The 115,343-nt window shown below is 33.9% G+C and carries 107 protein-coding genes and 3 riboswitches (1 of these 110 running past the window's edge); of the genes, 81 read left to right on the plus strand and 26 right to left on the minus strand.

The window, feature by feature from the left end:
• Positions 1–225: 225 nt before the first annotated feature.
• A complete protein-coding gene (locus LC076_RS12080; protein ID WP_226669351.1) occupies positions 226–1,521 on the minus strand; it encodes an MFS transporter in 1,296 nt (431 codons plus the stop codon).
• Between the two features lie 142 nt (positions 1,522–1,663).
• Here LC076_RS12080 and LC076_RS12085 point away from each other — a divergent pair, with 142 nt between their 5' ends.
• From LC076_RS12085 to fumC, 5 genes are all read left to right on the plus strand, one after another.
• Positions 1,664–2,446, plus strand: a complete 783-nt coding sequence (locus tag LC076_RS12085) for a GNAT family N-acetyltransferase (RefSeq protein WP_226669352.1) — start codon at positions 1,664–1,666, stop codon at positions 2,444–2,446.
• 447 nt (positions 2,447–2,893) lie between these two features.
• Positions 2,894–4,798: an endonuclease MutS2 gene (locus LC076_RS12090; RefSeq protein ID WP_226669354.1), complete on the plus strand. Its 1,905-nt coding sequence runs from the start codon at positions 2,894–2,896 to the stop codon at positions 4,796–4,798.
• A 298-nt stretch (positions 4,799–5,096) separates the two neighbouring features.
• On the plus strand, positions 5,097–6,425 hold the full coding sequence (locus LC076_RS12095; RefSeq protein WP_226669356.1) for an FAD-dependent oxidoreductase: 1,329 nt from the start codon (positions 5,097–5,099) through the stop codon (positions 6,423–6,425).
• Between the two features lie 160 nt (positions 6,426–6,585).
• Positions 6,586–9,021 carry a GGDEF and EAL domain-containing protein gene (locus tag LC076_RS12100; RefSeq protein WP_226669358.1) on the plus strand — a complete coding sequence of 812 codons (2,436 nt, stop codon included), beginning with the start codon at positions 6,586–6,588 and terminating at the stop codon, positions 9,019–9,021.
• 223 nt (positions 9,022–9,244) lie between these two features.
• Entirely contained in the window at positions 9,245–10,633 is a 1,389-nt protein-coding gene (gene fumC / locus LC076_RS12105; protein ID WP_226669360.1) for a class II fumarate hydratase, read from the plus strand.
• Between the two features lie 318 nt (positions 10,634–10,951).
• Here the strand turns inward: fumC and LC076_RS12110 are convergent, their stop codons facing one another.
• Complete coding sequence (locus LC076_RS12110) at positions 10,952–12,289, minus strand: sensor histidine kinase (protein WP_226669362.1); 1,338 nt, start codon at positions 12,287–12,289, stop codon at positions 10,952–10,954.
• On the minus strand, positions 12,286–12,954 hold the full coding sequence (locus tag LC076_RS12115; RefSeq protein ID WP_226669363.1) for a response regulator transcription factor: 669 nt from the start codon (positions 12,952–12,954) through the stop codon (positions 12,286–12,288). Before LC076_RS12115 ends, LC076_RS12110 begins: the two co-directional genes overlap by 4 nt.
• 384 nt (positions 12,955–13,338) lie before the next feature.
• Here LC076_RS12115 and LC076_RS12120 point away from each other — a divergent pair, with 384 nt between their 5' ends.
• The 3 genes from LC076_RS12120 to LC076_RS12130 all read left to right on the plus strand — a co-directional run bounded on the left by LC076_RS12120 (position 13,339) and on the right by LC076_RS12130 (position 17,486).
• Positions 13,339–14,574, plus strand: a complete 1,236-nt coding sequence (locus tag LC076_RS12120) for a S1C family serine protease (protein ID WP_226669365.1) — start codon at positions 13,339–13,341, stop codon at positions 14,572–14,574.
• Positions 14,575–15,376: 802 nt separating this feature from the next.
• On the plus strand, positions 15,377–16,831 hold the full coding sequence (locus LC076_RS12125; RefSeq protein WP_226669367.1) for a PAS domain-containing sensor histidine kinase: 1,455 nt from the start codon (positions 15,377–15,379) through the stop codon (positions 16,829–16,831).
• Positions 16,832–17,045: 214 nt separating this feature from the next.
• Positions 17,046–17,486, plus strand: a complete 441-nt coding sequence (locus LC076_RS12130; RefSeq protein WP_226669368.1) for a GNAT family N-acetyltransferase — start codon at positions 17,046–17,048, stop codon at positions 17,484–17,486.
• A gap of 522 nt (positions 17,487–18,008) precedes the next feature.
• Here LC076_RS12130 and LC076_RS12135 read toward each other — a convergent pair.
• On the minus strand, positions 18,009–18,833 hold the full coding sequence (locus LC076_RS12135) for a manganese catalase family protein (protein WP_226669369.1): 825 nt from the start codon (positions 18,831–18,833) through the stop codon (positions 18,009–18,011).
• Between the two features lie 147 nt (positions 18,834–18,980).
• Between LC076_RS12135 and LC076_RS12140 the strand changes: the two genes are divergently transcribed.
• Positions 18,981–19,772: a DUF2935 domain-containing protein gene (locus LC076_RS12140; RefSeq protein WP_226669370.1), complete on the plus strand. Its 792-nt coding sequence runs from the start codon at positions 18,981–18,983 to the stop codon at positions 19,770–19,772.
• Between the two features lie 534 nt (positions 19,773–20,306).
• Here LC076_RS12140 and LC076_RS12145 read toward each other — a convergent pair.
• Both LC076_RS12145 and LC076_RS12150 read right to left on the minus strand, forming a co-directional pair.
• Positions 20,307–20,624, minus strand: coding sequence for a DMT family transporter (locus LC076_RS12145; protein WP_226669371.1), 318 nt, complete (start codon positions 20,622–20,624; stop codon positions 20,307–20,309).
• 1 nt (position 20,625) lies between these two features.
• Entirely contained in the window at positions 20,626–20,961 is a 336-nt protein-coding gene (locus tag LC076_RS12150; protein WP_226669372.1) for a DMT family transporter, read from the minus strand.
• 666 nt (positions 20,962–21,627) lie between these two features.
• Between LC076_RS12150 and LC076_RS12155 the strand changes: the two genes are divergently transcribed.
• The 6 genes from LC076_RS12155 to LC076_RS12180 all read left to right on the plus strand — a co-directional run bounded on the left by LC076_RS12155 (position 21,628) and on the right by LC076_RS12180 (position 29,402).
• Positions 21,628–22,812: a D-alanyl-D-alanine carboxypeptidase family protein gene (locus LC076_RS12155; protein ID WP_226669373.1), complete on the plus strand. Its 1,185-nt coding sequence runs from the start codon at positions 21,628–21,630 to the stop codon at positions 22,810–22,812.
• Between the two features lie 93 nt (positions 22,813–22,905).
• A complete protein-coding gene (gene tatA / locus LC076_RS12160; protein ID WP_226669374.1) occupies positions 22,906–23,082 on the plus strand; it encodes a twin-arginine translocase TatA/TatE family subunit in 177 nt (58 codons plus the stop codon).
• A gap of 364 nt (positions 23,083–23,446) precedes the next feature.
• Positions 23,447–25,243, plus strand: a complete 1,797-nt coding sequence (locus LC076_RS12165) for a M3 family oligoendopeptidase (protein ID WP_226669375.1) — start codon at positions 23,447–23,449, stop codon at positions 25,241–25,243.
• A 240-nt stretch (positions 25,244–25,483) separates the two neighbouring features.
• Positions 25,484–26,713 carry a dicarboxylate/amino acid:cation symporter gene (locus tag LC076_RS12170; RefSeq protein ID WP_226669376.1) on the plus strand — a complete coding sequence of 410 codons (1,230 nt, stop codon included), beginning with the start codon at positions 25,484–25,486 and terminating at the stop codon, positions 26,711–26,713.
• A gap of 422 nt (positions 26,714–27,135) precedes the next feature.
• Positions 27,136–27,291, plus strand: a riboswitch (cyclic di-AMP (ydaO/yuaA leader).
• Positions 27,292–27,416: 125 nt separating this feature from the next.
• Entirely contained in the window at positions 27,417–28,073 is a 657-nt protein-coding gene (locus LC076_RS12175; RefSeq protein WP_226669377.1) for a potassium channel family protein, read from the plus strand.
• A 3-nt stretch (positions 28,074–28,076) separates the two neighbouring features.
• Entirely contained in the window at positions 28,077–29,402 is a 1,326-nt protein-coding gene (locus LC076_RS12180; RefSeq protein WP_226669378.1) for a TrkH family potassium uptake protein, read from the plus strand.
• A gap of 78 nt (positions 29,403–29,480) precedes the next feature.
• Here the strand turns inward: LC076_RS12180 and LC076_RS12185 are convergent, their stop codons facing one another.
• A complete protein-coding gene (locus LC076_RS12185; RefSeq protein ID WP_226669379.1) occupies positions 29,481–30,206 on the minus strand; it encodes a ZIP family metal transporter in 726 nt (241 codons plus the stop codon).
• A 177-nt stretch (positions 30,207–30,383) separates the two neighbouring features.
• Positions 30,384–31,382, minus strand: coding sequence for an ABC transporter substrate-binding protein (locus LC076_RS12190; protein ID WP_226669583.1), 999 nt, complete (start codon positions 31,380–31,382; stop codon positions 30,384–30,386).
• Between the two features lie 171 nt (positions 31,383–31,553).
• Between LC076_RS12190 and LC076_RS12195 the strand changes: the two genes are divergently transcribed.
• The 5 genes from LC076_RS12195 (at position 31,554) to LC076_RS12215 (ending at position 35,556) form a co-directional block, all read left to right on the plus strand.
• Positions 31,554–32,555 (plus strand): FecCD family ABC transporter permease, encoded by a 1,002-nt coding sequence (locus tag LC076_RS12195; protein ID WP_226669380.1) that lies wholly within the window; start codon positions 31,554–31,556, stop codon positions 32,553–32,555.
• Positions 32,555–33,613 (plus strand): FecCD family ABC transporter permease, encoded by a 1,059-nt coding sequence (locus LC076_RS12200; RefSeq protein ID WP_226669381.1) that lies wholly within the window; start codon positions 32,555–32,557, stop codon positions 33,611–33,613. Before LC076_RS12195 ends, LC076_RS12200 begins: the two co-directional genes overlap by 1 nt.
• A 94-nt stretch (positions 33,614–33,707) precedes the next feature.
• Positions 33,708–34,529: an ABC transporter ATP-binding protein gene (locus LC076_RS12205; RefSeq protein ID WP_226669382.1), complete on the plus strand. Its 822-nt coding sequence runs from the start codon at positions 33,708–33,710 to the stop codon at positions 34,527–34,529.
• Positions 34,522–35,280 (plus strand): IucA/IucC family C-terminal-domain containing protein, encoded by a 759-nt coding sequence (locus tag LC076_RS12210; RefSeq protein ID WP_226669383.1) that lies wholly within the window; start codon positions 34,522–34,524, stop codon positions 35,278–35,280. The genes LC076_RS12205 and LC076_RS12210 overlap by 8 nt, the downstream gene beginning before the upstream one ends.
• A 12-nt stretch (positions 35,281–35,292) precedes the next feature.
• The gene (locus tag LC076_RS12215) at positions 35,293–35,556 is read left to right on the plus strand and encodes a YusU family protein (RefSeq protein ID WP_226669384.1); all 264 of its coding nucleotides are present in this window, start codon (positions 35,293–35,295) and stop codon (positions 35,554–35,556) included.
• 355 nt (positions 35,557–35,911) lie between these two features.
• On the opposite strand, the gene LC076_RS12220 is transcribed toward LC076_RS12215, so the two are convergent.
• A complete protein-coding gene (locus LC076_RS12220) occupies positions 35,912–36,259 on the minus strand; it encodes a spore coat protein (protein WP_226669385.1) in 348 nt (115 codons plus the stop codon).
• A gap of 13 nt (positions 36,260–36,272) precedes the next feature.
• Positions 36,273–36,545 carry a hypothetical protein gene (locus tag LC076_RS12225; RefSeq protein ID WP_226669386.1) on the minus strand — a complete coding sequence of 91 codons (273 nt, stop codon included), beginning with the start codon at positions 36,543–36,545 and terminating at the stop codon, positions 36,273–36,275.
• A 330-nt stretch (positions 36,546–36,875) separates the two neighbouring features.
• Here LC076_RS12225 and LC076_RS12230 point away from each other — a divergent pair, with 330 nt between their 5' ends.
• Entirely contained in the window at positions 36,876–37,793 is a 918-nt protein-coding gene (locus tag LC076_RS12230) for a proline dehydrogenase family protein (RefSeq protein WP_226669387.1), read from the plus strand.
• Between the two features lie 440 nt (positions 37,794–38,233).
• Here the strand turns inward: LC076_RS12230 and LC076_RS12235 are convergent, their stop codons facing one another.
• Complete coding sequence (locus tag LC076_RS12235; protein WP_226669388.1) at positions 38,234–38,389, minus strand: YuzL family protein; 156 nt, start codon at positions 38,387–38,389, stop codon at positions 38,234–38,236.
• 187 nt (positions 38,390–38,576) lie between these two features.
• Between LC076_RS12235 and LC076_RS12240 the strand changes: the two genes are divergently transcribed.
• The 20 genes from LC076_RS12240 to sufB all read left to right on the plus strand — a co-directional run bounded on the left by LC076_RS12240 (position 38,577) and on the right by sufB (position 58,611).
• Positions 38,577–40,961 (plus strand): 3-hydroxyacyl-CoA dehydrogenase/enoyl-CoA hydratase family protein, encoded by a 2,385-nt coding sequence (locus tag LC076_RS12240; protein ID WP_226669389.1) that lies wholly within the window; start codon positions 38,577–38,579, stop codon positions 40,959–40,961.
• A gap of 119 nt (positions 40,962–41,080) precedes the next feature.
• Positions 41,081–42,256 carry an acetyl-CoA C-acetyltransferase gene (locus LC076_RS12245; protein WP_226669390.1) on the plus strand — a complete coding sequence of 392 codons (1,176 nt, stop codon included), beginning with the start codon at positions 41,081–41,083 and terminating at the stop codon, positions 42,254–42,256.
• A gap of 72 nt (positions 42,257–42,328) precedes the next feature.
• A complete protein-coding gene (locus LC076_RS12250) occupies positions 42,329–44,113 on the plus strand; it encodes an acyl-CoA dehydrogenase family protein (RefSeq protein WP_226669391.1) in 1,785 nt (594 codons plus the stop codon).
• Positions 44,114–44,417: 304 nt separating this feature from the next.
• Positions 44,418–44,777, plus strand: a complete 360-nt coding sequence (locus LC076_RS12255) for an arsenate reductase family protein (RefSeq protein WP_226669392.1) — start codon at positions 44,418–44,420, stop codon at positions 44,775–44,777.
• A gap of 231 nt (positions 44,778–45,008) precedes the next feature.
• Positions 45,009–45,392, plus strand: a complete 384-nt coding sequence (gcvH, locus tag LC076_RS12260; protein WP_226669393.1) for a glycine cleavage system protein GcvH — start codon at positions 45,009–45,011, stop codon at positions 45,390–45,392.
• Between the two features lie 59 nt (positions 45,393–45,451).
• Complete coding sequence (locus LC076_RS12265) at positions 45,452–45,688, plus strand: YusG family protein (protein ID WP_226669394.1); 237 nt, start codon at positions 45,452–45,454, stop codon at positions 45,686–45,688.
• Positions 45,689–45,910: 222 nt separating this feature from the next.
• Complete coding sequence (locus tag LC076_RS12270; RefSeq protein ID WP_226669395.1) at positions 45,911–46,258, plus strand: toprim domain-containing protein; 348 nt, start codon at positions 45,911–45,913, stop codon at positions 46,256–46,258.
• Positions 46,259–46,281: 23 nt separating this feature from the next.
• Complete coding sequence (locus LC076_RS12275; RefSeq protein ID WP_226669396.1) at positions 46,282–46,584, plus strand: thioredoxin family protein; 303 nt, start codon at positions 46,282–46,284, stop codon at positions 46,582–46,584.
• A 124-nt stretch (positions 46,585–46,708) separates the two neighbouring features.
• Positions 46,709–47,029 (plus strand): SCP2 sterol-binding domain-containing protein, encoded by a 321-nt coding sequence (locus tag LC076_RS12280; RefSeq protein WP_226669397.1) that lies wholly within the window; start codon positions 46,709–46,711, stop codon positions 47,027–47,029.
• 608 nt (positions 47,030–47,637) lie between these two features.
• Positions 47,638–48,951 (plus strand): O-acetylhomoserine aminocarboxypropyltransferase/cysteine synthase family protein, encoded by a 1,314-nt coding sequence (locus LC076_RS12285; protein ID WP_226669398.1) that lies wholly within the window; start codon positions 47,638–47,640, stop codon positions 48,949–48,951.
• 356 nt (positions 48,952–49,307) lie between these two features.
• A riboswitch (SAM riboswitch) is annotated at positions 49,308–49,413 on the plus strand.
• Between the two features lie 151 nt (positions 49,414–49,564).
• Complete coding sequence (locus LC076_RS12290; RefSeq protein ID WP_226669399.1) at positions 49,565–50,590, plus strand: methionine ABC transporter ATP-binding protein; 1,026 nt, start codon at positions 49,565–49,567, stop codon at positions 50,588–50,590.
• Positions 50,583–51,251: a methionine ABC transporter permease gene (locus LC076_RS12295; RefSeq protein ID WP_226669400.1), complete on the plus strand. Its 669-nt coding sequence runs from the start codon at positions 50,583–50,585 to the stop codon at positions 51,249–51,251. The genes LC076_RS12290 and LC076_RS12295 overlap by 8 nt, the downstream gene beginning before the upstream one ends.
• A gap of 15 nt (positions 51,252–51,266) precedes the next feature.
• The gene (locus LC076_RS12300) at positions 51,267–52,112 is read left to right on the plus strand and encodes a MetQ/NlpA family ABC transporter substrate-binding protein (RefSeq protein WP_226669584.1); all 846 of its coding nucleotides are present in this window, start codon (positions 51,267–51,269) and stop codon (positions 52,110–52,112) included.
• A gap of 132 nt (positions 52,113–52,244) precedes the next feature.
• Positions 52,245–52,613 carry a carboxymuconolactone decarboxylase family protein gene (locus tag LC076_RS12305; protein ID WP_146948439.1) on the plus strand — a complete coding sequence of 123 codons (369 nt, stop codon included), beginning with the start codon at positions 52,245–52,247 and terminating at the stop codon, positions 52,611–52,613.
• A gap of 245 nt (positions 52,614–52,858) precedes the next feature.
• Complete coding sequence (locus LC076_RS12310; protein WP_226669597.1) at positions 52,859–52,999, plus strand: hypothetical protein; 141 nt, start codon at positions 52,859–52,861, stop codon at positions 52,997–52,999.
• Positions 53,000–53,414: 415 nt separating this feature from the next.
• A complete protein-coding gene (sufC, locus tag LC076_RS12315; RefSeq protein WP_204955534.1) occupies positions 53,415–54,200 on the plus strand; it encodes a Fe-S cluster assembly ATPase SufC in 786 nt (261 codons plus the stop codon).
• 21 nt (positions 54,201–54,221) lie between these two features.
• Positions 54,222–55,523 (plus strand): Fe-S cluster assembly protein SufD, encoded by a 1,302-nt coding sequence (sufD, locus tag LC076_RS12320; protein ID WP_226669401.1) that lies wholly within the window; start codon positions 54,222–54,224, stop codon positions 55,521–55,523.
• Positions 55,523–56,743, plus strand: coding sequence for a cysteine desulfurase (locus tag LC076_RS12325; RefSeq protein WP_226669402.1), 1,221 nt, complete (start codon positions 55,523–55,525; stop codon positions 56,741–56,743). The genes sufD and LC076_RS12325 overlap by 1 nt, the downstream gene beginning before the upstream one ends.
• Positions 56,736–57,173: a Fe-S cluster assembly sulfur transfer protein SufU gene (gene sufU, locus LC076_RS12330; RefSeq protein ID WP_226669403.1), complete on the plus strand. Its 438-nt coding sequence runs from the start codon at positions 56,736–56,738 to the stop codon at positions 57,171–57,173. The genes LC076_RS12325 and sufU overlap by 8 nt, the downstream gene beginning before the upstream one ends.
• Before the next feature lie 40 nt (positions 57,174–57,213).
• A complete protein-coding gene (gene sufB, locus LC076_RS12335) occupies positions 57,214–58,611 on the plus strand; it encodes a Fe-S cluster assembly protein SufB (protein ID WP_226669404.1) in 1,398 nt (465 codons plus the stop codon).
• A gap of 88 nt (positions 58,612–58,699) precedes the next feature.
• On the opposite strand, the gene LC076_RS12340 is transcribed toward sufB, so the two are convergent.
• Together LC076_RS12340 and LC076_RS12345 are read right to left on the minus strand one after the other, a co-directional pair.
• Positions 58,700–59,857: a tyrosine-type recombinase/integrase gene (locus tag LC076_RS12340; protein ID WP_226669405.1), complete on the minus strand. Its 1,158-nt coding sequence runs from the start codon at positions 59,855–59,857 to the stop codon at positions 58,700–58,702.
• A gap of 16 nt (positions 59,858–59,873) precedes the next feature.
• Positions 59,874–60,302, minus strand: a complete 429-nt coding sequence (locus tag LC076_RS12345; protein ID WP_226669406.1) for a helix-turn-helix domain-containing protein — start codon at positions 60,300–60,302, stop codon at positions 59,874–59,876.
• Between the two features lie 266 nt (positions 60,303–60,568).
• On the opposite strand from LC076_RS12345, the gene LC076_RS12350 reads away from it, so the two are divergent.
• From LC076_RS12350 to LC076_RS12440, 19 genes are all read left to right on the plus strand, one after another.
• Entirely contained in the window at positions 60,569–60,862 is a 294-nt protein-coding gene (locus tag LC076_RS12350; RefSeq protein WP_226669407.1) for a helix-turn-helix domain-containing protein, read from the plus strand.
• 756 nt (positions 60,863–61,618) lie between these two features.
• A complete protein-coding gene (locus LC076_RS12355) occupies positions 61,619–64,735 on the plus strand; it encodes a DEAD/DEAH box helicase family protein (RefSeq protein WP_226669408.1) in 3,117 nt (1,038 codons plus the stop codon).
• A gap of 259 nt (positions 64,736–64,994) precedes the next feature.
• A complete protein-coding gene (locus LC076_RS12360) occupies positions 64,995–65,192 on the plus strand; it encodes a hypothetical protein (RefSeq protein WP_072581342.1) in 198 nt (65 codons plus the stop codon).
• 99 nt (positions 65,193–65,291) lie between these two features.
• Entirely contained in the window at positions 65,292–65,900 is a 609-nt protein-coding gene (locus LC076_RS12365; RefSeq protein WP_226669409.1) for a hypothetical protein, read from the plus strand.
• Positions 65,901–66,253: 353 nt separating this feature from the next.
• Positions 66,254–67,069: a lipid II flippase Amj family protein gene (locus LC076_RS12370; protein WP_095243576.1), complete on the plus strand. Its 816-nt coding sequence runs from the start codon at positions 66,254–66,256 to the stop codon at positions 67,067–67,069.
• A gap of 105 nt (positions 67,070–67,174) precedes the next feature.
• A complete protein-coding gene (locus LC076_RS12375) occupies positions 67,175–68,488 on the plus strand; it encodes a hypothetical protein (protein WP_226669410.1) in 1,314 nt (437 codons plus the stop codon).
• 167 nt (positions 68,489–68,655) lie between these two features.
• A complete protein-coding gene (locus tag LC076_RS12380) occupies positions 68,656–69,597 on the plus strand; it encodes an ABC-three component system protein (protein ID WP_226669411.1) in 942 nt (313 codons plus the stop codon).
• Positions 69,598–69,601: 4 nt separating this feature from the next.
• Entirely contained in the window at positions 69,602–69,847 is a 246-nt protein-coding gene (locus LC076_RS12385) for an ABC-three component system middle component 6 (RefSeq protein WP_226669412.1), read from the plus strand.
• Entirely contained in the window at positions 69,838–71,568 is a 1,731-nt protein-coding gene (locus tag LC076_RS12390) for a DUF2326 domain-containing protein (RefSeq protein ID WP_226669413.1), read from the plus strand. The genes LC076_RS12385 and LC076_RS12390 overlap by 10 nt, the downstream gene beginning before the upstream one ends.
• Positions 71,569–71,864: 296 nt before the next feature.
• Positions 71,865–72,404 (plus strand): RNA polymerase sigma factor, encoded by a 540-nt coding sequence (locus LC076_RS12395; protein WP_226669414.1) that lies wholly within the window; start codon positions 71,865–71,867, stop codon positions 72,402–72,404.
• Positions 72,394–73,299: a stage II sporulation protein P gene (gene spoIIP / locus LC076_RS12400; protein ID WP_226669415.1), complete on the plus strand. Its 906-nt coding sequence runs from the start codon at positions 72,394–72,396 to the stop codon at positions 73,297–73,299. The genes LC076_RS12395 and spoIIP overlap by 11 nt, the downstream gene beginning before the upstream one ends.
• Before the next feature lie 613 nt (positions 73,300–73,912).
• Entirely contained in the window at positions 73,913–74,782 is an 870-nt protein-coding gene (locus tag LC076_RS12405; RefSeq protein ID WP_226669416.1) for a DUF72 domain-containing protein, read from the plus strand.
• A gap of 5 nt (positions 74,783–74,787) precedes the next feature.
• Entirely contained in the window at positions 74,788–75,612 is an 825-nt protein-coding gene (locus LC076_RS12410) for a sulfite exporter TauE/SafE family protein (RefSeq protein ID WP_226669417.1), read from the plus strand.
• 57 nt (positions 75,613–75,669) lie between these two features.
• Positions 75,670–77,061, plus strand: a complete 1,392-nt coding sequence (locus tag LC076_RS12415) for a bifunctional metallophosphatase/5'-nucleotidase (protein ID WP_226669418.1) — start codon at positions 75,670–75,672, stop codon at positions 77,059–77,061.
• 76 nt (positions 77,062–77,137) lie between these two features.
• Positions 77,138–77,440 (plus strand): YunC family protein, encoded by a 303-nt coding sequence (locus LC076_RS12420; protein WP_226669419.1) that lies wholly within the window; start codon positions 77,138–77,140, stop codon positions 77,438–77,440.
• Positions 77,441–77,566: 126 nt separating this feature from the next.
• Entirely contained in the window at positions 77,567–78,313 is a 747-nt protein-coding gene (gene yunB, locus LC076_RS12425; protein WP_226669420.1) for a sporulation protein YunB, read from the plus strand.
• Between the two features lie 72 nt (positions 78,314–78,385).
• A riboswitch (Lysine riboswitch) is annotated at positions 78,386–78,565 on the plus strand.
• 497 nt (positions 78,566–79,062) lie between these two features.
• Positions 79,063–80,613, plus strand: a complete 1,551-nt coding sequence (locus LC076_RS12430; protein WP_226669421.1) for a Na+/H+ antiporter NhaC family protein — start codon at positions 79,063–79,065, stop codon at positions 80,611–80,613.
• A gap of 553 nt (positions 80,614–81,166) precedes the next feature.
• Positions 81,167–82,687 (plus strand): sodium-dependent transporter, encoded by a 1,521-nt coding sequence (locus LC076_RS12435; RefSeq protein ID WP_226669422.1) that lies wholly within the window; start codon positions 81,167–81,169, stop codon positions 82,685–82,687.
• On the plus strand, positions 82,687–82,791 hold the full coding sequence (locus LC076_RS12440; protein WP_226669423.1) for a methionine/alanine import family NSS transporter small subunit: 105 nt from the start codon (positions 82,687–82,689) through the stop codon (positions 82,789–82,791). Before LC076_RS12435 ends, LC076_RS12440 begins: the two co-directional genes overlap by 1 nt.
• A gap of 290 nt (positions 82,792–83,081) precedes the next feature.
• On the opposite strand, the gene LC076_RS12445 is transcribed toward LC076_RS12440, so the two are convergent.
• Positions 83,082–84,074 (minus strand): M23 family metallopeptidase, encoded by a 993-nt coding sequence (locus LC076_RS12445; protein WP_413465982.1) that lies wholly within the window; start codon positions 84,072–84,074, stop codon positions 83,082–83,084.
• A 416-nt stretch (positions 84,075–84,490) separates the two neighbouring features.
• Here LC076_RS12445 and lipA point away from each other — a divergent pair, with 416 nt between their 5' ends.
• A complete protein-coding gene (gene lipA / locus LC076_RS12450; RefSeq protein ID WP_264191525.1) occupies positions 84,491–85,402 on the plus strand; it encodes a lipoyl synthase in 912 nt (303 codons plus the stop codon).
• A 60-nt stretch (positions 85,403–85,462) separates the two neighbouring features.
• Here the strand turns inward: lipA and LC076_RS12455 are convergent, their stop codons facing one another.
• Positions 85,463–86,149: a YhcN/YlaJ family sporulation lipoprotein gene (locus LC076_RS12455; RefSeq protein ID WP_226669425.1), complete on the minus strand. Its 687-nt coding sequence runs from the start codon at positions 86,147–86,149 to the stop codon at positions 85,463–85,465.
• Between the two features lie 127 nt (positions 86,150–86,276).
• Here LC076_RS12455 and LC076_RS12460 point away from each other — a divergent pair, with 127 nt between their 5' ends.
• Positions 86,277–86,552, plus strand: a complete 276-nt coding sequence (locus tag LC076_RS12460) for a YutD family protein (protein WP_226669426.1) — start codon at positions 86,277–86,279, stop codon at positions 86,550–86,552.
• A gap of 255 nt (positions 86,553–86,807) precedes the next feature.
• On the opposite strand, the gene LC076_RS12465 is transcribed toward LC076_RS12460, so the two are convergent.
• Positions 86,808–87,095 (minus strand): cytosolic protein, encoded by a 288-nt coding sequence (locus LC076_RS12465; RefSeq protein WP_226669427.1) that lies wholly within the window; start codon positions 87,093–87,095, stop codon positions 86,808–86,810.
• A gap of 54 nt (positions 87,096–87,149) precedes the next feature.
• A complete protein-coding gene (locus LC076_RS12470) occupies positions 87,150–87,416 on the minus strand; it encodes a DUF3055 domain-containing protein (RefSeq protein WP_226669428.1) in 267 nt (88 codons plus the stop codon).
• Between the two features lie 377 nt (positions 87,417–87,793).
• Here LC076_RS12470 and LC076_RS12475 point away from each other — a divergent pair, with 377 nt between their 5' ends.
• The 3 genes from LC076_RS12475 to LC076_RS12485 all read left to right on the plus strand — a co-directional run bounded on the left by LC076_RS12475 (position 87,794) and on the right by LC076_RS12485 (position 90,484).
• Complete coding sequence (locus tag LC076_RS12475) at positions 87,794–88,963, plus strand: EAL domain-containing protein (RefSeq protein ID WP_226669429.1); 1,170 nt, start codon at positions 87,794–87,796, stop codon at positions 88,961–88,963.
• A 19-nt stretch (positions 88,964–88,982) separates the two neighbouring features.
• Positions 88,983–89,429 (plus strand): DUF86 domain-containing protein, encoded by a 447-nt coding sequence (locus LC076_RS12480; protein WP_226669586.1) that lies wholly within the window; start codon positions 88,983–88,985, stop codon positions 89,427–89,429.
• Between the two features lie 275 nt (positions 89,430–89,704).
• Positions 89,705–90,484 carry a TIGR01457 family HAD-type hydrolase gene (locus LC076_RS12485; RefSeq protein ID WP_226669430.1) on the plus strand — a complete coding sequence of 260 codons (780 nt, stop codon included), beginning with the start codon at positions 89,705–89,707 and terminating at the stop codon, positions 90,482–90,484.
• Positions 90,485–90,979: 495 nt separating this feature from the next.
• Here the strand turns inward: LC076_RS12485 and LC076_RS12490 are convergent, their stop codons facing one another.
• On the minus strand, positions 90,980–91,480 hold the full coding sequence (locus LC076_RS12490; RefSeq protein WP_226669431.1) for a phosphatidylglycerophosphatase A: 501 nt from the start codon (positions 91,478–91,480) through the stop codon (positions 90,980–90,982).
• A gap of 341 nt (positions 91,481–91,821) precedes the next feature.
• Here LC076_RS12490 and yutH point away from each other — a divergent pair, with 341 nt between their 5' ends.
• From yutH to thrB, 5 genes are all read left to right on the plus strand, one after another.
• A complete protein-coding gene (gene yutH / locus LC076_RS12495) occupies positions 91,822–92,832 on the plus strand; it encodes a spore coat putative kinase YutH (protein WP_226669432.1) in 1,011 nt (336 codons plus the stop codon).
• Positions 92,833–93,282: 450 nt separating this feature from the next.
• Positions 93,283–94,254 carry a 2-hydroxyacid dehydrogenase gene (locus tag LC076_RS12500; protein ID WP_226669433.1) on the plus strand — a complete coding sequence of 324 codons (972 nt, stop codon included), beginning with the start codon at positions 93,283–93,285 and terminating at the stop codon, positions 94,252–94,254.
• A 486-nt stretch (positions 94,255–94,740) separates the two neighbouring features.
• Positions 94,741–96,039, plus strand: coding sequence for a homoserine dehydrogenase (locus tag LC076_RS12505; RefSeq protein WP_226669434.1), 1,299 nt, complete (start codon positions 94,741–94,743; stop codon positions 96,037–96,039).
• Positions 96,039–97,097 carry a threonine synthase gene (gene thrC, locus LC076_RS12510; protein WP_226669587.1) on the plus strand — a complete coding sequence of 353 codons (1,059 nt, stop codon included), beginning with the start codon at positions 96,039–96,041 and terminating at the stop codon, positions 97,095–97,097. The genes LC076_RS12505 and thrC overlap by 1 nt, the downstream gene beginning before the upstream one ends.
• A complete protein-coding gene (gene thrB, locus LC076_RS12515) occupies positions 97,094–98,014 on the plus strand; it encodes a homoserine kinase (RefSeq protein WP_226669435.1) in 921 nt (306 codons plus the stop codon). The genes thrC and thrB overlap by 4 nt, the downstream gene beginning before the upstream one ends.
• Positions 98,015–98,078: 64 nt before the next feature.
• On the opposite strand, the gene LC076_RS12520 is transcribed toward thrB, so the two are convergent.
• A complete protein-coding gene (locus LC076_RS12520) occupies positions 98,079–98,312 on the minus strand; it encodes a NifU family protein (protein ID WP_146948066.1) in 234 nt (77 codons plus the stop codon).
• Between the two features lie 249 nt (positions 98,313–98,561).
• Between LC076_RS12520 and LC076_RS12525 the strand changes: the two genes are divergently transcribed.
• Positions 98,562–98,891 carry a YuzD family protein gene (locus LC076_RS12525; protein WP_226669588.1) on the plus strand — a complete coding sequence of 110 codons (330 nt, stop codon included), beginning with the start codon at positions 98,562–98,564 and terminating at the stop codon, positions 98,889–98,891.
• A gap of 119 nt (positions 98,892–99,010) precedes the next feature.
• Here LC076_RS12525 and LC076_RS12530 read toward each other — a convergent pair whose 3' ends face one another.
• Entirely contained in the window at positions 99,011–100,078 is a 1,068-nt protein-coding gene (locus tag LC076_RS12530) for an NAD(P)/FAD-dependent oxidoreductase (protein WP_226669436.1), read from the minus strand.
• A gap of 434 nt (positions 100,079–100,512) precedes the next feature.
• Here LC076_RS12530 and LC076_RS12535 point away from each other — a divergent pair, with 434 nt between their 5' ends.
• Positions 100,513–100,749: a YuzB family protein gene (locus LC076_RS12535; protein ID WP_226669437.1), complete on the plus strand. Its 237-nt coding sequence runs from the start codon at positions 100,513–100,515 to the stop codon at positions 100,747–100,749.
• 308 nt (positions 100,750–101,057) lie between these two features.
• Here LC076_RS12535 and LC076_RS12540 read toward each other — a convergent pair whose 3' ends face one another.
• Positions 101,058–101,750, minus strand: coding sequence for a DUF2225 domain-containing protein (locus LC076_RS12540; protein WP_226669438.1), 693 nt, complete (start codon positions 101,748–101,750; stop codon positions 101,058–101,060).
• Between the two features lie 235 nt (positions 101,751–101,985).
• On the opposite strand from LC076_RS12540, the gene dapF reads away from it, so the two are divergent.
• Together dapF and LC076_RS12550 are read left to right on the plus strand one after the other, a co-directional pair.
• The gene (gene dapF, locus LC076_RS12545) at positions 101,986–102,840 is read left to right on the plus strand and encodes a diaminopimelate epimerase (protein WP_226669439.1); all 855 of its coding nucleotides are present in this window, start codon (positions 101,986–101,988) and stop codon (positions 102,838–102,840) included.
• Between the two features lie 105 nt (positions 102,841–102,945).
• Entirely contained in the window at positions 102,946–103,308 is a 363-nt protein-coding gene (locus LC076_RS12550; protein ID WP_226669440.1) for a HesB/IscA family protein, read from the plus strand.
• A 69-nt stretch (positions 103,309–103,377) separates the two neighbouring features.
• On the opposite strand, the gene yumC is transcribed toward LC076_RS12550, so the two are convergent.
• Positions 103,378–104,370 (minus strand): ferredoxin--NADP reductase 2, encoded by a 993-nt coding sequence (gene yumC, locus LC076_RS12555; RefSeq protein WP_226669441.1) that lies wholly within the window; start codon positions 104,368–104,370, stop codon positions 103,378–103,380.
• Between the two features lie 609 nt (positions 104,371–104,979).
• Between yumC and LC076_RS12560 the strand changes: the two genes are divergently transcribed.
• The 4 genes from LC076_RS12560 to LC076_RS12575 all read left to right on the plus strand — a co-directional run bounded on the left by LC076_RS12560 (position 104,980) and on the right by LC076_RS12575 (position 108,426).
• Complete coding sequence (locus LC076_RS12560) at positions 104,980–106,203, plus strand: NAD(P)/FAD-dependent oxidoreductase (RefSeq protein WP_226669442.1); 1,224 nt, start codon at positions 104,980–104,982, stop codon at positions 106,201–106,203.
• Between the two features lie 520 nt (positions 106,204–106,723).
• Positions 106,724–106,846, plus strand: a complete 123-nt coding sequence (locus tag LC076_RS12565; protein ID WP_226669443.1) for a YuiA family protein — start codon at positions 106,724–106,726, stop codon at positions 106,844–106,846.
• A 75-nt stretch (positions 106,847–106,921) separates the two neighbouring features.
• A complete protein-coding gene (locus LC076_RS12570; protein ID WP_226669444.1) occupies positions 106,922–107,242 on the plus strand; it encodes a YuiB family protein in 321 nt (106 codons plus the stop codon).
• A gap of 458 nt (positions 107,243–107,700) precedes the next feature.
• Positions 107,701–108,426 carry a 3D domain-containing protein gene (locus LC076_RS12575; RefSeq protein WP_226669445.1) on the plus strand — a complete coding sequence of 242 codons (726 nt, stop codon included), beginning with the start codon at positions 107,701–107,703 and terminating at the stop codon, positions 108,424–108,426.
• A gap of 68 nt (positions 108,427–108,494) precedes the next feature.
• Here the strand turns inward: LC076_RS12575 and LC076_RS12580 are convergent, their stop codons facing one another.
• Both LC076_RS12580 and LC076_RS12585 read right to left on the minus strand, forming a co-directional pair.
• Positions 108,495–109,286, minus strand: a complete 792-nt coding sequence (locus LC076_RS12580; RefSeq protein WP_226669446.1) for a cobalamin-binding protein — start codon at positions 109,284–109,286, stop codon at positions 108,495–108,497.
• Positions 109,287–109,299: 13 nt separating this feature from the next.
• Positions 109,300–109,779 (minus strand): divergent PAP2 family protein, encoded by a 480-nt coding sequence (locus LC076_RS12585; protein WP_226669447.1) that lies wholly within the window; start codon positions 109,777–109,779, stop codon positions 109,300–109,302.
• Positions 109,780–110,175: 396 nt separating this feature from the next.
• Between LC076_RS12585 and LC076_RS12590 the strand changes: the two genes are divergently transcribed.
• Positions 110,176–111,681, plus strand: coding sequence for a leucyl aminopeptidase (locus tag LC076_RS12590; RefSeq protein ID WP_319005522.1), 1,506 nt, complete (start codon positions 110,176–110,178; stop codon positions 111,679–111,681).
• A 757-nt stretch (positions 111,682–112,438) separates the two neighbouring features.
• A complete protein-coding gene (locus tag LC076_RS12595) occupies positions 112,439–113,773 on the plus strand; it encodes a Na+/H+ antiporter family protein (protein ID WP_226669449.1) in 1,335 nt (444 codons plus the stop codon).
• 359 nt (positions 113,774–114,132) lie between these two features.
• On the opposite strand, the gene LC076_RS12600 is transcribed toward LC076_RS12595, so the two are convergent.
• Positions 114,133–114,276 (minus strand): hypothetical protein, encoded by a 144-nt coding sequence (locus tag LC076_RS12600; protein ID WP_226669450.1) that lies wholly within the window; start codon positions 114,274–114,276, stop codon positions 114,133–114,135.
• A 268-nt stretch (positions 114,277–114,544) separates the two neighbouring features.
• Between LC076_RS12600 and LC076_RS12605 the strand changes: the two genes are divergently transcribed.
• Positions 114,545–114,994, plus strand: a complete 450-nt coding sequence (locus tag LC076_RS12605) for a DUF6241 domain-containing protein (RefSeq protein ID WP_226669451.1) — start codon at positions 114,545–114,547, stop codon at positions 114,992–114,994.
• A 37-nt stretch (positions 114,995–115,031) separates the two neighbouring features.
• Here the strand turns inward: LC076_RS12605 and LC076_RS12610 are convergent, their stop codons facing one another.
• On the minus strand, positions 115,032–115,343 hold the 3' portion of the coding sequence (locus LC076_RS12610) for a biotin transporter BioY (protein WP_226669452.1). It continues 273 nt past the right edge of the window; the window shows 312 of its 585 coding nt (coding positions 274–585); the start codon falls outside the window, past its right edge; the stop codon is at positions 115,032–115,034.

Consider the following 115,343-nt stretch of genomic DNA (forward strand, 5'->3'; position numbering starts at 1 on the left):
ATGACATTTGCATTTCAATTAAACTTAGCTTGATTCAAACAGAAAATCGTCCAAAAAAACCTTACATAATTTGTAAGGTTAGCTTGATGACATTGGGCTCAGCTTCCTCCCCGGCGAATGGAGTGTCTGCAGCGCAATGGAACGAACTTGTTTCTTTCAGCTTAACTGAATTTAGATTTATTCGTCTTTTTTGTTTAATTATGTCCCAGCCTCATCCAATATTATTTAACTTTTCAATGTCTCACTTTTCACAGGCTGTTTTGCTGAAATGGCAGCAATGGCAGCTGCAACAGGTAAAATTAATGTGGCTAAAAGAATTTCCTCATATCCTTGGAACATATCAAATGCTACTCCGAAAGGTAATGGGCCAAAAGCTGATCCAATAACCATCATCGTCATAGCAACACCTTTTATACTACCAATATGTTTTCTTCCAAAATAAGACGGCCACACAATCGCTAGTGTTATGCGTTCTAGTCCTCCTGTGATTCCCCAAACTACACCAAATAATATTGCCATAGTGATGCTATCTGTAAAAAAGATAATGATGATCATGAAAATCTCACCAATAAACACAATAGCTAATAATATATTTACTTTAACTCTTTCTAAAATAAATCCTGAAATAAAGGTAATTGGGAATCCGATGATTGCCATTAAGCTCAATATTAGTGCCGCAACAGCAGGTTTTATCCCACCTTCACCAAGAATAGATACTAAATGAAAGGTTAATCCTGTGTTCACTAAAGCAGGAATAGCCACGATAAAAAGAAGTAGCCAAAATGCAACTGTTTTTCTCGCTTCTTTTAGTGTCCAGTTTTCTTCAAATATCGTTTCATCTTTCTGACCTTCCTGACCAGTTCTTTTTAACACAGTCGCATCATCAGGAAGTAGTCCGATATCTTCTGGTTTATTACGTGTAAATACATAAGCGATTGGGACAAAAATAACGAATAGTAGAGTTCCCCAAACAGTCCAAGTTGTTTGCCAATCATAAGTTTTAATTAACCATGCGTTTATAATGGGGAATGCTGCAGAACTAATAAAGCCCCCTATCGCCATAAAGCTGAAGGCGCGACCGCGATATTTAATAAACCATTGTGGAACTAATGTATTTGGTAACAATGTCATGGAGCCTTGCCCAAATAATCGAATAAGGAAAAATCCTATAAACAACATAACCATATTCGAAACAAAACTATTCCAAAAGCAAGCAAATGCTAGCATGCTGCCAATAATAACAACCATTTTTCGTTGGCCATATTTATCAATTAAACGACCAATAAGAAACAATAAAATCCCTGCTAATAATGTCGCAGCAGAATAGATAGACGAAACAGTTGACCTGCTCCAACCAAATTCTTTTATATATTCGTCAATGAATAGTGAAATCGTATAGGTTTGACCAGGTCCGGAAAAAAATACCCCCATTGCTGACAAAGCAACGATGATCCAACCATAAAAAAATTTTGTTTTTATCGGAGCCATATTGTGCTGTACTACTTGCTGAAAATAAGACATAATTCCTCCCCCTTAGATGCACGTTTAAAATTATACCATTATTATAGTTTTGGATAATAGAAGTTCACTATTTTTTAGTAGCTTATATACTACAATACCTGATAAGATTGAGAAAAAGCGTTTTATAGGAGGCAATCCCTAAATGAATGAAAACTATATTGAAGCTCTAGATATTGCTTATATATCTTCCTTTTCAACAAAAATCAAAACGAGTTGGGGCTATCTGTTTTTAAATGAAAATCAACCGAATTATTATGACGCCAATCATGCTCATATCTCTAGATATTTAGGCAACTATGATCAGATTATTGATGAAGTTGTATCCTTTTATCAATCCAAGAATATTATTCCAAGATTTTATCTTTCACAATATGAAAATAATCAAGATTTCATTACATTACTGAAACAAAGAGGCTTTGGCTTTGAAGAGTTTTCGAGTCCAGTCCAACTTTGGAAAACAAAAGTGGAAATTGAGAAGAGCGAACATATTACAATTGAAGAAGTCACACTAGAAAATAAACGAGAGGCAATTGATATCGAGTGTCAAATTCAAGAATTTGGTGGGTCGATTAGAGAAAAGTCATTTGAGGAAGAATTTATCAATCCAAATTATACACATTATTTATTAAGATACGATGGAGTAGCTTGTTCAACGGCATGTGTTTTTTATCATAACAAAGATGCACGGTTAGAAAGTGTCGCTACGATTGAAAGCTATCGTGGTAAAGGACTAGTTGGACAGCTTATTCACTTTATTCAGGGAGAAGTAGAGAAAAAGCAAGTGGAGAGGTTTTGGGTTTTGCCAATAAATGAAAGAGTGGAAAAGGTTTATAAAAAATCTGGCTTTGAAACGATCTTAACCTTTAAAACAGGACATGCGTTTCTAGGTGGAAAAAGTGTTGAAGAAATCAGAAATGGGCTTTAATTTTTAAAAGCTATATTGACAATTGAAAATAATATCTGTTATCTTAAAAGTAACAAATTTTAGGAGATGTGTTTTGTGAGGGTTTCTGTTCTTAACTAAACGAAGTAAATACTTCAACTACATCATTCAACTTTAAAAACTTTTTGTTAGAAAAGGTTTATTTGAGTTTGTCTTATGTAGAAGGTTGAGAACAAAACGGTTATCATACACAATTGTGATCTCTCACATAGTGCTCGTATGAAAATTCGTACTTTTGTTTAAGTGCGTTTTTTTATGTATTAAAACGCATACATGAAGTACGTTTTTATACTAATAAATTGGAGCAGTATGTTAATAAGAGATTTTAAAGGTGATGAACAACTTATGTTCATCACCTTTTTGCGTTGAAGTAAATGTATTTATTCTTGTTATACAATATATTTTTTAAAAAAACGGAGGATTAAAACATTGAATAATAAAGCAATTGAAAGTGTAGAATTTAACAAAGTTTTAGGGCTGCTAAGTGATTATGCAATGAGTAAAGAAGCTAAACAAAGAGCACTGAATGTAACACCTTTAACAGATGAAATGAAAATAAAAAGAAAGTTAAATGAAACAACAGAAGCATGTAACATTATTGAAAAGTCAGCAAGTATACCTGTTCATTCCTTACAAGGTGTGGAGCAAATGATTACTTTAGTTGATAAAGGATATCTCCCATCTCCTGAACAATTTGAATTTTTAAGTGCATTTTTAGATAGTGTGAAAAAAATTAAACGGTTCATGTTAAAACAGGAATATAATGCCCCAACCATCAGTTCTTACGCTTATTCCTTATATGAGTTAGAAGAATTAACAGAAGAAATTACCCGTTGTATTCGAAACAATTCAATAGATGATTATGCAAGTAGATTTTTAACGAAAACGAGAAACAAGATCAAAACAATTGAAGAAAAAGTCAAAATGAAGCTAACACAAGTGATAAAAACTTCATCAAGCTATTTACAAGATCAAGTGATTACAGTCAGAAATGGAAGATACGCAGTATCGGTAAAAAGTGAATTTAAACGAAAATTCCCTGGAATGATTGTAGATCAATCTTCAAGCGGCCAAACAGTATATATGGAGCCAAATGATCTTAACAAACTTCAGGATGAATTAGCGTATTTAAAGATTGAGGAAGAACTTGAAATGCAAAAAATTCTCGGACACTTAACAGATTTAACCGCAACATATAAAAATGAACTACTGATTAATGTTGAAGGGATGGTTTCGTATGATTTTATCTTTGCAAAAGCAAAGCTGAGTAAATTCATGAAAGCAAATGAAGTGAATGTACAGGGAAATGGTGGGTTTGATATAAGAAATGCTAAACATCCTTTGTTAGGATCCAGTGCAGTTCCATTATCTATGACATTAGGAATTGATTATCGTGCACTTGTGATAACAGGTCCTAATACAGGTGGAAAAACAGTTACAATCAAAACGGTAGGATTATTAGCGATGATGGTTCAATCAGGCTTACACATTCCTGCAAGTAAGGACAGTGTTTTTACTATCGTACATGATATTTTTGTTGATATAGGTGATCACCAAAGTATTGAGCATTCATTAAGTACATTTTCTTCACATATTCAAAATGTGGTAACCATTCTGAAACAATCAAGAAATAAGACACTTGTGATTCTTGATGAAATTGGTTCAGGAACAGATCCAAACGAGGGAATGGGTTTGGCCATTGCTATATTAGAGGCTTTATACAATTCCGGTGCATTGTTAATCGCAACAACTCATTATAGTGAGATAAAAGATTTTGCAGAAAGTGCTCCTGGATTTCAAAATGGTTCAATGGATTTTGATCTTGAAACTTTACAGCCTCTTTATAAGCTTCTTATTGGAAAAGGTGGAGAAAGTCAGGCCTTCTCAATTGCTGAAAAGCTAGGAATACCGGAACAAATTATAAAACGAGCTAAACGAATTTCATATGGTAATCCACAGTCTAAACAAGGAATTGATATTATCCCTGAAATTACCTTAAAGGAAAGAACTCATCAGATAAAGAAAGAACAGAAAGACTCTAAATCTGTAACCCCATTTAAAATAGGTGATGCCGTATGGATACCACATTTGCGAGCAAAAGGTATTGTCAAAGCTTGTGCGAATGATCTAGGAGATTTCCAGATACTTGTGAAAGGAGAAAAAATCAAATTAAATCATAAAAGACTAAAACCCTTTATTGATCGTGAAGAGTTGTATCCAGAAGAATATGATCTAGATCAGGTGTTTGATTCAAAGGATGTACGTAGGAAAAAGAAAAAGATGAACAAAAAGCATGTTGATGGGCTAACGATTGAATATGGAAAGGAAGAATAGGATGGTGGATGAGGTGTCGTATTTTGTCGAAAATCTAATATATCCTGAATTTGTCCAAATAAATTAATCAAAACAGCAAATATATTTGCTAGATGTTAGGTGTAATCTTCATCAAAAGTGGATTACACCTTGTCAAAATACTTATTTGTGAAAAAATTCACAAATAAGTATTGAAATGATCAAAGAGGTGGAATATAATAAAGTCATCAAGTAAATGTGAAACACTTCACAATATTATGTGAAAAGTTTCACAAACAAAACAAATAAAATGACGATATAATTCTAGGAGGAAAAAATAATGAAAATTGCTGTTATTGGATGTACACATGCTGGGACTGCTGCGATCTCTAATATGGTGAAGCAATACCCAGATGCCCATATAAATGTTTATGAAAAGAATGATAATATTTCATTTTTATCTTGCGGAATTGCCTTACATGTAGGTGGTGTTGTGAAAGATCCTAATGGTTTATTTTATTGTACTCCTGAGGAATTAACGAATCTTGGCGTAAATATGTTTATGAAGCATGAAGTAGTTGATGTAAATATAGAGGAAAAAACAATTGTAGCTAAAAACTTGGAAACAGAAAAACTAGTGGAGGATACATTTGATAAACTAGTTATTACAACAGGATCTTGGCCAGTGATTCCAAATATAGAGGGAATTACTATGGAAAATGTTCTATTGTGTAAAAATTTCCACCACGCTAATACAATTATTGAAAAAGCAAAAACTGCACAAAATATTGTTGTTGTCGGAGCAGGATATATCGGAATTGAATTAGTTGAAGCATTTGAAATGAGTGGTAAAAATGTTACGCTGATTGATGGAGAAGAAAGAATATTAAGCAAATATTTGGATGAGGATTTTACGAATGTAGTAGAAGATGATTTCCTAAATCGTGACGTTCAATTAGCTTTAGGTCAATCAGTAACAAAATTCGTTGGTGAAAATAATAAAGTAACAGCAGTTGAAACATCTCATGGGACTTATCAAGCTGATCTTGTTATCTTATGTATTGGATTTAAACCTAATACTGATTTATTTAAAGGTCAAATTGATATGCTTGAAAATGGTGCGATTAAAGTAGATGATTATATGGTAACTAGTCATAAAGATGTTCTTGCAGCTGGAGATAGCTGTGCGATTCATTATAACCCAACAGGTGAGCATGCCTATATTCCGCTTGCAACAAATGCAGTTAGAATGGGAACGTTAGTTGCGAAGAACCTATTAAAACCAACGATCCGTTATATGGGTACACAAGGAACATCTGGTATTAAGATCTATGATCAAAATATTGCTACAACTGGTTTAACTGAAACGATGGCACTTCGCATGGAAATGAATGTGAAAAGTATCACAATCTTAGAGCATGATCGTCCGGAATTTATGCCATCTTATGAGGATATAAGATTAAAGGTGGTTTACGAAGAAACAACAAAGCGCATTGTTGGAGCACAGGTTATGTCTAAGCTGGATGTGACTCAATCTATAAATACATTATCTGTATGTATTCAAAATAAAATGACAACAGATGAATTAGGCTTTGTGGATTTCTTTTTCCAACCGCACTATAACAAACCTTGGAATTTCTTAAATCAAGCTGGCTTACAAGTGATGTAAAGAACAAGAAATAGTGAAATTTGGGATACATTCTATAATATCTAAACAAAAACCGCATGATAAATGCGGTTTTTGTTATGGTTTTAAGGTAAGCGCTATCATAATATGTTATATTATAGTTAAAATTGTAGATATTAAGAAGCGGAATTAGGTGATTGAGATGAATCAGTTAAATGAATTGCTAAGTTCAATAGACCGTACATATTTTCTTTTGAGCAGTATTTTAATGGTGTTAGCAATTATTTATATATTTAGAATATGTAGAAGTATTAAAACGGGTGTGAAAAATGCTAGATTAATAGATGCTAGTGTTATTAGTTTGTTTGTTTGGATGTCTCAATTATGTATGCTTTTATCTCTTCATTTGTCTATAGATGATGAGCTATTTCGACTAATTATATCACTATTAATCTCCACTATTGCTATTTATTGGGTACTAAAAGAGGCAAAACATGGTGAACAAGTGACGATTAAAAAATTCTTTTTCCTCGTCATATCATTTACATTGTTATTGTTGTTTGGTGAAGGTATTCTTTATATGCTCATTTTTAAAGGATCCTTAGGATTTAGCCCTACATTGATGATTATTACTTTTTTTCTAACTTTAGGTATTGTATCTGCCGCTTTAAGAATGTTTTATCAAATCAATACAGAGGTCTCTGATTCACGTGCGACTTTTCTATCGATATTAGGTGGCGTTTTTACTGGTTTATCGGTTGCAGGTATTCCGTATATAATTTTGATTTCAATTGCTAATATAGGGATTTCTACTAATTATCAAGTCATACAAAAGGATACTATTCTTATTCCGTTTGCTTTGGAGTTAGTGTATTTGTTTATTCTTGGTATTATTCCTAGTATCTTTGGTGAAATGAAGCTTAGTGAAGAAAAGGAAAAGTTGTCTGTAAGTAAACAACAGTATGAGTCATTGTTTAAGTTAAATCCAAGTGGTGTGATTGAAGTGAATAAAATGGGTTACATAAAGAGCGCCAATCACACAGCACTTAAGTTGTTAGATTTTACATATGAAGAGTTGATTGATCAGAAGTTTGATTTGATTACAGATAGTAATCAACATATCTTATATAACAATATACTAGAAGGTGTCTATAGCAACAAATATAAGCGGTTAGAAACCTCTTTATATACAAAAAATAATAAAGAAATCATTGTGGATTTAACGATTATTCCGATTACAGTGAAAGATGATGTTGTTGGTGTTTATGGAATGTTCAAAGATATTACGTTAGAAAAAACAAACAAAGAACTTGTAAGACATTTAGCTTATCATGATGATTTAACAAATTTACCTAATAGACGATTTTTAATAGAAGAAGTAAGTGAGTTAGTAAATGCTAAAACTAGCTTTACCATCTTTTCCTTGGATTTTGATCAATTTAAAATAGTGAATGATATATATGGACATGATATTGGGGATTTAATTATTTGCGAAATTGCTGATAGATTTATCGCAAATCTGCCTAGTAATTGTCTTATTGCTAGGATGGGTGGAGACGAGATTTCAGTCTTACTTCGGGAAATAACAGAGAAAGAGTACATCAAAAATTTGGCTCAACAGATTTTACTTTTATTTAATAAACCTATTCATGTCTCAAATATAGAATGGAATTTAACAACAAGTATTGGGATAGCAACTTATCCTAAAGATGGAGAAACAACAGATGTTGTTATAAAGAGTGCTGATATTGCCCTTTATCGATCTAAAGTAAACGGACCAAATGGCTATGAGTTTTATAGTGAAGAACTCAATCAAGAACTGATTGAATTTACTTTCTTAGAGCAAGAATTAAAGAAAGCCATTGATAATGACAGCATTCAAATTTATTTTCAGCCGAAATACAATGCTCAAAGAGAGAGCTTTATAGGAGTAGAGTCATTAGCAAGATGGACATTAGAGGATAGGGGAAACGTATCTCCTGCTACCTTTATTCCTGTAGCTGAAAAAAGTGGGCTTATTGTGCAGCTTGATCAGTATGTATTGAAAAAGGCATGTGTGCAATTTAAGAGATTACTAGATGAAGGATATGACATCCATACTCTTTCAGTGAACTTTTCACAGCTATTATTTTATCATGATCATATTGTTGATTTTGTTCTTAACACTTTGAGAGATGCAGGTCTGAATCCAAACCAGCTGGAAATTGAGATTACTGAAACAATTGCTATGTATAATACGGCATATACGCTCAATATATTGAATGATCTAAAATCACATGGGATTCGAATCAGCTTAGATGATTTTGGAACAGGCTATAGCTCAATAAGTTATTTAAAAGTATTGCCGATCGACTGCCTTAAGATTGATAAATCATTTATAAACGATTTGATTATTGATAAACAAAGTGATGCTTTAGTTGTAACTTTAATTTCAATGGCTAAAAATCTTGGTATTGATGTTATTGCTGAAGGGGTAGAAACAAAGGAGCAAGCACAATTTTTATTTGATCATCATTGTTATGATATTCAAGGGTATTTATATAGTCGGCCTTTACCGCCAGATGAATTGAAAAAAGTATTACAACATAAAATTGAAAAAAACACGATTGAATATGACTTAATAAAAGAAGTCGAGTGAAATCATGAGTAGTTATCTTAAGATGGAGAAAAAGACGGAAAAATCCTTTATGAAGCAGACAGAATCTGATGTTACCCCAGAAGTGAGATTTCACGTTCATTTTTGGGATGCAGTACAGATTACGTCTGCTTTTTTATCATGTTAGAAGATGTCTCACTTTAATAAATCCATAAAAACCCATACAATAGAAAAGAAAGTTAAATTTTTCGGAGGTGTGTGTCATTTGGATATTCGCGTAGAAAAAGATACGATGGGAGAAATTCAAGTACCAGCTGATAAGTATTGGGGAGCACAAACACAACGAAGCAAACAAAATTTTGAAATTGGTACAGAAAAAATGCCGTATGAAGTCATTACTGGGTTTGCGATCTTAAAAAGAAGTGCAGCTATTGTAAATGAATCGCTTGGCAAATTACATAAAGATAAGGCAGAAGCTATTGTAACTGCTTGTGAAGAAATTATAGAAGGAAAACTTACAAACCATTTTCCCCTTGTTGTATGGCAAACAGGAAGTGGCACACAAAGTAATATGAATGTAAATGAAGTTGTTGCTAGAAGAGGTAATGAAATATTGCAGGAAAAAGGGAAAGAAATGACGATTCATCCAAATGATGATGTGAATATGAGTCAAAGCTCAAATGATACATTTCCAACAGCAATGCACATTGCTGGAGTAATAGCTGTTTATAATAAGTTAATGCCTGCTATTGAAAAGCTTTCAGGAACATTAGATCAAAAAGTAAAGCAGTTTTCAGATGTTGTAAAAATTGGTCGGACCCATCTTCAGGATGCTACACCAATTACACTAGGGCAGGAAATTAGTGGTTGGGCTCATATGTTACACCAAACAAAGGAAATGATTGGTCAGGCAGCATCATATATGAAGAATCTAGCGATTGGTGGCACAGCGGTAGGAACAGGAATAAATGCTCATCCTGAGTTTGGAGAACGTGTAGCAAGAGAAATAAGTCATTACACAAAGCAAGATTTCTTATCTTCTGTGAACAAATTTCATTCATTAACAAGCCATGATGAAACGGTTTACGCACATGGTGCGTTAAAAGCATTGGCTGGGAATTTAATGAAGATTGCGAATGATGTAAGATGGCTTGCTAGTGGACCAAGATGTGGTATTGGCGAAATAACCATTCCAGAAAACGAACCAGGAAGCTCTATTATGCCTGGAAAAGTAAATCCTACTCAAAGTGAAGCAATAACAATGGTAGCTGTTCAAGTAATGGGAAATGATGCAGCCATTGGTTTTGCCGCAAGTCAGGGAAACTTTGAGTTAAATGTGTTTAAGCCAGTGATCATTTATAATTTTCTGCAATCTGTACAGCTCCTTTCAGATAGCATCACATCTTTCCATGATCATTGTGTCATAGGAATTGAAGCGAATTTACCAGTGATTGAGGGTTATTTGAATGATTCCTTAATGCTCGTTACTGCCCTAAATCCACATATAGGCTACGAAAATGCAGCGAAAATTGCAAAGCTAGCTCATAAAGAAGGATTAACATTAAAAGAAGCAGCTGTACAATTAGATTTATTAACAGAAGAACAGTTTGATCAATATGTAAACCCAGAGGAAATGACCTATCCTAAGGGATAAAAGTCAGACTGAAACATAACTATTTAAGCTAATAAGAAGCCCGAATGATTAGGCGATGGTTCAATCAATGACTCTTTAGCCTAATCGTTCGGGTATTTTTTTACATACTATCTTTTAGAATCAGTGAAATGAAGCGGAAGATACAAAGACTGCTAAGAAAGTAGAGAAAGAGCTAACACCTAAACAGGCAGGTATAGCCGAGCGAGGATGAGGCTCAGCTTCCTTCTCTGTGAATTTTGTGTGTGCTGCACAATAGATTTGTATTTGCAGCTTAACTGATTCATGTATTAACTTTTATGGATGATTCCTGCACTATCTCTAAAGCTGCTTTGGTATTTCTGTATAAAAAGCAGCACCATTATTTTCGTTTACTGCCCACACTTTTGCATCATGTAAATCGGCTATACGTTTCACAATGCTGAGACCTATCCCAAATTCACCTTTATGTCCCTTTTGAAAAGGTTCAAAAAGTTGATCCAAAATAATCTCATCAATTTCAGGGCCATCATTCCATAATCTTACGACAAGGGAATGTTCACCACTTGATAAAGTTATGTTGATTGTTTGATGTGCATAGCGTAACGAATTTTCTAACAGATTTTCAATAAGCTTTTCCCATTGATCAGGGTCACCTAATGTATTGGCTTTCTGTAGATTTAATTGCCATTGTAGATTAGGTTTAGCCCACTTAATTCTTTCGACTTCGTCATTAATCAGCTGATCTAGGCGAAATTCTGTTTTAATAGGTTTTCGTGTTGATAAGAAATCGAGTTTTGTAAGATAAAGTAAATCTTTAATTTTTTTCTCCAGCTTTTCTGATTCTTCTTCAATCACATCCATGGTACTCGTTAAATTACCTTTAGGAAAAATCCCATCGTTTACTGACTTCGCATACCCTCGTATAACCATCACTGGTGTTTTTAAATCATGAGATATGTTTTGCAATAAAGTTTGCTGTGCTTCATCTTTACGTACAAGATGTTGTCGCATCTTTTCAATGCTATGACCTAGCTTTCCAATTTCATCATTACGATCCACTTCAACAGGTTCATGCCAATCTAGCTCAGAAATGCTTGTGACATGTTTTTCAAGCTTTACTAATGGTTTTGTTAAATACCTCGCAAGCCAAATGGAAGGAATCCAGCTTAGTAGAAATACGATAAACATAATGATCAAAAGTTGGCGAAATAAAGTGTAAACAAGATCATTTCGATAAGAATCCCAGGAGTAGGAGAGTAAGTAACTGTCCTCACCGTTTACTATGATTTTGCGTATTACATAAAAGAGCGTTTGGTTTTTTAAATTCTTTTCATATCGTTCAACTGAACTTTGTTGGTTTGCTGCTAAAAGTTGAGTTTGTTTAATAAAATCGAGTGGCAGCTCCTCAGAATATAGGAAATAACGACTTTGGATAGGCAGAATGAGATGATCAACAGAGCGATCCTTCTGTTTTTTATCACCAAATTCTGCAGCGTTATTAGCAGGATTACCGTATTCCGTTAATACAAGCTGCTCATTTTCAATTGTTTTATAGATTTCTTTTGTGAAAAAACTACGTAAAGTTGTCGGAAATAGAATAATTAATAATAATGAGATCACTAGAAGGATGCCTGAAAAAACCAGCCATATTTGAAATGCTAATGGTTTATTTTTCATCCTTTTAACATCCTATATCCAAATCCGTAAATTGTTTCTACTTTCAGTTCAGGCATTTTTTTACGCAATCTTCTTACTAGATCATCAACAACACGATCTGTTCCAAAATAATCATCTCCCCATAAACTTGTTAAAATTTGCTCACGGGAAAAAGCTTGGCCTTGATTGTGTATAAAAAGCTGAAGCAAATCAAACTCTTTTGATGTAAGTGTGAGTTCCTGTTCATTTAAGTAGACAAGCCTAACTTGTTCGTCAATTTTATAAGGAGGTAAACTTGTAAGTGAATTCGTTTCTTTCTCAGAATATGTTCGTGAAAGTAATTTTTGAACTCGAATCACGAGCTCTCTCGGTAAAAATGGTTTTGAAATGTAATCATCACTACCAAGCTCTAATCCTAGTACCCGATCAATATCGGCATCTCTTGCAGAAATGAAGATCACAGGAATATCTGGTGTTTCATTCTTAATTTCTCTTATTAATTGGTAACCATCTATGTCAGGTAACATAATATCCAAAATCCATATATGTGGTGGCTGACTTATCAGCTTTCTTGCTTCTTGTCCTGTTAAACAAGAAGAAACTGTCCAACCTTCATTTTTTAAGTACATCGTAAGGAGCTCGTTTAAGTTTGTTTCATCTTCAACTAAATAAACGGTGTAACTCATTATTTCACTTCCTCTCAAAGCTATTATACATCGTCATTTTTCATTTGAGTTTTTTTTCACAATTTCCCATAATTCTTTCATCATTCTCCCAAACTCTTTTTGTATTCTTACATTAAGCAAAAAGAAGTGATAGAAAAGGGAGACGTTAGAAAATGAGAGCAGTGATTTTTACTGGAGTTTCTTTATTACTTATTTTAATCGTTATTGGTGGATTTGTAAGTTCACAAGCATAAAGCCAGTTTTTTTAGCAATCTATGCTTGGTAATTTCAACAAAAAGCATAGTGCTTTTAGAAGTCATAAGACTTAATAAATGCTAGTGAATATCGTTCAAATGCCTATTTAATAGTTAATAAATACTGTATTTATAAAAATTGGAGGAATTCATGATGGGTTATTATGATGAAACAGATATAACAAGAAATAAAACAAAATCACGCAAAAGCGTAAAACCAGTTTTTTCATCAATATTAAGTGGAGTAGTTGGAGGTGCACTTGTTTTTGGTGTAACAACTTATACAGATCAACATGACAATCAACCATTATCAAATAACAGTTCATCAGTGATCGAAACATCTCTTCAAGAAAAAAGCACTAACTCTTCTGTTGCAACAGAAGAACTATCTACTAGTAAAGGCTCAATAGCTGATATCGTTGATCATTTAGGTCCTGCTATTGTTGGTATTACTAATATGAAAGAAAGCGGAAATGTCTTTGGTAATGAACAAAGTCAAAGTGTAGAAAGTGGGACAGGATCAGGATTTATCTTCAAAAAAGAAGGCGATGTTGGTTATGTGTTAACAAATAATCATGTAATAGAAGGGGCACAATCGATCGAAGTAACTTTATATGATGGTGAAAAAGTTTCTGCTCAATTAGTAGGAACTGACGCATTAACTGATATTGCTGTGTTAAAAATTGATGCAAAACACGTGACAACAGTTGCAGAACTTGGAGATTCACAAGAATTACGAACGGGTGAAAATGTTATCGCAATAGGAAATCCACTAGGTGAAGAGTTTTCTAGAACAGTCACACAAGGAATTATTAGTGGAATTGATCGTACAATTGATGTGAAAACATCTGAAGGTGATTGGGCATTAAATGTTTTACAAACGGATGCAGCGATTAACCCAGGTAACAGTGGGGGACCACTGATTAATATGAATGGTCAAGTGATCGGAATTAATAGCTTGAAAATAAGTCAAAATGGGATAGAAGGTCTTGGTTTTGCGATTCCGAGTAATGATGTTCTTCCTATTGCTGAAGAATTAATGAATAATGGTAATGTTCAAAGACCATTTATTGGTGTAGGGCTCGTAGAAATGAGTGAGGTTCCTGCGTCTTATTTACAAGAAAATATGAAGCTTCCAAACGATGTGAAAGACGGAGTCATTGTTGGAAATGTTTCGCCAGGTTCACCGGCAGCAGAAGCAGGACTTCAACAGAAGGATATTATTGTATCAATGGCTGGGCAAGAAATCACAAGTGGCAATGACTTGAGAAGAATTTTATATACGGAAACAGAAATTGGCGAAGAAGTAGACGTTACCTTATATAGAGCAGGAGAAAAAATGTCTGTAAAAATTAAGCTTTCTAATCGCGACGCTACAAATGCATAACTAATTTAAACATATTGTCACTTTTAATATAAATGAAGAAAGTCAGCATATTAATAAATTATATCTTTTCAGCAGATGTAATTAATTGATAGCTGACTTTTTTGCTTTATTAGTAAGATACATAAATAAAGAAAGCAATGATGTCGAATAGTAGGATGTTTTTTTGAAAAAATAATGAAAAAACGCTTTGAATAGTTACAGCATAGATAGGGAGCTATTTAACTTGATAGGGAGTGTTCAAGTTGAAAAAAAATCAAAATCAAGTGTCAGATAATAAAATTGCACCTGGTATGGATGATGATTCTGAATTAAATCAAAATGCAACAGAAGAAGAAATAGAACATGATGAATGATGAATCAACAAAAGTTGTCACACTTTCTTATGATGAAGTAGATCCGTCGTGAATGTAAGAAGAGGGTTTGAATGCTATGAAAAGCGTTCAACCTTTTTTTTGGTTAGTGACTAGCTTTTATAGAAAAAAAATTATATTGAAGCTGAAATGAAGTGAATAACCTATCAAAACACCTTCTTTCGATTCTAAAGGATTTACTAGATTTATTGAAATGATAGAGGTGTTACTTTTACTATGATGGATACATTTGTAATTAGCGATATCCCTTTTAACAAATATTTCTTATGGTTCTTAATTTATAGAAGTGAACTTACCCCTCTCTTAAATGAATCACATGATAGAAGCACCCTTAATAAAAAAAGAGAATGCAAATTTACATTATGAGACATTTAACTTAAGATAAAGAGACAAATATCTATGTGATGAATGATCCATGGAAGGGGAACATCATGAACATTACTAGAACGACAAGTAAACAGAAAGAAAAACTTGAAGTTTTTATCGAAAGAAGTGGATTCTTCAAACAGCCATTATTTGAGGAACATCCGGAAGGCTATTATGCACTGGATCTTGATGGCAGATATGTTAAAGTAAACAAAGTTTGTGAAGAGTATACAGAATATACAAAAGAAGAATTGTATCAATTAACATTTGAAGATCTACTGTTGGACGGAAAAGAAAAGATTACTTCTGCCTTTAAAAAAATTGTACAAGGAGATATACAAAAATACGAATGTACAATTAAGACAAAAAATCATCAAATACTAGAATTAGAGGTTACGAACTTGCCTATTATTGTTGATGATGAGGTGATAGGTGTTTACGGAACTGCCAAGGATGTGACACAGTTCAATCAACAGCAAGCTCTTCGTGAGGAAAATGAAAAGTTACATCATAGTCTTGTAGAGCATTCCCCTGACGGAATCATCATCACACAAAGTGATGTATTAGTTTATGCTAATAAAGAAGCTAGTATCTTATTAGGAGCAACTAGTAAGGAAGCAGTCATTGGAAATCATATTTATGAACTTTTTCCTAAAGAACGAGGAGAAATGTTGGTAAAGTATTTAGAAAATGCAGAAAAAGGCTTACCATCATCACTTCATGAAGAGAAGTTGATTCAGATGGATGGTACAAAAATCGATGTAGAAATGAAAATAATCCCTACAATTTTTAAAGGTGAAAAAGCGAGTTACTTTATTATTAGAGACATTACAGAAAAAAAACTTGCTCATGAAGTGATGATTAATTCAGAAAAATTATCTGTTGCAGGACAATTAGCAGCAGGAATCGCTCATGAAATCCGGAATCCAATTACCGCAATAAAAGGATTTTTACAACTAATGGAAGGTGGAAATCTTTATAAACAAGAATACTTTCCAGTTATATCAGCAGAAATCAATCGCATAGAACTAATTTTGAGTGAACTACTTGCACTAGCTAAGCCTCAACTAAATAATTTTAAGCATAAAAATATTATTAGCATTTTACAACATATAGTAGCTCTTACACAATCTCAAGCAATTTTACATAATATCAGAATTAGTACTGAATTTCATATAAAACAAGGTATTGTATTTTGTGATGAAAATAAATTGAAACAAGTGTTTATTAATTTTATCAAAAATGCCATTGAAGCAATGAAAGATGGAGGCACAATTACTGTTAAAGCAAAACAAGTTGAAGAGCATATTGTTGTAGAAGTCATAGATGAAGGGAAAGGGATTCCAAAAGAAGTATTAGATAAAATCGGAACTCCGTTTTTTACCACAAAAGAAAATGGGACAGGCCTAGGTGTGATGGTTAGTTATGAAATTATTAAACATCATAAAGGAGAAGTGAAGATTGATAGTGATTCAAGAGGTACATCAATTACTATAAAACTTCCAACTTCAAAAAGATAGAGATAAATTGATATGGTATATCTTTTAATAAAAGGCTCTTTTCTGAACGAGTGTTGCTATGTAACCAAAATTTGGAGTAAAAACAGTGTTTTCCCAATATAAGGGTACTATTTTATGAGAAAAGATGCCACTAGACTTAATACAATGCTGATTGCTTAGGCTATTTAATAGCAACAAAGTTTGCGAAAACAGCTTAATAAAAAGAGGTGAGGTAATGGAAATACTGACAACAAGATTAAAAGTAATACCTTGTAATGAAGAATTATTAGAGAACGATGAAGAAATAAGTGGACATATCTCACATTATTTAGATGCTCTTTCAAATGACCCAACGATGGAAGGATGGGGAGTTTGGTTTGTCATTAGTCAGCAAGATAATTCTTTAATAGGTGATATTGGCTTCAAAGGAAAACCTCAACATGGTGTGGTGGAAATTGGCTATGGCATCCATAAAGAAGCACAAAATCATGGATACGCAACAGAAGCAGTGGAAGCTCTTATTCATTGGGCATTTCATTCTGGACTAGTTACTAAAATAGTAGCTGAATGCTTAAAGAGTAATGAAGCATCAATAAAAGTATTAAAAAAGCTTTCGATGAATAAGACAGGTGAAGATGATTCCATGATTTATTGGGAGAAAACGTTAGAACATTAAGTGAAAAACGATGAATAGCTAGATTCCTTCTCAATGCAAAGGTGTCGAGAATGTGTACATAGGATTTGTGTCAAGTCCAAGGGCTATAGTTATAAGTCAAATTGTTCTGCTATTTGCCTTATGCTTGTCACTGATCGAGGCTAGAGGTGGATTTTGTCGGAAATTGTCTAATCGAAGATAAATTCGAAAAATCGAAGATAAATTTAGAGAATCGAAGATAAAACCAAGAAATCGAAGATAATTTTTAAAAATCGAAGATAAATTTATACTCCACTTTCTTATAGACGGAAACCCCTAGAGTGATAACGCTTTCATTTTTTTCTCGAGGATCAAACTGAAAAAAGACTAGCAAAACTAGTCTTTTTATAGCAACAGATAAAGAAATTTTAGTTTCTAGCTCAGGTATCATCGGCTTGAGAAGGAAAAAAGCTATCTTAATAGAAGATGAAGATTTAAAAAGAACATCTTCTAATTCTAGTAGCCTTATGCTTGTCACATAAGACTATGCTCCATACGCTTATCTTAACAATCAGAAGGTGGGGTATCATGATACACTGGTGGCGCTGGACGTGGAACTGGTTTTGGCGCATGTGGTTGAGGATATTGAACATATTCAAAAACACCTTTGCCGTCCATACTAGGACCACTTGCCCATCTACCTTGAGCACTTTCTTCTCCTCTAGAGAGATTCATAAATTTATAAGAAAATTGTTGTGCTTCTAAATTCATTGGGAATGTACTTGGTACCGTTTTACCTTCTTTCGCTTCTAGCTCTGCAATCGCTGCTAACCATTGATTTTGATGCATCCGATCTCTCGCTATTAAAAAAGAAAGCATGTCTTTTACACCACGGTCATCTGTAGCTTCGTACAAGCGAACAGCTTGGAGACGGCCTTGTGATTCAGCATTTAAATTCGCTCTGAAGTCTGCTAGCAAGTTCCCACTCGCAATAATATAATTTCCCATCCAAGGAACACCAACACTATTAACTGGTAGGGCACCAAGTCCGGAAACAATCGCATGTTGAGGATTCATTCCACCAAGAACAGCTTCAATAACAGGATTCTTAGCTGCTTCTTCTTGTTCTTTTAGTGGTGCATTATCTAATAATCGACCAATCATTGTTGCTAACATTTCAATATGTGCAAGCTCTTCTGTACCAATATCTAAAATCATATCTTTATATTTTCCAGGACATCTTGTTCCCCAACCTTGAAATAAGTATTGCATGGCAACTGAGATTTCGCCAAATTGTCCGCCTAAAATTTCTTGAAGCTTTTTTGCATATACGGGATCTGGACGATCGGGTTTCGCGTTGTATTGAAGTTCCTTGATGTGAAAAAACATGAAGAAACCCTCCTCATTATTTTTATCGTCGAACATGGATATTTATATTCAAGCAATTTATATTTATGACGATCGTCTCTTATTTTTTTACTCTAAGACAGCCTGTGCTTGCATATTGTTTAGAGAATAAAGCTCTGGGAGGTAATGATGAAAACATTTGAAGAGGCAGCAGCATTTGAACATCAATTTTGGCTCCAAATTCTTGGAGATCATGCGCGTTTTATTTTAGATTCATTAGCAGTGGAAGAAAAAGACGCGATAGAGGAAGCGATGAGGTTTAAGCAAGTGTTTGATACATTATTGAAAAAATCTAGAGAACAAGATAACTTACACACTTTAACTTTAGAAGCTGAGCAATACACAACAGAGTTTCGTCAATTTAAGCTTTCTCTTATTGAACGGCACTTAATAGGTAAAATAACAATACACCTTTCTCCATCATTTCTAAATCATATGGTCAATGAACTGGAAGAGTATTTATTAGTACTTAGCTATTTGAAAAAGAAAGAACAGCCACCAATTTTTCATGAATTACATCATCACCTTCTGTGGTTACTAGATGCTGCAGGTCATGCAGGAGCTATATCAGATACACTTGATCGTGCTGAAAAACAATTAAAACAAAAAAGTGATGTTTTTACGAAAGATTTTGAGGATTTTTATTTGAAGGCAGTTGAGATGTCAGGATACTTAAGAGCAAATGTTGATTCATTTCCAGCACTTACAAAAATGAATCATGATGTTGAGCTTGAGATTGAATTGTTTAGAGGTTTTTTAGCTGAGGTCGAAGAAATGGAGCTTTCAAATAAAATGCTTAGCACGTTTTCTGCTTTAATGGCAGACCATATGATGAGAGAAGAATGCTACTACTTAATGAAGGTTGCTGAGGCAGCCAATAAAAAGTTGCCAAATTGTGATCCGACTAAACCAAGATTATAATCAAATCTTAAAGAGGGTGGGACATAATTAAAGAAGTCATAGAAAAAGACATATTTCTAAATTCAGTTAAGCTGAAAGAAACAAGCTCGTTCCATTGCGCTGCAGACACTCGCTTTCCACTAGTTCTTAAAAATAGCATGCAAAATCACTATTGAACACGGCAAATAAAACCCGAACTATTAGGAGAATGTTTAATGGACATATCAACTAATAATTCGGGTTTATCATTAACTTAAATACTTATGTCCCAACACTTTATTAGGAGGATATTTTAAAAAGAATTGTCGTTTTTTTATTAAACTGATTAAGGTTGATATAGGAGCGAGTTTTAAAGAGCAAAAACAACCTATAAACAAAGTGCTAATAATCAACATTAGCTTTAGCACTTTTCATTAGTGATAGTAACTCGATCTTTTGCTATAAAAAAAATAAAACAGGAAAAAAGACCTTGAAAGCTTAAATTACCAATCAATAGTTAAAAAAAATATACGAAAGAACTAATTTTAATATCTTTCGTTTTATAAATTAGAAACTTTAATGTGGGATAAATTTCAGGCCAATTGTTGAGCAAATGATCATTGAGATGAACAATAAACGTTTCCAATCTGTTGATTCTCCTAAAAAGAAAATCCCAATTAGCGCACTGCCTACTGTACCAATACCTGTCCATACAGCATAAGCTGTTCCCATAGAGATGGTTTCCATTGCAAAAGATAGAAATGAAAAGCTTAATAAAAATCCAACAATCATCATAAAACCATTCATTAAGCTCTTTCTTTTATTAAATTTAGATATGGCTGCAACACCTGCAACCTCACAGAATCCTGCTAATATGAGAGAAAGCCAATCCATGTTAAATTCCTTCCTCCTTGTGATCACTTGTCACCATTTTTAATCCAATTACTCCAGATATGAGAATAGCGCACAAACCAATTTTTATCACGTTTAATTCGGTACCAAAAAATAGAATTTCTGCTATGACTGTTCCAGCTGCACCTAAGCCTGTGAATACGGCATATGCAGTTGTTATTGGTAATAAACTTGTTGCTTTTATTAAAAGATAAAAGCTGATCATAATCGCTAGAATTGTTGCAATCCAAGCAGTAAAAGTAGTCGAGTATTTTAATCCAGAAACCCAGCATACTTCAAAAATGGCCGCAATATAAATAAGCACCCAGTTTTTATTCATTTATCTATACCTCCTGTTATGTCTCACTATGGCTGTTTTTACAAGCCTTGTTGCTTTTAACAACTTCAAGTAAACAACGCTTTACCCAGCAGGGTGGCATCTTTTCTTATTAGAATAGTACTTATTATGCAATAAGAACAATGCTTGAACGGCAATATTAGGGCAATTAGCAACAATCTTTCAGAAAAGAGCTCTCATTAATGAACAACATTGCTACTATCATTTCTCATAAAATCAAACAAATGTATATATTTATTATGTTAAAGCTTATTGTTGATTGTAGTGAAGATTATGAGACCCTGCTTTAGAAAAGTGTGTCACCGGGAGCCCCACAAGCGCGCAGCTTAGGAGACTCACGGAATAGTTAGGCTGTTTCTTTCTTTTCTCCCTAAAGGGTCCTATTTTTTCCACTGAAAGGGAATGCCTGTACCTAAAAAAAGTGACTTATTATTAAGCAGATAATGCAGTTAATTATTGATATCGAATGAAGATTAATAGATAAGTAGTATAAATGTCCTTTTCTTTATGTAGCAAGTATAAATAGTATTTTGACGTAAATATAGTTATTTACGCCTATTGTGAAAAAACATAGTATTGTTTTTAGCTAATAGCCTTGATATGCTAATCAAGATGAGTGAAAAAGAACCATTTTAGAGGTGTAATCTGATGAAGAAAAATATAGTTAGAAATGTATGTTGTATCATCTTATGTTTAGCATTATTTCCAAATACTAGTCAAGCTACGAACGAAAGCTTAGAACTGAGTGTTGATAGTCACGCGGCTATTTTACTAGATTCACAATCAGGGCAAATTCTATATGAGAAAAATAGTCAAGAAAAACTACCACCTGCAAGTATAACGAAAATAGCCACCGCCATTTATGCAATTGAAAAAGGTCGTTTAGATGATAGTGTAACAGTTAGCGAAAATGCAAGAAATGTAGATGGAACACGTGTTTATTTAGAAATCGGTGAAGAAGTACCTTTGAAAAAATTAATCCAAGGGCTTTTACTTAATTCAGGGAATGATGCGGGTGTTGCTATTGCAGAGCATCTTAGTGGCTCAGTTTCTAGTTTTGCAAAGGAGTTAAATTCTTACTTAAAAGAAGAAATTGGAGTAAAGAACACAAATTTTATGAATCCACATGGCTTATATCACCCCAATCATCTAACAACTGCAGAAGACATGGCGCAAATAACAAGCTATGCCATGCAAAATGAAGTTTTTAGAGAGATTTTTAATACAATTGAACTAAAATGGACGGGTGAAGGTTGGGATACAACAATTATTAATCATCATGTTATGGTAAGAGATCAATCATATGAGGGAATTTCTGGTGGGAAAAATGGGTTTGTTGATGAATCAGGATTTACTCTTGTCACTGCCGCAAATCGAGAAAAATTAAGTTTAGTAGCAGTAACATTAAATACAGATACTAGTAGTCAAGCATATAAAGATGCTACAACATTATTCGATTATGGATTCAATAACTTTGAAAATGAGACTTTACCTAGCAATGAGAAGTTTACAACTGAAGATGATAAAGTTTTTGTCACTACGGAGGAACTTTCTTATGTGAAACATATAGGTGAAACAGTAACGAAAGAAATTCTACCAACAGGTGAACTTGTTGTAAAAGGTGAAGATAACCGTATTATAACAAGTTATCTATTAGAAGAAGTGAAAAACAAAGAAAAAGAAAAGCAATTGAAAAATGAAATGGTTTCACCAAAAATAGAGAATGAAGCTGCTGATGTGGGAAAAAGTCATTTAGGCTATATTGTACCCATTTCATTACTGATGTCATTTGTTGTTTCTATCTTTTTTTACATTCAAGTTAGAAAAGTTTAAGTTTAAATTCCTTTTTTTGCTTTTAATAAACTATTCATATATAATTTATTAAGGCTTCTAGTATTCTATTTCGATAAGGAAGAAGTGTTAAATATGAACCTAGGATTCAGTGAAATTCTGCTTATTTTGTTTGTTGCTTTGTTATTATTTGGACCAAGTAAATTGCCTGCATTAGGTAAGGCAGCAGGTAATACACTGAGAGAATTTAAACATGCTACAAAGGGTCTTATCGATGATGATCATGATGATACCCCAGCTTCTAAGAAATAGAATGAAACAATATAATGAGGCAGGGCAGGCAAATCGCCAATGTCTCTTTTTTTATGGAAAAAAGTATATGTTAAAAATATTTATTATGTCTATTTATGCTAAATTGATTAAAAAAAGTTCATTATCTTTAACATGATTGAGAGCCTTAATATTGGCTGTTTTCTTATACTTTGTTGCTGTTAACAACTCCAAGTAAACAGCACTTTATCAAGCATGGTGGCATCTTTTGTTAATGTAATAGTATTTATTATGCAATAAGAACAATATTTAAACTACAAAATTAAGGTAATAAGCAACAATCTTTCAGAAAAGAGCCTTAATATTTTAGTTCAATAAATTAAATGAAGGAAAGGAACGAAAAATGATGAATTTACCTACTTTCAACACAACATGGGATTTAGAATCTCTCTTTAAAGGGGGAAGCCAGTCAAATGATTTCATCAGTTACTTGCATGACACACAATTAAAGGTCGAGCAACTAAATCAAATGACGCTCAAATGGCCACTTTCATTTAAGGTGGAAGATGTATCATTACTAATAGAAATTATCAATAGTATGTCTACCATTATCATTAAATTAGAGCAAGCAAATTCCTTTGTAGGATGTTTACAAGCACAAAATACAGCTGATAAAGAGGCGAACTTACTAAGATCAAGGGTTACATCTTTGAATACTGAATTTTCAAAAGTAGTTGTAAAAATTGATCAGCTACTAGGTGATATTGATGAAGATACTTGGAAGCAAGTGTTAAAGAAATCTGAAATAAAAGAACTTACATACATAGTGAATGAAATGCGAAACCAGTCTAAAGAAAAATTATCTGTAGAAAAAGAGCAGTTAATTCAAGAATTATCTGTAGATGGTTATATTGGTTGGGAGCAGCTTTATGATCTCCTTGTTTCAAACGTGCAAATTCCTTATAACGATAACGGTGTTGAGAAAGTCTTATCAGTTGGTCAAGCATCTAACAAATTTTCTGATTCAAATCGTGAATTGCGAAAAGAAATGTATGACAAGTGGGAAATAGCATGGGGAAATCAAAGTGATGTGTTTGCAGAAACATTAAATAGATTATCAGGTTTTCGATTGTCTGTTTATAAAGAACGAGGATGGAACAATACCTTAAAGGAACCACTTGCTATTAATCGAATGAACAAGGAAACACTTGACACAATGTGGCAGGTGATAGCAGAAAACAAACAACCCCTTGTTGATTATTTGAATCGAAAAGCAAAGCTCTTAGGACTAGAGAAACTGAGTTGGTACGATTTAGAAGCACCCCTTGCAAAAGCAGATTCTGTGATGACCTATCAAGAAGGTGCGGAATTTATTTTAAAACAGTTTAGCCAGTTTGGTCCTCAATTGACTGCGTTTACAAAAGAGGCCTTTGAAAAGCAGTGGATTGAAGCAGAAGATCGACCGAATAAGGCACCGGGTGGATTTTGTACAGGATTACCTGAAACAAATGAATCGAGAATTTTTATGACATATTCCGGTACACCTTCAAATTTATCAACTCTTGCACATGAATTAGGTCATGCCTTCCATTCATACGCAATGAAGGATGTACATCCTTTAAATAGTGATTATGCAATGAATGTTGCTGAAACGGCATCCACTTTTGCTGAAATGATTGTAGCAGATGCTGCATTAAAGCAAGCCACTAATCATGATGAGAGACTAGCATTACTAGACGATAAATTACAAAGAAGTGTAGCCATGCTCATGAATATTCATTCACGCTTCCTTTTTGAAACAGCTTTTTATGAAGAAAGAAAACATGGATATGTATCAAGTGAGAAATTATCAACACTTATGCTCAATGCACAAAAAGAGGGATATTCTGATTCATTAGAAGATTATCATCCACTTTTTTGGGCATCAAAGCTTCATTTCTTTATAACAGATGTACCTTTTTATAATTTCCCTTATACATTTGGCTATTTATTTTCACTTGGAATTTATGCAAATGCTCTTGAGGAAGGCAAAGAATTCGAACAGAAGTACATTGACTTATTAAAGGATACAGGTTCAATGACTGTTGAAGATTTAGCAATGAAACATTTATCAGTTGATTTAACGAAAAAAGAATTCTGGGAAAAAGCTGTTAACATGGCTACAAGTGATGTGGAAGAATTTATTAAGCTAACAAATAAATAAGGACTCTTTTCTGAAAGATTGTTGCTACTTGAACTAATTCTCTGTTAGAAACAGTGTTTATTATCGTATAAAGGTATTGTTCCAGAAGAAAAGATGCCACTAGACTTTATATAGTGCTGTTTCCATCAAGTATTAAAAAGCAACAAAATTTACAAAAGCAGCCTAAATAATTTAATGGAAAAGGTTTCTAAATGAATAAAAAAAGGAAAAGAATAGAAAATTAAAAAAGAGGTGGTTTTCTTGAGGTTAGCAACAAAAATAATAATCGGGTTAGTATTAGGTGCAATCGTTGGGTTAGTTCTGAATATTGTATCTCCTGATTTATTTACTACATTAAATACATTTTTATTTACTCCACTTGGTCAAATCTTTTTGAATTTGATTAAAATGCTTGTTGTTCCAATTGTATTTTTCTCTATTACTCTTGGTGTAGCAGGATTAGGAGATCCTAAAAAGCTTGGAAGAATGGGCTTAAAAACTATTAGTTTCTTTCTAATAACCACAGCAATTGCTATTATCATTGGTCTATCACTTTCAAGCATCATTCAACCAGGAAACATAGGAAGCTTTAATACAGAAGGTGTTGAATTTGAAGCACAAGAAGCTCCATCTACGGTTGAGACATTACTGAATATCATTCCTGCAAATCCAATTCAAGCTTTTGCAGAAGGAAATATGTTGCAAATTATCGCCTTTTCTATTTTCGTTGGTCTGGGAATTACAATGTTAGGTGAAAAAGCTAGCGCATTACTTAAGTTTGTTGAACAAGGAAACAACTTAATGATGTATTTAGTGAACTTGATTATGAAATTTGCCCCATATGGTACATTTGGTTTAATTGCAACAGCTGTTGGTAGTCAAGGGTACTCAGCTATTAAAGCGATGGGCTTATATATGTTCGTTGTTATATTGGCTTTAGTTATTCACGCAATTGTTACCTACGGTTCGGCTGTATATTTCCTTGCTAAGTATAATCCATTAACTTTTTTCAAAAAGTTTGCACCAGCTATGACTGTTGCTTTTAGTACGTCAAGTAGTAATGCAACACTACCTATTTCAATGGAAACTGCTCAAAAAGAATTAAAGGTTCCAGAACCCATAAGTAGTTTTGTTCAACCTCTAGGCGCAACAATCAATATGGATGGAACAGCCATTATGCAAGGTGTTGCAACTGTGTTTATCGCTCAGGTATATGGCGAAGCACTTACGACAATGGAGCTAGTTACAGTTGTTTTAACTGCTGTGTTAGCTAGTATCGGTACTGCTGGTGTTCCTGGTGTAGGGCTAATTTTATTAGCAATGGTTCTAAGCTCAGTAGGTTTACCTGTAGCAGGTATTGGCTTAATTATTGGTATTGATCGCTTACTAGATATGGCACGTACAGCAGTGAATATTACTGGTGATGCTGCATGTGCATTAATTGTTTCTGAAACTGAAAAGAAACACACAAACCTCGCAGAATCTAAATGATAGACGATGAATGTTAGCCCTGATAACGGGCTAACATTTTTTAGTGAGGCGGTATTCTAAAAGTTTTTAATGTGGTGTCGAATTTTTGATTTTTTGTCTAATCGAAGATAAATTAGAAAAATCGAAGATAAATTCTTATAATCGAAGATAAATTCCGATAATCGATGACATTCTCAGGAAATCGAAGATAAACCATCATGACTTCTCATGACAGAATTGCAAAATAATAAACAACGTTGAATTAATACAAACTTGAGTAACGAAATATATAGATTAGTTGAGAAAACACATTATGTAAGCGTATAATTGAATGAAATTGGTCATTTTTAGAACTTTAAAAGGAAATTTAGTCCTTTACTACATAAATCATAGAGGAGTAAGATACATTCATAATCATCATTATTTCTAAAAATAGAATAGATTGTTCAAAATCGCTTAATCCTATAAATAGGAGCGGGGGACCCATTATTGAATCTGAATTTTTAGATTCTGGGGTGAATCAAACCTTTGTGTTTGAAGGGCTACTCTCAATTGCCCTAATCCGACAGCTAACTTCGTAAGCGTTAGAGGGAATGGACTTGTGATAAATATAGTCACAGGAGTACATTAGGCCTCTGTGTCTTTTTTTATGCTTCAAAATCAATAAAAAGGATGATCGTACGAGGAAAACGTTCATTTTATGAATAGAAAGAAGGAAATTTGTGTGAAAAAGCAATTTGCTGTATTTGGATTAGGTCGTTTTGGTGGTAGTTTAGTAAAAGAGTTTTATGAGCTAGGAATAGAGGTATTGGCGATCGATATAAGTGAAGAGAAAATCCAGCAATATGCCTCATATGCTACACATGCGGTTAAAGCAAATGCTCTTGATGAAACGATCTTAAAACAACTAGGAGTTAGAAATGTAGATCATGCGTTTGTTTCATTTGGTGATAATATTGAAGCAAGTATTTTGACGTCTTTATTATTAATAGAATTAGGAGTACCACAAGTTTGGGCAAAGGCACAAAATGATTATCATCAAAAGGTATTAGAGAAAATTGGTGTGAACCGAGTCATTCATCCTGAAAGAGATATGGCAAAAAGAATTGCCCATCATATTATTTCAGAGAAAATGATAGATTATATCGAGTTATCAAAAGAATATAGTATGGTTGAGGTTATAGCTACGAAGAAATTAAACAATAAATCATTATTTGATTTAGATATCAGGTCAAGATATGGCTGTAATATCGTAGGAATACAAAGAGGAGAAGAGATAAGTGTTTCTCCTGGTGCAGATGAAAAGATAGGCATAGGAGATGTTTTGTTGATCATTGGAAAAAATAAAGATATTATCCGGTTCGAAGAAAATGGAATGTAAGGGATGAAAGCAAAAAGATTTATTAAGCTAAATCCTTCACAGTTACTAGTTTTGGTGTTCGTTGTTTCCATTACTATTGGAACGATTTTACTAAAGTTACCCTTTGCTACAAATGTTTCAATTAAATGGGTTGATGCTTTGTTTATTGCGACCTCAGCAATGACTGTCACAGGTTTAGCAACAGTAGACCCTGGTTCAACATTTACTGTTTATGGACAATTCATTATTGCGATATTAATTCAAGTCGGTGGCTTAGGAATTATGTCATTTGCGGTATTAATTTTTATGGTTTTAGGCAAAAAAATAGGATTGAAAGAAAGAATATTAATTCAGCACGCATTAAATCAAACATCTCTAGGTGGAGTGATTAAGCTTGTAAAGTACTTATTTATTTTTTCGATTACGATTGAAATGATTGCAATGATTTTTCTTGCCATACGTTGGGTACCTGAATATGGATGGTCACAAGGGTTATTTTATAGTTTTTTTCATTCTATATCCGCTTTTAATAATGCAGGTATCGCCCTTTGGCCAGATAATTTGATTCAATATGTTGGAGATCCTATTATTAATATTGTGATGTCTTCATTATTTATCATTGGAGGAATAGGCTTTACTGTTCTTGTTGATATCTGGCATAAAAAGAGTTTTAAAAAATTATCTTTGCATACGAAAATGATGATTGTTGGGACATTAATCATCAATGTTGTAGCGATGCTTTTCATCTTTTGTGTGGAATATAGTAACCCAAAAACATTAGGAGAGCTAACACTGGGTAACAAGCTATGGGCATCTTATTTTCAAGCTGTTTCACCAAGAACAGCCGGTTTTAATACAATTGACATAGGTGGTCTAGATGAAACGAGTATCTTCTTTATGGTTATTTTAATGTTTATAGGTGCTGGTAGCGGTTCAACAGGTGGTGGAATTAAGTTAACCACAGCAATTGTTATTGGACTAGCAACACTTACATTTCTAAAAGGGAAAAGTGAGGTGGTTGTATCTCGTCGAACAATTCATTACTCAACGATTGTTAAAGCACTTGCGATCTCGATGGTTAGTATTGTATTTGTGATCTGCTCCATTCTCTTATTGAATATCACAGAAAAACACGCATCATTTCTAGACATTATGTTTGAAGTAGTTTCCGCTTTCGGTACGGTAGGACTATCAACCGGAATAACGGGAGATTTAACATCAATTGGAAAACAATTGATCATTTTTATCATGTTTGTAGGAAAATTAGGTCCTTTAACATTGATGTTTTCTCTAGCAAAGCCATCAAAAGAAAAGATACGATATCCACAGGAGGACGTTTTAACCGGATGAGGGTGTAATGGAGTTTGCAAAAATGTAAGCCGACTAAAGGATCTACCTTTTGTCGGCTCTTTTTGTACTTGATGTTACCTATAAGTGTGATAAAAACAAAGAGCTTAATAAACCTAAAGAAGCAATCAGTCCAACGATGGCTCCTCCTTCTTCAAATGCTTCTGGCATCATTGTTGAAGCAACCATTGCAATAATCCCTCCTGCTGCAAAGGCAGATATAAAGGAAATAACAGAAACAGATGTATGTTGTAGAAAAGTAAAGCCGAGTAAGGAGCTTAAGGAAGCGAGTAGAACAACAATTAACCACATCACTAGAATTACTTTTTTACTATATCCATCTTTTTTTAAGCCAACTGTACTTGATAAGCCTTCAGGAAAATTACTAATGAATACGGCAATAACCATTAAATAGCTTACAGACCCTTTTCCAAGAAGACTAACACCAATGATGATAGATTCTGGAATCGCATCAAGGACTGTGCCAATAAAAATAGAGAGTCCTGAAGAATGTTCATTACTTTTTTTAGATCTTTTGCGATCTTTTCCACCTTTATTAGAAATGAATAGTTCCGAAAAAGTGAAAACTAATGATCCTGATAAGAAACCTATTGAGGTAGCCATAAGTCCCCCTTGAGCTACTGCCTCAGATAGTAATTCAAAGGATGCGGCACCGAGTAGAACGCCAGTACCAAAGGACATAATAAGTCCAGTGACTTTTTTTGGTAAGTTAGTATAGATGCCTAACAGAGCTCCTATTAAAATAGAGGAACCTGCAAATGCTCCCCAAAGTGCTGCCTGTAGCAAAAGAACTCATCTCCTATATAAAATTCTATTTATGTCTTTACTTTTCCCTTAAAGAATAAGAAATAACAATATATAAAAGTTTTATAGCGAAGATTGAAGATTGGTGCTTTTTTGAAATATGGTTGTGAAAAGGCAAGAAAAAAACCGACTGAATATTATCAGTCGGCCTTTCCAGTGTTATTCAGATATCTTTTGCTCAATATCATCTAAAAGTAAATTAGCTGCAAGAACACCACCAGCTGTGTTCCAAATAGAGTCATCAACTTTGTAAGCTTTTTCTGCTTTTACAACTTCAAGGTTTTTCCAAAGAGGATCGGTTGTCCACTCTTCTTCTGTTTTGTTTGCTTCTTGATCTTCTGGAGTTGTATAAGTGAAGTAAAATAAGATGTCTCCATCCATTTTTGGAATAACTTCTTTACCAACTTCACGAGCAAATAAATCTTCAGGATTATCAGAGAAAACGTCTTCTAACACGCTCGGACGACTGAACCCTAATTTTTCAAGAATAACTCCTGAGAAAGAATCTTTATAGTAGATTCTAGTTTTACCTGCCATAAAACGAACAACTGAAACATCTTGGTTAATTTTGTCACCAGCAGATTCTTTTATTTCAGTAATACGGTTTTCAAAATCCTCAATCACTTTATTTCCTTCGTCTTCTTTATTTAATGCTTTTGCATAAACTTTAAAATTCTCTTGCCATTCACCTTTTAATGTTTCTGTGAAAACAGTAGGTGCAATTTTATTTAGTTGCTCATAGACTTTTTCTTGTCTTAACTTGTTACCGATAATGAGATCTGGTTGAAGTTTAGCAATAGCCTCAATATTTACATCACTTTCTGTCCCAACAACTTGAACATCTTTCATGTCATCTTTTATATGCTCATACCAAGGGTCTCCAGACCAAGATTGTACAGCACCAACAGGTGTAACCCCCATTGATAATAGGGCTTCTGTTCCTTCATTTGTTAAAATAACAACTTTTTCAGGAGTTCCAGTAATTTCTGTAGAACCCATAGCATGATCAATTGTATATGTTTCTTCAGCTGGAGCATCACTAGTTCCTTCAGTTGTTTCATCTTTACCTTCGTCAGCAGTGTTTCCACAAGCTGCAAGTATTAGCATGGTAATACTTAATAATAATAATGTTAACCATGACTTTTTATATGTAGTCATCATGTTCTTACCCCCAAAATAGTATGATAATCGTTTTCATTTCCAAGGTAAATGATAATTGTTATCAAATGAGTTGTCAATCTTTAATTGAAAATGATTTTCAAAGTCATTGTTTTTTGATAGAATAAACTTTAGAAAATAAGATGATCCGTGAATATAAGGAGTTCCTATATGTTATTTCATACAGTTTATCGTAGAACACTCGGTCTAATTACAGGTGTAATATTACTTTTACTTTTAATGTGCGGAAGTCTTGTGTTTGGTTATGCAGAAACAAATATGACTACTGTTTATCATGCATTTGCTAACTTTAATGGATCTAATGAACATATTATTGTTTACAATGTTAGGTTACCAAGGGCGCTGATCGCTGCTGTAGTAGGAGCGAGTCTTGCCATTGCTGGTGCGATCATGCAAGCATTAACAAAAAATCCACTCGCATCACCAAGTGTATTTGGAATAAATGCAGGAGCCGGATTTTTCGTGGTTGTAGCTGTGTCACTTTTTTATGTTAATTCATATCAAACATACACATGGCTTGCTTTTGCAGGAGCCGCTTTTACAGCATTTTTAGTCTATTTTGTTGGATCTTTTGGTAGGGAAGGGCTAACTCCAATGAAACTTACATTAGCAGGAGCCGCTATGGCAGCGCTTTTTTCTTCATTAACACAAGGCTTACTTGTTGTGAATGAAGCTGCTTTAGATCAAGTTTTATTTTGGTTAGCAGGATCTATTCAAGGAAGAAAGATGGAAAGTCTGTATACAGTTTTACCGTATATTTTACCTGCGATCATTTTAAGTATGGTTCTTTCTCAGAAAATAAATGTCCTTACAATGGGAGAAGATGTAGCTAAGGGTTTAGGGCAACGTACTGGAGTTTTAAAATTAACAGGTGCTTTTATCGTGATTATTTTAGGTGGTGGGGCAGTGGCTGTTGCTGGTCCTATTGCATTTATCGGTATTGTCATTCCTCATTTTGCTCGATTTTTAGTCGGAAATGATTATCGATGGATTCTTCCATATTGTATTGTTTTAGGAGGTTCACTTCTTGTATTTGCTGATATTTTAGCAAGGCTTGTTGTTATGCCAGAAGAAGTGCCAGTAGGGGTTATGACAGCATTTATAGGAACACCCTTTTTCGTTTATATAGCTAGAAGGGGGTTCGGAAAATAATGAAAAAATATTATAAATTGAGAATTGGAAACGACAAATTATCTTTTTTAATTGATAAAAGAGCACTTATTATTTCATTTATTTTGTTATCAATCGTATTAGCGATATTTATTATTAGTACGGGGATCGGAGAAGTGATTATAAGTCCATTCAACGTATTTAAGACGCTCTTTGGTTATGGAACAGACATGGAAAATCTATTTATTTTTTCCTTCCGCTTACCAAGGATCATTATCGCCTTATTAGTAGGTGTTAGCATTGCTGTAGCTGGTGCAATACTTCAGGGGTTGATTCGAAATCCATTAGCTTCACCTGATATTATTGGTATCACTGGCGGAGCATCTGTTGCGGTTGTTATGTTTCTCATGCTTTTTAGCGATAGAAATAATTCACTAATCATAAGCATAAAGTGGATGCCGGTCGCAGCATTTATAGGAGCAACAATTATCGGGTTACTTGTTTATTTCCTTTCGTGGAAAAATAATGGATCTTCTTCTATTAGATTAGTGTTAATAGGAATAGGCTTAGCGATGTTAACACAGTCTTTAACAACCTTATTTATGGTGAAAGGTCCCATTTACCAGGCTGCACAGGCAAATGTGTGGATAACAGGTACAGTGTACGGAGCTACATGGGAACAGGTTCGTATATTACTACCGGTTGTGGTGATCTTGTTTATTATAAGTATTGTGTCGGTTCGTAATGTGAATATTCAAGAGCTTGGTGATGAGCTTGCAACAGGTGTTGGTAGTGCCGTTCAAAAAAATCGATTTCTGCTTTTACTACTAAGTACGGCATTAACAGGTAGTGCTGTTGCTTTTGCTGGTGTGATAGGTTTTGTCGGTTTAATGGCACCACATATCGGTAGAAGATTAGTTGGGTCATCTTTCGGTTCATTGTTACCTGTATCAGCACTAATTGGTGCAATTCTTGTGATGGTAGCTGATTTACTAGGAAGAACGTTATTCTCTCCATTAGAAGTACCAGCAGGTGTTTTTACTGCAGCAATAGGAGCACCATATTTTATTTATCTGCTATATAAAACAAGAAATACTTGATATTTTTCAAATAGGCTATGTTAAAGCTTAATGATGATTTTTAGCACTTTGTAAACATTCCTATAAATAAAGTCTATTAATTAAAGGAGCGATCATGATGATGGAAGCAATCGAAACAAATGCGCTCACACTTTCATATGGAGATACAATTATAATTAATGAGTTAGATGTGAAAATACCTAAAGGTGAAATTACTGTTTTTATTGGAAGTAATGGCTGTGGCAAATCTACATTATTACGCTCAATCGCAAGACTATTAAAGCCAAAGGTAGGTCATATTTTATTAGAAGGTCATTCCATTGCAAAGCTACCAACAAAAGAAGTAGCAAAACAGCTTGCGATTTTACCACAGGGGCCAGTTGCACCAGAAGGTTTAACCGTTCTTCAATTAGTAAAGCAAGGAAGATATCCTTATCAAAATTGGCTAAAGCAATGGTCTAAGGAAGATGAAGAAGCTGTTCAACATGCATTAGAAGCAACAAGTATTGCAGAATTAGCTGAGCGACCAGTTGATTCCCTGTCTGGTGGTCAAAGGCAGCGAGCATGGATTGCGATGACATTGGCTCAAAAAACAGATATCATTTTATTAGATGAACCAACAACTTATTTAGATATGACACATCAAATTGAAATTTTAGATCTTTTATTTGAATTAAATGAACGTGAAAATCGAACGATTGTTATGGTCCTTCATGATTTAAATCTTGCTTGTCGTTATGCACATAACTTGATTGCATTAAAAGATAAAAAGATCTTTGCACAGGGAAGACCTGAAGAAGTGATTAGTTGTAGTTTCGTTCAAAATGTGTTTCAAATGAGTTGTGAGGTAACAGTGGATCCATTATTTGGTACACCACTATGCATTCCACATGGAAGAGGAAGATGTATTGTAAAAGAGGCAGTGACTCATGGCTAAGCTTTCTAAGCAAGAGATTGAATCGTTAAAGAAATATCGTTTAAGTTGTGAAAAGGCACCACAATTATTAAGGATTTCAGGGCAAGATTTTTTGACGTCTGATCGTTTTCAAGAACTCATATCAAGTAAAGAAATTCAATTGAAATTGAACACAACGAAACATCCTGTGATTGGCTCGATGATCATGAAAAGATATGCTTTTTTAGCTGCGCTTGTTCTGTATGCTATGAGTGTGTTTAATAAAGGGATAAATAGTTCAATTTCAAACATTTCCTTGCAAACAGATGAAGAAGATCCGATATGGCTTCCTAGTTTTTATTTTGATGATTTGGAGGTAACGATTCCTGAAGAAGATCGAGATTCCTGGAGATCAAGTGTTGTCGAAACACTTTTTAAATACAACATAGCAAATGTAGTTTCTTCGATTGCTAAAGAAGCGAAAATCTCTAAAACAATATTGTGGGAAAATACAGCGATCTATATATTCTGGATGTATGAAACACTACTACAAGAAGCAGAATTGGAAGAAGAGACATTAAAAAGAATTCAAGATGATTTTGATTTTGTTGTGCAAAAAGCTCCTGCTGAATTGTTTGGAGTTAAAGGTAATCATCCAATCTTGCCATATTATCATCAAAAACAAGAGGAAACTCGTAAGCGTTCAACTTGTTGTTTGTTTTACTTTACGTCAAAAAACGGTGATCGCTGTAAAACGTGTCCTATTGAATGTAAGCAACCAACAATCAAGTAGGGGGGCAGTATATTGGATACTAAATTAGTGGAACAGTTTGAAGGACTGATTGATAAATACACCGAATTATTATTAGGTGAAGCAACAGATGAATTAAAGGAAAAGGTGAAAATGTGGGCTCTTTATTTACATATCTCAAAATCAATGCCACCACTAGCGAAGCATTGGAACGCGACCTATCCTAAAAGCAAAAATGAATTAAAAGAAATAATCAATGAAATAAAAAAATTAAATGAAAGGTATCGTGAAGAAAATAAAAAGGAAAACTTAGACTGATCCTTAGAGTTGCGATACAGAATGCAAAATAAAATACGATAAGATTTTAGCGTGACATTTACAAGCGATCACGCTTTTTACTTTGGAAAAAAATCAAACGTTTTTTATATAATTTCTTATACGAAAAACCGCTGTTGAATAAAAAAACAACAGCGGTTTTTATGTGGTGACCATGCCAAGTTTTTTTGTTGATTTTATAAACTTTATAAGGGAGGCTTGGAAATAACTTAGTAATTAACAAAAAAGCCGAACAAAGTAATAGCTTAGCGTAATATATTTCAGAGCAAAGTAACAACACCTAAAACCATTGTTCGGTATCTATTTAGTTAAAATATTTTTGTAGCAATTCCTATATTTACTGTTGTACAGTTCCATATGGAGATTGTTGTTGGATCGTAGTTGAGTGCTGTTGATATGCTTGCTGAAGCTTTTGAGTGTCAGCTGCTTCTAGTGAATACCAACCGTTTTTAAACATTAAATTATATAAGTCTCTTTGGCTTTGCTGTGATTCATTAAAGATCGTTAAAAGATCTTGATAAAGTGCTTGATGACTTGCCTCATTTAGTGCAGTTGAATATGAAGCTGTCATATATTTTTCAGTAGATAAAATATCATTCACAAAGTCTCGATCATTCATTTTAGGTCCTTGTTGAACTTGTGTTTCTGCATTGCTAATTTTTTGTTGAGTTGAATCATTATTCATCCTTGTCACTCTCCTATTGAAGTTGAGATCCTATTGAAGATTGTTGAGTTGTCTGAGATTGAAGGTGGTTCAAGATTTTTTGATAATGCTGGTTATGCATCTGTCCTACTTTTTCTAATTGCTGTTTTATCTCTTGATTTTGGCATTGACCTGCAAAAAAATGGGCTTTTTTCATTGCTAATAAATTCCAAGATAACATATCTGTTAAGTAAAGTTGATCCTTTGATGTAATAACATTAGGTGGTTGCTGCATCATTGATTGCTGCTGTGTATTCTGCTGTTGCATAAAAACTCCTCCTTACATCGTTCTGTTCTGATTTTTCCTGATTAATAGTTAATTTTAGATTTCAATTTATCGTTCCACTCTGAGAAATGTTCTATGCACAAATTGTTCTTAACCCTCTTATGCTTTACAACATATAGTGGTGGTATAAAGAATAAAGATGTAATAAAGAAGAAAGAAACAATGAATGCGGTTACTTTTTGTCGAATGGAGAGAAGAAGGGAATATAATAACATTCAACTAATCAATATAACTTGATCATCTTAGCTATACATTCCCATTCATATTTAAACGTAGCCAACGGAATAAAAACGGTTTGGGAGGGTTTTTATTATGGAAAAATTACTACGAAACTCTTTTATGTTTTTATCCAGAAATAAAATGTTGACTAGATTAGCAAAAAAATACGGTTTGCAGTTCGGAGCTTCAAGGTTTGTAGCGGGTGATACAATTGGGCTAGCAATAAAAGTAATAAAAGAACTAAATCAAAAAGGATTAGTCGTTACACTCGATCATTTAGGTGAATTTATTGAAGATGAAGAAGAAGCAAGAAAAATGGCTGATCATTGTATAAAAACAATTCAATCAATTGGTAAATGTGAGCTACAATCACAGTTATCATTAAAGTTAACATCAATGGGGCTAGATATTTCAGATAACGTTGTGATTGAGAATATGAGCAGAATTCTAGAGGAAGCACAAAAGCATAATGTGTTTGTCACTATAGATATGGAAGACCATTCAAGATGTGAAAAAACACTAAAAATCTTCAAGCAACTTAAGAAGGAATATGATCATATAGGTACAGTTGTTCAAGCTTATCTATACAGAACTGTTTATGATATCGATGAGTTAAATGAATATAAGGCAAATTTAAGACTTGTTAAGGGAGCTTATAAAGAATCACCGAAAGTAGCATTTCCTGAGAAAGCAGCTGTTGATGAAAATTTTAAACATATTATTAAAATGCATCTATTGAACGGTCATTTTACTGCTGTTGCTACACATGATGATAAGATCATCGATTATACAAAAAACTTAGTTAAAGAATATAACATCCCAAAGCAACAATATGAATTTCAAATGCTTTATGGAATTAGAACGGAAAAGCAGCTTGAGCTTGTGAAGGAAGGATATCAAGTACGTGTGTATGTTCCATATGGAGACGACTGGTATGGTTATTTTATGAGAAGAATGGCTGAAAGACCAGCTAATGTGGCTTTTGTTGCTAAGGGAATTTTCCGAAAATAACCGTGCTGATTTATCCAATTTCTGCAGGTACTAATTGAAGGTGCTTTATGTTGGAAATGAAGGAATCCAGCTTTTTAACTATCCAAAAAGGCTGGGACATAATTAAAGAAGTCATACAAAAAGACCAATCAGTTAAGCTGAAAGAAACAAGTTCGTTTCATTGCGCTGCAGACAATCGCGTTCCACGGGGAGGAAGCTAAGCCTCCTCAGCTACGCCTGCGGGGTCTCAGCCTTTCCTCTATTCCCGTAGGAGTCGATTGTCTTCCGCTCCATTCCACTTGTTCTTAAAAGAAGTATATAAAATCAAAAAATCTATTGAAAAAGGAAAATAAAAACCCAAATTATTAGGCGAATGATTAATTGAACTATCACCTAATAATTCGGGTTTATCATTTAGCTTTAAAACTTATGTCCCAGTTTCTTTGTGTTCATGTTATAGTTTAAATATTGTCATTTCCCATATTATGTTGTTTGTATTGCTGATTTTGGCTAGTGCGTTTGCCTCCACCAGATTTTTCAACTGTTGGGCCTGCATTTCCTTTCACACTTGCAGCACTTACACCTGCTTTTGATGGGGATTTTTTTAGACGTGCCATGACAAATCACCTCCTAGAAATATAGCTTTTCCAAAGGTGATTGCGATTATTTAGTAAAAAATATAATAAAGTTATTGAGAAAATCTTCAAAATATTTTATATTAGTAATAGAGGAACTCATTCGCAGTGTTCATTTTTTTTGGGAGAAAAATGAATGAGTATTCATTCAAATTAAGGGGGAAGAAGTATGATCCAGCGGATTAAGAGAGCTGCTGTACTAGGTTCCGGGGTTATGGGTTCTGGAATTGCAGCACATTTAGCAAACATCGGTATTCCGGTATTACTTTTAGATATTGTGCCACGTGAGTTGAATGAAGAGGAAGTAAAAAAAGGGTTAACACTTGAAGATAAAGCTGTAAGAAATAGAATTGCGGCTACGTCAGCTCAAAAATTATTAAAACAAAAACCTGCTCCTTTAACGGATAAAAATCATATAGAACGAATTGAAGTTGGAAATTTCGAAGATGATATGCATCGTCTCTCAGACGTTGATTGGGTGATAGAAGTTGTCGTTGAGAATTTAGCTATCAAACAAAAGGTGTTTACAGAGGTTGATAAACATAGAAAAGTAGGAAGTATCATTAGTTCAAATACATCGGGAATTTCTGTTGAAGCAATGGCTGAAGGTAGATCAGAAGATTTCAGGAAACATTTTCTTGGAACACATTTTTTTAATCCTCCAAGATACTTGAAGCTATTAGAAGTCATTCCTACGAAAGACACGGATGAAAACGTCTTAGCATTTGTAAAAAAATATGGTGAGGATGTTCTTGGTAAAGGTGTTGTAGAAGCGAAGGACACACCCAATTTTATTGCGAATCGAATTGGAACATACGGTTTATTAGTAACTGTCCAAGAAATGCTTAAAGGTGGATATAGTGTTGGTGAAGTTGACTCAATAACTGGACCACTTATTGGCAGACCTAAAAGTGCAACGTTTAGAACGCTTGATGTTGTAGGCTTAGATACTTTTGCTCATGTAGCTAAGAATGTATATGACCAAGTGGATGGGAAAGAAAGAGAAGTATTTGAAATACCAGCACTACTGCAAAAAATGCTTGATAATGGTTGGATAGGTAGTAAAAGTGGTCAAGGATTTTATAAAAAAGAAGGTAAAACAATTTTAGAATTAAATCCTGAAACTTTTGAATATGAAGAGAAAAAGAAACTTAAAGCTGGATCTATTGAACTTGCTAAACAATCAAAAGGTTTACAGAATAAATTGAAAGCGCTTATATATTCTGAAGATCGTGCGGGAGAGTTATTAAGAGGAATTACAGTTCCTACACTTGTTTATTCTGCTGAATTGCTCGGACAAATTGCTGATGATATCGTAGCGATTGATCAGGCTATGAAGTGGGGCTTTGGTTGGGAAATTGGTCCATTTGAATTATGGGATGCAATTGGAGTGGCAAAATCCGTTGAACTTATGGAACAAAGCGGTATTGAGGTACCAGCATGGGTTATAGAAATGCTAGAAAAAGGGAATGACACGTTCTACCGTGAGGAAAATGGTGTCTTATTCTTTTATAACAATGGAGAGTATCGACAAGTCATTCAAAACCCGAAAGTAATCAATCTTAAAACACATAAAGAAGTGAATGGAGTGATTAAGAAAAATAGTGGAGCGAGTTTCATTGATTTAGGTGATGATGTAGCACTATTAGAATTCCATTCCCAAAGCAATGCTATTGGATTAGATATTATCCAAATGATTAACTTTGCAGTGAATGAAGTGGAGAAAAACTACAAAGGTCTTGTCATTGGTAATCAAGGCAAAAACTTCTGTGTAGGAGCAAACCTTGGAATGATATTGATGGAAGCACAAGATGACAATATCTATGAAATTGATATGGTTGTTCATCATTTCCAACAAGCAATGATGAAGATAAAGTATAGCGAAAAGCCAGTTGTGGCAGCACCATTTGGAATGACTCTTGGTGGAGGAGCTGAAATTTGTTTGCCAGCAAGCAGTATTCAAGCATCTAGCGAAACGTATATGGGCTTAGTAGAAGTTGGTGTAGGGCTTATTCCTGGCGGAGGAGGCAACAAAGAACTTTACATCAAACAGCTTAACAATATGCCAAAAGGAGCAGACTTTGATCTTCAATCTGTAGCAAATAAAGTTTTTGAAACAATTGCTACAGCGAAAGTGTCAACTTCAGCAGCTGAAGCGAGAAAAAATCAATTCTTAAATAGTCATGATCATATTAGTGTGAATGGTGACCATTTACTATATGATGCGAAGCAACGTGTCATATCTCTTCACGACAATGGCTATCAACCACCTGTTAGGAAGAAGGTTCCAGTAGTTGGTGAAACAGGATATGCCACACTACTTCTTGGTGCACAATCAATGTATTTGTCAGGATATATCTCTGAGCATGATTTGAAAATTGCTAAAAAATTAGCCTTTGTTATAGCAGGTGGAAAAGTTCCATTTGGTACAGAGGTTGATGAGCAATACTTATTAGATTTAGAAAAACAAGCATTCTTAAGTCTTGTTGCAGAAGGAAAATCACAGCAACGCATGCAACATATGCTTGTTAAGGGAAAACCGTTAAGAAACTAATCATAAAATAGATCAAACCATAAAAGGTAAGTGCAGATTGCAAGAACAACTGCATTTACCTATATCAAGAAACTAGCGAATATGCCAAATAGTAGTGAATTGAAAGGGAGGTTTGGTGAATGCGTGAAGCAGTCATTGTTACAGGTGCCAGAACACCTGTAGGTAGAGCGAAAAAGGGTACATTAGCAAATGTTCGTCCTGATGATCTCGGTGCATTAGTAGTAAAAGAAACGTTGAAAAGAGCAGGGAATTATGAGGGGAATATTGATGATCTCATTATTGGATGTGCGATGCCAGAAGCTGAACAAGGTCTGAATATGGCTAGAAATATTGGTGCATTAGCAGGACTTCCACATACAGTTCCAGCGATTACGATTAATCGTTATTGCTCTTCTGGTTTACAAAGTATAGCTTATGGAGCAGAAAAAATCATGCTAGGTAACACTGATACGGCCATAGCTGGTGGTGCAGAATCAATGAGTCTTGTGCCAATGATGGGTCACGTTGTTAGACCGAATGCAAAATTAGCTGAAGAAGCACCAGAATATTACATGGGTATGGGACATACTGCTGAAGAAGTTGCTCGCAAGTATGGAATATCACGTGAAGAACAAGATGCATTTGCAGTAAGAAGCCACCAGAGAGCAGCTAATGCGATTAAAGAAGGAAAGTTCAGCGAAGAAATTATTTCTGTTGATGTTCCTATGAGAACAGTTGGTGAGGACCATAAGCTTCAAGAAAAGATGATTCAATTTAGTCAAGATGAAGGAGTTCGTCCAAATACAACAACAGAAGTTCTTGCAAAGTTAAAACCAGCGTTCTCAATTAAAGGCTCTGTTACAGCAGGGAACTCATCACAAACAAGTGATGGTGCAGCAGCGGTTATGCTTATGGATCGAGAAAAAGCTCAGTCACTTGGATATCATCCGATGGTGAAATTTCGTTCATTCGCTGTTGCTGGTGTACCACCTGAAATCATGGGAATTGGACCTGTTGCAGCCGTTCCTTTAGCACTAAAATATGCAGGGCTTCAGTTATCAGATATCGGATTATTTGAGCTAAATGAAGCATTTGCTTCACAATCCATTCAAGTTATTCGTGAGCTAGGTTTAGATGAAGATAAAGTAAATGTAAACGGTGGGGCAATTGCTCTAGGACATCCACTTGGCTGCTCTGGTGCAAAATTAACACTATCACTTATTCATGAAATGAAGCGACGTAACGAACAATTTGGGGTTGTCACAATGTGTATTGGTGGCGGAATGGGTGCTGCTGGAGTATTTGAATTACTATAATTGTAGTTTGAAAGTTTAGAAGCTTTAAAAATATACCGAATATACACTTATAATGAAAATGGGGGAATTATCATGGCAAAAACAACTGATTCAGTTATTAAAGGTGGTAGCTTTTTAATAGAAGATGTTTCATATGATCGAATTTTCACACCAGAGGATTTCACAGACGAGCATAAAATGATTGCAAAAACAACAGAGGATTTTGTTGTAAATGAAGTACTTCCACATCTTGAAGATATTGAAAATCATCAATTTGATAAATCAGTTAAGCTTTTAAAGCAAGCTGGGGAATTAGGTTTATTAGGAGCAGATGTACCAGAAGAATATGGTGGATTTGGACTTGATAAAATTAGTTCAGCATTAATTACTGAAAAAATCTCACGTGGCGGAAGTTTTTCATTATCATTTGGAGCACATGTTGGTATTGGTTCACTTCCTATCGTGTTATTTGGTAATGAAGAGCAAAAACAAAAATATCTTCCTGGTTTAGCTTCTGGTGAATTGCTTGCAGCTTACGCCTTAACAGAACCAAACTCAGGTTCTGATGCATTAGGAGCAAGAGCGACTGCAAAATTAAATGCAGAGGGAACACACTATGTGTTAAATGGAGAAAAGCAGTGGATTACAAACTCAGGGTTTGCTGATGTATTTGTTGTTTATGCAAAGGTAGATGGTGAGCATTTCTCAGCATTTATTGTTGAAAAAGAATATTCAGGTGTATCAACAGGACCTGAGGAAAAGAAAATGGGGATTAAAGGATCTTCAACAAGAACACTTATTTTAGAAGATGCTCTTGTTCCAAAAGAAAATCTATTAGGTGAGCTTGGAAAAGGCCATGTTATCGCATTTAATATCTTAAACATTGGTCGTTACAAATTAGCTGTTGGCACAATTGGTGGATCTAAACGCATCATTGATGTTTCAGTTCAATATGCAAATCAACGTCAACAATTTAAAACACCAATCTCAAGCTTTTCTTTAATTCAAGAAAAACTAGCAAATATGGCAGCTCAAACTTATGCAATGGAAAGCTCTGTATATCGCACAGTTGGTTTATTTGAAGATCGAATGAGCCGTTTAACAGATGAAGAAATAAAAGATGGAAAAGAAGTAGCAAATTCGATCGCTGAGTATGCTATTGAATGTTCTCTAAATAAAGTGTTTGGATCTGAGACTTTAGATTATGTTGTAGATGAAGGTGTTCAAATTCATGGTGGCTATGGATTTATGGCTGAATATGAAGTAGAACGTGTTTACAGAGATTCACGTATTAATCGTATTTTCGAAGGAACAAATGAAATTAACCGCTTATTAGTTCCAGGAACATATTTACGTAAAGCGATGAAAGGTGAACTACCATTATTCCAAAAAGCACAAAGCTTACAAGAAGAATTAATGATGCTTATGCCTGAAGAGGTAGGAGATGGAACTCTAGAGCAAGAAAAATATTTATTGAAAAACGCAAAGAAAATCGGAGTGTTAATTGCTGGTTTAGCTGCACAAAAATATGGAAAAGAACTACAAAAAGAACAAGAAATTTTAGTGAATATCGCTGACATTGTTAGCAATATTTATGCTATGGAATCTGCCATTCTCCGTACAGAAAAGGCTATTAACAAATCAGGAGAAGCAAAAAATCAACAAAAATTACTATATACACAAGTATATTGCCAAGAAGCATTCAATGAAATTGAAGCACATGCAAAAGAATCATTAATTGCAATCGAATCTGGAGATTCATTACGTATGATGATGTCAGCATTAAGAAAATTCACTAGACATACACCAATTAATGTGATTGGAAAGAAAAGAGAAATCGCAACAGCGCTTATTGAGAAGAATGCCTATTTAGCATAAACAAAAGAAATATTGATGAAAAGGCTGATGAAAGTCAGCCTTTTTGTTTTGGTAAGGTAAAAATGATAACTTTTGTGCGTATTTTTGGTGTGTTCACTTCAGCAACCAGATTCTAAAGGTCCTACCTAGGTGATAATGCGCGCCCCTTTTAGAGACTGAAGGGAGAAGTGTGACCACAATCTGAAATTATCAGATGAGTTTGCTTAATATTAGTATGAAGATGAGCATTTCTAATTAGGATTATATAATTGATTATGATAAGATTAAATGTAAAGTATTTTAAAGAATAGGTGGTGAAATGGGGATGTCTTTAGAATTTTACTGGTACCCAAAATGTGGTACATGTCGAAAAGCTAAAAAGTGGTTAGAAGATCAAAATATTGAAGTAAATGAAGTACATATTGTTGAGAATCCACCTAGTAAGGAAGAATTAAGTTCAATTTACAAAAAAAGTGGATTGGAAATAAAAAAGTTTTTTAATACAAGTGGACAAAAATATCGCCAACTTGGTCTCAAAGATAAACTCGCTACAATGACTGAAGAAGAAATGCTTGAACTTTTATCTTCAGATGGCATGCTTATTAAACGACCAATTACTGTTGGAGAAAATCGTGTTACTGTTGGTTTTAAAGAAGAGCAGTTTGAAGAAGCTTGGACAAAATAATAAGTTCTTCTAAAGATTGTTGTTTGAATGAAATCAATCATTTGCATACATGATCTAAACAACAAAATTTATTGTAACTCCCAAATCATAAGATAATTCTTGCATAGTTTGTTATAAACTGGTACAACAATAGTGATTATCTCAAAAAGATCAGTTATTGGTACTAGTCTTTATACATTGATGATTAACATTAAATTTTAAAAATTTCTTTTCAAACTAGGAGGTAATAGTATGAACACACCAAAAGAACTTCGTTATTCAGAAGAACATGAGTGGGTAAAAGTAGAAGGAGAAAAGGTACGTATCGGTATTACAGATTTTGCACAATCTGAATTAGGTGATATCGTCTTTGTTGAATTGCCAGAGGTTGGAGATGAAATTCAAGCGGACGAGCCATTTGGAAGTGTTGAATCTGTTAAAACAGTTTCTGAACTTTATGCACCGATTAGTGGTAAAGTTGTTGAAATCAATGAGGATCTTGATGATAGTCCAGAATTTGTTAACGAATCTCCTTATGAAAAGGCTTGGATGATTGTTATTGAACCAACAAATGCATCAGATGTTGATAGCTTAATGACTGCTGAACAATATGTTGAAATGACAAAAGAAGACTAAATTAGCATGATGTAATGTAATTATGGACACCCTACTAGTAGGTAAAGGAGGGTGTCCATATGTCTATAGAAAAAAAACACTTAGATATTACTGACAGAGTTGTAGGTAAGTTTGGTGAAGGACAATTAAATCTTTATCTTGAAAAAGAGAAAATTGGCCAAATGGTAGCTGAAAATGACTATGACTTAAAGCAAGGCTATGTTTTTGATAACAGTCGTTTTTATCAAATTGCAGATGTTCTTACAGGGAAAGATAAAAAATACGTTGATTGTGATTACGATAACGGTTGGTGTTAGGCAGTGGGGATTATTTTCCACTGCTCTTTTTGCACTATTTTGATTAAACACCAAACGATATTTGGTTCTTTTTATAGTATTTACAAGCCATTATAATAAAAATGTGGTCGTTTCTAGATGTTTTTATCAATTTACTTATAAAAACATTTAAATAAAGGGAAACAACCTCGACAAATCGAATAGAGTATAGAAAGATTCTTTACTAAAAAACAGGTGATGCACATGTCGTTAGTTGAGGTTGAAAAAGTTTTAATTGTTGAAGGGAAATCTGATAAAAAGAAAGTATTAAACGTACTAAATGAACCCATTGAGATCATTTGTACTAATGGAACAATAAGTTTATCAAAAATGGATGAATTAATTGATGAATTACTGTTAAAGGATGTTTATATTTTAGTTGACGCAGATGATGCAGGAGATCGACTTCGCAAACAATTTAAAAGAGAATTCCCAGAAGCATCACATATCTATATTGATAGAACTTATCGAGAGGTTGCGACAGCACCGGATCATCATGTTGCTTCTGTATTGCTTAGTGCTAATATCGATGTTGATGCAAAATTTCTTTAGAAAGGTGAATAACATTTACCGCAATGATTGAATGGAATGAAAAACAACTTATTATTAATAAAAATGGAATCATGATTATGTATTTGTACACACCAATGTGTGGAACATGCCAAGTAGCTAGAAAAATGTTGACTGTTGTAGAAGAACTTGTTCAATTCAACATTTATTCAGTAAATCTTAATTTTTTTCCTAATGAAGCAAAGGAATTGGGGATTGAAAGTGTACCATGTTTGCTTGTGTATAAAGAAGGAATTCTCAAGGAAAAGGTATATGCTTTTCAATCTGTCGGATATTTACATGACTTGTTAAAGCAATATCAGAGTTAAACTGACATATTTCCCCGGGAATATTTATACTATGGGCAGAAACTGTCGACTTATTTATAAAGGGTTTCTTCAATATTAAATGAAGTTATAATATATAGCTTTATTATTATTGGGGGGATCCTTTTTGAATATCAATACGTTTATTGAAAATATAAATAGAAAAAAGTATGTGTTATCAACATTACTGAAACAAGCTTTTACTATGGAAATAAAATCTACACAAAACAATTTAACTCATTATATTGAATTCACAAGTAATGGAGCGAAGGTAGTAAAAACTATACCTATAAACGTTGATTTTTATATTGAAGGATCAGAATCATACATAGATGACGTTTTAATGAATAAAACAAGTTTAAAGCAGATGATATCATTTGGAGAAATTAAAATAAAAGGATCTTACCGAAGTTTTTTAAAGGTTGATGCAATGTTGAAACTTAGCTGAATAATAAGGCTATTTTAAAGCTTAAGGTTGATTATTAACTCTTTGTTGATTGGACTTAAATATATAAAGACCCCTGCTCAGAGATAATTGTCGAATAGATAAACCACAGGCGCTAGCGCCGAGGATGCTTCAGGACTTAGGAAGAATTGTCCTTATTCTTTCCTATGCCCTTCATCGGCTCAATGACGACCATTTCCTCATGATCTCTCCTTACTTATGTCCTTACTTAGTCCTTCATCAGTCCGATGACGGACTTTTCACAGGAGCTTTCCCATGCTTATGTCCCTCATCAGTCCGATGACGATCTTTTTCTCGGACTTTGGTAATCATCAATAAAGGTTAAAATAGCCTAAAATAAAGAACTTTAATAAATGGGTATCTATTAAAAGGAATTTGACATTGCTACATTCTCAAGAATATAGATCAAGAATTTCAAACAAACATTAACGCCTATAAATAGCATAAAAAGTAAAACTTAGTTTGGACATAAAGAAGGAAATCATATAATATTAAAGTAGTCTGAATAGACAGAATCTTACATACTTTTAATCTCTACAACATAACAGACAGATATCATTTTCTTTACTATCTATATGGGAGGAATTCATATGTCAGAAAAGCAGTATCGCCCTGAAACCGTTACAATTCATGGTGGGTTAAAGAAAGATTCCATGACAGGAGCAAGATCTGTACCTATTTATCAATCTAACGCTTATTTGTTTGACAATACAGAACACGCAGCGAATTTATTTGGATTAAAAGAGCCTGGATACATATACACAAGAATTCATAATCCAACATCAACTGTTTTTGAGGAACGAATTGCTCAACTTGAGGGTGGAGTTGGAAGCTTAGCAGTAGCAAGTGGAATGGCAGCGATTACACTTTCGATATTAAATATCGCAGGTGCAGGAGATGAAATTGTTTCTGCATCAACATTATATGGAGGAACATATAATTTATTTGCTAACACTTTACCTAAGTATGGAATACGCACGAATTTTGTAGATCCAAAAAACCCTGAAAATTTTAGGTCTGCGATCACTCCAAATACTAAAGCCATTTTTGCCGAAACAATCGGAAATCCTAGTTTAGATGTTTTAGATATTGAGGCAGTTGCTGCTATTGCACATGAAGCAGGTATACCTTTAATTGTTGATAATACGTTTGCAACACCATATCTTTGCAGACCAATTGAACATGGCGCTGACATCGTCGTGCATTCTGCTACTAAATGGTTACTAGGAAATGGGACAACTCTTGGTGGAATAATTGTAGACGGAGGAAAATTCGACTGGAATAGTCCGAAGTTTCCTGGGTTTACAACTCCAGATCCAAGTTATCATGATTTAGTGTATGCTGATGCTTTAGGTGAACAAGCATATATTGTTAAAGCAAGAGTTCAATTATTAAGAGATTTAGGACCTGCTATTAGTCCATATAATTCGTTTCAATTTACTCTTGGCCTAGAAACACTGCATGTGAGAATGAAGGAACATGTTTCAAACGCGAGAAAAATGGTGGAATATTTAGAGCAACACCCGGCCGTTGAATGGGTGCTATACCCAGAAAATGAAAACCATCCTGCTAAGGATTTAGCTACAAAATATCTTCCTAAAGGCGCAGGTTCAGTCATCGTATTTGGTATTAAAGGTGGAAGAGAATCAGGTGCTTCCGTAATTAACAATATTGAACTATGGTCACACGTAGCAAATGTTGGTGATGCAAAAAGTTTAATTATCCATCCTGCGAGTACAACACATCAGCAATTAAGTGAAGAAGATCTGAAAAAATCAGGCGTTACTGAAGACTTAATTCGATTGTCAGTTGGAATTGAACATATTCAGGATTTAATTGAAGACTTAGATCAAGCTATTTTTAAAGCAACAGGTGTAAAGGGGTTAGAACAGGTACATTCATAATACTACTGTAGAAACATAAGAAATAATTTATCAAAAAAGCAGACCAATTCTTAAAAGGATTTGGTCTGCTTTTTTCCGTTTATAAATATTAGAATTCCTAATCGCTGTTTGGTCTTATATCTTCTATTGTAATATGGATATATTCCTTCTTAAAACCCGAAAAAATTGGGTTGCTTTTAACCTCTTGAGAATCAGCTTTATCATTAAGCTATATTAGTAAATTAATTAGTGAGAATAATTAGTTAATTTGAGATGTGATTATATTGATTGACAGTATTGAAAATAGCGTGATACAATCACACTCGTATTTAAATAACACTTACATTTTATTTCAATATTAATTATATATGTATGATCTCTTATCAAGAGAGGTGGAGGGAAGTGCCCTATGAAACCCGGCAACCATCAACTATTGTTGAAATGGTGCCAATTCACACAAAGCATTGCTTTGTAAGATGAGAGAAAGGTCTTTTATTTTGCCTTTCTGCTCACTTGCAGAAAGGTTTTTTTGTTTTTTGAGAGTGAGTAAATAGATACAGTTGTTTATAAACACACGCAAAATAGATAATAGACTGCTTAAAAATTTTGTGAAACTTAGAAAGAAGGTGACATGATGATTTCATTGAAAAAGCTAAATAAAGTCTATGAAACAAAGTCTGGTCAAGTTACAGCAGTTAATAACGTGAATTTAGAAATTAATAAAGGCGAGATTTTTGGAATCATTGGCTATAGTGGTGCTGGAAAAAGTTCTTTAATTAGATTATTAAACGGTTTGGAAAAGCCTACAAGTGGATCAGTTCATGTAGCAGGAAGCCACATAGATTCAATAAAAGGTGCTAAGTTAAGAAAAGCGCGCCAAGAAATTAGCATGATCTTTCAACATTTTAATCTACTATGGTCAAGAACTGTTAGGGAAAATATTGCTTTTCCATTAGAAATTGCAGGTGTGAAAGCTTCTGCTCGAAAGAAACGTGTAGATGAATTAATTAAGTTAGTTGGTCTTGAAGGACGAGAAGAGGCCTACCCTGCCCAACTAAGTGGTGGTCAAAAGCAACGTGTCGGAATTGCTAGAGCATTAGCTAATAATCCAAAAGTTTTATTATGTGATGAAGCAACGTCTGCACTTGATCCACAGACAACGGATTCGATTCTGGATTTACTTGTAGATATTAATGAACGATTGGGATTAACAATTGTACTAATTACACATGAGATGCACGTTATCCGTAAAATCTGCCATCGTGTAGCAGTTATGGAAAATGGTGAGGTTGTTGAACAAGGAAATGTTCTCGACGTGTTTAGAAATCCTCAGAAGCCAATTACCAAAAGATTTGTAAAACAAGTAACAGAACCTGATGAAACAAATGAAGTTGTCGCTCATTTACTCGAGTTATATCCGAAAGGAAAAGTAATTCAGTTAACTTTTGTTGGTGAATCAGCAGAGCAGCCAATCATTACAAATTTAATTAGAAATTACTCCATTGAAGTGAATATTCTACAGGGGAAAATATCCCAAACACAAAGTGGTTCTTATGGAAATTTATTTATTCATTTAGATGGAAATGAAGCAGAGATTAATAAGGCATTAGCATTTATTTATGAACAAAATGTAGAAGTGGAGGTGATTGCAAATGCTTGAACAGCTCCTACCAGAAGTTAAATGGGAAAAAGTGTGGGAGTCAACATATGAAACAATTTATATGACAACCATTTCAGTCGTGGCAACTTTTCTTATTGGTATCATTTTAGGATTATTATTATTTTTAACGGCTAAGGGAAACATATGGGAAAACAAGTTTGTAAATGGATTAGTTGCAGCTATTGTGAATGTTTTTAGATCTATTCCATTTATTATCTTAATTATCCTACTATTGCCATTCACAAAAATATTAGTTGGTACCATGCTAGGGGCAAATGCAGCTTTACCGGCGTTAATTATTGGTGCAGCTCCATTTTATGGACGTATGGTTGAAATTGCACTGAGAGAAATAGATAAAGGTGTAATTGAGGCAGCAAAATCTATGGGAGCGAAAACAACAACAATTATTTGGAAAGTACTTTTACCAGAATCGATGCCTGGATTAGTGTCGGGAATCACTGTTACTGCGATTGCGTTAGTTGGTTATACAGCTATGGCAGGAGCAATTGGTGCTGGTGGATTAGGAAACCTAGCCTTTATGGAAGGTTTTAATAGAGGTAATAACCAAGTTACTTTTGTTGCAACAATCATTATTCTTATTTTTGTATTTATCATCCAATTTATTGGAGATAAGATAACTAAAACTTTAGATAAACGATAGGGAGGAAACAAAATGATGAAGAAAACTTTATTGGCTATTTTATTAGCTGTTTTCACAACTGCACTAGTAGCATGTGGAGGAGCTGAACAAGGAGAAGGTACAGAAGGTGCTGAATCAGGTACAAAAACGTTAAAAGTTGGAGCTTCACCTGTACCACATGTTGAAATTTTAGAAGAAGCTAAGCCACTACTAGAGGAAAAAGGCATTGAATTAGATATTGTTGAGTTTACAGATTATATTTTACCTAATAAAACGTTAGCAGAGGATGAGTTAGATGCTAACTACTTCCAACATGAGCCTTACTTAGAGTCTCAAATTGCTGATAACGATTATAAGTTTGTTAATGCAGGTGGAGTTCATATTGAACCAATTGGAGTGTATTCTAAACGACATAAATCATTAGAAGATTTACCAGAAGGTGCAAAAATTATTATGAGTAACTCTGTTGCTGATCATGGACGTATGTTATCAATGTTAGAAGAAAAAGGATTAATCAAGCTTAAAGAAGGCGTTGAAAAAACAGAAGCAACACTAGAAGATATAGCTGAAAATCCTAAAAATATTGAATTCCAAGCTGATATTGAAGCTCCATTATTAACAAAAGCTTATGAAAATGATGAAGCAGATGCATTTTTAATCAATGGTAACTATGCTCTACAAGAAGGCTTAAATCCTGCAGAGGATTCAATTGCACTTGAATCTCCTGATAACAACCCTTATGTGAATTTAGTTGTTGTTCGTGAAGGTGATGAAAGTCGTGAAGAAATTAAAGCTTTAGTGGAAGTATTGCAATCAAAAGAAATCCAAGAATTTATTAAAACAAAATATGAAGGATCTGTTCTTTCTGCACAAGGGGAATAATCGATTAAAGCTAACCTTTTTGGTTAGCTTTTTCTTTTTTGGGGGTTAAAAAAGTCAAGCACAGGGTGAGTATAAAAATCCATTTATAAAGCATAATAACTTTGAAAAAAGGTAGAATGGAGTTGTTGAAGTATGGAACACTTTGAACCAAGAAATTCAACAGAAGCTGCTTTACACGAATATAAAAGTGGATTAGGTTTATTTACGCAAAAAATGCCGGAGATTGCTAGCCATTATAATGCTTTTACAGAAGCTTGTTTTATGGAAGGAACATTGTCAAAAAAGGAAAAACACTTGATTGCTCTTGGAATTGCGATTAATGCTCAAGACGAATATTGTATGATTTATCATACAAAAGGCTGCTTGGACAATGGAGCGAACGAAGAAGAAATTCTAGAAACAATTGGTGTAACTGCAGCATTTGGTGGTGGTGCAGCAATGAGTCAGGCTGTAACACTTGTACAAGAATGTATTGTAGAACTAAATCAATTAAAACAATAAAAAAATAATAATTAAGAGAAAACGTGAGGAATTTCGAGGAATTTTGCATATCTTTTATTTGAGTGTGTTAAACTGATAGAATATAGCCTTGTATCGTTTGTCACTTAATCTAACGCACTTTGAGTTGTTAGAATATTCTTGATAAGCTTATTATCGTACAAATAATAAGTTGAAAGGATTGGTTCACTATTTTAACGAATCAAGATATTCTGGATCTTAATTACACATCTGAAATGGAAAAGGCAATGCATCAGTCCCATGGTGTAGGATATGCTGAATATGCAAGAAAACCCGATAAAAGAATGGCTATTGAGAGAAGCCGTGAAGAAGATTATCGTAAAAGTCAGTTGATTTATGCTGATATTGAAAGAAAAATGCAAAGATAAAGAATATATATTTTAAAAAACCAGTCATTAAGTTGGCTGGTTTTTTCTCATATAGCATTTTCTAATTAAGAATTTATGTAAATTGTTACTAAATAATTAGTTAGCATGTTTTTCTATTGTATGCAAAAAATAAACTAGGTTAGAAAAGTAGAATCGTTAAGGAATATGTTATATAGTAGAAAAAGCTAATTTCTCTATTTACATATGTGAAAAACTTTTTATATAGAAAGAACATAATATAAAAGAGTGCTTGTTGAGGTATGCCTTGGAGTTAAGGGTCGTACATGAGATTTTTTGTAACTAGACATTAATCGACATCATTCCATAAAGGTTGTGTTCACTTTTCATTTGTTATAATATTAGAATGAGAATAAAATGAGAATTAGTAAACTTTATATATTATGGAGGTATCGTCATGGCAGGTTCTACATTAATCATTAAGGATTTACACGTTGAAATTGATGGCAAAGAAATTTTAAAAGGTGTAAATCTTGAAATAAACGGCGGAGAGTTCCATGCAATTATGGGGCCAAACGGAACAGGTAAATCAACTTTATCATCAGCAATCATGGGTCACCCTAAGTATGAAGTAACAAAGGGTAGTATCACACTTGATGGTGAAGATGTACTAGAAATGGAAGTAGACGAGCGTGGACGCGCAGGTCTTTTCTTAGCAATGCAATACCCAAGTGAAATTAGTGGTGTAACAAATGCTGATTTCTTACGTTCTTCAATTAATGCACGTCGCGAAGAAGGCGAAGAGATTTCATTAATGAAATTTATTCGTAAAATGGATGCGAATATGGAAGAGCTAGAAATGGATCCAGATATGGCACAACGTTATTTAAATGAAGGATTTTCAGGTGGAGAGAAAAAGCGTAATGAAATTCTTCAATTAATGATGATTGAACCAAAAATCGCTATTTTAGATGAAATTGATTCAGGTCTTGATATTGATGCGTTAAAAGTAGTTGCAAAAGGGATCAATAAAATGAGAAACGATGAATTTGGTTGCTTAATGATCACTCACTATCAACGTTTACTAAATTACATTACTCCTGATAAAGTACACGTTATGATGCAAGGTCGTGTAGTAAAATCAGGTGGTCCTGAATTAGCACAACGTTTAGAAGCAGAAGGTTATGATTGGATTAAACAAGAATTAGGTATAGATGACGAAACTGTTGGGCAAGAAGCTTAAGCGTAAGGGGAGGTAAGACGTATGGAAACGAAAACTTTCAATCAGGATTATGTCACAAGCTATTCAAAACAGCTTGGTGAACCGGATTGGCTTACAGATCTTCGCTTACAAGCTCTGGCTAAACTCGAGGATCTTCCAATGCCAAAACCAGATAAAACAAAAATTGATAAATGGAATTTCACTCAATTTAACGAGCATGTGGTTACTAGTGAAAAACTAAACTCTCTAGATGAATTACATGATGATGTTAAAGCATTAATTGATGTTGATTCCAAAGACAAAAATTTGTATGTGCAAGTGAATAATACGCCAGCATATACAGCACTTTCTAAAGATCTTAAAGATAAAGGTGTTATCTTATCTGATATTCATACAGCTGCTACTGAGCATTCTGAATTAGTAAAGAAATACTTTATGACCGATGGTGTTAAAGTTGATGAACATCGCTTAACAGCTTTACATGCAGCACTATTGAATGGTGGTGTGTTCGTATATGTTCCTAAGAACGTTGAGGTAGCAGAGCCAATTCAAACAGTGTTTGTACATGATAATCCTAATACAACATTATTCAACCATGTCATTGTCGTTGCAGAAGATAATAGTTCATTAACATATGTTGAAAACTATATTTCTACTGTTACTAATGTTGAAGGTGTGTTCAACATTATCTCTGAGGTTTTTGCTAATACAAATGCTCGTGTAACATACGGAGCAGTTGACACATTAGATAAAGGAATCACAACTTATGTAAACCGTCGTGGTGTTGCTGGTCGTGATGCTAGAATTGAATGGGCACTAGGTTTAATGAATGATGGCGACACGATTTCTGAAAATGTGACGAATCTTATGGGTGATGGTTCGTACGGTGATACTAAATCTGTTGTTGTTGGTCGTGGAGAGCAAAAACAAAATTTCACAACTAAGGTTGTTCATTTTGGTAAGAACTCAGAGGGCTATATTTTAAAGCACGGTGTTATGAAAGATAGTGCTTCATCTATCTTTAACGGTATTGGAAAAATAGAGCATGGTGCTTCTAAATCCAATGCAGTTCAAGAATCACGTGTGTTAATGTTAAGCGAGAAAGCTCGCGGAGATGCAAATCCAATACTATTAATTGATGAAGATGATGTAACAGCAGGACATGCTGCATCTGTTGGTCGTGTTGATCCACTACAACTTTATTATTTAATGAGTCGTGGAATTACTCGAGTAGAAGCAGAGCGTCTTGTTATTCACGGTTTCTTAGCTCCTGTAGTAAATGTTCTACCAATTGAAGGTGTGAAAAAGCAATTAGTAGAGGTTATTGAAAGGAAAGTCCAATAATGGATATCATTGATATTCGCAAACACTTTCCAATTCTTGATCAGCAAGTTAACGGTAGAGACCTTGTCTACTTAGATAGTGCAGCTACCTCTCAAAAACCAATAGCTGTTATTGATGCATTATCTACTTATTATCGTGAATATAATTCTAATGTTCATAGAGGTGTGCATACATTAGGTACAAAAGCTACAGACGGTTATGAAGGTGCTCGTGAAAAAGTAAGGAAATTTATTGGAGCAAAGTCTATCCAAGAGATTATCTTTACCCGAGGAGCAACAACTGCATTAAATATAGTTGCCCAAAGTTATGGATTAACAAACGTGAAACAAGGTGATGAAATAGTGATCACCTATATGGAACATCATGCAAATGTTATTCCTTGGCAACAAGTTGCAAAAATAACTGGGGCTACATTAAAATATATTCCTCTACAAGAAGACGGAACAATAGATTTAAAAGATGTTGAAGAAACAGTTACATCCAACACGAAAATTGTGTCAGTAATGCAGGTTTCAAATGTTCTTGGTACAATCAATCCAATAAAAGAAATTGCAAAAATTGCCCATAATCATGGAGCGATTATGGTGGTTGATGGAGCTCAAAGTACACCACATATGAAAATTGATGTAAAAGATTTAGATTGTGATTTCTTTGCGTTTTCCGGTCATAAAATGGGTGGTCCTACAGGAATAGGTGCTTTATACGGTAAGAAGCAACTTCTTGAAAAAATGGAACCAGTAGAATTTGGTGGAGAAATGATTGATTTTGTAGGTTTGCAAGAATCAACATGGAAAGAGCTTCCTTGGAAATTTGAAGCGGGAACACCAATTATTGCTGGAGCCATCGGACTTGGTGCAGCAATTGATTTTCTTGAACAAGTAGGACTAGAGAATATAGAAGCCCATGAGCAAAAGCTAGCACAATATGCGATGGATAAAATGAGTCAAGTAGAGGGCTTAACCATATATGGGCCAAAGGATCATCGTGCAGGTTTAGTAACCTTTAACATTGAGGATGTACACCCTCATGATGTTGCAACAGTTTTAGATGCAGATGGAATTGCTGTTCGCGCAGGTCATCACTGTGCACAGCCTTTAATGAAATGGCTAAAGGTGTCTGCTACAGCTAGAGCTAGTTTTTACCTCTATAATACAGAGGAAGAAATTGATAAACTTGTAGCTGGTATCATTAAAACAAAGGAGTACTTCAGTAATGTCTAATCATGTTAATCTTGACACATTGTATCGTCAAGTCATAATGGATCATTACAAGAACCCTAGAAATAAGGGGATTCTTGATGATAGTCTTACAATTGATATGAACAATCCAACCTGTGGTGATCGAATTCGCCTTACACTTGATATTGAAGATGATGTGGTAAAGGATGCGAAGTTTGAAGGGGAAGGTTGCTCAATATCGATGTCATCTGCTTCAATGATGACTCAAGCCATAAAAGGGAAGTCACTTGAAGAAGCTTTAAAGCTTTCAGATATTTTCTCTAATATGATGCTTGGTCAAGAGTATGATGAGGATATTGATTTAGGTGATATTGAAGCACTACAAGGTGTGACAAAGTTTCCAGCTCGAATTAAATGTGCCACATTAGCTTGGAAAGCAATGGAAAAGGGCGTAAATAATAGTAATGAATAAGGAGAATTCCTTAAATCTAAATGAATAGGAGTGAATGTAGATGGCTAAAAAGGCACCTGAAATCGGCGATTATAAATATGGGTTTGCTGACAAAGATGTTTCCATCTTCCGTTCAGAGCGAGGATTAACGAAAGAAATCGTTGAGGAAATTTCTCGCATGAAAAAGGAACCACAATGGATGCTAGATTTTCGATTAAAATCTTTAGAACATTTCTATAATATGCCAATGCCTCAATGGGGCGGAGATATGGCAGAACTAAATTTTGATGAGATTACGTATTATGTTAAACCATCAGAAAAGTCTGAACGTTCATGGGATGAAGTACCAGAGGAAATCAAAAATACATTTGATAAGCTTGGTATTCCAGAAGCAGAACAAAAATACTTGGCAGGTGTATCAGCTCAATACGAATCAGAGGTTGTTTACCACAATATGAAAGAAGATCTTGAGGATTTAGGTATTGTCTTCAAGGATACGGATACAGCTTTAAAAGAAAATGAGGATATATTCCGTGAGCATTTTGGTAAAGTTATCCCACCTACTGATAACAAGTTCTCTGCGCTTAATTCAGCAGTATGGTCAGGTGGTTCATTCATCTATGTACCTAAAGGTATTAAGGTTGATACGCCTTTACAAGCTTATTTCCGTATTAACTCTGAAAACATGGGGCAGTTTGAGCGTACACTTATTATTGTTGATGAAGGCGCACATGTACATTATGTTGAAGGATGTACAGCACCAGTTTATACAACAAACTCTTTACACAGTGCGGTTGTTGAAATCATCGTTAAGGATGGCGGTTATTGCCGTTATACAACAATCCAAAACTGGGCAAACAACGTGTTTAATTTAGTAACAAAACGTGCTGTTTGTGAAGCTAATGCAACAATGGAATGGATTGATGGAAACATCGGATCTAAACTAACAATGAAATACCCTGCTGTTATCCTTAAGGGTGAGGGTGCACGTGGTATGACATTATCTATTGCAATTGCAGGTAAAGGTCAGCACCAAGATGCAGGTGCAAAAATGATTCACTTAGCACCAAATACGTCATCGACTATTGTATCTAAATCGATCTCTAAACATGGTGGTAAAGTAACTTATCGTGGAATTGTTCATTTTGGTCGTAAGGCAGAAGGTGCAAGATCAAATATTGAATGTGATACACTCATTATGGATAACCAATCGACATCAGATACAATTCCTTATAATGAGATTTTAAACGATAATATCTCTCTTGAGCATGAAGCGAAGGTTTCTAAAGTTTCAGAAGAACAATTATTCTATCTAATGAGCCGTGGTATCTCAGAAGAAGAAGCAACTGAAATGATCGTAATGGGCTTTATCGAGCCATTTACAAAAGAGCTTCCAATGGAATATGCTGTTGAGATGAACCGTCTAATCAAGTTCGAAATGGAAGGTTCTATTGGATAAAAAAGAAATAACCTTTTTATATCAAGGGTTTGAGAGGTTTTTATAAAGTGTGAAATTATCATCGTGCCGATTTCATGCCGATTTGATTTTATCTTTTAGTGTAGGAGGCGAACTTTTTAAGTTCGTCTTCTTCTATTTTTTCGGTGATATCAAGATAAGTATCTGCTGTTGTTTTAATGCTTTTATGCCCAAGTCGATTTGAAACATATTTTAAACTTACACCTGATTCAAGCATCAGAACAGCATGTGTATGTCTAAAACCGTGGGTGCCTTTATAATCAACAACTGCTTTTTTACAATAATCTTGCATTGTTTCACGGATAATTGAAGGTGTTAAATAATTCCCGTTATAATTTTGAAAGATTATGCCCTCATTATTTTTATAAAACCTCGGATTTCCTAAAATCAATTCATTTTGCTTCATCTTAAACTTCTTCAATTCACGTAATACTTCATCTTCAATTTTTATTGTGCGATATGATGAAGAGTTTTTTAATGTTGTCAATTTCACTTTGTTATTATCGTCACGACTTGTTTGTTTATCTATTGTTATTTTATCACCATCAATATCCGACCATCTTAAGGCTAATGCTTCACTTATTCTTAATCCCGTTTTGCTTAAGAAAAACATAAGCATGTAATATAGTTGATAATCAGGAAAGCGCTGATGCTTATAGATTTTCATGAAATCCAATAATTGATTTAATTCCTGAAGGCTAAAATATTTCACCTTTTCCTTTTTTATAGCAACAGCATCTTGAACAGGAACTTTTAATTTATCGGCAGGGTTTTTTTCAAGCACTTCAAGTTCATGTACAGCATGATGCAAAATACTTTTCATAACTGAAAGATATTTCAATCTCGAACCAAATGAATATTTCTCATTCCCGTCTTTATCTATTTCTCCGAATGTTGTAATCCATCTTTTTATTTCAGTTCTTTTGATCGTCATAATTTTTTTATCTCCGAAAGTGGGCATGATGTGATTTCTAATAATCACTTCAAGTTGTACAAATGTTGATTCCTTAACACTTGCTTTTTTATGCTCAAGCCAATCTTTCACAGCATCTTCAAACAACATATTTCTGTCATTTAAAGTTTGACCGTAATAGATTCGCTCTTCAACTTTTGCCGCTTCAATTTCAGCTTCCTTTTTCGTACGGAATGTTCCGATACTTCTTTCCTTACCATCCTTAGATACACGCGCCTGCCATTTTCCACTGGGTAACTTTCTGAATGTAGCCATTTTTCCTTATCTCCTTTCATTCCTGTAACATTATCTTGATAACGCTTTTTATCTTTTTGATTTCTTCACTAGTTAATTGCCTGTCCTCAAGAAAAATCTTATGATTGGGGTCAAAAATATAACTAAGTTCAAATTGCTTTTCCCCTTCTTCTACTGCCTCTGGTGGCATTGGAGAACGAGGTTCAATATCCTCTCCTTGTATGTGTCCTTGCAATTCCTCTATAACTTCCTCCGCAGGAATATATCCTGCTGCCATCATTAAATCCTCATATGATTCATTTAAACCTTCTGCCAATTTTTCTAATATTTTTGGAGAAGGGGTTATTCGCCTTCCTCTTTCAATTTGTGAAATGTACATAGCAGAAACACCAGATAATTCTCCAAGTTTATTCATCGAAAGATTTTTTTCTTCTCTTTTTGATTTGAGATAATTTTTAAAATCCAATTTATATCACTCCTATCAACAATAAATATTACACTATAAACTATAGTTTATACAAACGGTTATCTATGTTAAATTTTGTTAAATGTTATTCGATGACAGTATTATGACAGAAAAGGTACCAGAAAAATTACAGAAAGAGTACATTATTTTGAATGTTTTTCATGTCAATAATAAGTATTGTAATGCATTACAAAATATTTTTATAAGCAAATGTTTACGTTTGAAATGAGTAAAAATATTGAAATTAACAAAGGAGGATTAACCAAATGCTTAATATTACTTTAGATGAAAGAGAAATAAAAAAATTATATTTAGATGAAGTTCGTAAACGTGTAGAAGAAATTGAGGAACAAGCGTTGCTTATAGATACAAAGGAACTTTGCAGAATGCTATCTTTAAGCAGACCAACAGTAGAAAAATTATTTATATACAATCAGAATTTTCCCTCTATGCGAGTGGGCAAGAAGTGGTTATTCAATCGTAAAGAAGTAGAGAAATATATCAATCGTTGGTCAATAGATGTTAAGAAAAAAGGCGGTAATGTTGAGTGTGATTATTAAATCTGAAAAAAGAATAGGAGAACTTTTATAACCACAGCAACTTGTCGATAAGCTATTCGGTTGTCGAAACTTAAAGGAATTCATTTCTTGACAGCTTGAAGGGGGGTGAATCTTATGGAAAAACCTTCACTATTTATAAGAATCGTTTGTTTCTATAATGATAGACTTTTCATGTTTAACAAAAAGAGGATAGACAAGCAAAGACAAAGACAGAAAAGAAAGTCAAGATAAATTACAAAATAGTAAGTTCAGGCAGCAAGGGGCAAAGGAGGAAAACCATTGTACACTTTTAAATGTAATTTTTGCAATGATGAATATTCACTTAACCTTGACGACTACGAATATTATTCGATTGAGGAATTAATTGATATGGTATTACGAGTATCAGCAATGGAACTGGAGAAAGCATGGATTCAAAAGAATGGATTACTTTACTGTGGTTCCTGCAAGCATAAAAGTGCTAAAATTTATCAATTTAAGCTACCTACTCAACATGAACCCAGACTAAGACAAAAAGAAAAACCCACAGATTTCCAACTGTGAGTTTTTTCGATAGCAGTTTCCGAGACTGCTGTCTAACTCCCTTTTTGTCACCCAACTAACATATCGCAAAGGTATTATATAAATCCAATAAAGGAGATCGTATACAATTCTGTCTTTAGTATATCAAAAATAGGCATGATGTACACACTCCTTTACTTGTAATTCTTTTCCGAAGGGAAGAAGAATTTATTTAGACAAAGGAGCTTTTTTATTTTGGAACCAATCGAACAAGAAAATACATTGATAGAAACAATAGTATCTCTTAATGAAATTATTCCGAATGCTCAAGTCTTAAAATTAAAGGGTTTTTCAAGAAAGAATTACAGAAAAGATTTAGAAACATCAAATCTTCAACACTATGCAGCTATTCATCAAGAAAAGCATTATGTTCAGCCAGATGGCACAAAAATGGCTATTATTACAAATGCTATAAAACGTATCGGCCATGCAAGTTGGTATAGCCCTCAAGAAATATTAGAAGCTTTATCCGATGGACATTGTGTCTTGCTCTCTAATTTTGAGGTAAACGACCAAAATAGTATACGTTTTATCTCTGCAAGTGCGTTTACGGTCGATATTGACGATAATGACGAAGTAACGGAACCGATAAAGGTTTTAAATGACCTCAAAGATATTTGTATGGGGTTATTTTACACCTTCAGCCATGGTAAGAAAGGTAATCGTTACCGATTAGTTTTTCAGTTGGATCAGTCGATTACAGATTTGGACGATTACAAAGTATTAGTTGAAGACGTAATGGATTATTTGAAAAATAAAGGGCTGCCAATAGATGAATCAGCAAAGTCACCAACTCAAGTTATTAGACCAGGCATGATGGGATACGAGGTAAACGATTTTTCTACTACGTTACCAGTAAATGAATGGTTGCCAAAAGCAAGATTAAAAGCAGAAATAAAAAAACTAAACAGAGAAACAGAGCAAAAAGCCAGAGCAAAAAGGTTTAAAGATAGTATGTTACAATTGGTAACTTTTGATGAACTGAAAGAAATGTGCAAAACAATTGGGTACATTCCGAGTGATGGAAAAGATGGAACTCGAACGAAGTGGCTTCAGATTGTTTATGCCCTGAAAAATGAAGTGGTTATAGGGAATTTGAACGAAAAGCAAGGGTATGAACTCTATTGCATAATCAGTGGTAGCGAATCAAGTGAACAGTATTGGGACAGTATTAAACCCCGAGGAGAAGTAGGGATTGGAAGTATTATCAAACATGCAAAAGATGGCGGGTACAAACGAAAATATAAATACAATTATGCTTGGCAAGAGACCTCTGAATCCATTCCTACTGAATCTATAAAGGTTAAGGAACATTTAACTATTGAGGTTGCAAATGACCTCATACAACGGAAACAGCGGCTTCTAGTTGATAGTCCGACAGGTAGCCGAAAGACGAGTAGTTTTATAGGTGCATCTAAGGAATTAGCGAGTAAAGATTGGCATTATTACATTTTCACTGCTCCTACTATTCCATTAACAGAGCAGATTGCAAAAGATCATAATATTCCTTGTGCTCTAGGAGGAATGAAGAACCTAGGAAACGAGGTAACAACAAAAGCCATAAACGGTGAACGTGTTTTTGTTAGTACTTATGATAAGGCAGAGGAGATTATAAGACACTTGACTTCTGGGATTGATTACGGTTATGAAAATATAACACCTCAATTTACGGTAATCATCGATGAGATTCACAAATTTACGGATGCTTACAATTATCGTTTTGCGGCAATAGATCAAATAAAGGGTTTGGCGGAAATTGCAGTATCCTTTATTGGGTTGTCAGGAACATCAGAAGATGTATTGAAAGACCATTTTGACAAACTAATTAAAATTGATACAGGGAATAGTTCTTCACCTTGTTTGGATTACCGAGTATTCACATACGAAAAGAGAAATGATGCAGACATCATGCTTATTCCAGTAATCCGAGGATTGTTACAACAAACTAAAGTTATGTTGTTTATTAACAGTAAGCAACGGATAAAAAGGATTAAAGATATTTTGCGTATGGAAGGAATAAAAACACAGGTTGTAACGAGTGATAGCAAACAAAGTTCAACCTATTTGAACATTGTTGAGAATGGTACCATTTCAGATGATGTACAAGTTGTAATCAGTACATCGGTTTTAGCGGACGGGGTAAGTATCAATAATGATTTGAGTTGGAGCTGCCTTGTTGTTTCCGATATGTCTTCACCGTTTTTTAACCCTTCAACGGTGAAGCAAATATCAAACCGTTTTAGAGGTCAGTATCAATATTTTGGATTATATATGCAACAGCCGAATCCAAAGTTCATGGAAACCAATCGATTCTACATTGAAACCGATTACCAGTATAGAAAAAAGATTGTAAGAGGCTATGTTGAATATTTGAATCAAGAATTTAATGATTGTAAAAAGAAATTTCTCCCTTCTCTTGTCGAGAAGGAAAACGGTATTTTCTACAGAAGCCAAGATGAAAATGCAATCATAGAATTTAATCCTCTTTTTGTACGACACCAGTCGATGAAGAGGAAAGAACGTTATTATACACTGTTCAGAAATGCGTTTATTGAAGAGGTTGGTAATCAATTAGGTGTTAAATGCAGTGGGGTTTTCAATGTAAATGAGGAAGTCGAAAAGAATGGATTTGACCTTAGTAGATTATTGGAAAACATGAAATTTCAACAGAAGCAAGAAAAAAAGGAAAATGCCGAGCTAAGAGAAGCGTTCAGTATGTACTTTGATGAGTCAATGTATCAGTGCTTCCTGAAAGATGATGAAGAATCGTTAAAAGTTTTCAAAAAGCAAGTACATCCTGATCAGTTCGCAGCCACCAAAAGAAATGTCACCATTGCAGACTATAAAACATGTAAAACAGTTGGAAAGAACATCAAGAGAAAAGCAGATATCAACAAATATTTTAATCATATAAAAGGATTGGCAGATATTGCGGCTTTTGATTTTATAAAGAAAATTACTGTTACGAAAAAGGTGTTTAAGGAATTGTTGAAAATGACGAATGAAAGATATTCGTCTAATGAATTTAAGGATATTATTCAAAACAAACTACGTAAAACGTTGAATGTACAAGCCAGTGATGTTAAAGCAGGGTTAGAATTGTTTCACGAATCTCATAGTAGGTCTGCAAAAGAACGATTTACACAAATAAAACCATTAACCGTAAAAATTGTTGCTAGTGCAAATGGTCTTAGTGAAAGTTCTGTAAAAAATAGTGTACTTAAATATGTATGGCAACGAAACGGGCATCAACAAAAAATTTTACTACAAGCAATTCTCGAAAAATGGGGTATTGAAAAGTATCAAAGTTGAGTTAAAAAATGACGTTTATTGAAGCATTTTGTATTAAGGTCTTTATATACATATCATTTCAATAAACGTCATTCTAAATCCAGTAATACGAAGGGTTTAAGCCATGTAGAGTTAGACCCTTTTTGCAAATTTTTTGCTAACCGCAAACTTTCGCAAGGGGGTCTTTTTTAATGTATACAAAAGTACATAGTATGCATAAAAACCACACAAATTATGCAAAATAAAATAAAAGAAAATTGACAAGAAATGTGGTGAATATGTGAAAAATGATACCGAGATTCAAGCATTAATTGATGAAGGACGGAAAGCATATTATCGCCAATATCGGCAGAAGCCAGAAAACAAGAAAAAGGCTAGACAACATAGTGATAACTTTTTTCTTAAGGTAGGTATGGAGCAATTAGATACCAAAGGTGATAATGCGAATAACAAGTTATTGGGTGAGAAAAGTCCATGAGTGAGTATATTTATAAAATTATAGGTGCGCCATCGAAGAAAATTACAGCATTGAAAACAAAATATAATTTCAAAGAAATGAAAAGGGTAAGGTGGAAACGTGAAAATCAATAATTTGAATGTACTTGAAAAAGTTCAAGGATTTATTAGACCGCCAGAAGAAAACCTGCTCGGAATTTCTCTAAGTTATCAAGATGTTCTGGCGTTAAATAGCTTGATCAGACGTTTGAACATAAATGGGAAAACTGATCCTTATGGTGAAACCATACGAAAAGCGATTGATGAACGACATGTACTTAAAGAGGTAACACTGTCAAAGACAGGGCGGCATATTAACCAAGGCACGGTCTGGCTTGAAAAGGATGTGCGGAAAGCTTTATTAAAAGAAGCAAATAAATTAGGATTGGAACCAACTGAGTATATCCGTGGAATTATTTATAGTCTTAATCAAAAGTTAGCACAAGAAGAAATAGAAGAACGTGAAGTCCAAAATCAACTCAGACATGATAACAGGAAGATACCAATTCAAATAATACTGGATAAAGAACTAAGAGATAAATTATATAAGCGGTTCGATAAAGAGTTGAAGGACAAGGAGTTACTGGAAAGAGTAAAGAGAAGACCGTCACCTAGAAACGGAACTACTTTGGAAGATAGAATGCTTGCAGAATTGTTGAACAATCATTTACTGGAGTATTTGAGCAAATGATTGCCCTTTTTGAAAGCCCCCCCTATGTAATGTTCTCTAGTACATGATGGGATTAACGGCGGCAAGGGAACCTTTTCCGACCAATCAGAAAATCCTCTAATTTTTTTTATAAAAAAGTTAGGTATCTTATCAAGTTTATCGTTAGGTAGCTTTTCTATCTATTTATTAGAATTAAAACCCTTCAATCTTTAAGCAGCTATATATTTAGCTGCTCTTTTTTTTATATGACTGAATGCATTACTGTGGTAAATAAAGATATTTCTTTGACTAGCCTGCCTTAGTGCAAGTAGAAAATTGAATCTTATGGTAAAATTAGGACATTAAATTCATATGCAAAAGAAGGTAATACCTTAATGGAGTTCTTAACTGAAAAATTATTATTTATAGCTTTGTTTATTTTTATCATCCATTCGATAGAAACACTTGCCTATGCTGTGAGGTTATCGGGTGCAAGAGTTAAAATGATTGCATCAGCTTTATCTCTTTTTAACATTATGGTCATTGTTTCTAGACTAGCTAATATGATGCAACAACCTTTTACTGGTAGCCTAATTGATACTGCTCCAAAGGAAAATGCTCTGGAGTTTGTAGAAACTCAATTTCGAATTCTTATTGGTGCATCAACAGTTGGAACATTATTTGGAATAATTCTGCTTCCTACTTTTATCGCATTATTTTCAAGAGCAATCATTCATTTATCAGAGGAAAAAGGTTCTGTACCTTCATTAATGAAAAGAATTTTTTCTTTACAGTACATAAAGCGCGGCATAACACATTTTAGTTTACCTAAGTTTTCATACTTACAGGATACTAGAGTAAAGGATATACCAATAAAACTATTTTGTGTAAATATGATAATAACTGCCATCTATACCATTGGTGTATTATCAGCATTATATGCAGCCTTAATAGCTCCTGAAAGAGCTTCTACGGCTATTATGGCATCAGGTTTAATTAATGGTATAGCAACAATACTTTTAGTTATTTTTATAGACCCGAAAATTTCTGTGATAGCTGACGATGTTGTTAATCAAAGAGGAAGTTACAATAAGCTAAAAAATATGTCACTAATGATGGTAACATCAAGGTTATTAGGTACAGTGCTTGCTCAATTGTTATTCATTTGGGGAGCAGAATATATAGCTTGGTTCACAAAGTTTATTGTGTAGAGCAGGATTTTATAATGGGATTTGACTTAATGTGTTATTCATCTAATAGATTGAAAAAAGAATTTCAAATCCTTCTATTATATATCGGAAGTGGAGAAGAGAATTATGGAGCATAATCTAGCTGAACTAGTTGAAGGAATTTATCATCAAAAAACAAAAGAATATTTTGAAGAGGTTCTTAGCTCATATGAACACCAGAATTATAGATCAGCGGTAGTGATGTTATATACTGTAGTTATTTGTGATTTAATTTTTAAATTGAACGATTTAAAGGATATTCACAATGACTTAAAAGCTAAGAAGATTTTAGAGGACTTAGAAGCAGATAAAGAAGATAATCCAGTATCACCTGATTGGGAGAACAATCTTATTGAAAAAGCATTTAAGGAAGCTAAGTTGTTAGAGAATGATGTATATACTCATATTACTACGTTAAAAAGGTACCGAAACCTTTCTGGACACCCTGTTCTAAATTCAATAGAAATTCTACACAGACCTAATAAGGAATTGGTACAGTCTCTTATGATTAATATGCTAGAAGGCTTACTGACAAAGCACCCATTGTTTACCAAAAATGTATTTGCACCATTTATGGTGGAAATTGAAAGAATTAAAAATGACTTTTCTACTGAAGAACGCTTAGAGATCTATTTAGAATCCAAATTCCTTGTTCATTTTAATAAAGAGGTTGTTGAATATATCTTTAAACATTTATGGAAAATTGTCTTTAAAAGCGACGGAGAAAGAGAAAACAAAAATAGAAATGTTAATTACAAGGTGCTTTTAATAATTTATAAAAGATACGAAGAAACTCTTTTCGAGTTTATAAAGAAAGAAATCGCTCATTTTAGCGATTTTATGGATGAAAATAGCAACATATTAGGTAAATTTGTAGACTTTATATCTAAGTACCCTAATGTTTACCCATTGTTAAAAGAACATACTAGACAAATATTAACCAATCGTATTAAAAACAAAAAACAATTGATTGTTAAAAGTTACTTTTTATCAGATTCAATATCAACCCACTTAAGAAAATTAGATACAGAATTTCATACAACAGGTGATTTTTACAATCAGCCTTACGCACATTATCATATTTTTGAGAAAATTGATATTGAGTTTCTATTCAATATTAGTCGAAGAAATGAGGCATTACCTGAATTTTATGATTTAATGGTTAGTCATTATTATCACAGTGGACAATATAATACGGCTGATTATACTTTTGATCATTGTATTAGCCCATATTTCAAAGAATTTAGTAAGGAGCAGTTAGAAGTACTTCTCCATGAAGCGGATTCCAATCCGCAATGTTATGAAGGTCGGTTTGCAAAAAGTAATCATAAACAGTTACTAGAAACCGCTAAGAGTTTGTTAGGCGATGATGTTGAAGAAAAATATAAAAATCTATTTTGAGTACTTTCCATGTAAGTCTTTGTAATACTAGCTTCCTTTAAAGGAAGCTATTTTTTTATTTTTTGGAAAATTCACCTTGTTTTTACCAATATTAGACTTTAATATCATATTAAAAGATATTATTTCGCATTTGAGTATTTTTAAATAAGATTGTAGGAGCTATATAAATGAATACCAGTGAAAAATATATTGCTAGGATTATGTTTCAAATAAAAGTTCATACGAGTGACGGACAACTTTATGAAAATCTCTTTTCAAAAATAATGACTAAACATAATTCAAATTTTCGAATGATTAAACCATACGGAAATATTGGAGATAGAAAAAATGATGGGTTTGATAAAACAAAAGGTGTATACTACCAGGTTTTTGCTCCAGAGAATGTTGAAAAGACCAAAACTATTACTGATGCAGTAAGTAAATTGAGGGAAGATTTTAAAGGTCTAAAAAAACATTGGGATGCCTTATGTAAAATAAAAGAGTTTTATTATGTAGTTAACGATAAATATAAAGGTCTACCACCCCAAGTAGAGCAAGAAATTCTTCTTCTCAGTTCTGAAAATAGCGATGTGATTTGTGATTCCTTTTGTTCACACAATTTAGAGTCTATTTTTATGGAACTTTCAAAAACCGATATTAACGATATCATCGGTTTCATACCTAATGAGGAAATTAGCTTTTTAGATTTTGATGTACTAAATCAAGCTGTCCAATATTTAATGAACTCTGAAGTAGAAGCATCTTCTGATACATATGTAGATGATCCTGATTTTGAATATAAGATAGTATTTAATAAGCTAAGCCCAAAAGTTGCGAATTTATTAAACGTTGCCAGTTATCAAATTGGCGATTTAGAAACATATTTTGCAGCAACAGGGGAATATGTTAAGAATGAACTAAAGACACGTTTTTCAAAATTGTATGATGAATCCAAAGAGGTTATTAGTGATAATGAAGTAAATTATCCTGACCAAAGGTTTTTTTATATACTTAATAATGCTTCTCCAAATGGTAAAAAAGCAGTAAAAGATGCTGTTTTAGTTCTCATGTCTTTTTACTTTGAAGCATGTGATATCTTTGAAAAACCGAAAAAACTTACTGAGGTATAATAAAATGATATTACCACAAAAACATATTCGGTTATCCGAATCAATTTTTGGTCTTAGTTCTGTAATATTGAGCCTTATTCATAAACCAATCAGCTTTGATGAGCTATGGAGCACCTTCCAAAAAATAAACAATACTGGTGAGCTACCAGTACATCACGATCTAGATAATTTTATCTTAGGTCTAACTTTTTTATTCACAATTGGTGCAATTGAAGAGGGAGCAAGGGGGAAAATACAGTTATGCGGTTGATACGTTTAAGCTCGAATATGAATTCTTTTCATACCATTGAGTTTAAAGATGGTTTAAATTTGATTATTGGGAAACAGGCAAATCCTGATGATAAGAGCTTAGATAAAACATACAACGGTGTAGGAAAATCATTATTAATCTACATTCTGCATTTTTGCTTAGGTTCAAATAAAATTGCTCCTTTTGAAGAAAAAATACCTGGCTGGGAATTTACTTTAGAATTCTCAATAGATGGCGAATTGTATACTTCAGTACGAAATACAACTAATCAGAGCAAAATTTTCTTAAATGGAGAAAAGTTAACTTTAGCAAAATTTAGATCAATAATGTTAGAAAAAGTCTTTGGTGTAACAGAAAAGATAAACAATCTAACTTTTAATACTTTATTCCCTAGGTTTATCAGAAGAGATAGGGAAAGCTATGTAACATATGATGCATTTATTAAAAATGAACAAGAATACAGTAAAGTACTAAATAACTCCTTTTTATTAGGTCTTGAAACTGAATTTGTTACTGAAAAACAAAGATTACGTACATTGTTTAGGCAGACTAAAGAATTAAAGACAAATATTGAAGAGGATCCAATCATTAGGGAACATTTTAATAACAATGAAGACACAGAAATTGAAATCCTTGACTTAGAGGATAATATCGAAAGATTGAAAAATGAATTAACTGAATTCAAAATAGCTGCTAATTATAAAGATATTGAAAAAGAGGCAGACGAAAAACATTACCAATTAAAAGAGTTAGAAAATAAAAGAACTCTTATTAATAACTCCATCAAACATATAAATAAGTCTCTGGAAATAAAACCAGATTTGTCTGAGAAGAAGGTAATAAATTTATATAATCAAGCTCAAATAGAAGTGCCTGAAATGGTAGTAAAGAAAATGGAAGAAGCTATTAATTTTCAAAAGAACCTTCTTAAAAATCGAAATAAAAGACTGGCAAGCGAAAAAATTAAAAACCATGACAAACTTAAAGAAACCGAAGAATTAATCGAAGTGGTTGGAAAAGAACTTGATAAAGCTCTCCGTTATCTAAATACACATGGGGCACTTGAGGATTATAATGCCTTAAATAAAAAATTAAATGATATGCAAACAAAACTTGAACGTTTAAATGAGTACCAAGAAATCTTACGAACTTATAAAAAGAAACTAAAGGATGTACAATCTGACTTTAACACTCAGAACAATGAAACGGATAATTATATAGAGAACATTCAAGACTTACTTGAAGATATTATGACTACTTTTAGAGACCTTTCCAAAACTTTTTATGAAAAAAAACCAGGTGGTATAAAAGTAATTAATAATGATGGTGATAATACTATAAGGTTTGACATTATCGCTAAAATTCAAGATGATTCTTCTGATGGAGTAAATGAAGTTAAAATATTCTGTTTTGATATGACAATTTTATTATTAAAGCAGAATCATAAATTTGAGTTTCTTTTTCATGATAGTCGCTTATTTGGTAATATGGATCCGAGACAACGTTATAGTTTGCTTAAGTTGGCATATGAAAAAGTGAATAGTGAGGGTTTACAGTACATAGCAACAATCAATGAAGATATAATACTTTCCTTTAAGGATTTAATGACTGAAGAGGAATACAAAAATATTATAGAAGATAGTACCAGACTTGTACTTACAGACGAATCTGATAAAAGTAAATTACTGGGTATTCAAGTTGATATGGATTATAATAAATAACAGGAAGCACCATATACCAGTGGGGTTGTGGTGTTTATTTTTACTCATTTTTAGTAACGATGTTAGTCCAATTACAATGTTAGAACGGTTTATTTATACATATTTGTGGTGAAACTGTACTTCATTTAGGTTAACAGGCATGATAGTTAAATAATGAGATAGGTTTTACCCTATATAGAGACATGTTTAATCCGCAGAGTATAGAAGTTATGCTCTGCTTTTTTATTGAAATTAATTGTAACCTTTTTTTCACCTCAAACGAATAATAGGTGAATACATAATGAGGGGGGAAAAGTTTGATTGATCTAAAGAACTTAGAGTCCAGTATTGTTATCATTTATAATGAGCATTATTTAGACGTGTATAGATTTCTTGTTTGTTTTTCAGGAAATCAAAACGATGCAGAGGACATGACACAAGAAGTATTTATACGTGTATTAAAAAACTTACCCAATTTTAATAGCGGAAACAATTTAAAAACATGGATCTTTTCCATAGCAAAACATGTAGCTGTTGATCATTATAGGAAAAAGAAATTTGCATCTGTTTTTAAAGACGGATTTTTTAAACAGTTGGAATCTGATGACAATAAGCCAGATGAAGAGTTTGAAATTAATGAAATCAAACAAATTGTACATGAGGCAATTTCGAAATTAAAACCAAAACATAGAGCAGTAGTTATACTTCGTGGAATAAATGAATTTTCCATAAAAGAGACTTCTGAAATTCTACAATGCAGTGAATCAAAAGTTAAAGTAGATTATCACAGAGCCTTAAAAGACCTCAAAAGAAAACTGAATATTGATGCCGAGGAGGTTTTGACAAATGCAAAATGAAAAAGAGATATTTGATATGATTAAAAACACCTACCCTCAAAATCCAAGTAAAGATTTTATCGTTTCAACTGAAAATAAACTTAGACAAAAGGCACGGAGTATGAAAAGGAAATCGATGGTGAAAAGATTGTCCGCCATTTCAAGTGGGGTTTTACTTTTTGTCTTTGCTTTTTCATGGATATTCTTTTTTAGTGGGAAAGATATAATTACAAAAGTTCTAAATAACGTTGGAGATCAATCATTATCATCTGCTGTTGAAGAACAAGATCCATTAGTGTTTATTTATCATTCACATAATAATGAGTCATTTATTCCAGAGCTTAACGTAACCGACCCTAATAAAGCATTTAATGATACTAAGAATATCACATTGGTTGGGAAGGAGTTAGGTAAAGCGCTAAAAGAAAATAATATTAACACTATCATCGATGATACCGATATAACAGGAATTTTAAAAGAACGCAATTTATCGTTTGCCGACTCCTATTTGGTTTCAAGAGAAAAATTACAAAAAACATTAAATGAACATAAGAGTATAAAAATGGTCTTTGACATTCACAGGGATTCACAAAAAAAATCAGTTACAACCATAAATATTGATGGAAAAGACTATGCAAGAGTTGTATTTGTTGTTTCTAAAACAAGTGATAATTATGAGGAGAACAGGGACTTTGCCATACTCCTTCACGAAAAGTTGGAAGAATTATATCCCGAGTTATCCAGAGGAGTTTTTGAAAAAGGTGAAAACCCTCAAAACACATATAATCAAGATCTCCAAGAAAATTCAGTACTATTAGAAATTGGCGGTGTTGAGAATACATTGAAGGAATCCTATAGAACGGCTGATGCTATTGCCGAAGCTATTAAGGAAGTTATTGAAAATAAGGAAGAATAACGAGGGATAGACTGATAAATGAATTATATTAACATTAGGACTGCTTGGTTAGGCAAATGAAAAGAACTCACAGCAAACTGTGAGTTCTGAGTTTTTAATACTTCACATATGGTTGGTTTAGGGTAATATTCCGTGCCGATTTTATGCCGAAATGAATTTAGTTTGCACTTTATTCTGTTTTAAAAAAACTGTTCAAACCTTGATATAAAGCCACTTCTTTATTAGTTATTTCAAGTTATTTGACCCACAACTAATCAAGTTCGAGATGGAAGGTTCAATCGGATAATATATATAATGAAAAAGGACTAACAAAAAAATGTTAGTCCTTTTTTCTATTATAAACACGAAAAATCCTGAAATGTGTGCTATCCTTTTCAGTCATGTTATAGTAGATTTATTAATGTTATTTGTGATGAGTTTTCATGAAAGAATGGATCTAATTCACCTAAAAATGCTGTGGGAACAGCATTTTCATTACATAAAGTGTATGATTTTATTAAGAAAACTTACTTGACTTTGTCGATGCTACTTACTTCGAGGCATTAACAAAGTTTGCGAAAACAACCTTTATTTTCACGACGATTGTTTCATACTAGTTTAGAGGATGGTTTATTTGACAACAATTCAAATCGGATTAACTGGCTGGGGTGACCATGATTCTCTCTACTCAGCTACAACAAATACATCAAAAAAACTACAAGAATATGCTGCACATTTTCCTACTGTTGAAATAGATGCAAGCTTTTATGCAATTCAGCCAGAACGAAATATTAGAAAATGGTTAAAAGAAACTCCAGAACAATTTCAATTCATTCCAAAGGCATATCAGGGAATGACAGGACATCTTCATGGTGAGCTTCCTTTTACTAGTAAAGAGGAGATGTTCAATGCTTTTATAAAATCTGTAGAACCTTTAAAAGCTGAAAATAAACTTGCTATGGTTCTTTTTCAGTTTCCACCATGGTTTGATTGTACAAAGGAGAATGTTGCATATTTAAAATGGTGTAGAGAACAAATGGGAGACTTTGAAGTAGCTCTTGAATTTCGAAACCGATCATGGTTTTCACCTGTTTATTACGAAAAGACTCTACAGTTCATGGAATCAGAGAAATGGATCCATAGTATTGTTGATGAACCACAGGCAGGCGAAAGGTCAATACCAACCGTTTTACATCCGACTGATCCTAATAAAAGCCTCATCCGTCTTCATGGGAGAAATGTACATGGCTGGAACAAACCAGCTTCTGGAGAAGACTGGAGAGATGTTAGATATTTGTATCGATATAATCAAGAAGAACTAGAGCAATGGAAAGAGAATTTAGCTTTTCTTCAAAAAAATTCAAAGATGACGTACATGTTGTTTAATAATAATTCGGGTGGCGATTCTGCCGCTAATGCGAAAATGATGATAAATATCCTTGATATAAAATATTCAGGTTTGGCAGAAAAACAATTAAGCTTTTTTCCAGATGAGGAGAGGTAAATACTTTGGAGTGGATTATTTTATTATTAGTTGGAATAGCTGCTGGTACACTCGGCAGTTTAGTTGGTTTAGGTGGGGGAATTATCGTTGTTCCGATGTTGCTCTCATTAGGAACTTATTTTGCGGGTTTTGCAGATGTGTCACCACAGGTAGCAGTAGGTACATCTTTATTAGTTGTTATCTTTACAGGGCTCTCATCAACATTAACTTATATGAAGTATAAAAAAGTTGATTATAAAAGTGGCTTAATTTTCTTTATCGGAAGCGGTCCTGGTGGGATTTTAGGTGCATATGCTAATAAACTTTTTAACACAACCACATTTTCAATTTGGTTTGGATTGTTTATGATCTTTATATCAATCATGTTAATGGTAAAAGATAAATTACCTAAAATGAAGCAAAAGCCAGGTAAGAAAATCAGCCGTCCATATATAAATGATGAAGGACAAGAACAATTTTATTCCTTTAAGCCTGTTCCAGGGATAATAATAGCTTTTGTAGTGGGCTTTATATCAGGTTTATTTGGAATAGGTGGAGGGGCTCTTATGGTTCCTGCCATGATCTTATTATTTATGTTCCCACCACATATCGCTGTTGCAACTTCTATGTTCATTATCTTTTTATCTGCTATGATTAGCTCAATCACACATATTACTTTAGGTAATATCAATTGGTTATATGCAGCAATACTCATTCCAGGTGCTTGGTTCGGTGGAAGATTTGGAGCGATTATTAATACAAAATTAAAAGGGAAAACAGTTGTAAATTTATTAAGAGCTGTTCTAATTATTGCCGGCTTAAAATTAATATACGAAGGTTTCTTTGGCTGATTCAATAATTAAAATTAAATATTGGGGAAGATAGTTTAAGTCTAAGGAGAGAGGAACATGATAGAAACCATTCACCTTTATCATACAAATGATTTACATAGTCATTTTGAAAATTGGCCGAAAATCGTTGGTTTTTTGAAAGATAAAAGAAAGCTACACGAATTACATAATGAGGAAATGTTACTTGTGGATATTGGTGATCATGCGGATCGGTTTCATCCAATTACAGAGGCAACAAAAGGTAAAGCAAATGTGATGTTATTAAACCAACTTCATTATGATGCAGCGACAATTGGAAATAATGAAGGAATTACTTTTGCACATGATGATTTAAATGATCTTTACCATGAAGCTGAATTTCCAGTGATTATTTCAAATTTCTATACAGAACAAGATGAACGTCCTGAATGGGTTGTGCCTTATGAAATTAAGACACTCAAGAATGGTTTTAAGGTAGCGTTTTTAGGCGTAACCGTTTTTTACGAAAAATTCTATGAACTTCTAGGTTGGAAGGTGAAAGACCCGTTTCAAAGTCTTAATGAAGTGATTCAGCAAGTAAAAGGACAGGCAGATATGATTGTGTTACTCTCACATTTAGGAATAACTGATGATGAAATGATAGCTAATGATTTTCCAGATATTGATATTATTATCGGTGGACATACTCATCACGTACTAAAGCAGGGGAAACGAATCAACTCAACACTTGTAGCTGGTGCAGGAAAATATGGTCAATACATAGGGTATATATCTATTGAAATTAAAACAAATGAAAAACAATTAATAGAAAATAACGCAGCACTTTATTCTACAAGTGAATTACATCATTTCTGCCAAGAAACAACTGAATACTTAAATAGACTGTATAAAGATAGTGATGAAATTCTCTCTGAGGAGATTGGAGTCATAGATCATCAGCTGACAGTAGATTGGTTTCATGATTCACCTTTTCCACAATTACTAGCAAGTGCTCTTAGAGAGTGGTGTGATGGAGAAGTGGCCATGGTGAATTCAGGTATTTTACTAGAATCCTTACCAAAGGGACGAGTAACTAGAAAAGATCTACATCGCATTTGTCCTCATCCAATTAATCCTTGTAAAATTTACTTAAAGGGAGACGTACTAAAAGAAGTTATTCTTCAATCAAGAGACGAAAAAATGGAGCATTTACAGTTAAAAGGACTAGGGTTCAGAGGTAAAGTGATGGGAAGAATGGTGTTTGATGGGATTTCAGTAAAAACGGATATATTATCCGATGGAAAACAACATGTTACAGAAATATTAGTTAACCATCAACCAATAAATCCAGATCGCTTATATAAAGTTGCTACATTAGATATGTTTACTTTGGGGCCACTATATCCAGAGATTAGCCATGCTGAAAAAAAGATATTTTATATGCCTGAATTATTACGTGATGTTTTAGCATGGAAGTTAGGTAAGAGCTGATAAAAATTAGACGAATAACTACACGTTTTCTTTCATATTTCATAAAGATATACCATGAAAGGAGTGTAGTTATTAAATGGTTACGATGACACCTATAATCATTGAAGGAAATCAATTTACTGCGATTACAGTTGCATTACCTAAAACAAATTTTATGGCAATTACAAATGATAAAGGATATATCATGTGTGGAGCTTTAGATGTGGCACTTTTAAATGAAAAGTTAAAAGACCGAGCAATTATCGCTGGCCGTGCGGTTGGTGTGAGAACGATTGATCAGCTTTTGGAAGCACCACTTGAATCTGTCACATATGAAGCTGAAAACTTAGGGATTTCAGTTGGCACAAAGGGGAAAGATGCTTTACTTAAGATGTTGTAAAGAGCATGATGCAGTTATAGGTAGGTTGCTTACATTGTTCAACAATAAAATTTAATAATCTTTAGAAAATGATGCGTACATCCCTCCTTACATGCATAAACATAGCTTGTAAAGGAGGGATTAACTTTGGCTAAATATTTCGGTCGTCGCCGCCCTCGTAGAGGACCTTTGCCGTTTCGATATGTTTTATTGCTAACATTGGTTATTTTTATTATTTTAACTGCAGGTAGTTTTTGGGTTGTGAATAAAGAAATCAAGCCAACCTTGCTTAGAATCGCTAATCTTGAGGCATCTTCTGTTGCAACAACGATTATTCAAGAAGCCGTAAAGGAAGAAGTAATCGATACAGAACAAGCAAAGACTTTAGTTACAACAGATAAGGATAATAACGGAGATATCAATATGATTACCCTTAATTCTAGTACTGTGAGAAATGTTCTAAGAAAAGTGACAGATAATATCACTACAAAGCTTGAAGAAATAGAAAAGGAAAATTTCCACAGTACAGAAAAAGGAAGTCAAGAAATGGAATTAGATCATGGAATCGTTTATTCTATTCCATTAGGTCAAATAACTGATAATGCTATTTTAAGTACGTTAGGTCCTGATATTCCGATTCGATTTTATTTAATTGGTGATGTACATTCTGATATTGTACAAACAACAAAGGAATATGGAATTAACAGTGCCAATCATCAGGTATCGATATTTGCTGAAGTAACAGTTCAGGTTGTCATTCCTTTTGCAACAGATAAAATTACGATCGACAATACAATTCCAGTTATTAATATTTTTGAGCCAGGTGATGTTCCAGATTATTATAATAATAGTGGGAAAGATACCCCTGCTATTGAATTACCAAAAGTTGATTAGTTGTCATGATCCTTCTTATTTGATAGACTATGTAATGTTGAAAATCTAATATGACCAAACCACCTTATCTCAAGATGAGGTAGAGGAGCAATAAACATTAGTACAATATGTGAGAATGACAACGATGACCATATTGGAAAGGGTTTATTGCCGAAGTGAATGAGTACTAGTCAGGTATCATTTATTGGTATTACTTTAAATAAGGGTAATACTGTCATTATAGTTATTCTATAATGGAGGGCTACTGATCGGGATGGAGGATAACATGACATTATTCAAAAAGAGTAATGATAGTTATTTTCTATCGTTACTCTTTTTGTTGTTCATTTTTTCGTAGTACTGTTTTCTGAAAGATTGGTTGTTGCTTGTTATACAATTATTATGGATATGGAGTAAATGTTCAAATTAGTTACTTGTCTAACAATTTATTCTGTAAAACTTTGTTGTTGATTTCCGTTACAGGCATTCGCTTTCCGCGGGCGGTTCGGGAGCCTCCTCGGCGCAAGCGCCTGTGGGGTCTCCCTTTAACACGCTTCTCCCGCAGGAGTCTCATGCCTTTCACTCCAATCAACAAAGTGCACAAAACTAAACATTAGGCTTTATAAATAAAACAACAATTATCTGAAAACAAGCTTATCGAAATAAAATATCTCCAAAGAGGACATTTATATATATTTAATATATAAACTAAAACTTTACCATAGCATCAGGATGGCCCTTCTATCATTTTTAGGGAGGCTTCATACATCATGTCAGGAACTATTTTATCTATTGTCCCACCTTTAATTGCTATTATTATGGTCATTTTAACAAGAAGAGTATTACTCTCTTTAGGTGTGGGAATTGTATCAGCAGCGTTAATTTTAAAGGAATTTTCTATTGTCAAGTCTGGAAAGGCAATACTTGACGCGATTAAAGCTATCTTTGTTTCAGATGGTGGGTTAAATACATGGAATGTTTATATTATTCTATTTTTACTTATTTTAGGAATAATTACAGCACTTATTTCGATCTCTGGAGGAAGCCGAGCATTTGGTGAATGGGCACAAAAGCGTGTGAAAACTCGTGTAGGTGCACAATTTACAGCAGCGTTACTTGGAATTCTGATTTTTATTGATGATTATTTTAATGCACTTGCAGTAGGACAAGTTAGTCGTCCAATTACTGATCGTCAAAAGGTATCTCGTGCGAAGCTTGCTTATATTATTGATTCAACTTCTGCACCAGTTTGTGTTGTTTCACCTATTTCTAGCTGGGGTGCTTACATCATTGCGATGATTGCGACAATCTTGACAACACATGGTGTAACGGAATATTCACCACTAGGTGCGTTCATGACGATGGTTCCGATGAACTATTATGTATTTGCAGCACTTGTACTTGTTTTTGCAGTAGCATATTTCAATATTAATCTTGGTAGTATGAAGGTTCATGAAGAGCGTGCAATGAAAACTGGACAAGTTGTGGATCCAGAAAAAGAAGTATTAGGAGAAATGAAAGAGGATTTACCTTCTAGTGATAAAGGAACGATTAGTAATCTTGTATGGCCTATTTTAGCGCTCATTATCGGAACTGTTTCATCGATGTTATATACAGGATATTCAGCGATAGAAGATAAAGCAGAAGTAAATATTCTTGCTATCTTTGAAAATACTGATGTGTCTACATCACTTTTATACGGTGGTTTATTTGGTCTTGCTATTACTATTCTTTTATTCTTTTCTAAAGGAATTAAGGGAAGTTATTTTCCTTTAGCTATTAAAGAAGGAATAAAGTCGATGTTACCGGCCATTTATATACTAATGTTTGCATGGGTGATTGTTGATTTAATCGGTCAATTAGAGACTGGTAAATTTTTAGCAACTATTGTTGAAAAATCCGATTTAAACCTTGCCTATCTACCAGTGGTTATGTTTGTATTAGGAGCATTTATGGCTTTTGCTACAGGAACTTCTTGGGGTACTTTTGGGATCATGCTACCTATTGCTGGTGAAATAACGGCTGCAACAGATGTCAACATGTTATTGCCTGCAATGGCAGCGGTTCTTGCTGGTTCTGTTTTAGGTGACCATTGTTCACCAATTTCAGATACGACAATCTTGTCATCAACAGGAGCAGGAAGTCATCATATTGATCATGTACTAACACAGCTTCCATATGCGTTAATAGGTGGAGCTGTTGCTGCAGTTGGATATTTAGCTCTAGGTATTACAGGAAGTAGTTTAGTAGGTTTTATTGTTGTTTGCTGTTTATTATTCGGTTTTATTTTTATCTTTGCAAAAAAAGATAAAATAGCATAAAAAAACAGGAGTTGGGTTTACTCAACTCCTGTTTTTTATTAAGCTGTTTTTCCAAAGTTTTGTTGCTTTTAGGCATATTAAGAAATAGCTCTAGATAAAGTCTAGTGGCATCATTGCTTCTTAGAATAGTATCTCTTATATATGATAAAAACATTGATACTCACAGGAAATGAGTTTAATTAGCAACAATTCTTCAGAAAAGAGCCTTTTATTATTACTAAAATAATAGTTTGACGAAAAACTCATGGAAAAATCCACCTTAAATTTCACCTAGTTAATGGATAAAAGTGGTATAGTATCAAAGGAAAGAATGTTGTAGATATAAGATCCTTTACAACTAAAAGGGAAAATAGAACACATTTAAATATATTTATTTCCTATTAATAGGAATATTCTGAAATATCATACTAAAATAGTATTTTTTCAAAATTTTATATAGACATAGGCATAATGTCCATATATACTATGTATAGATTATAAAAAATAATCAGAATATTAGATTATTTCTAACTGTTCTATCATTTAAAATGAAGAGGTTAAAGGAGGAAAAAACATGGAAAATCGTCCACAGTGGGGAACTAGGGCAGGCTTTATTTTAGCAGCCGTTGGATCTGCAGTTGGTTTAGGTAATATTTGGAGATTCCCAGCAACAGCTTATGAAAATGGAGGAGGAGCATTTTTCATTCCGTATTTATTTGCTTTATTAACAGCTGGTATTCCATTACTAGTTATGGAGTTTACAATCGGTCATAAGTACCGTGGATCAGCTCCGATGTCATTAGGAAGATTAAGTAAAGGTTCAGAATGGATTGGTTGGTGGCAGGTAGCCGTATCATTTGTTATTTCTACTTACTATGCTGTTATTATAGCGTGGGCAATGTCCTACTCAGTATTCTCATTTAACCTAAGTTGGGGAGAAGATACTGGTGGATTCTTAATGGGAGATTATTTAAAGCGTATTGACCTTGATGGTGGTGCGATTGGTGATTTCGGAAGTTTAGTTCCAGGGGTATTAATACCATTAGTACTTGTATGGGTAGTAACTTTAGGTGTTCTTTTTGCAGGTGTTAAAAAAGGTATTGAAGTTGCAAATAAAATTTTCATTCCAGCATTAGTTATTTTATTTACGATTATCGTTATTAGAGCATTAACTTTAGATGGCGCAGCAGCAGGTTTGGATGCATTCTTTAAACCTGATTGGAGCAAGATCACTGATGGAAAGGTTTGGGTAGCGGCATACGGTCAGATTTTCTTTAGTTTATCTATTGCTTTTGCTATTATGATTACTTATTCAAGTTACCTACCAAAAAAATCAGATATTACAAACAATGCATTTATAACAGGATTCAGTAACTCTGCATTTGAACTATTAGCAGGTATTGGAGTATTTAGTGCATTAGGATTTATGGCAGCTCAACAAGGTGTTCCTGTAAGTGAAGTTGTTTCTGCTGGAGTAGGGTTAGCATTCGTTGTTTTCCCACAAATTATTAATGAATTCCCGGCATTTAATGAGCTGTTTGGTTTCTTATTCTTCGGATCATTAGTACTTGCTGGTTTATCATCTCTAATTTCTATTGTTGAAACATTTGTTGCAGGTGTACAAGAGAAGTTCGGAATTTCTCGTGTGAAATCGGTTATAATCGGTGGAGGCGCATCTGCGTTACTTTCATTAGTTTTTGCAACACAAGGCGGACTATTCTTCCTTGATGCCGCAGATTACTTTATCAATCAATTTGGTGTAGCTTTAGCTGGATTATTTGAGGTAATTGCGATTGCTTGGTTTGCTAGAGAACTTAAAAACCTTCAATCACATGCTAATTCAATGTCAGATATGCAACTTGGTACTTGGTGGAGAATTTGTTTAGGATTAATTACACCAGTTGTATTAGGATACATGATGTTTGATAACTTACGTACAAACTTAACAACTGAGTATGAAGGATATCCACGTGAGTTCTTATTCAACTGGGGTTGGACAGTTGCGATTGGCGCAATTTTAGTCGGAGTATTATTTACAATCAAGAAAAGATCTAATTCAAATGCAACATCAACAACTAAGGGGGTATCACAGTAATGAGTGGAAGCGCGATTGCAATGATGGTTATCGGTATCGTTATCATCTGGGGTGGAATGGCAGCAAGTATTACGAATGCTGTGATTAAAGCGAAACAAAAATAATTTTTAGGAAGAGGCGGAGAACATCTGCCTCTTCTTTTTAAATTTTGGCTCTTTTTTAAAAGGAATTGTTGTTTTTTATAGTTCGTCTACGCACTAAACTATTTAGGGTTGATAGGAGTGAAAGGTGCGAGACTCCAGCGGGAGCAGCGGGACAGGTGAGATCCCACAGGCGCTGTGCGCCGAGGAAGCTCACCGCCCGCCTCGCGGAAAGCGAGCATCCTGTAGCGGAAATCAACCTAACCTATAACTCTTTATATAGTTTATTAATACAGGCTAAATGTTTAATTTGCTTATTTCTTTTTTTGCCTTTCAGCTCGTTCCCATGATTTTAAATGTGGAAAGGGATCAAATGACCATTCTGTTCTTCCATTGTCTTTATAAAGTCCATAATGCAAATGTGGAGGAAACTTACCTGAAGTACCAGGAGGACCATATCCAGAGCTTCCTACAGATCCGATAAGCTGCCCTGGTTCAACGATTTGTCCTGTTTGCAATCCATCAGCAAATCCGTTCAGATGAGCAAAGTAGTGGTACGTATTATCAATGTCACGAATTCCTACTCGCCAACCCCCAAATCGGTTCCATCCTTTCATTTCAATCACTCCATAGCAGGTAGATCTGACAGGTACTCCATAATTTGCAAAAATATCTGTTCCTTCATGAATTCTGCGTCCACCCCAGCCTCTTGCGTCACCCCACGTATTTTTGTAGCTATAATTATGATTTAACGGAACAGGGAAAGAATGCTTCGCTAAGTTTAAATGACCATATTTTTTATATAGCTTCATATGTCCTAAAATTATTCCTACAGTTTTATCTCTTTGATAGTAATCCCATAAACCAATCTTCAAATTTTCTATATCAGTTCCATAAGATCGTAGGTAATTTGCAAAAGAATATAGCACATCTTGATCATTCGTAAGTTCTGCAAGATCATCTCCATCACCGTCTTCACCAATACCACCAAATAATCCAATGCTTCTTGGGTTTTTATCTTCTATATTTGGATTTAACGGACCAGCCCATATCTCAGGTTTAATGAAAATCTCTACTAATCCCTCAGCTTTAGGGATATCCTTACGTGAGTGACGCACATTTCTTTCATATTGATCTACAGCTGCTAAAATATACCAAGGAATATTTGTGACAGCTTCAACCTTTTTATATAAGCTCATTAGCTTTTCTTCGTCTTCTTTTTGATTTGTTTCAGCACCATAGGTTATATTTTGTGCTGATAAACTAATCACCATAAAGATGATGATACAGGATAATGCTTTATGCACAGTAATGAGCTCCTTTCAACAAAACTTTAAAAGATAGTAGTGCTTATAGAAATGACTTAGAAAACCCTCTTAAATGTTTCTTCTTCTTTTTATAGTTTGGTTTTAGTTTGGAAAATCATTAATAGAAAATGTTAGAAATTACAAAGAACCCTTTTTCTTGTCCCTCTCGAGTGCTTATGTTAAAGTGATAACGTATATGGAAAATATTCTGATTATCTCTTTTAGAATGGCTCTTTTCTGAAAGTTTGTTGCTAATTGACCTAATAATTTGCCGAAAACAGTGTTTTTATTGTATAAAAGGTATAATTCTAAATAGAAAGATGCCACTAGACTTGATACAGGGCTGGCTGTTTCCCTTAGTCCTAATAGCAACAAAGATTACGAAAACGCCTTAGGGATAAATCTTAGATAACGTAATGGAGTTGAATCAGATGGCGAAAAAAGAAGAATATTTGCGTAAGCCAGAATGGTTGAAGATAAAACTAAACACAAACGAAAACTATACAGACTTGAAAAAGTTGATGAGGGAAAAAAACCTTAATACAGTTTGTGAAGAAGCAAAGTGTCCTAATATTCATGAATGCTGGGCTGTTCGTCGTACAGCTACATTTATGATCTTAGGTGCTGTTTGTACACGTGCTTGTCGTTTTTGTGCAGTTAAAACTGGATTACCAACAGAGCTTGACTTAGCAGAACCAGAACGCGTTGCTGATTCTGTAGCACTTATGAACTTAAAACATGCGGTTGTTACAGCGGTAGCGCGTGATGATTTGAAGGATGGTGGAGCAGAGGTATTTGCTGAAACTGTTCGAGCAATCCGTCGTAAAAGCCCTTTTACAACGATAGAGGTCTTGCCTTCTGACATGGGTGGAGACTATGATAACCTTAAAATGCTTATGGATGCAAAACCTGATATTTTAAATCACAACATCGAAACAGTACGTGAACTTACACCAAGAGTGCGTGCACGAGCTAAGTATGAGAGATCATTAGAGGTACTAAAACGTGCAAAAGAAATGCAACCACAAATTCCAACGAAATCAAGCCTTATGATTGGATTAGGAGAAACAAAAGAGCAAATTATTGAAACAATGGATGATTTAAGAGCGAATGATGTTGATATTATGACGATTGGTCAATATTTACAACCAACAAAAAAACATTTAAAAGTTCAAAAATATTACCATCCAGATGAATTTGCTGAATTACGCGAAATCGCATTAAGCAAAGGATTTAGTCATTGTGAAGCAGGACCGCTAGTACGTTCATCATACCATGCTGATGAGCAGGTAAATGCAGCAGCAAAACAAAGACAAGCACAAGCTTAATATAGAAAGTTAACAAAAAGGAAGAGGATATCTTCCTTTTTGTTTTTTACTCTTTTGTTTTTATTGCATTTGTTCTTTTTTGTAGCGTGATTTTTCATATTGATCTTTCATATCATCGTCGATATCCTCGTTCATTTCTCCATAGCCCTCACCGTTTGCATTTTCTCCTGTATTTAGTGCTCGACCTTGTGGAGATTCAAGCATTTTATTGATTGTCTTAGTTAAAATCTCATCAACATCACGACTTGTTGAATCAAGTGGGCTATATGCCTCAATTTGTTGAATCATATTAGGATTATCTGAAACGTAAACGTGATAATATCTTGGAATAGCCGATAAGGCAGTCTTTTTAACTTGGTCAGCTGTTTCAAATCGATTTTCTGAGTCTGTATTATAAGCAACTAATACTTCCTCGTCTGTAACTAATGTTGCCACATCTTCTACATTTGGAAGTTGAACAGCTAAGCTACTAATTGTATTTGCAACTTGTTCACGATCTAAACCAGGTGTTTTAGTATAGTTGACATTTTGAGGAACGCCGCTCTTTTGATGACGTACATATCCGAAATTAGCATCATTATCGTTTGCATTTGGCATACCTTCTTCATTGTAAAGTTCAGGGCGATCATGTACATTTAGAGTATTACCACTTGGATGGAAAAGAGAATTATCCTCTTCAGCACCATATTGACAAGCAGTTAACAATGATAACCCAATCACACCTACTGCTAATTTTGTTTTTATCAATATTAGCACCTCCTCAACTTTATCATTACCAAAGATAAGATAAATTTTCTTAGTAATTGATGGTTGTGAATGATTAGATTATGATAAAGGTAATAGAATAAGGAATATGGACGAGGTGAACAGAACCATGATAGTTGTTCAAAACCAAAGTTTTGAATTAATAAAGGAAGAAAAAGACGGATTTAATGAAGATGCTTTTAAAGAAAGGTATAGTGATATCTTAAATAAGTATGATTTTATTGTTGGCGATTGGGGATATAGTCAATTAAGGCTTAGAGGTTTTTTTGATGATCAAAATCAAAAAGCAACTTATGATACGAAAATTAGCACGTTAGACGAATATATTTATGAATACTGTAATTTTGGTTGTGCTTATTTTGTATTGAAGAAGATTAAAAAATAAAGGTGAAATATTTCTTTGAAAACGATTAAAAGACGTGAATTTTGTCGAATTTTGTAGAATCGAAGATAAATCTGGAAAATCGATGATAAATTTGAGAAATCGTTGATAAATGTCCAAAATCGATGATAAATTCCAAAAATCGTAGATAAATTTAGATTGGAAGTTACTGATTATTTTTGTAAGCGTAAATAAGGTGTCTAAACACGAAAAAGCCTCGTGTTTAGACAAAGAATCAAAGTTAACCACCATAAACTTCTATTTAGAAGTATATGGTGGTTCTTCATTTTTATTAGGATCATCATGTGTCGGATGCGCAGGTGCATCGTGTCTTTCTAAATTTTGATGAAGAGATTTATTTTCGTAATTAAACGCACTATAATAACGCTGACCTTCTTCCCAAGGTGTGCTTTTATTAGAAACTGGCTCATTTTTACCTCTAGGTGAACCATAAGGACCCTCTGGGAGTTGTTCAGGTACTAAAAAATTCCTCATCGTTTCTACATTTGAAAAATCTGTATAAGTTTCTTTTTCTTTATCATCCATTACATCCACCTACCTTAAGAATAGGTTTTACAGGAAGTGTAATTGAAATACATGTTAAACAATTTGATACAAAAAATCACGAAGTTCTTCAGCATCTTCTTCATTTAGTTTATATGCATATTCTAAATAGCCAGGCTCTTTTAAATCATCTTCACCAATAATGGCAAAACGATTTCCTTGAATATCAAGAACAATTTGCTTACCGTAATATCGATCACTTTGAATGATAGCTAAGTCAAAGCGCTGATTTTCTCCCATAAAGCTAACAAACCTAGTTTTTGTTTCAACAGTGTCATCGTATAAAAAAAATCTTTCAGACATGGATATCTCTCCTAATTTAAACGAATTTCTATTTTTGTTATTTCATTTTATCATAATGTATAATAATAATTCTCTTTTGAATTTAGTTAGTGATTGCTACTAAGGGGTAATTATTCTTCAAGTTCATTTTAAGACAAATTTTTTAAAGAAAATAAAATTTACCAAGAAATAAGTCGAATAATAAAAAATGTGATAAAATGTGAGTACGTAAAGGTGAATGCCAGAAGGGTTGAGTACTCATGAATAGTGGATTTTGGAAAAAGCATTATAGGAGAGTTAAAAAGTGGAGTAAACTATTTTACCCCCAACATAAGTTAAGATATTATCCTCCTAAATTTGTACTTAGAGACCCTGTGTTTGAAGGAGTTTATCATGCAATGAATAGTGGCCAACCGGTTGCTGTTATTGTGATATCTATTTCTAACATCCGTGAATTTTCACAACAATTTGAACCGAAACAACTAGATGAATATAAAGATGAAATTAAACTAGGATTTCAACAGATTTTTGAAGAATCAACATATAAAGAAGATCTACTTGTTGTCCATGATTATTATAATGAGGGATTAACAGTTTTTTTAAGAATTCATGATGATAAACAAAGTGTTGTACATATTGAGAACATGCTTCGTATTCTTACACCGAAGTTAGAAAGATGGATGTATACGAAGTATCCTTATTTTAAGCAAACATTTGAAATTGGATACATGTTTGTTGAAAAGAATGATGGAACCACACAGGATGCACTTTATACTGCTCAACAACAAGCTGTTGCTATGGCAGAAAAGCGTATACAATCACGTTATATAGAAACATTATTAGAGATGAGAGATATTATTCAAAAACGTGAAATTACATTACTAGCTCAACCTATTATTGATTTAGCAAGTAAACAAATTAAAGCGTGGGAGTTTCTAACAAGAGGCCCAAAAAACACGTCACTTGAAAATCCTTTACAGCTATTTTCGCTTGCTAGACAATCAAACCTAATTTACGATCTTGAATTATTAGTGTTAGAAAAAGCTTTTCAAATGATTGGAAGAGTAGGTTGTCGTGATGATGTCTTTTTAAACTTTACACCTATCACATTAGGAAACAAACGATTTATACCAGCACTTGAGAAACTATTAAAGCGTTATGATGATATTTTGCCAAATAAAATGATCTTTGAGGTAACAGAGAGAGATTCTATTGATGGCTTAACATTTTTTCATGACAATATAAAGGAATTACGTAAGATGGGCTTTAGAATCGCTGTCGATGATACTGGAGCAGGTTATTCTAGTCTGCATACAATTAGTGAAATCCTTCCTGATATTATTAAAATTGATCGTTCGGTTATACAAGACATTGATACGAATACAGTGAAAGAATCAATGTTAAAAGGACTTATTTTAATTGCTAAAGAAACAGGTTCACTTGTGGTTGCTGAAGGAATTGAAAAGAAAGAAGAAGCTGATGTGCTTATGAGGAATCAAGTTGATTTAGCACAGGGATATTTTTATGCAAAGCCTGGAACATTAGAAAAGGGACGAGTAGCTTTATAATATAGGATGGTGATTGAATTTGTATTTTGTTGATCGAGAACATATTAATGCAAAATTAATTTACTTAGAAAATCAGTTAAAACTATTTAAAAGTCAACCTTCGTGGAAAAGCTTAATGGAAAAAGCTGCGTTAGAAAGAATTTGTCATATGACAATTGAAACGATAATAGATGTTGGAAATTCGATGATTGATGGATTTATTATGAGAGATCCAGGCAGCTATGAAGATATCATTGACATCTTATTGGATGAAAAAGTAGTAGATGATACTGAAGCAGTAGGTCTAAAAAAATTAATATCACTTAGAAAAGTACTAGTTCAGGATTATCTTCAAATAAATTACGATGATCTTCTCAAAGTATACTCAGAACAAGAAGGTTACTTAATTGAGTTTCCTAAAAAAATTCGTACATACATCGAAAATGAACTAGGACCTGTTTCAGCATTCAAACCAATAAATCAATAATTCATTCGGGATGGCACTGATAAAGTCATCCTTTTTGGATTTTAATAGGTAAGAAAGATGTAGAATTTGTCCCCAAAGCCCTGAACAAAGCGATTTACATGGTAAGTAACACGTCAAATTTGTGTAACCTAAAGTGAAAGTCAGCAATAATTCTTTAAAATATTCTACCAAGAGTTCTGCTGTTTGAAACAAATGATGAGGTGCAAAGCTAAGTTCATTTACTTTATGAATCCAGTTTTTACATATCAGATTTTAAGCAAAAAGGAGTGGCAAGTATGAAAACATATAAGGGTTATTTAATTGATTTGGATGGCACAATGTATAGAGGCACTGAGCAGATTGATGCAGCTAGTGATTTTGTTGCTTATCTCGTAGAAAATAATTTACCGTATCTTTTTGTAACAAACAATTCCTCACAAACACCTCAGCAGGTAGCAGATAAATTGAATAAATTTCAAATTCAAGCGACAAAGGAAAGTGTTTTTACAACTAGTCAGGCAACAGCAAATTACATAAGTGAAAAAAAGCAGAATGCAGCAGTATATGCAATAGGAGAAGAAGGATTAAAACAAGCACTGATGAACAATGGACATCAATTAGTGGAAGAAAATCCTGAATATGTTGTTGTAGGAATAGATCGTGAAATTAACTATGAAAAGCTTTCGAAAGCATGTGTTGCAGTTAGAAACGGAGCAACATTCATTTCAACTAATGGAGATATTGCCATTCCAACAGAAAAAGGATTATTACCTGGAAATGGTGCCTTAACATCTGTTATTTCAGTATCAACAAATACTTCACCTATTTTCATAGGTAAGCCTGAACGTATTATAGTCGAACAAGCTTTACAAGAACTAGGGATTGATCGTAAGGACACTTTAATGGTAGGCGACAATTACGCAACTGATATTATGGCGGGTATGAATTGTGGGTTAGATACTTTACTTGTACATACGGGTGTAACTACGAGAGAACATCTTTTACATCTTCCAGAGAAGCCAACTTACACGGTTGATTCTTTATCAGAATATCTTACTGAATTTCTTATTAAATGATAAAGTGAAAGAGGTTGGGACATAATTAAAGAAGTCATACAATAAGACGAATAAATCTAAATTCAGATAAGCTGAAAGAAACTAGTTCGTTCCATTGCGCTGCAGACACTCCATTCTCCGGGGAGGAAGCTGAGCCTCCTCGGCAGGCCTGCTGGGTCTCAGCCTTTCCTCAATTCCCGTAGGTGCCCTAGTGTCTTCCGCTCCATTCCACTAGTTCATATAAATAGTTTGCAAAATCAAAAAAACTACTGAAGAAGGCAAATAAAAACCCGAACTATTAGGCGAATGTTTATTTGACATATCACCTAATAATTCGGGTTTATCATTAACTTAAATACTTATGTCCCAGCCTCTTTAGAATTTTTAAAAAGGTTAAAAGCATAAGAGTTTGTACTTAGTTTTAGTATCGAATACCCGAAACCATGGGCTAGGAGAAGAATAAAACACTTTTCCTAAAGGATAACTAAGCGTCCGGCCCTTTCTTGTTTTAAATATTTATTCAACATCTCTGGCTCTATGTGCAAGCCTACTAGAAGCAGCAGCAGCGATAGCACCAACAATATCATCTAGAAATGTATGACATTTTCCACCAGATTTATCATTAAGATATTGGAGAATACCTGGTTTTAATTTGTCAATATACCCGTAATTTGTGAAGCCGATGGAACCGTATATATTTACGATTGAAAAAGCAAGAATTTCGTCTACACCGTATAAGCTTTCATCTGTAGCAATAATAGATTGAAGCGGTTCTTCAAGTTGTCCTTTTTCAGCTAAAATATCGAATTGAATTCCAGTTAGAACAGCATTTTGTACCTCTCTTTTTGTAAGAACACGATCTACATTCTCAAGACAATCTTCAAGTTTTAAATCGGGATGATATTTTTCTTGTAAGAAATAAACAAGATCAGCTATATCTTCCAGTTTTACTCCGCGCTTTACCATCCAGTCTCGTGCTGTTTTTTCGACAATGTCCATTTTCTCTTCACTTTTCATTGTAACATCACCTATCTCTCTTTTCTGCGTATTTATTCATTGTATGACAACTTTTCCTTTACTATTCAATTCATCACAAATTAGGTACTTAAATGAGGTATATTACTGTCGGGAATGCTTACTGTTACCCTAATAACTCAGCAAAATTGAAACACTCGAGATCTATAACTAATTTTATACAAAAAGACAAATATGTAATCATCCCAAAAATAAATCTCTACCTACATATACCCTATTTACTACTTCTATAAAACTGTCAAACTCCCTGCTATAAATCATCATAAATATGTGATCATTCGATTACGATAGAATATGAACGATTTCTCTGGAGGGGAAAAATGATGAAGAAAACCATTCATGATGTTTACGGAATAAAGGTGAAAGAACTTATACAAGAAGGTCAATATGAAACATTTCAATTACACCAATCACAATTTCTAGTTGTACCAGCTTCACATATCGATGAAGATGAGCTATATGAGTTATATCAGTTAAGTCAATTCATGATCGAAAAGAGAGAGCCGTATGTCGCAAGTATAGTGTTAACAAAAGAAAATCATTTGTATTTTGAAAAAGAGAAGATGAGATATGTTATTTTAAAATGTTCACCTTATAATCAAACAAGATTAACTCAACTAGGTCGTGATTTAGCCCGATTTCATTTAAAAGGAAGAACATATCCTTATCGAGTTTCTAAAACACAACGAATAGGACAATGGAAATTACTTTGGGAAAAAAGGTTAGATCAATTAGAGAATTTTTGGAGAAGTAAAATTCAGACTCAGCCTTTAAATTCATTTGAAAAAATGTTTGTAGAATCTTTTCCTTATTACTTAGGGTTAGCAGAAAATGCGATTCAATATTTAGTTGATACAGAGCTAGATGAGGAGCCTCAGCCAATCGATTCGGCAACGATTTGTCATCATCGTTTTCATTCGATCACATGGAATGATGTTATGTGTATAAAATCACCAATTGATTGGGTTTTTGATCATAGTAGTAGAGATATTGCAGAATATATGAGGTATCTTTATTTTGAAAAGCAAGAAGAGTTTAAATTAAGTGGGTATAAATTTTTAGATGATTACGACCGCACCTCTCCACTATCACCGTTTTCGTGGAGGCTTATATACAGTAGATTACTTTTTCCTATTCATTACTTTGAATGTGTGGAAAGTTATTATTTAGCAGGTGAAACGATGAAACCGATATTAGAGGACAGGATGGAGGAAATCCTTCGTCAATCTGAACATTACGAATCTTTTTTACGCAGCTACTCAAGTATGCTATCAATGAAAACAAGGAGAATACAACTACCTAGTGTGGACTGGTTAGCAGTTTCAAAGAATTAATTCAGTGAGTAAGAGAGGCTGGACATAACTTAAGTAATTAACAAAAATTCCGATCAAATTAATAGCTTAGCGAAGTATATTTCAGGAGCGGCGTACCTACATTTACAACCATTGTTCGGTTTCTATTTTGTTAAAATACTTTTGTCACAGCCTCATTTGCTTACTTTATGTTTTTGGTTTCTATCTCAAGAGACTTTGCGCTTTTCAAAGGGATAACTTGTTTACAAAGCTTATGATAAAATAGATGATAAGTTTTGTATTAATATTAAGCTTTTTTCGTTACCTTTGTTGTTTTTAGAATCCTGATGGATATAAGTCTATATAAAATCTAGTAGCATCTTTCTTCTACAGATTGCACCTTTTATCCGATAATAAATGGGTTTCAACAGATAAAAACATCAATTAACAAAAATCTTTCAGAAAAGTGTATTTTATTAAGGGGTGTTTGAGATGAAAAAGCCTTATATTTTTGTAACACGAAAATGTTCAGAATATCAACTTAAGCCGTTGTATGATATCGCAGATGTTGACATGTGGCCAGAAGAAGAGGTCCCCTGTCCTAGAGAATTACTAATAGAAAAAGCTAAAAAAGCAGATGCTCTTTTAACGATGCTTTCTGACTCGATTGATCAGGAAATATTAGATTTAGCGACAAACTTAAAGGTTGTAGCAAATTTAGCCGTTGGTTTTGACAATATTGACATTAAATATGCAAATGAAAAAGAAATTGTCGTATGTAATACACCAGATATTTTAACTGATACAACAGCGGACTTAACGTTTGGACTAGTCCTATCAGTTGCGAGAAGATTAATGGAAGCTGCAGATTATGTGAAAAATAATCAGTGGAAAAGCTGGGGACCTTTACTTCTTGCAGGTCATGATGTCCATCATAAAACAATTGGAATAGTAGGCATGGGTAAGATAGGACAAGCAGTTGCAAAGCGTGCAATAGGATTTGAAATGAATATCCTCTATCATAATCGTACAAGAAATCATGAAGCAGAGGAAATGGTCGGTGCTTCCTATTGCTCGTTAGATCAATTACTTAAAGAATCTGATTTTGTCGTATGCTTAACACCTTTAACAAATGAGACAAAGCAGTTATTTAATATGAAATCATTTAAAATAATGAAGAAAACAGCCATTTTTATTAATGCGAGTCGTGGCGCAGTTGTGAATGAAGATGATTTATATCAGGCATTGATTAATAAAGAGATTGCTGGAGCAGGATTAGACGTGTTTACGCAAGAACCAATTCAAGCTGACCATCCTCTTGTTGGTCTTCATAATGTTGTAGCTTTGCCACATATAGGAAGTGCTAGTATGGAAACAAGATTTTCAATGATGCATTTATGTGCTTCTAATATTACTGCTGTTTTAACAGGTAATAAACCTTTAACTAAAGTTGAATTGAAATAACCTATTGTAACAAGGGATGATAAAGCTTCAAGAATGCTTGAGAAAAGGCTATGTTAAAACTTACCATTGATATTTAGCACTCTGTTGATTGGAGTGAAAGGCATGAGACTTCCGCTAAGAGAAGCGTGTCAAAGAGAGACCTCACAGGCTCTCAGCTTACGAAGAGGCTCCCTAGGAAAAAAAGGTACTTCTTTCCTAGGGAAGCGAATGCCTGTAACGGAAATCAACAACAAAGTTAACAAAGCCTAAGAAAAAGAAGAATACTTAATACATTGTAAAGATAATTACTTTTTTTGATTAGCAAGCTAAAAAAGATTTTTTAAAAATAAACCTTTATGTATCAATGGTGTAATCGTTTTCTTATAAAAAACTGAAAATTCACCCTTGTAAAACAGTTATAAGCATTTTATAATGACAAGTATATCATTCGTGTCTTTTAAGAGAGTACAGTTGTACTTTATAGATGAACAATAAGGAGTGGGAAGTGTGAAAGCAATTCATGTAGGACTTTTAGGACTTGGAACGGTTGGAAGTGGTGTTGTTAAAATTATCGAAGATCACCAAGATAAATTAATGCACCAAGTTGGTTGTCCTGTAAAGGTAAAAAAGGTGCTTGTTAAAAACATCGAAAAAGATCGTCAAGTTCATATTAGTAAAGAAATGTTAACAACGAACGTTGAGGATGTTATTAACAATCCTGATATAGATGTTGTAATAGAAGTAATGGGTGGGGTTGAGGAAACTCGAGATCACTTAATTAGTGCTCTTAAAGCGAAAAAACATGTTGTAACAGCAAACAAAGATTTAATGGCAGTGTACGGAACAGAACTACTTTCCATTGCGACAGAAAATGGTTGTGATTTATTTTATGAAGCAAGTGTAGCAGGAGGAATCCCGATTTTACGTAGTTTAGTAGATGGTCTAGCATCTGATCGAATTACTAAAATGATGGGTATTGTGAACGGAACAACGAATTTTATATTAACAAAGATGTCTAAGCTTGGAAGTGCTTATGATGAAGTATTAAAGGAAGCACAAGACCTTGGATATGCAGAATCTGATCCAACATCTGATGTAGAAGGACTGGATGCAGCAAGAAAAATGGCCATTCTTGCAAGACTTGGTTTTTCAATGCATGTTGACTTAGAGGATGTTAGTGTGAAGGGGATTTCTAGTGTAACAGATGATGATATTAGTTATAGTAAGCGTCTTGGATATACGATGAAACTAATTGGCATTGCTCAACGAGAGAATGGAAAAATAGAAGTAGCTGTTGAGCCAACACTTCTTCCTGAAACTCATCCATTAGCTGCTGTAAATGATGAGTTTAATGCAGTTTATGTGTATGGAGAAGCTGTTGGTGAAACGATGTTTTACGGACCGGGAGCTGGAAGCCTTCCTACTGCGACAGCCGTTGTGTCTGATTTAGTTGGAGTTATGAAAAATATGAGATTAGGTGTTAACGGTAGAAGTGCAGTTGCACCTCAATTTGCAAAAGAATTAAAGAGTCCTGAACATATTTATGCTCAGCATTTCTTGCGCATAACTGCGAAGGATCAAGTTGGAGCATTTTCAAATATTACTTCACTTTTCTCTGAACGAGGAGTAAGTTTTGAAAAGATTCTTCAGTTACCAATAAAAAATAGTAATCTAGCTGAAATCGTTATTGTGACACATAAAGCTTCACATAGTGATTTTGAAGAAATCTTACAACGTTTAAATGATTTACAGGTTGTAGAAGAAGTGAAAAGTACGTATCGAGTAGAAGGGAACGGATCAATATGATGTGGAAGGGTCTTATTCAAGAGTTCGAAGAATTTTTACCTGTAACAGAAAATACGCCAAAATTAACACTACAAGAGGGAAATACACCTCTTATTCATTTACCTAAGCTTTCTGAAAAGCTAGGAATAGAATTGTATGTAAAAACAGAAGGGACGAATCCTACAGGGTCTTTTAAAGATCGTGGCATGGTTATGGCGGTTGCTAAAGCAAAAGAAGCTGGTAGTGATACAGTGATCTGTGCCTCAACTGGAAATACTTCTGCAGCAGCAGCAGCTTATGCAGCAAGAGCAAATATGAAGTGTATCGTTTTAATTCCAGATGGCAAAATTGCTTTTGGTAAATTAGCGCAAGCAGTTATGTATGGTGCAGAAATTTATGCGATCCAAGGAAATTTTGACCATGCTTTAACTATGGTTCGAAATATTAGTGAAAAACTACCGATTACTCTTGTAAACTCTGTGAATCCTTATCGAATTGAAGGGCAAAAAACAGCAGCGTTTGAAGTGTGTGAACAGCTTGGAAGTGCACCAGATTACCTTGCTATACCAGTAGGGAATGCGGGGAACATCACTGCATACTGGAAAGGATTCAAAGAATATAATGAAAAGAAACAAACAGGTCTTCCGATCATCCATGGTTTCCAAGCAGAAGGAGCAGCAGCAATTGTTCGCGGTGAACCGATTGAAAATCCTGAAACAATTGCGACAGCAATTCGAATTGGTAACCCAGCTAGCTGGGAAACAGCAGTTAAGGCAAAAGAAGAGTCAAACGGTAAAATTGATTCAGTAACAGACGAAGAAATCTTAGAAGCTTATCAGTTAATTGCTCGTGAAGAAGGAGTATTCGCAGAACCAGGTTCATGTGCTTCAATTGCTGGTTTAATTAAACATCGTAAATTAGGTTTGATTAAAGAAGGAAGCAAAGTTGTAGCTGTATTAACTGGTAACGGCCTAAAAGATCCTAACACAGCAATTGACGTTTCTGAAATCAAGCCGGTTGTTTTACCTAATGATGAAGAAGTTTTCTTGCAACAATTGACTGGAGTCGCAGTTCAATGAAAGAAGGAGACATGTTAAAGATTACAGTTCCAGGTAGTACGGCTAATCTCGGACCAGGTTTTGATTCCATTGGCCTAGCACTTGGTAAATATTTAACTCTTGAAGTAAAGGTTGCTGCACAACTCCATTTCATTCCAATGACAGAAGATGTTAAGGATATCCCAACTAATGGAGATAACCTCATTGCTAAAGTTGCTTTGAAAGTAGCATCCATGTATAACAAGCCTTTACCACCTTGTGAGGTAAAGGTTTGGAGTGATATACCAATGGCAAGAGGGATTGGAAGTAGTGCAGCAGCTATCATTGCAGGAATTGAATTAGCTAATCAGCTTTGTCAGCTTCAATTAACGCATGAAGATAAACTAAGAATCGCAAGCCTTGAAGAAGGACATCCAGATAATGTTGGAGCGTCACTTTATGGTGGATTAGTTATTGGTCTTCATGAAGAAGATCAAACAGAAATAATATGTGTGAAGAATATAGAGGTTGATGCAGTAGTTGTTGTGCCAAAATATGAGGTGTTTACTAGTGATGCTAGAAATGTTTTACCTCAAAGCTTGGATTACAAAACAGCTGTTGAAGCTAGTGCCATAAGTAATATGTTGGTTGCAGGTCTTATGACAAATAATTGGTCATTGGTTGGTAAAATGATGAATAAAGATCTATTTCATCAACCTTATCGATCAACACTTATACCTGAAATCAAGTTAGTTCAAGAGAAAATGAATGAATTAGGTGCTTATGGTTCAGCATTAAGTGGAGCTGGACCAACTGTGATTTGTTTTATTGAAAAAGGTAAAGGTCACACTTTAGCTGAAAAATTAGCAGCTGATTTCTCAAATTGTGATGTTGAACATCTAATCATTGATTTAGAAGGTTGCCGAGTGGAACTAAACCAAGAAGTGAAAAGTAGATAACATAAAGCTCTAGTTCTAATTTAACCAAACAAAAAGGACTGACAATTGTCAGTCCTTTTTAATATTAAAATACTTGTTCTACTTCAATAATTCCTGGTACTTCTTCTAATAGTGCACGCTCTATACCAGCTTTTAATGTGATTGTCGAACTTGGGCAGCTTCCACAAGCACCTAAAAGGCGTAGCTTTACAATTCCATCTTCTACATCAACTAATTCACAATCTCCTCCATCGCGAAGTAAGAAGGGACGTAGTTTATCTAATACTTCTTGAACCTGATCATTAATAGTAGCTTCCATTCAAATCAAACTCCTTTCCTTAATCATATTATATTTGAAATGACGCAAAAAATCTAATCGAAAGATTAAAACTCCTTGCCACTTTTTTACTTTTGGATCAACTATGACTAAATTTGAATAAATACGCAATAAATTCTTACTAAGACTATTTTAACACATATATCACTTGAGAAAAATGGTATTTGTAACTAGAGGATGGAAACAAATTCAGTAATAGCATACAATGGAGAAAAAGAAGTGTAGGTGATTATTGTGAAATCTGTAGAAATTTGTGTATATGGAGCAGAGATTCTTTGTCCAAGTTGTGTGAATTTACCTTCTGCTAAGGAAACGTATGAATGGTTAGAAGCAGCGCTTAAAAGGAAGTATGAAGATCAACTATTCACCATTACCTATGTTGATATACATGAGCCTCCAAATGATCCGGAAAAATTGGACTTTGTTGAAAAAATTCTTGATGATGAATACTTTTATCCTCTAGTTGTCATAAATGGTCGTGTCGTTGGAGAGGGAAATCCTAGGTTAAAAAAAATCTATCAAGAAATGGAACAGCATGGATATGTGAGTACCCCTTCTTAATAATTAAGATAAGTTGGTTAACAAATCAACAAAATCTAATCAAAGAGAGGATGCTATTAAGGAGATATGACCATCAGTAAAAAATGGCCAATCTACTCATAGTCATCCTCTTGTGTGGATTATCCGTTATGATACTTGTACATCCATAGTACACCCGATTTGAGTAATCTAGGGACACGACCCATTAAAGGTCTATCGTTAACAAGCCCAAATCCTTGTTTTTTACCTAAAGATCCAAGTACCCCTTTTAGTTTAAATGGTGGAAATGATTCTGGTAGTGGTTGACCACTCCATTTTTTTATTAATACTTGAACAATTTGTTCTGCTTGTGCTTCTGCTAATTGAGCACTTGGTGCGTGAGGAAGACTAGCGCAATCACCTAGGACAAATGTATCTTCGTAATTAGGAATAAAGTGTTGTGTTGTTAAGATGACTCGGCCTTGATTATCCTTTTCGACTGGAAGATCACGGACAACCTGATTAGGCTGAATTCCTGCTGTCCACACAACAACATCACAATCAAACGGATGATCATGATTATAGACGACATTCGGTTCCACTTTTGTAATGTTTGCTCCACTGATAATCTCAACACCATGTTCTGTGAACCATTTTTCAACATAGCTGCTTAGTCGTTCAGGGAAACTTGAGAGGATATGCTTGCTGCGATCAAATAATTTAATATTTAAATCTTTACGACTCTCTCTTAGCTCACTTGCAAGTTCAACACCACTTAAACCAGCACCTACAATTGCTACTGTAGCATCTGCTGATAAGTTATTTAACTTTTGATATGTGCTACGAGATTGGTCAATTGTTTGAATGCTGTAAGTGAATTCCTCTGCACCAGGAACATTATGATATTTATCTTCGCAACCTAAACCGATAATTAAGTCGTCATAAGCAACAGAATCTCCGCCCTCTAATAACACTTCTTTCTTATCAAGATCAACAGATGTAACATTTCCGAATTTCGAATGAAGACGAGGATGCTCTGGAAAAGACACTCGAATATGATGATCAGAAATGGTTCCTGCAGCTAATGCATAGTATTCAGTTTTTAGACAATGATAAGGATTTCTATCAATAAGTGTTATTTGAACATCATCTGGTAATTGGTTTGGTAAAAGTCTTAAAAGAACACGCATTCCACCGTACCCACCACCAAGGATCACTAGGTTTTTCATAGTTAATACCCCTTTTTCCCCACGTTTTTAAAAAGTATGATTTTAGTTATATAATAATTTTATTATAACGAAAAAATGTGGACATGTATCCTATATAATTAGATATATGTTAGTCATTTGTAAATAGTTAAAATAGGAAAAAGAGAAAGTGATTGAACAAAGTCTATCGAATTTTTCATGACTCTCTCTTATACAAAATGCCATAAAAAGTATATCGAATTTCCTATAAAATCACAACACATTCTTTGAAAAAACGTTTTCTTTTATAATAAAATTTAACATACATTAAATAAGTACAACACATTAATTAGTGGCAATAATTTATTCAATAGTATTATTATTTGATAAGAAAATGTTATATATGTAGTGATAATAAAGTTTGACGTAATTGGAGTTACCTATTACGATAGAAAACATATAGAGAGGTGTGAAGAATGAAGCCGATAATTGAATTTTGTATTAGTAATTTGGCGAACGGAGCTCAAGAAGCTTTAGAAAAACTTGAGAAAGACCCAAATTTAGATATTATTGAATATGGCTGCTTAGGATATTGTGGGAAATGCTACAATTCATTATATGCTCTAGTTAATGGTGAAATTGTTACAGGGGACAATCCTGATGGGTTAGTCGAGAATATCTATACGTATTTAGAAGAAAATCCTATGTTTTAAGTAATGGTTTTTTAATAGAGATTTTTATTAAGGCTCTTTTTCTGAAAGATTATTCCTAATTGACCTAATTATGCATGGAGTCATTGTTGTTATAGCAAAATAGGTACTATCTTATGAAGAAAAGATGCCACTATGCTTTATTTAGTGCTGTTTACTTGGAGTTGTTAAAGCAACAAAGTTTACGAAAACAGCCTTTATTAATGAATGAACTGGCATTTATATAGATGGTGAGTCTTCGAACAATATAAAAAGCTGACATTGCAATGAGAAATATTCACCATTGCAGTATCAGCTTTTTATTATATTTATTAGCCTAATTTTTGTTCGCGCATTTCAGACCAACGATCCTTGGCCATTTGTACAATTCCTTTTTCGATCGTATCTCTTTGTTTCTCAATAACTCTTGAGAAATACCTTGTTGCCTGTGCTTGGTTGTCAATGCGACGGCTAAGCTCTCCAATTAGATATAATAATTTAACTTCTGATAAATGAGTTTCTGAATAATCATTGTTCATATAAGATTTAATGTATTCATCTAATGCAAGACGTAAGAAGCGATGTTCTTCTTCAAAATTAATTTCTTCTGTACGATATAACCATGATAATCGTAAGTAAAGTCCTGCAAGAGCAATATGTTTTTCCTTTTTAATTGTGGCACAGTAGATTGCAAGTTTGTATGAATTAATTGCAGTTTCTAAAGAACGTTCTTCACAATAAAATGTCGCCTTCCAATTATCGGAAATTTTTTCTTTGATTGAATCTATAGTCCCAGGAGGGAAGTAATTATTAAATTCTTCTGAAGAAGAAAACCCACATGTAGGACAGACTTGGACATAATATAAAAGTGGATTGATCTTTGTTGATATATAAAAAGAACAAAAATCAGTATCATGTTTATGAGCGCGAATGTACCTAGAAAGGACCTTTTTTGTTGTATAGGATGTTTTACAAATATAACAATCAACCTTCCTATCATATAAATAATCAAGGTTTTTTTCCATTCGGATCACTTCCTTTTACCTATAAAATTCATTACTATTTTACTGATATGTAAAGTATACCAAATTAATGAGCAAAAAGAACTAGTTTTATGGAATAATTTTATATGAAAGCAAAAAATAAAAGCCCTCTGTTACAAACAGTGAGCTTTTACTTATATAAAACGGGGGATATTTATATTGTGTTCATATTTCCAACATTTTATACTAATAAAAACAAAGAATTTTGGAGGCAGCGATGAACTCATTTCAATTTACGAAAATGCACGGATTAGGAAACAATTATATTTATGTTAATACTTTTGAAGAACATCTAGTGGAAGAAACACTTCCTGAAATAGCACGAGAGGTGTCAAATATTAATACTGGTATTGGATCTGATGGTTTAATACTTATATGTCCGTCAGATAAAGCAGATGTAAAAATGAGAATATTTAATAATGATGGATCTGAAGGTAAAAACTGTGGAAATGGGTTACGCTGTGTAGCAAAGTATGCCTATGAACATAAATTAGTGACAAAGACGAACTTTAAAATTGAAACGTTATCTGGATTAGTTGAAGCTCGATTAGAAATTAAGGACGGTTTAGTTAAATTAATTACAGTAGATATGGGTGAACCGAGGTTGTTAATGTCACAAATCCCAATGCTTGGTGATGGAGAAAAGGCGATTAATGAGGAAATGATTTTTGGTGATCATGTGTTAAGAGGAACAACAGTATCTATGGGGAACCCACATGTTATCTTCTATGTTGATGATATTAATCAAGCTCCTGTTACGACATTGGGTCCAATCATTGAAAAGGATAATCGCTTTCCAGAAGGCATTAATGTTGAGTTTGTTGAAGTGGTATCAAAAAATGAGCTGCATTTTAGAGTATGGGAAAGAGGATCAGGTGTTACTCAAGCTTGCGGAACAGGTGCATGTGCAGCAGTTGTATCTTCAGTATTGAATAATCATACTGTCCAAGGTGAGTTAACAACAGTTCATTTAGCAGGAGGAGACCTTCATATTAATTGGACTTCAGATGGAAATGTACTTATGACTGGCCCAGCAGAAATTATCTGTACAGGTACCTTTTATCTATCGTAACTACTAGAATGTAGTAGCCTGATCAGTTCAAATATTTGAGTGTTTGCATACCTTAGATGTATAATGAATAGATAAACCTTTCACAAAAAGCAAGGAGGTTAAATAATGACTGAGATTGTTAATATAAGTGAAGCAGCTGCTTTTCAAATAAAAGATATGATGAAAGAAAGTGAAGAAGAACAAGCGTATCTTCGAGTTGGAGTAAAAGGTGGAGGCTGTAGTGGTCTTTCTTATGGCATGGGTTTTGAACATGAAATAACTGAGGAAGATGAAGTGTTAAAACAGCATGGCTTAACGATTCTTATCAAAAAAGAGGACACACCTATCCTCAATGGTACACAAATAGATTATAAGCAATCGATGATGGGTGGAGGATTTACAATAGAAAATCCTAACGCAATCGCAAACTGTGGTTGTGGTTCATCATTTAGAACAGCAGCTAATACAGGAACACCAGAGGAATGCTAATTATAAAAAACGACTGACTATAGTCTATAGTCAGTCGTTTTTTCATGAAATTAAGGTGAGTTCACTACTTTAGTTAAATAAGCTCGTGCTGTGTAGTGGTTGTACTTTAGCTTTTGGATCCATGTATGCTTTTGCATTATTTACAGCGGTTGGTGCTTCGCCAAAACCACTTGCTATTAAGTTTACCTTGCCATCATATGTACAAATATCTCCTGCAGCATAGATACCTTCAATATTTGTTTCCATCTTAGAGTTAACAACAATTGAATTCTTCTCGATTTCTAATCCCCAATTTTTAATTGGACCTAGTGAAGAAACAAATCCGTAGTTGATAATGAGATCATCGATATCAAGGACTTTTTTACGATCTCCTTTAACTTCTTCTAATACAAGCTGCTGAATCGATTGTTCTCCAACTAACTCTGTTGGAACAAATGGTGTGACAACATCCACTTTTGAATTCATTAATAATTCAACACTATGTTCATGAGCTCGAAATTTATCTCGTCTATGAATGAGAGAAACACTTTCTGCTATCGGTTCAAGCATTAGTGCCCAATCTACTGCAGAATCTCCTCCACCACAAAGAGCAACCTTTTTTCCAGCGAATTTATTTAAATCATCAACAAAATAATGTAAGTTTTCTTTTTCATACTTAGTGGCATCTTCAATTTCAAGCTTTCGAGGTTTAAATGCCCCGTTTCCTGCAGTAATGATGATTGTTTTTGTATAGTGTATTTCACTATTTGTTGTTAATTTAAATATACCGTCCGCTTGTTTTTCAACTTCTTCAACAGCTTGTTCTAAAGATATAGTTGGTGTGAACTGGTTCATTTGTTCTTTTAGATTATCTACAAGCTCCTGTGCTCTTACTTTAGGAAAGCCTGCTACATCATATATATATTTTTCAGGATATAATGCAGAAAGTTGACCACCTAATTGAGGGAGACTTTCAATAATTTTCACACTTGCCTGTCGCATTCCACCATAAAAAGCTGTAAATAGTCCAACAGGGCCACCACCAATGATGGTTATATCATAAATCTTAGTATCTTCTTTCACATGTCATCCTCCTTTTGATTTTTACAAATTCCTTTGCTGAAATTCTACCATAATAACCTTCAACATTACATTTACTTTCCCTTTTCATGGTACTAATATGACAGATATTATTTACAAATAAACACAGAAAAAGCAAACAATTTTTATTATATTTGTTACTTTGTACGATCTAGGCTCTAAGTGATCATCATTAGAACAAAATTTGCTGTTTGTTACCACCATGCTTGTTAAAAGTACATATTTTTTGATTTATTATCACTCTACATTGGATGCGTATTTCCTTACATTATTATAGTTTTCTCATAGAATTATTAGTGTTTGGTACAATTTTTCCATAAAAGTGGTAAGTATTATACATCTATTTAACGAAAAAACAAACCATGTTGTTAGAAAAAATTACTTGAAAAAATATGAGTAAATAGATAAGATGGTTTATAGGTGTAATTATATATTTATACGTTTAAAAATAGAAATTTATATTCGTATGTTTTGTTAAGTGAATGATTTCACAAAGTTTTATTGTTGAAATCAAAATAAAAAGTTGTATTTCAGTGGATTATAGTAAATAGACATAATTCGAGTTTTACAACAACTTTAGAGTAAAGGTGGATGTTTTCGTTGAGAAAGCCAAGAATTGTCGTATTAGGTGCAGGTTATGGTGGATTAATTACAGTCACACGATTACAAAAACAAATCGGTGTAGACGAAGCAGAAATTACATTAGTAAATAAAAATGATTATCACTATGAAACAACATGGTTACATGAAGCTTCAGCAGGTACTTTGCACCATGATAAAGCTCGTTATCAAATTAAAGATATCATTGATAACAGTCGTGTGAACTTTGTTCAAGATACAGTTGTTTCGATCGATAAAGAAGCAAAAAAAGTGGTTTTGGAAAATGGCCAAGTAGAATATGACTATTTAGTTATTTCTTTAGGTGCTCATCCAGAAACATTTGGTATCCAAGGATTAAAAGAGTTTGCATTTGGTATCACTAGCATTGATTCTGCTCGTCAATTACGAGAGCATATTGAATATCAATTCGCTACATATAACATGGAAGCGGAGAAAAAAGATGAGCGCCTAACTATTGTTGTAGGTGGAGCAGGCTTCACAGGCATTGAATTCCTTGGTGAATTAGGAAATAGAATCCCAGAGCTATGCAAAGAGTACGACGTAGACTTTAATAAAGTACGTATTATCTGTGTTGAGGCAGCACCAACAGCTTTACCTGGATTTGATCCTGAATTAGTCGATTACGCAGTTAATCACCTACAGAAAAAAGGCGTAGAATTTATGATCGGTACAGCAATTAAAGAGTGTATTGAAGAAGGTATCATCGTAGCTAAAGGTGAAGAGCTTGAAACTATTAAAGCTGGCACTGTTGTATGGGCTGCTGGTGTACGTGGTAATAGTGTTGTTGAAGAAGCAGGTTTTGAAAACATGCGTGGTCGTGTAAAAGTTGATGGTTTCTTACGTGCTCCAGGTCATGATGATGTATTTATCATTGGTGATTGTGCATTAATTATTAACGAAGAAATCAATCGTCCATATCCTCCTACAGCTCAAATTGCTATGCAGCAAGGTGAGGTATGTGCTAAAAACTTATCTGTAGCGATTCGTGAGCGCGGTGAAATGGCTACATTTACTCCGGATATTAAAGGATCTGTTGCATCATTAGGAGAACATGATGCAGTTGGTGTAGTATTTGGGAAAAAATTAGTTGGTACAAAAGCTTCATTTATGAAAAAGATGATCGATAACCGCGCATTATTTATGGTTGGTGGACCATCATTAGTTGTGAAAAAAGGAAAATTTAATATTCTATAATATCCATTCGCTCTATTATAGTTTACGTTAATAATAAGAGATCTCTTCTTCTCTTCTGGATATTAACATTAGATTATAACTGATCAGAATAAAGGTTTGAATTAATAAGAAGAACAAGAGTGAATGCTCTTGTTCTTCTTTCTATTTTGGCTATTTCATTACTTTTCATTGGTTCTTTACCTTTTTTTATTGCTGGAAGGCGTAAGTCCCGAGGAAAGCAAGCGACTGGAGTGATAATGAAGCCTTGGTTAAGAAAACCATAAATTTAAAAAAGGTAGAACCTTTCATTATCGATTCATTATTGAACAACACTTCTTTTATTAGATTTTTCCATTGATGTTGCATAGAACCTTAAAAATTTCTAAATTTTCTAAAAAATACGATAGTAAGTGTAAGTTAGAGAAAAAAGTTGATGTATTCGCTTACATGATCTTTTTTGTCAGAATATCTCCCTTTATAATTATCAGAATAATTGATATATTATCAAGAAACAATTCATTTCCTAAAGGGGAGACGTACAATGAATACAACGACGGTAGAAACCAAGGAATGTCCTTATTGCTCAGGAAAAGGGTATTTTCAATTAATGCTTGGTGGATCTGAAACATGTGGAAGTTGTGATGGAACAGGAAAGAAGTCATAAAACGTTCACTGACTTTTAATTGACTGTCCATCAATCGTCCATTACACTAATAATGGTGTAATGGAGGTGATGGCGATGTTAAGCTTACCTGTTTTATTAATATCTATGCTTTTATTTTTAGTTTTGTTTTTCGGTATTGGATTTTTATTAAATATGCTATTACGTATGTCATGGATCATGGCAATTATATATCCTATTGTTTGTATCTTTATTATAGATAATGTAAGATTTATAGAATATTTCCAAAATCCTAGTGATTCTTTTACTGCGTTAGGTAACAAAATCACTTCACTAGCTCTTGCAGATTTATTAATTTTATCTTCAGGATTAGTTGGTGCGTTTCTTGCTGGTATTACGATAAAAATGCTTCGTAAACGAGGCTATCAAATGTTTTAAACATATACTTAGAATAAACCTCACACCTTTAATGGTGTGAGGTTTATTTGTGCTTATTATACATATGTCTTATTTATAAAATAGAAAAGCTCTTTTCTGAAAGATTGTTGCTGATGGACCTATTATGCAGTGGAAAAATTGTTGTTATAGCAAAAGGTACTATCCTATGAAGAAAAGATGCCACTATGCTTTATATCATGCTGTAAACTTGGATTTGTTAAAGTAACATAGTTTAGGAAAAAGGCCTTAAGATAAAAGGGCTAAAACTATACTAATGTACACACTTATCTTTTGTGAGAATTGCTAAATATTACACACACAATATGGAAATCCAGCTGAAAATAAAAATGTAAAAATATTCCTGTTAAACTGCTAAAATATTTTTTTTCATGATTTATGCATACTTTCTTGCAAATTAGGGAACGAATAGATTTGTGAGAGGAGTGGACAGGAATTATATGATAAGTATAAAGAGAGTAAGTAAAAGAATTATTATGACGTTACTATTTTTAGGTGCACTAACCACTACATTTGAAGCCATATCAGGTGTTAAAGCGAAGGATATTGCAAATTGGTATGGTTATGATTATTTAAGTACAGGAAATACCGATAGTGTTGATCAATCAAGTGATAAAGATACATTTAGGTTTTTGGGACTTACATTTAAATCCCTTAGAAGTGAACCAACTGTGACGAAAGAGATATCATCAAGTGTAGAAGCTGTAAATCAAGATGTTTCATTGGAGGAAGATTTTGATTGGTCTAAGTATCCTGCTAAAAAAGTAATTGCAACGGGATACACAGCGGGTGTGGAATCAACAGGTAAAAGCCCAGATCATCCAAGCTATGGGATTACATATTCAGGTGTTAAGGTAAAACGTGATTTATACTCGACTGTTGCTGCAGATTTAGATGTTTTTCCACTTGGAACAATTTTATTCATTCCAGGTTACGGCTTTGGTGTTGTAGCAGACAAAGGTGGAGCCATTAAGGGAGACAAATTGGATCTCTATTATGAAACAGTTAGTGAAGTATATAATGATTGGGGTAAAAAACATTTAGATGTCTATATTGTCGAAATGGGTGACGGAAAAATCACAGAGCAACAATTAGAAAAATTAAATAATGAAGAATCCATGCAAGTTTTTAGACAAAAATTTATTAAAGATAAAACAAAAAGCTAATGGGTCTAGCCCATTAGCTTTTCTCAAGAATAATATTGAAATTCACACACTCCTAAAGCATTGAATCATTATTCTTTAGGAGTAGGGTATAAATTAGGATGCAATAAATGAGCAAGCTTTTGTAAACCTGACAGTAGTCTTGGAGATGGGCGACAGAATAAAGACTCTTCTAACAGATGAATATGTCCATTTTTTATAGCTTGTAAGTCGTGAGCGTTCTTTCTTTTTAAAACATGTGAAGGCTTCATCTTCGATTGTTTCACACCTACCCACGATAAACAGATATGTTCAGGGTTTCTGCTAAAAACATCTTCCCAATTTGTTTGCACACTTGCTAATTCAATATCATCAAAAATATTTTTTGCTCCTGCTAATTCACTAAGCTCGGTTAACCAATTGATTTTACCCGGAGTGAAAATAGGGTTTGGCCACCATTCAAAATAAACTGTTGTTGGTTGTTGAATGTTAGCTGAGATCGAACGATATGTATTAAGAGTATGATTATATTTCTTTAAAACCTCTCTTGTTTCCACTTCTTTTCCAGTGGCTTTTCCTAATGTTTCAAGATTATTTGCGATATCTTGAAATGATTGTGGGTTAAAAACAATGTGAGGAATTTTACGAGCTTCCAGCTCTACTACATTTTTTTCCATTCCTGGTACACTTAAAGAAGCTAACACTAAATCCGGTTGATATGATTCAAGCAAATCCATATTAATTGAAAGATCTGGACCAAGCCTTGGAAGATGATTTAAATCTAATGGCCAGTCAGAAAAATCATCTAGTGCAACAAGATCATCCTTTAACCCTAAATAGACCGCAAGCTCTGTATTACTTGGACAAATAGAAATAAGTCTCAAACTATCCCTCCTTTTAAAGTGTAAAAATGAAATGTAGTAAAAGTGCTAAGGTAATGCCGGTTAATCCACCAAAAAACACTTCGATTGGCTGATGACCTAAAAGCTCCTTCAACTTCTTTTGTTTATCTTTCACTTCTTTATTTGGCCATACTTTCGCTTCTTCAACAAAGGTATTAAAATCAAGCACTAATTGGTTCAAAACAGTTGCTTGCTCACCTGCATGTCTTCTTACTCCAGTAGCATCAAACATTGTAATAATAGCAAAAACAGCTGCTATCGCAAAAATAGAAGAATCTAATCCATGATCAAGTGCTACACCTGTAGCGAGAGCAGTAACAGCTGCTGAATGGGAGCTAGGCATACCACCAGTACTTGTGACAAGAGACCAGTCCCACTTTCTTGTCGCAATAAACAAAATAGGTACCTTAACAAATTGTGCAAAGAAAATAGCTGATAATGCTGCAATTAAAGGGAAATTTAGAAATAGTTCCAAGATGAGTGCTCCTTTCATGTGAAAAACATTGACTTGAGTTGCTTACAATTTTAAATAAAACAATCAGTTTGATACAATAAAATAGAAATACTTGTAGAAAACAAAATATTTATTTATGTATGTCATTTCAAAGCTAGTAAACAATAAAAATGATTTTTCTCATTATAGCATATCTTCTAATTCTATCCTTATAATGAGAATAAAGTTATAGACTCTAGCTCTGTTAAATGAGGGTGTTGTTTTCCGTTACTGATTCCGAGCTTTCAGAAAATGTTATGGAATTTTCGTGTAAACTGTGCGCCTGTGAGATCACCCTTAGACTTAATATACTCTAATTTTCTACACCTTGTATTTTTTGGGTTATTTGTTTTTAAAATTTCTATGGAGGTGTTGTTAGTGTTTCAAGTACATAATCAGCTTAATTTAGAAAATCAGCACGAAACTCTTGTGATTGGTTTATTTCAACAAAACAATAAATTATCAGGTATCTTAGCAGATTTGGATCAACATTTAGAAGGTCAACTTTCAGTTTTAATAAAAGATGGTGACTTATCTGCAAAAAGAAAAACCATTACTAAAATACATACCCTTGGAAAGCTTCCTGTAAAACGTATTTATATAGTGGGATTAGGTAAAGAAAAATTGTTGGATTTCCAATCGGTTAAAGAAGTGTTCGGTAAAGTATTCCAAACAGTTCAAGAGATAAAAGTTCAAGAACTCACAGTTGCATTAGAAACATTTGTTGCAGCGAATCTTGACCAAAATGAAGCAGCTCACGCATTAGCTGAAGCATTTGCTTTATCAACATATAAGATACAAGATTACAAACAAAAAACAAATGAGCCAGAAACTAAGATCGAAACCATTCATATTGCCGTTGATACAGAGGAGACTGGTGAAATTAAATCTAGTCTAGAGATTGGATATGCGTTTGGTCAAGGCACAAATAGTGCAAGAACATTAACAAATATGCCACCAAATCTTTTAACCGCAACAGAACTTGCATCATATTCGATTGAATTGGCAAAGAAATATCAATTTGATTATGAAATTCTTGAAAAGGATGAAATGGAACGACTTGGAATGGGAGCGTTATTAGCTGTAAATAAAGGTTCAGAAGAGCCCCCAAAAATGATTGTTTTAAAATACCAAGGTAAAGAAGAGTGGACAGATGTTATTGGTTTGGTAGGAAAAGGGATTACCTACGATACAGGAGGCTATTCAATAAAACCAAAAGATGGAATTGTTGGGATGAAAACAGATATGGGTGGAGCTGCATCTGTGCTTGGAGCCATGGAGATTATTGGTGAAATCAAGCCAGAACAAAATGTTGTTGCTGTCATCCCATCTACCGATAATATGATCAGTGGCGGTGCCTTTAAGCCTGATGATGTTATTGTTTCGCTAAGTGGAAAAACGATTGAGGTATTAAACACAGATGCTGAAGGACGACTTGCTCTTGCTGATGGAGTGACATATGCAAAACATCATGGCGCAAATTATTTAGTAGATGTTGCAACACTAACTGGAGGAGTAATCATTGCCTTAGGTACTGATACGACAGGCGCAATGACGAACAATGAACCATTATTTGAACAAATTCTTCAAGCATCACATGAATGTGAAGAACCGGTTTGGCGCTTACCAATATTCGAAAAAGATAAAAAGCGCGTTCGTAATAGTAAAATGGCAGACCTAAACAACTCACCAGGTCGTGAAGGTCATGCGATAATGGCTGGAGCCTTTATCGGAGAATTTGCTGAAGAAACACCATGGGTTCACCTCGACATAGCAGGAACAGCTACAACATCAAAAGAAACTGACCTAGGTCCATCAGGTGCAACAGGTGTGATGGCTAGGACATTAGCTACATTTGTTGAACGTTTTGAGGTTAATGAATAAATTGTTTTGTAGAAAGAACTTCCTTATTTGTAAGTAATTTATGGTCGCTAGGAAGTCACAAACTATAGAAATAACAATTAAAAAAACATACCAAAAAAGCTTGAGGAGTTTATTTTAACCTCAAGCTTTTTTTCCGTTAATAGGCACGGTGTTTACTTCGCAATTAAAATGCCATATTTTAGATATCTGTGCTGGTTAGTTATTATGTTTCTGAATTACTATCTTTTAGAGAAGGGATTAATTTAAAATGTTAGGTAGTACCGTATTCGTTACATTTCGCTTCAGACACTTGCTTTCCGCAGGGAGGAAGCTGAGCCTCCTCGGCTTCGCCTGTGGGGTCTCAGCCTTTCCTCTACACCTGCAGGAGTCAAGTGTCTTCCGCTCCATTACACTAAGGTTATAGAAATAGTTTAATAGAACAATCTTAATAAAAAAAAGAACCTACAAATAAAATAAGTTAAAGTGTATTTCTTCAATTTACTTAAACCAAGATAGTTTACAAAGGAGTTCTTAATTTTGAATATAGTTCAGACAATTTAAAAAGGTTATCTAAGTATCTCATTTTTGTTATTTAACACTATTGACATAGTTTTTCAAAGTCTTCAAAATCTTGATCTTTACATGAAGAAGCAATAGATCAGTTTATCACAATAATAAAATCCTATTGACATAATAAAAAAAGCTATGTTAAATTATACTCTGTTATTTTATTTCTCTACCATATTAGCAAACTAAAGGATTTTTGGAGGTCTACATCATGAACGCTGTTATCATCGCAGTTTTAGTTATGCTTATTTTAAGCTTAGTAAGAATAAATGTTGTCTTTGCCCTTGTAATTGGTGCACTTATTGGCGGGCTCACCGGAGGTTTAGATATAGCTACAACAATCCAAACCTTTACAAATGGTCTTGGAGGTAACGCTACAGTTGCGTTAAGTTATGCATTGCTAGGTGCATTTGCGGTTGCATTATCAAAAACAGGGTTACCTGATGCCATTGTAGAAGGTGCGATTAAATTAGTTGGTCGTGAAGGGGAAGCAAGACGAAAAACTCTTTCTAAAGTTTTGCTCGTTTTAATGATTCTTACCATATCGATTTTTTCACAAAATGTCATACCTGTTCATATTGCGTTTATCCCAGTTCTTATTCCACCATTATTGAAAGTTCTAAACGAGCTACAAGTGGACCGTCGCTTAATTGCAACTGTCATCACATTTGGTTTAGTTACACCTTACATGTTTTTACCAGTAGGTTTTGGTGCGATCTTTCATGAAATTATGCAAACAAACATGGAACAAAATGGTCTTGTTGTCTCTTTAGCTGATATTCCAGCAGCCATGTCTATTCCAGCGATTGGAATGGTTTTAGGATTATTAACAGCAATATTTATATCTTATCGTAAGAAAAGAACATATGAAACTCGTGAAGTAGCCCGGCAGGAAGCGAGTCATACTTATACAGCTAAAAGTCTTGTAATCGCTATTGTAGCCATTATCGTGTCACTTTCCGTTCAGCTTTATCTTTCACAGCAGCTGGGTGTTGAAGGGATGATATTTGGGGCATTAGCTGGTGTAGTAGTGATTTATCTAGGAGGGTCACTTAAACGATCGGAAGCAGATGTAATAATGACAAATGGGATGAAAATGATGGCATTTATCGGTTTTGTTATGATTACAGCATCTGGTTTTGCAAGTGTCTTAAAAGAAACAGGACATGTTGAATTGTTAGTGGAAGATGCTGCTAGCTTAATAGGTGGTAATCAAGCAATAGGTGCTTTATTAATGTTGCTTGTTGGGTTATTAGTTACAATGGGAATTGGATCTTCCTTCTCCACAATACCTATTATCACAACAATTTTTGTTCCATTAAGTTTAGAATTAGGGTTAAGTCCCATGGCGACAATTGCGATCGTGGGTACTGCTGCAGCATTAGGTGACGCTGGTTCACCTGCATCTGATAGTACTTTAGGTCCTACATCTGGTCTAGCAGCGGATGGTAATCATAATCATATTTGGGATACATGTGTACCAACTTTTATTCATTATAATATTCCACTCATTTTATTTGGATGGATTGCAGCAATTATTTTATAAATAAAGAAGAGGCTGGGACATAAGTATTTAAACTAATGATAAATCCGAATTATAAGGTGATATTTCAATTAATCATTCGCCTAATAGTTCGGATTTTTATTTGACGTTTTCAATAGATTTTTTTGGTTTTGTAAACTTATTTTTACGAACTAGTGGAATGGAGCGGAAGATACTCGGGCACCTACGGGAATAGAGGAAAGGCTGAGACCCCGTAGGCATGCCGAGGAGGCTTAGCTTCCTCCCCGTGGAAAGCGAGTGTCTGCAGCGCAATGGAACGAACTTGTTTCTTCAGCTTAACTGAATTTAGATTTATTCTCTTTTTGTATAACTTCTTTAATTATGTCCAAGCCCATTTTCGTCTATTTCATTCTCTCCAGTAACTCCTCATCATCCCACTCTAGTATTTGGTCTACTAATTCGGGATTTTTTTCTATCAATTCTTTCTCTAATTCTTCTCTATCTTTTATATCTAAGAAATATCTTTTTAATAATAAAGCTTTCATCTCGACTCACCCTCTTTGTTTACTATACTATCTTTATTGACAAAACTAGAATATATTATACATTGAAATTTGAAAAATAGTAAAAGTGATAGGGAAGATTTTTCGACAAAGCTTTCTCTTGTATCGTAGTTTTAGGCATTGTATCATTAAATTAGCCTATTATTGGGAGGTCTTTTAACTGATTTGGATCAAAGAACACAAATTATTAGTTTCTAGTATTATTATTATATCCATCTTTTTAGGAGTGTTTGGAGTTATATTAGTAGATATGATTGATAATCAACCTGCTTCTTCATCACAAACAGTTGAGAAGAATGATGTTGATAATAAAGAAGGTAAGGATTCTACTAATGAAACGATTGTAACTGGAAATCCCTTTGGAAAAGGTAAATCTACTTTGTCAGAGGAAGATATTCTTAATTATATGCATGGAATGTCACATCAAAAAGTTATAGCAGAGGAAAAGTGGCTTCACTATGAAATGACAAGTGAGAGGATTCAGTACTTGATTGGTGTAATTGAAAGCGGGGACTATAAAAACAAAGACAAATATCTGACTATCCTCAATAAATGGAAAGATGGTAATTTTTCTGAAGCTGATAAAGATCATAATGTTATTTGGAGCTTACAAGGTGGAACGGTAGGGGAAGCGACAGGAGTTATGAGTGCTGAACAGGAAGAGAGCTATTTGGAAACGTATGAGGGTAAGATTCAGTAGATAAAATAAAAAGACAGCGTTTTTGCTGTCTTTTTGTTTACGCAGCTATTCTTTTACTTGTCGCCTTTGTTACGGCAAAATATATACGTGGTGCTATAGCAGCGCCAAGAATAGTGAAAGCAATATCTTTGACCATAAACCATAACATCACAATCCATGCCGCACCATATGACATATGGGCATTAATCCAGACATTTAGAGCTAGCCACATGTACGTCGTCCCCACTACGTAAATCGTAGCAATTCCAACAAAAGAGGCAGTATAGAAAGCAGATGGTTTCTTCTCTTTACTTAACTCCAACACTTTACCCACTAAAAATGCAGTAACAATATAAGATAGTATAAATCC

It is taken from the genome of Metabacillus litoralis, assembly GCF_020524045.1.
Taxonomy (GTDB): Bacteria; Bacillota; Bacilli; order Bacillales; family Bacillaceae; genus Metabacillus; species Metabacillus litoralis_C.

What these genes read in the sequence shown, in the direction of transcription:
- LC076_RS12080 (WP_226669351.1), bottom strand. Translation starts at nt 1,521, where the DNA reads ATGTCTTATTTTCAGCAAGTAGTACAGCACAATATGGCTCCGATAAAA.
- LC076_RS12085 (WP_226669352.1), top strand. Translation starts at nt 1,664, where the DNA reads ATGAATGAAAACTATATTGAAGCTCTAGATATTGCTTATATATCTTCC.
- LC076_RS12095 (WP_226669356.1), top strand. Translation starts at nt 5,097, where the DNA reads ATGAAAATTGCTGTTATTGGATGTACACATGCTGGGACTGCTGCGATC.
- LC076_RS12100 (WP_226669358.1), top strand. Translation starts at nt 6,586, where the DNA reads ATGAATCAGTTAAATGAATTGCTAAGTTCAATAGACCGTACATATTTT.
- LC076_RS12110 (WP_226669362.1), bottom strand. Translation starts at nt 12,289, where the DNA reads ATGAAAAATAAACCATTAGCATTTCAAATATGGCTGGTTTTTTCAGGC.
- LC076_RS12115 (WP_226669363.1), bottom strand. Translation starts at nt 12,954, where the DNA reads ATGAGTTACACCGTTTATTTAGTTGAAGATGAAACAAACTTAAACGAG.
- LC076_RS12120 (WP_226669365.1), top strand. Translation starts at nt 13,339, where the DNA reads ATGATGGGTTATTATGATGAAACAGATATAACAAGAAATAAAACAAAA.
- LC076_RS12125 (WP_226669367.1), top strand. Translation starts at nt 15,377, where the DNA reads ATGAACATTACTAGAACGACAAGTAAACAGAAAGAAAAACTTGAAGTT.
- LC076_RS12130 (WP_226669368.1), top strand. Translation starts at nt 17,046, where the DNA reads ATGGAAATACTGACAACAAGATTAAAAGTAATACCTTGTAATGAAGAA.
- LC076_RS12135 (WP_226669369.1), bottom strand. Translation starts at nt 18,833, where the DNA reads ATGTTTTTTCACATCAAGGAACTTCAATACAACGCGAAACCCGATCGT.
- LC076_RS12140 (WP_226669370.1), top strand. Translation starts at nt 18,981, where the DNA reads ATGAAAACATTTGAAGAGGCAGCAGCATTTGAACATCAATTTTGGCTC.
- LC076_RS12145 (WP_226669371.1), bottom strand. Translation starts at nt 20,624, where the DNA reads ATGGATTGGCTTTCTCTCATATTAGCAGGATTCTGTGAGGTTGCAGGT.
- LC076_RS12150 (WP_226669372.1), bottom strand. Translation starts at nt 20,961, where the DNA reads ATGAATAAAAACTGGGTGCTTATTTATATTGCGGCCATTTTTGAAGTA.
- LC076_RS12155 (WP_226669373.1), top strand. Translation starts at nt 21,628, where the DNA reads ATGAAGAAAAATATAGTTAGAAATGTATGTTGTATCATCTTATGTTTA.
- tatA (WP_226669374.1), top strand. Translation starts at nt 22,906, where the DNA reads ATGAACCTAGGATTCAGTGAAATTCTGCTTATTTTGTTTGTTGCTTTG.
- LC076_RS12165 (WP_226669375.1), top strand. Translation starts at nt 23,447, where the DNA reads ATGAATTTACCTACTTTCAACACAACATGGGATTTAGAATCTCTCTTT.
- LC076_RS12180 (WP_226669378.1), top strand. Translation starts at nt 28,077, where the DNA reads ATGAAAGCAAAAAGATTTATTAAGCTAAATCCTTCACAGTTACTAGTT.
- LC076_RS12190 (WP_226669583.1), bottom strand. Translation starts at nt 31,382, where the DNA reads ATGACTACATATAAAAAGTCATGGTTAACATTATTATTATTAAGTATT.
- LC076_RS12195 (WP_226669380.1), top strand. Translation starts at nt 31,554, where the DNA reads ATGTTATTTCATACAGTTTATCGTAGAACACTCGGTCTAATTACAGGT.
- LC076_RS12200 (WP_226669381.1), top strand. Translation starts at nt 32,555, where the DNA reads ATGAAAAAATATTATAAATTGAGAATTGGAAACGACAAATTATCTTTT.
- LC076_RS12205 (WP_226669382.1), top strand. Translation starts at nt 33,708, where the DNA reads ATGATGATGGAAGCAATCGAAACAAATGCGCTCACACTTTCATATGGA.
- LC076_RS12210 (WP_226669383.1), top strand. Translation starts at nt 34,522, where the DNA reads ATGGCTAAGCTTTCTAAGCAAGAGATTGAATCGTTAAAGAAATATCGT.
- LC076_RS12220 (WP_226669385.1), bottom strand. Translation starts at nt 36,259, where the DNA reads ATGAATAATGATTCAACTCAACAAAAAATTAGCAATGCAGAAACACAA.
- LC076_RS12225 (WP_226669386.1), bottom strand. Translation starts at nt 36,545, where the DNA reads ATGCAACAGCAGAATACACAGCAGCAATCAATGATGCAGCAACCACCT.
- LC076_RS12230 (WP_226669387.1), top strand. Translation starts at nt 36,876, where the DNA reads ATGGAAAAATTACTACGAAACTCTTTTATGTTTTTATCCAGAAATAAA.
- LC076_RS12235 (WP_226669388.1), bottom strand. Translation starts at nt 38,389, where the DNA reads ATGGCACGTCTAAAAAAATCCCCATCAAAAGCAGGTGTAAGTGCTGCA.
- LC076_RS12240 (WP_226669389.1), top strand. Translation starts at nt 38,577, where the DNA reads ATGATCCAGCGGATTAAGAGAGCTGCTGTACTAGGTTCCGGGGTTATG.
- LC076_RS12245 (WP_226669390.1), top strand. Translation starts at nt 41,081, where the DNA reads ATGCGTGAAGCAGTCATTGTTACAGGTGCCAGAACACCTGTAGGTAGA.
- LC076_RS12250 (WP_226669391.1), top strand. Translation starts at nt 42,329, where the DNA reads ATGGCAAAAACAACTGATTCAGTTATTAAAGGTGGTAGCTTTTTAATA.
- LC076_RS12255 (WP_226669392.1), top strand. Translation starts at nt 44,418, where the DNA reads ATGTCTTTAGAATTTTACTGGTACCCAAAATGTGGTACATGTCGAAAA.
- gcvH (WP_226669393.1), top strand. Translation starts at nt 45,009, where the DNA reads ATGAACACACCAAAAGAACTTCGTTATTCAGAAGAACATGAGTGGGTA.
- LC076_RS12265 (WP_226669394.1), top strand. Translation starts at nt 45,452, where the DNA reads ATGTCTATAGAAAAAAAACACTTAGATATTACTGACAGAGTTGTAGGT.
- LC076_RS12270 (WP_226669395.1), top strand. Translation starts at nt 45,911, where the DNA reads ATGTCGTTAGTTGAGGTTGAAAAAGTTTTAATTGTTGAAGGGAAATCT.
- LC076_RS12275 (WP_226669396.1), top strand. Translation starts at nt 46,282, where the DNA reads ATGATTGAATGGAATGAAAAACAACTTATTATTAATAAAAATGGAATC.
- LC076_RS12285 (WP_226669398.1), top strand. Translation starts at nt 47,638, where the DNA reads ATGTCAGAAAAGCAGTATCGCCCTGAAACCGTTACAATTCATGGTGGG.
- LC076_RS12290 (WP_226669399.1), top strand. Translation starts at nt 49,565, where the DNA reads ATGATTTCATTGAAAAAGCTAAATAAAGTCTATGAAACAAAGTCTGGT.
- LC076_RS12295 (WP_226669400.1), top strand. Translation starts at nt 50,583, where the DNA reads ATGCTTGAACAGCTCCTACCAGAAGTTAAATGGGAAAAAGTGTGGGAG.
- LC076_RS12300 (WP_226669584.1), top strand. Translation starts at nt 51,267, where the DNA reads ATGAAGAAAACTTTATTGGCTATTTTATTAGCTGTTTTCACAACTGCA.
- LC076_RS12305 (WP_146948439.1), top strand. Translation starts at nt 52,245, where the DNA reads ATGGAACACTTTGAACCAAGAAATTCAACAGAAGCTGCTTTACACGAA.
- LC076_RS12310 (WP_226669597.1), top strand. Translation starts at nt 52,859, where the DNA reads ATGCATCAGTCCCATGGTGTAGGATATGCTGAATATGCAAGAAAACCC.
- sufC (WP_204955534.1), top strand. Translation starts at nt 53,415, where the DNA reads ATGGCAGGTTCTACATTAATCATTAAGGATTTACACGTTGAAATTGAT.
- sufD (WP_226669401.1), top strand. Translation starts at nt 54,222, where the DNA reads ATGGAAACGAAAACTTTCAATCAGGATTATGTCACAAGCTATTCAAAA.
- LC076_RS12325 (WP_226669402.1), top strand. Translation starts at nt 55,523, where the DNA reads ATGGATATCATTGATATTCGCAAACACTTTCCAATTCTTGATCAGCAA.
- sufU (WP_226669403.1), top strand. Translation starts at nt 56,736, where the DNA reads ATGTCTAATCATGTTAATCTTGACACATTGTATCGTCAAGTCATAATG.
- sufB (WP_226669404.1), top strand. Translation starts at nt 57,214, where the DNA reads ATGGCTAAAAAGGCACCTGAAATCGGCGATTATAAATATGGGTTTGCT.
- LC076_RS12340 (WP_226669405.1), bottom strand. Translation starts at nt 59,857, where the DNA reads ATGGCTACATTCAGAAAGTTACCCAGTGGAAAATGGCAGGCGCGTGTA.
- LC076_RS12350 (WP_226669407.1), top strand. Translation starts at nt 60,569, where the DNA reads ATGCTTAATATTACTTTAGATGAAAGAGAAATAAAAAAATTATATTTA.
- LC076_RS12370 (WP_095243576.1), top strand. Translation starts at nt 66,254, where the DNA reads ATGGAGTTCTTAACTGAAAAATTATTATTTATAGCTTTGTTTATTTTT.
- LC076_RS12375 (WP_226669410.1), top strand. Translation starts at nt 67,175, where the DNA reads ATGGAGCATAATCTAGCTGAACTAGTTGAAGGAATTTATCATCAAAAA.
- LC076_RS12380 (WP_226669411.1), top strand. Translation starts at nt 68,656, where the DNA reads ATGAATACCAGTGAAAAATATATTGCTAGGATTATGTTTCAAATAAAA.
- LC076_RS12385 (WP_226669412.1), top strand. Translation starts at nt 69,602, where the DNA reads ATGATATTACCACAAAAACATATTCGGTTATCCGAATCAATTTTTGGT.
- LC076_RS12390 (WP_226669413.1), top strand. Translation starts at nt 69,838, where the DNA reads ATGCGGTTGATACGTTTAAGCTCGAATATGAATTCTTTTCATACCATT.
- spoIIP (WP_226669415.1), top strand. Translation starts at nt 72,394, where the DNA reads ATGCAAAATGAAAAAGAGATATTTGATATGATTAAAAACACCTACCCT.
- LC076_RS12415 (WP_226669418.1), top strand. Translation starts at nt 75,670, where the DNA reads ATGATAGAAACCATTCACCTTTATCATACAAATGATTTACATAGTCAT.
- LC076_RS12420 (WP_226669419.1), top strand. Translation starts at nt 77,138, where the DNA reads ATGGTTACGATGACACCTATAATCATTGAAGGAAATCAATTTACTGCG.
- LC076_RS12430 (WP_226669421.1), top strand. Translation starts at nt 79,063, where the DNA reads ATGTCAGGAACTATTTTATCTATTGTCCCACCTTTAATTGCTATTATT.
- LC076_RS12435 (WP_226669422.1), top strand. Translation starts at nt 81,167, where the DNA reads ATGGAAAATCGTCCACAGTGGGGAACTAGGGCAGGCTTTATTTTAGCA.
- LC076_RS12440 (WP_226669423.1), top strand. Translation starts at nt 82,687, where the DNA reads ATGAGTGGAAGCGCGATTGCAATGATGGTTATCGGTATCGTTATCATC.
- lipA (WP_264191525.1), top strand. Translation starts at nt 84,491, where the DNA reads ATGGAGTTGAATCAGATGGCGAAAAAAGAAGAATATTTGCGTAAGCCA.
- LC076_RS12460 (WP_226669426.1), top strand. Translation starts at nt 86,277, where the DNA reads ATGATAGTTGTTCAAAACCAAAGTTTTGAATTAATAAAGGAAGAAAAA.
- LC076_RS12465 (WP_226669427.1), bottom strand. Translation starts at nt 87,095, where the DNA reads ATGGATGATAAAGAAAAAGAAACTTATACAGATTTTTCAAATGTAGAA.
- LC076_RS12470 (WP_226669428.1), bottom strand. Translation starts at nt 87,416, where the DNA reads ATGTCTGAAAGATTTTTTTTATACGATGACACTGTTGAAACAAAAACT.
- LC076_RS12475 (WP_226669429.1), top strand. Translation starts at nt 87,794, where the DNA reads ATGAATAGTGGCCAACCGGTTGCTGTTATTGTGATATCTATTTCTAAC.
- LC076_RS12485 (WP_226669430.1), top strand. Translation starts at nt 89,705, where the DNA reads ATGAAAACATATAAGGGTTATTTAATTGATTTGGATGGCACAATGTAT.
- LC076_RS12490 (WP_226669431.1), bottom strand. Translation starts at nt 91,480, where the DNA reads ATGAAAAGTGAAGAGAAAATGGACATTGTCGAAAAAACAGCACGAGAC.
- yutH (WP_226669432.1), top strand. Translation starts at nt 91,822, where the DNA reads ATGAAGAAAACCATTCATGATGTTTACGGAATAAAGGTGAAAGAACTT.
- LC076_RS12500 (WP_226669433.1), top strand. Translation starts at nt 93,283, where the DNA reads ATGAAAAAGCCTTATATTTTTGTAACACGAAAATGTTCAGAATATCAA.
- thrC (WP_226669587.1), top strand. Translation starts at nt 96,039, where the DNA reads ATGTGGAAGGGTCTTATTCAAGAGTTCGAAGAATTTTTACCTGTAACA.
- thrB (WP_226669435.1), top strand. Translation starts at nt 97,094, where the DNA reads ATGAAAGAAGGAGACATGTTAAAGATTACAGTTCCAGGTAGTACGGCT.
- LC076_RS12520 (WP_146948066.1), bottom strand. Translation starts at nt 98,312, where the DNA reads ATGGAAGCTACTATTAATGATCAGGTTCAAGAAGTATTAGATAAACTA.
- LC076_RS12530 (WP_226669436.1), bottom strand. Translation starts at nt 100,078, where the DNA reads ATGAAAAACCTAGTGATCCTTGGTGGTGGGTACGGTGGAATGCGTGTT.
- LC076_RS12535 (WP_226669437.1), top strand. Translation starts at nt 100,513, where the DNA reads ATGAAGCCGATAATTGAATTTTGTATTAGTAATTTGGCGAACGGAGCT.
- LC076_RS12540 (WP_226669438.1), bottom strand. Translation starts at nt 101,750, where the DNA reads ATGGAAAAAAACCTTGATTATTTATATGATAGGAAGGTTGATTGTTAT.
- dapF (WP_226669439.1), top strand. Translation starts at nt 101,986, where the DNA reads ATGAACTCATTTCAATTTACGAAAATGCACGGATTAGGAAACAATTAT.
- LC076_RS12550 (WP_226669440.1), top strand. Translation starts at nt 102,946, where the DNA reads ATGACTGAGATTGTTAATATAAGTGAAGCAGCTGCTTTTCAAATAAAA.
- LC076_RS12560 (WP_226669442.1), top strand. Translation starts at nt 104,980, where the DNA reads ATGTTTTCGTTGAGAAAGCCAAGAATTGTCGTATTAGGTGCAGGTTAT.
- LC076_RS12565 (WP_226669443.1), top strand. Translation starts at nt 106,724, where the DNA reads ATGAATACAACGACGGTAGAAACCAAGGAATGTCCTTATTGCTCAGGA.
- LC076_RS12570 (WP_226669444.1), top strand. Translation starts at nt 106,922, where the DNA reads ATGTTAAGCTTACCTGTTTTATTAATATCTATGCTTTTATTTTTAGTT.
- LC076_RS12575 (WP_226669445.1), top strand. Translation starts at nt 107,701, where the DNA reads ATGATAAGTATAAAGAGAGTAAGTAAAAGAATTATTATGACGTTACTA.
- LC076_RS12595 (WP_226669449.1), top strand. Translation starts at nt 112,439, where the DNA reads ATGAACGCTGTTATCATCGCAGTTTTAGTTATGCTTATTTTAAGCTTA.
- LC076_RS12600 (WP_226669450.1), bottom strand. Translation starts at nt 114,276, where the DNA reads ATGAAAGCTTTATTATTAAAAAGATATTTCTTAGATATAAAAGATAGA.
- LC076_RS12605 (WP_226669451.1), top strand. Translation starts at nt 114,545, where the DNA reads ATGATTGATAATCAACCTGCTTCTTCATCACAAACAGTTGAGAAGAAT.